The organism is Psychrobacter sp. VH5, assembly GCF_050572635.1.
GTDB classification, from domain to species: domain Bacteria; phylum Pseudomonadota; class Gammaproteobacteria; order Pseudomonadales; family Moraxellaceae; genus Psychrobacter; species Psychrobacter celer.
Map to the genome: position 1 here is coordinate 1 of NZ_CP192145.1, position 115343 is coordinate 115343.

A 115343-nucleotide genomic window follows, 5' to 3' on the forward strand; every position below is an offset into this window, starting at 1 on the left:
GTGGCAAAACGTTTGCGTCAGCGCGATGCCCTGCTCTGCAATAAGGTATCATACCTGATGAAAACCAACCTATTTGCTGTGCCGCGCCCTGCTTTGCTCAATCAGTATCAGCTGCATACAAAAAACATCGAGGTGGCAAAAGGCATGCTGCTACCCATGTCAGTTATCGGCCACGGCAAGCCGGTGCTACTGCTACATGCATACGGGATGGATGCACGTGAGTTTTTGCCATTCATCCTGCCTTTGCTCGGTCACTATACGTTTTATCTGCCGCATTTACGCGGGTTTGGAGCCGCAAAGGATATCGAGCTGAGTGAGTTTGATTTTTTGCGGCAATACGCCGATGACCTCCATGTTGTCATTGAGCAAATTTGTTTGGCACGCAACATAGACGCATTGCCCATCGCCGCCATCTCGATGGGTGCACAAGTGATGTGGGCGTATTTTTCGCGTTATGGCAGCGCAAGAGTCAGTCGTTATTTAAACATCGACCAAAGCCCTGCGATTCATAACCAGCCTGACTGGCAAGGCGGTTTGTTTGGTACGCGGCAGCGCGAGGTGTTTGCAGTCTTTCATGAGGTGGTGAATATGACGCTGCCGTATATTCAGCTCGAGAGTTTTACCCACCTGCCCTTTGCGCTCAAGCGCCGCGTCACTGATGTCGAGCGACAGTTTTCCTTACTATCCGTCAACCGCAGACGCTCAAAAGCGTTTATACAAGCGATGACTTATAAGAACGATCCTAAGCTTGCGCTCTATGATCACCGCATTTGGCAGCATAAGATGCGCTGTTTGCAAACATACTTAAATCTGGAGTACGATTTTCGGGCGGTGATAGAAAAAGTCACCATTCCAGTCGTGAACTTAATCGGAGGTCGCTCACAGCTCTATGACGCTAAGTGGCAGCAGCAGGTGACGCAGATGCTACCCAACGCCACAGAAATCGTATTGCCCCACTCTGGTCATGCGGTACCGATGGATGAGCCCGTTAGGTTTTATCAGGTATTAAGAAAGTTTTTCGGGAATGAGCTATAAGTAGAAATGGAAAAGCGACTTAGTAAAGTCGCTTTTTTAGGAGATGCTGCCAAGTTCAAGAGTTAATCCACTAGGGGTTTTATCAGCTCAAATCTAGGCACTTCTGTGCCATCACGCATTACAGTTTCAGTAAACATCGTTAAAGGTCGTACCCATACGCCGTACTCACCGTATAGACAACGATAAACGACTAAGGCTTCTTCGGTTTCGGAATGATGCGCGGTATGCAATACTTGGTAAAGATTGCCTTTATAGTGGCGGTAAATGCCTTGGGCTACCGAATTTTGATTTTTTTGAGACATAAACCACTCATTTATATTGATAATTAAAAGATGCTTTGTACTTTTGCTGCAAGCTTGGGTTTTATACCCGCCCATTCAGAATAGACCATACTATACATCACGGTATCTGAAATAACGCCGTCACGGCGTACTCGATTGCCACGAATCACACCATCCTTTTTGGCACCTAAGCGCTCGATGGCTTGTTGTGAGCGATGATTATCGACATCTGTACGCCAGCCTACGGTTTGATATTGTAGCGTTTCAAATATATAAGTGAGCAGTATGAGCTTGCAGGTGGTGTTGACATGCGTGCGCCAGTAAGATTTGGCATACCAAGTATAGCCAATCTCTAATCTTTTGGTAGTCGGCAAAATGTCATGGAAGCTGGTTGAGCCAATCGCTTTACCAGTACGCTCATCAATGACGGCAAAAGCTTGCCTATCCGTCATTGAATCTGCAACATTAATATAGTCAATGACTTTGTCTGGCTCAGGTACAGACGTCTCGTTTATCTGCCACAGCGCACCATCTTGGCAAGCCTCAATTAAGTCAGTGGCATGAGCGAGCGTTAATGGCTCAAGGATAATGCCATTACCCGATAAGGTAACCTGTTCTATCATTTATCTCTCCTCAAGCCATTATTGATGTGAGCAAGCGCTTAAGCAACCGTCACTTTTGCATAGGCTTTTTTGCCCGCTTGGATGACGACGGTCTGACCTGAGGTTAAGCTAAAGCTGCCATCAACCACTTCGCCATCTACTTTGACCGCGCCACGTTTGACCATGTCTTTGGCTGCTGAGTTGTTTTTGGCAAGGGCTGCTTGGTTCAATATTTGCGTGATAAATAACGCGTCTGCGCCTTCTAGCTCCAACGTCACCTCTGGCAGGTCAACTGGCAGCTCGCCATCAGCAAGTACGTTGCCCGCTGACTTATGCGCATTAGCAGCAGCGTCGGCATCATGGAAGCGCTCGATCAGCTCTTCAGCAAGGATACGTTTGATTTCTTGTGGATTGCGACCATTTTCCATCTCAGCCATTAACGCTTCGACTTCTTCCATCGGCTTAAAGCTTAAAAATTCAAAGTAGCGACGGATTAAAGTATCTGGCATCGACAGCAGTTTTTGGTACATGGTGCCTGGGGCATCATAGATACCGACGTAGTTACCAAGAGATTTTGACATTTTATTGACGCCGTCTAGTCCTTCTAAAATCGGCACCGTGATACACACTTGCGGCTCTTGACCATAGCGACCTTGCAGGGTGCGTCCCATTAGGATGTTAAAGGTTTGGTCGGTACCGCCAAGCTCGACGTCGGCTTCAAGGGCGATAGAGTCGTAGCCTTGCACTAACGGATAGAGAAACTCATGAATCGCAATCGGCGTTTGCGCCGCATAGCGTTTGGAGAAGTCATCACGCTCTAGCATACGCGAGACCGTCAACTGGCTTGATAGCTGAATCATGTCCCCTGCCGACATGTCGTTGAACCACTCAGAGTTAAAGACAATCTTGGTTTTTTCTTTATCCAAAATCTTAAACACTTGCTCAGCATAGGTCTGCGCGTTGACTTTGATTTGCTCATCACTGAGCGGCGGACGCGTGGTGTTTTTACCAGAGGGGTCACCAATCTTGGCGGTATAGTCCCCGATGAGAAAATAAATCTCATGACCCAAGTCTTGGAAGTGCTTGAGTTTATTAATCAATACCGTATGCCCCAAATGCAGGTCAGGCGCGGTAGGATCAAAACCCGCTTTGATACGCAGCGGACGACCCAGTTTTAGCTTGGCAACCAAATCCTCTTCTGAAAGGATTTCTTGCGTACCGCGCTGAATCAGGGCCAGTTGTTCTTCTAGAGTGTGGGTTTGAGTGGTCATGATGCTCTCTTTATTGTCTTTATTAAAAGGGTAACGCGTTTGGGCGAATGCTCCCGAGTGCCAAAGTGCGATTAGCAGCGTCAAATTCGTTTAGTCTACTAGATATAGCATCTGCTCTATATTAGTACCTGCACTTGTTTTTATTGCTACTGTTTTTCTTGCTACTCTATTTTTGCAAACGGGATTGACGTTTCGTAGCCAGTAAAAGATGTTAGAATTTGAGGGATATACTAGCGTTTTTTAAGGTAAATTGCCATGGCCAACCCTGTCCAGACCACGAATGATCCAGAAAGTAATCAGATTTTAGCGGCTGACCTTTTAGCAGCTGACGAAAGTGCCCATTATGCATCGCTCACTGATGCGTTAGAGCAAACGGTGTTTGAAAGCTTTGATGACGGTCTATATATCGGCATGATGTCTGGCACCAGCTTGGATGGGATGGACGCGGTGCTTTGTCAGTTTGCCGCCGACATGAGTCATAAAGAGCAGACCCAGCAGCCGATGCAGCTTTTAGCCACTTATAGCCAAGACTTCCCGCCGCGCCTGCGCGAGGTGCTGCTTGCTCTGTGTCAGCCTAATGGTATTCAAGCGTTGACGCCGAGTGCTGATGAGCCAAACAACCAGCCAAATAGCGAGCTGGACTGGTTTGGCTGGGCAAGCAAAGCCTATGGCGAGTTTGCCAGCGAGGTGGTCAATAATTTATTGCAGCAGTCAAATACCGATAGCGAGTCGGTGCTGGCGATTGGCTGTCATGGGCAGACGGTACGCCATCGTCCACAAATGGGTTTTAGCCTGCAATTGGTCGATGCCAATGTCATCGCAGAGCGTACAGGTATCAGTGTGATCAGCGACTTTCGTCGCCGTGATATGGCAGTTGGCGGGCAAGGCGCGCCCTTGGTGCCAGCTTTTCACAAGGCTTTATTTTCTGACTCCGCTAGCACTCGTATCTTACTGAATTTGGGCGGTATTGCGAATATTACCGTCTTGCCCGCCAGTAATCATACTGACAACGATCATGTGGGCAATGATTATACTGACAATGATACGCCTGATACTCATAGCCATGTCGTTGGCTATGACACTGGCCCTGCCAACTTATTACTTGATGCGTGGACCGCGCTGCATACCGACAATGACTATGACGCAGGCGGTGCTTGGGCTCAGTCTGGCCAAGTAATAGAGCCACTCCTAAATCAGCTGCTAGAGCATCCGTTTTTTGCCAGATCTTATCCTAAGAGCACAGGGCGTGAGGAGTTCAACCTAGAGTGGCTACAAGAGGAGCTACAAAGGTTTGATCACGCATCGGCGCATATTCGTTACTCGTCCGCTGATGTACAAGCGACCTTAACCGAGCTGACCGCCATTAGTGCAAGCGCGCAGATCAATAAGTTTATAACTACTGATAAAAATAGCTCGGTGTATGTCTGCGGCGGCGGCGCGCTAAATGATTACCTGATGACGCGGCTACAAGCACACCTGCCCCATTGTCATGTCACCACGACCGCAAGCTTAGGTCTGGATCCAGCTTGGGTCGAAGCCGTTGCCTTTGCTTGGCTGGCGCGGCAAACCTTGATGGGCGAAACCGGCAATCTACCTGCGGTAACAGGCGCCAAAAAGGGCGTGGTATTGGGTCAGGTATGTTTTGCCTAGTCGGTCAAATTTTAGTTTACATACGTACACTTATGTGTTTTATAATGACGGTTAAAATACCTTCTTTTTAGGATCGCACGTACAGGATATATCGCATGAGCCAACATAGCAGTTCACCGAACGCGCAAGCCGCCTCTTCTAATGCTGGCACTACCCAGCAAACGCCGCGCCAAAAGCCGCCACATTACCAGCGCCCAGATGAGATGCGTGTCGTGGTCACGGGTATGGGCGCTATCACGCCACTTGGCCTCGATGTCGATAGCTCATGGACCAAGCTCATCAATGGCGAGAGTGGTATTACCCCTATCAGCCATTTTGATGCCACTGATTACCGTGCACAAATCGCTGGGGTGATTAAAGACTTCGATGCCAAACAATACATGAACGCCAAAGACGCGCGCCGCTATGATGAGTTTATGCATTATGGTGTGGCGGCCTCAGCCATGGCATTAAAAGATGCGGGGTTCATCGATGAGGTGAGCGCGGCCGATGCGCCGGTACAAGGCGTCGACGCTGAGCGATTTGGTATCATCTTAGGCTCAGGCATCGGCGGTATTCAGACCATCGAAAACAGCCGCGATACCCTACGCGAAAAAGGCGCTGGGAGAGTATCGCCTTTTATTATCCCAGGCTCGATCGTCAATATGGCCGCAGGATTGGTTGCGATCAAACATAACCTAAAAGGCCCAAACCTCGCCACTTCGACTGCGTGTACCACTGCCACACATGCGATGGGACTCGCGGCACGCTTGATCGCTTATGGCGATGCAGATGTGATGCTCGCTGGAGGTAGCGAAAAAGGCTCAAGTCCACTTGGCATGGCAGGGTTTGGGGCGATGCATGCGCTCTCTACACGCAATGATGAACCAACCAAAGCCTCACGGCCATTTGATAAAGACCGTGATGGTTTTGTGCTCGGCGATGGCGCAGGGGTGGTGGTACTCGAAAGCCTCGCCCACGCCAAAGCGCGCGGCGCTACGATATTGGCCGAGCTGGTCGGTTTTGGCATGAGCGACGATGCCAGCCATATCACCGCGCCCCCAGAAGACGGTAGCGGTGCCGCTCGAGCAATGAAAAACGCACTCGATGACGCGGGCATCGAGCCTGACGCAGTGGGCTATGTCAATGCTCATGGCACCAGCACCCCCGCCGGCGATGTCGCTGAGTCCATCGCTATCGAAACCGTCTTTGCGCCTGTCAAAGACAGCATTTTGGTCAGCTCAACCAAATCAATGACAGGGCACCTACTGGGCGCAGCTGGGGGTATTGAGGCCATCTTTACCGTTTGCGCGCTGCAGCAACAGCATGTACCGCCAACCATCAACCTAGACAATGTCGAGGACAACTGTAACCTCGATTATGTCGCGCACCAATCCCGAAAAGTGGACAATTTACAATATGCCGTGTCCAACAGCTTTGGCTTTGGCGGTACCAATGGCTCTTTGATATTTGCCCGTTGGCCTGTCACCGCCTAAATACGACCGTCTGATACGGCGCGTTGTAACTTTGGTGTCAGATTTGCTACGTTTGTGCACTTGCAGCCCCTTATCGTACTTGCGTATGATAAGGAGTAATTTTTGTACATTTATGGAAGATACCATGTCAAGCTACTCATTTTCTCATCAGTTTTATCAGCGCTGGACGTGTGCTCCTGAGCCTGTACGCGCCGCCATTACCCAAGAGCTAAAAGACATCATCACCTTGCTACAAACCCAGACGCCGTTTGAAAGCTTTGTATTTAGCACGCCTGATCTAGACACTCATGTCGATGAGCTCTACGACAACCACAATGCCGAGCAGGCCATTGCAAAAGCCATCGCCGATAAGCAAGCGCAAGCGGATGCCAAAGCAAAACAAGAAAAAATAAAAGCAGCAGAGGACGCAAAGCGACAAGAAGAGATAGCCTCAAAAGCACAAGCCGCACAAAAACAACCGCCACATAAGCCAACAGCAACTGATGATCTAGAAAATAATACCCATCCAGCCGCCCGTCAAGAGCCCCACCAAAGCACCAAATCCGACGCGCCTGACACCGATAGTAAAACTGACACAGCGCAAGCTGGCATAGCAAAAACACAAAGTAATAAAGACGCTGCCACCAGCACCCAGCCGCAGACCGTCCGTGCCCCTGAGCGCAGCGATGAGGAAGCGCAAACGACTGATCAGCAAACCACTCATGATACAAACCATGATGCCAATGTCAAAGCGGTCAAAGCCATCAAAGATAAGGCCAGTACAGCCATCAAGCTGACACTAAAAGAGGAGCCATCTAACGCCGCGCATCAAGCGCTCATCCATGAGCTCGAGATGCAGATCGATGACTATCTCAGTGAACAGATGATGCTGATGTCAGAAAACCTCAAGTCATGGCTCCATGCTGAGGTGGCACAGCAATTGGGTGAGACAGAGGCTTTAGATCAGCCTGTCGTTAATTCCAAATAAAAAGAGTAAAGCTATCTACTGGGTTGGTTTTAGAGTGGCTTGAAGATTGGGGATTGGCTATATGCCCAATAAAGACAGCTAAAAACTATAGATATCGTCTGATAATTTTAAAAAATAAGCCCCGTAAACACTTACGGGGCTTATTTATTGGACGTCTACTGGGGTGTGTCTTCATTTCAGAAATAAATACACGCCCTAAGGCTTTCGATTAAATCGCTTGGGTGCGCTCTGTTAGCCAATCAAGCGCTGCACCAGCAACGCGATCTTTTAGCTCAGCATAAACTTGACGATGGTAGTCATTTAGCCACTCAACCTCTACTTGGTCGAGCAATGATTTATCAAGCAAACGGGTATCAATTGGGCAATAAGTGACGGTCTCGAAGTGTAAAAATTCACCAAACTCACTCTCGGTAGGGTTCGCAACTGGGGTGTTGACCACCAAGTTTTCGATACGAATACCCCATTTACCTTCGCGGTATAGACCTGGCTCATTACTGGAGATCATACCTGCTTTCATGGCGCGCTCTTTTGGCGTACTGGCACTATAAGCAATGACTTGCGGGCCTTCATGGACGTTTAGGAAGTAGCCAACGCCATGCCCTGTACCATGACCGTAATCCATTTGTGCTTGCCACAATGGCGCACGGCAGATCGCATCGATTAGTGGCGAAGCGATACCATCAGGGAAAGAGGCGCGCGCAAGTGCGATATGCGCTTTTAGTACTGTCGTAAAGTCGCGCTTGTGCTCATCGCTGACTTGCCCGATACCGACGACGCGAGTGATATCGGTGGTGCCGTTTTGGTACTGTGCCCCTGAGTCGATCAGCAACAATCCACCCTCACCCTCAGCGACATCAAGGTAGCTGAACTTTTCTGGCGTAGCCCGATAATGCGGCAGTGCACCGTTTTCATTAAACCCTGCAATCGTCGGAAAGCTCGGCGAAACATAATGCGGCTGCTGACTACGCACCTCAATCAGCATACTATCGACATCCAGCTCACTCAGACGCTCGCCGTTTGCTAAACGCTGCTCAAATGTGGCAAAAAACTCACACAAGGCCGCACCATCTTGGCGCATGGCTTCACGGACATGCTCGATATCGGTATCGGACTTGACAGATTTGAGTAACGTGCTGGGGGCGATTTGCTCAATAAAGCCCACATCATCGGCCATCTTTGATAGCGTACCCACCGCCACTTTATTTGGGTCTAGCAGCAGCAAATCCTCTGGAGTCAATGCGCTCAAAGCGTCTTGTACTGCGTCATAATCAGCAAGCGTGATACCACTGTCTTCTAGGGCTTTTGCGATATCGCTGCTGACTTTGCTGTTATCGACAAACAATGTCGCACTGTCGGCACTGATTAGCATATGCGCCAAAAACACGGGGTTATAATCGACATCGCTGCCGCGCAGATTGGTCAGCCAAGCGATGTCATCTAAGCTTGAGAGCAGATGGTGAGTCGCGCCAGCCTCCTGCATCCCTGAGCGTACCGCAGCAAGCTTATCGGTCGCAGACTGTGCGACAAACTGCGCATCATGCTGGTATAGCTTCGCTGATGGCAATGCTGGACGATCTGTCCAAATCTCTGTCAGTACGTCACGCTCGGTGATGAGGGTGATGTCATTGGCATCAAACGCATCTAACAGCTTGTCTTGCTCCGCGATAGACAACACATTACCATCGACCGCCACACTATCGCCTTCTGCCAAATGCGTCGCCAACCAATCGATATGGTTTGGCTGACTTGGTGCCAGTTTTTCTAAGCTGATACCTGTACCCTCCAGCTGGGCGGCGGCATGTACCCAATAGCGGCTGTCCGTCCACAGACCCGCAAAATCGGCGGTTACCACTAGAGTACCGACCGAGCCTGTAAACCCTGACAACCACAAACGCCCCTGCCAATACTCTGGTAGATACTCTGATAAATGCGGATCCGCTGACGGTACGATGATGGCCGTTAGGTCTTGGGCGGCCATGCGCTCCCGTAAACTTGCGATACGATCATGAATGTGTTGTTTATTCATTAAAGTTTTCCTTATTGGTTTTGAAGACAGTGGGCAAGCGAGGTTGTATTAAAAAAATACGACGACGCGGCGACTATGGATAGTCGTCTTATTGGCGCGGGTAAATGAGTAAGCGCGCATTGAATCGTGTTGAATGATCAATAGCCATTGATGCAAATACTGACCATGCAGAAGTGATAAATAGCCAGATACTATTAAGATGTTTGGGCAGATAACAAGCTTTCAATACTGGAATAAAAAAAGGCTTGAACAAAAATATGTCATGGCTTGAGCAAGACCTGTCACGGATAAAAACGATAAGACGTGCTACCAACCATGGTAACACGTCTAATCATCAGCCTACTTATTGATGCACAGACTTAGTGCTTGGCTATCCTGACCATTTGCTCAAACGCATCCGCTAACTTTTTTGGTGTCGTTTAGCTGACATGATCGGACTGTTCGCTATTTTTGAGCATGGTACTGATGGGCTTGGCCAATAGCAACAAGATAACCGCCGTCACTACCAAAAAGACGGTCATGGTCGTAAATAGCGTTGGCAAGCCTTCAATCTTGTCCGCTGAGACATGACCACCGAAAAATGCAGCAACCAAGTTACCCATGGCGACAGAAGCAAAAAACAGCCCCATCATCTGACCTTGCATACCTTTTGGCGCAAGTTTGGTCATCGATGACAATCCTACTGGACTCAGCGCCAGTTCGCCAAGCGTCAACAGCAACAAGCTACCGACCAGCCATAAAGGGGATGCTAGGCCAGTCTCATTGGTCAAAATATTTTTTGAGGCGATAATCATCAAGCCAAAACCTGCCGCAGTAATCAACATACCCAGCGCAAACTTGACCATACTGTTTGGCTCGATACCTCTATTACCCAGCTTGACCCAAAGAATACTGACAATAGGAGCGAGCAACAAAATAAACAGCGGGTTTAGCGACTGAAACCAAATGCTTGGTATCTCAAATCCTAAGACATTAAGGTCGGTATAGCGATCAGCAAATAAGTTAAATGAGGTCGGCTGCTGCTCAAAGCTTGACCAAAACAGCGTCGAGCCAATAACCAAAATAAAGCAAATCAATAAACGCAGCTTATCGGTTTTATCAAGGCGCGGTGAGACAAACATCACGGCAAAATAGCCAATCACCACAGCCGCGATGATATAGGTCATATACTCTGCGACCATGCTTGCCTCAAACGGCATGATACCGGTGGCGACCAGCACAATCACAGCCACCAGTAATGCCAAAAATCCTGCGACCCAGCGTCCGACATTATGATAGCGGTCGTTAGAGCGCTCCCACTCAGCACTGATGCCTTTGGCTTTGGCATAATGGGTCAATGTTTTTTGGGCAGAAAAACGATAGATAAGTAGCGAGATGAGCATCCCCAAACCACCGACCCCAAAGCCGGCATGCCACATGCCCTTTTCTTTAAAGATTCCAACGATCAGCGCGGCCAATAACGCGCCGATATTGATACCCATATAAAACAAGGTAAAACCACTATCACGGCGCACATCACCTTTGGTATACAGCGCTCCGACCATCACCGAAATACAGGTCTTAAATAACCCTGAGCCCAAAACAATACAGATCAGACCGACAAAAAACAGCGTCATACCAAACATCGCCGAAAGCGCGATACATAAGTGACCAAGGGCAATAATGATACTGCCCCACCACAGCGCGCGCTCTTGTCCGAGCCAGTTGTCTGCCAGCCAGCCGCCAGGGACGGCCGCCAAATACAATGAGCCAGCAAAGATACCATAGATAGCAGAAGCGGTGACGTCATCAAACCCAAAACCACCACTGCCTACCGTCGCCACCATAAACAATACCAATAGCGGGCGAATACTATAATAAGAAAACCGCTCCCACATCTCCGTAAAAAATAGCGGACGCAGCGGCTTTGGATGCCCCATAAAACCGTTTTCTAGCGATTCTAATTCAGCGGCATTCACCCTTGAATTTGCTTCTTTGCTCATAAGATTATTCCTTTAAAGACCACTTTAATAATGACCAAACCCCTATTTATTCAGATAAGCGGTCATATAGGAGCAATATTGTTTCACCTGTCTATTGGCAAGTAAAGAATTAATTGGTCAATAATTACACAATGGCTCACAAAAAAAATCGCCCTCAGTAGCTGAGAGCGAGTATTTGTGGCATTGCCAAAAGACAAATATCAGTCACTATGACAAGATAACTATCTTGTCATAATGAAAAAAGACAGCCCGTATCAAGGGCGTGTCCTCAATTCAATCGATAGCCATCTAATTGGGCTAAAAACGAGGACACGCCCTAGGCAAAAACAGCTTATTGTGCGACAGTTTCACCCGCTTCCACGTCACCATCCGCTTGCTCTGCGGTTAAATCAGCATCGGCAACCGCCGCTTGGCTTACTGTACCAGAAGCGGTCGCTGTACCTGCTTCTGCTGCTACCACGGCACTATCTGCATCCGCTGGCGTCACAGTCGCATCTGCCGCTGACGTAGGTGCGGCCGCTTCTGCTGTTTCTGCTGGGGCTGCATCGTCCTGAGCCTCTGCACTGGCCGCCGCTACTGGCGCTGCTTCATCAGCGGTGACTGTAGCTTCGGTCGTTTCAGCAGTGATATGCTCGCCTGCTGGACGCAAAAATGCAGAAACACCAATAAGTAAGACAATACCTAAGAATAAGGCAATGCCACCTAGAGTGTATAACAGCTCTTTTTTTGGGTTGTTATTGACGATACCTTCTGACATATCTTATCCACCTTGCACAAAATATTTGAAATATTGACCCATTATATCGCAATTTATAGCGATTTGTTAAAACCCTTAAGTATTTAAAGGATTTATTATGGGCAGTTTTTCTCCATGACCTGAGCGCCTTAGCGTTATCATTTGCTTTAAATGGCGCACCACGACGGATCAACATCAAAACTATTTACCCAAGCGCGCTCTTGTCGTTGCCCGCTTGCCCAGATAACTCAATAACAGCAGCAGCGCCACCACAAACAAGACAGGATAATGACCGACACGCATAAACGGTGTACTGCCTGTCCGCGCTTGTACATCACTGCGCAATACGGTGCGCTCAAACTGCGGGGCACGCTCAACGATACGGCCTTTGTGGTCGATGATGGCGGTGACACCGGTGTTGGTCGCACGCATAAACCAGCGGCCATTTTCGAGCGCGCGCATTTGTACCATTTGTAGGTGCTGTAGCGGGCCTGCCGAGGTGCCAAACCATGCATCATTTGAGATGGTCAATAAAAAGTCTGTACCGATGGCGTTTTTGCGCGTGGTATCAGGATAGGCCACTTCATAGCAGATGGCAGCGCCCAAATTGTGCCCACGCACCTGTAGCGGCGACTGCGCCTCACTGCCGCGACTATAGCTCATAACCTCTTGACTACCTGCAAGGTTTGGCAAAATATCGAGCAGCCCTTCAAATGGAATATACTCACCAAATGGCACTAAGCGCTGTTTTTTGTACAGTCCTTCTGCCTCTGCACCCAGCGCAATCACGCTGTTATAAAATGGCGGATACTTATCTTGAGCTTCATCAAATGCCGCTTCATCCTTATAAGGAATACCGGTCACCCACGTGGTATTGGTGGCTTTGGCCATTTTGACCATCTCATTGATAAAGCCGATCGCATCGGTCTGAAACATCGGAATCGACGACTCAGGCCACAAGATAATATCACGCCCCCACTCACTGCGAGTCAACGTGGCATAAATCTTGAGCGTCTCTATTTGATACTCAGTTAGCCATTTTAAATCTTGCGGAATATTACCCTGAATCAATGACACCGACACATCAGGCGTGCCTTTTGGTTTGGTCCATTGCGGGTTTAGTAGCCACAATAGTGTACTGAGCGCTAGCAGGGCAATCGAAGCCACCATATAGCCTGCGCGGCGACGCAGTAGCTCGACTAAGCTGCCTGCCAATAATACCGCCACAAAAGACACTGCAAACACACCCGCCACTGGCGCAAGTGACGATAGCCAATACTGCTCTGTAAAGGCGTAACCGACAAACAACCACGGAAAACCAGTAAATAACCATGTCTTCATCCACTCTTGCAGCACCCAAAGCGCGGCAAAAGACAGCGGCTGCTTGCCGACCATCTTATTAAACACCAGCCCCAAAAAGCCATGAAACAAGCCCATGCCCAGACCCATCAGCGCAATCATAATCAAAGCAAGCCACGCTGGCGTATCGCCGTACACATGAATAGATGTGTAGAGCCAAAACGCCCCCACGCACCACAAGCCTGTACCGTAAGCTTGACCGATCAAAAACGCCCGTTTGCCGCTCATCTTTGGCATCAATAAGGCGTACAATATCGCAGGCGATAGCAGTGCTAGCGGCCAGATGTCATAAGGCGCAAGTGCAAAGATAAACACGGCCCCTGCCAACCACGCAATCAATACTGTCAGTACCATGGGTAAGCCCCTTTGCTTATCGGCATTGAGACGTTTTTGTAAATCATGAGTAGACAGGCGCATAGCAGTTATCCAGAACCATATTTTTAAAATAGTAAGCATTCACTTAGCGACGCTTAAATAAAAAGATAAAAAACTAAGCTTAGACAAAGATCAAGCTCGATAAGCGTTCAGTAAAGACTCAGTAAATAAACCCGCCCATGATACCAGCCTACAGCAATTAATGGGTAAAATTGCGTCGCAAAAGCCCACGGCAAGACACAAAAAAAACACGACCGCAATCGTGTTTTTTTATCTATAGACTGGTATGAGGCGGCGCAACGGTGCTGTCAAAAGCCTCCTAATAGCATGCCTAACTTTATAGCCGTTTTATTATAAACTAACCCTATACCGATGAAGCGGCTCATCATCGATCAATGACTGCCAATCAATACCTGCTGATCGGCGTTCATATTGGTCAGCTCTAAACTATGAATAAAACGCCCTTCGACATCGGTAATGGTGATTTTCCAGTCATCTATTATTACGCTCTCGCCTTCTAAGTCGCCCACATAGCCGAGCGCCTGCATGACAAGGCCGCCCATAGTATCGACATCGGTATCATCAAAATGGGTGCCAAGCTCATCATTACAGTCTTCGATGACCGTCGAGGCCTGTACACGCCAAGTATGTGGCTTATCAGGATCAGCGATAATATTATTGATATCACTGTCTTCATCAAAGTCATCATGCTCATCGACGATATCGCCGACGATCTCCTCGAGTAAATCCTCCATGGTGACCACCCCTGCAAAGTTGCCAAACTCATCGACGACGATTGCCATGTGCACTTGGGTGCGCTGCAGTGAGCGCAGCAACGTGTCTGAGCGCGACGTTTCGCTGATATATAGCGGTTGCCGCACCAGATCTCTGAGACGTTTGCTGTCGATTTTGTCTTCTTGGTCGCGCACCATGTGCACTAAGATAGGAATCAAATCTTTGGCAAGCAAGATGCCGATGACCGCATCATCATCTTGGCTATCAAATACTGGGTAACGCGAGTGGGTGGTGTCGAGGATGATATCCATCACCTCAGCCAGACTTGCGCTTTCGTGCAGGCCGATCACTTGCGGGCGCGGCGTCATAATCTCGCGGACTTGAGTGGCAGGCAGATCGAGCACGCCTTCTAACATATCGACAGTATCAGGCTCTAAAAACTGACGAGAGTCCTGTACCAAACGAATCAATTCATCACGGGTTTCGGGGGCGGTCGATAGCCAGCGTTTTAAGCCGCGCATCGACCAACTACTCGGGCTGGGAGTGTCGTCAGACATGATGATATGGTTTAACCTCTTTAGTTAATAACAATGAGAACAGCAAAAAACTTAGATGGGGATAGAAATAACAAATAAAACAGCCGTTTTATGATTAGGCCATCACAACCACGGCCAAATAATACCTATAAATAGACCAGCCTAAATTAGCTTCACTTTATCGCATGGCTCACCGACATTCAACGATAAATTCACGCAAATTGTATTGTCAGTGTGTTATAAACTTTGCTATGGTCAAAGCCTTTATTTATCAATAATAAACGCCATGTCCTTACGCTCGTTTTTTTCTCGTTTACGCCGACTATGTCCAACTAGCCTGCCGCGCTCTCATGGTACAAGCGGTCACGGCCAAACAATGACGGACGCCACAAACCCTAAAAAAAAGACATGGCGCTACTATCTTGTCCAGTTGTTTATCATCACCGCGCTGTTATTATCGGCGCTGTGGTTGCTATTAGCGATTTGGTATCAGTTTGGCGTGCGCTCGCTCGTCACTTGGCTTGCGGCCATCGTCATCGTTTGTCTGCTGGCAGCTTTGCTACGTAGCCGTTACCAGCATTCATCCCAGCACCATGCCATCACAAAAAAACCGGCCAGCACTTGGCTTATGGGTATGTACGCTGCGACTTGGTGCCTCGGGGTTGGCTGGTTTTTTTCTATCGAAGCCAAGCAGCAGCGAGACTGGATGGCAGAGGTCAGCCAGCAAGTCTCCTATGAGCGCGACGCGAGCAACCCTAATATAATCACCCTCAAAAATGTACGCAATTTTGACTGGCATACCGATACAGACGCCACCGAGCGCTGGGACACCCGTACCATTGATATGTCCAAATTCTCGGGCGTCGATGTCACCAACTCATACTGGATGGGGCCACTGATTGCTCATACCTTGGTCAGCTTTCGCTTTGAGGATGACAGACCGCTTGCCTTCTCATTTGAGATTCGTAAAGAAGCAGGTGAGTCTTTTTCGGCGCTGGCTGGTTTTTTTCGGCGTTATGAGCTTAGCCTGATTGCTAGCGAGGAGCGTGATATTATCTATACGCGCAGCAATGCGCGCGGCGAGCAGGTGTATCTGTTTCCTATTAGCAATTTGCAACAGCATGAAGTGAGGTCGCTATTTGAATCTTATCTAACGGCGGCTGATGATTTGAACGCTAAACCTGCTTGGTACAATACATTAATCAGCAACTGTACCAATATTATTTTTTATATGGCGCGTATCGTCAGTGGCGAACGTTTGCCATGGGATTATCGGATTTGGGTCTCTGGGTGGCTGCCAAACTATCTATACGATGTCGGTATGCTCGACGCCAAGCCCAACAGCGGCGCGCAGAATTGGTCGATGGATACTTGGTACGAGCGCACTCATATCAATCCAAAAGTGCGTGGTTTTGATAATTTAGCAGGCAGCAGCGTAGTCAATAGCCGCGAGTTCTCCAAGCAGATTCGTCAGGACATTCCTATCCCGCCATTGGCTGACTCAAAAGCGGCAGCTGAAGCCAAAGCACAATTTGCGGCGCATGCCGCCGCGCCATAAACTCACTACTCGCCATAAACTAACGATAAGAGTCTAAATGGATACCGCTAGGGCTGTACCCATGTCACCACCCGCTCCTCCATCTCTTCATCTGTCATACCAACCTCAGAGACACAGCGCCCTGCCACCCCGACATTGGCTGCGCGCATCTGCTGCTCGGTGCGCGCCGCATCACCAGTCAATAACAAATGCCAACTTGGGAGCTTCTGCCCTTTATACAAGCGTTTATAGGCGCAGTGTGATGGTAGCCACATCATGTTGGGCAGGTTTTCCATCGTGAGCTGAATACAGTCAGGCACATACTCTTGACGCGTGGCATAGTGCTGACAATGACCCGTCGCACAGTCCATCAGCTGACAGGTCACATCGGTATACTCAACCAACGCTTCGGCGTCATCATCATCGATATATTTGATCAGGCAGCAGCTACCGCAGCCATCACACAAAGCCTCCCACTCATGATGCGTCAGCTCTGATAAGGCAAATCGCGACCAAAACTGCGGCCGCAAGGTGGCCGCCAGCTCACCATCGCTATCGGCAAACAAGCTTGCATTGGCGGGCACAACAGGCTTTGGCACTGGTTGCGGCGTCGGTGACTGTTCAGCAGCTGGTGATTGTTGGCTGTCGATAAGTTGGTTGAGCAAATTGAGTGTCATAAAGGTGCAGTAGCATTTTGATAAAGAGCGTTACAGTATTATAGCTGTTTTTGCGAAGCATGGGCGTTAAGGTACTAAAAGTAAGAAAAACGATTTACTATAAATAAAATTCATAACATAAAAAGGGACAGCACTATGTCAATTAAGACGTTTGAACTTATCAGCACCACCAAAAACGGCGTCGAGCTCATCAGCTATGTGGCGCTACCAGAAGACGCATCGGAAGAAAACCCAGCGGCTGGCATCTTGGTCGCACCAGAATGGTGGGGCGTGGTCGATCACCCAAAATCTGTGGTCGAGCGTCTGGCAAAAGCAGGCTATGCAGCGGTGGCAATGGACGTCTACGGTGAAGGCAAATTGACCAGTGATGCGGCAATGGCAAACATGTGGATGGAGCAAGTACTCGCAGACCAAGACATGCTGATGGATCGCTGTCGCCTTATCCTCAATGATTTTAGCGATCAGTTGGCTGTTGATGGTAGCAACTTAGGCGCGATTGGCTACTGTTTCGGTGGTAAAGTCGTGCTTGATATGGCGCGCGATGGTATGCCACTAAAAGCTGTCGCAACATTCCACGGCAACCCATCAGCAAAACAGCCTGCGGACAAAAACTTTACCGCCAAAGTCTTGGTCGCGCATGGCCGTGATGATTCTATGGTATCGATGGAGGCGATAGAAGGTCTAAAATCTGAGCTGGATGCGGCCGATGTCGACTACACTATCGATGTGTATGACAATGCCAAGCACGGCTTTACCAACCCCCATGCCGATGAGCGCGCAGCCAAAAACGACGTCGATCTCGGCTACAACGAAGCTGCCGCCAAGCAAAGCTGGGATAATATGCTTGAGTTTATGAAAAGTAACTTAGCATAGACGCTATCATGAAAAGGCCACTATCATAGGGCTTTTATAAAACCTATATAAACCGAAAAAAGAGTTGCTGATTTATAAGCGGCTCTTTTTTTAGTTAAGCAGCTTTAGGTACATGATGCTTCTTGTACTCGGACGCAAATCGCGTCATTATCACCTTATCATCAAGCAAATTGGGTGACGAGGATGCTATATCTGTTAATGAATCCGCTGGGCTGGCTGGCTTTTACCATTTTATTCATCATCGCTTCGGTGCTATATATTAGTATCCATAGCCAAATCCAGCAGTTGCGCCGTGAGATGGCAGCGCTACAAGCTGAGCTCAAGCAATATAAAGACAGTATAGACGCTGCATCCAACGCGCACTCTGAGCCATCCTCTCAAGATACAGCGCATCAGCAGATAACGTCACAACCACCCATGCTTTCTGAGCGGCCAGAGTTGCCAGAGTCAGCAAACCGGCCTTTATCCGAACTACCTACACCCCCTTTACCTGCAGCTTCATCACTATCGACAGAAAATCGACAAGCCACTGCAACCATAGAGCCTGATGAGCGCTCCTTACCTATCGTCACCTCACTGATTTATTCTATCAAAAGCTGGTTTTTTGGCGGTAACTTGGTCGTGCGTGTCGGGGTAATCGTCTTGCTCATCGGTGTGGTGCTTTTGCTGCGCTTACTGAGCGATTATATCGAGATTCCGATTACCATAAAGCTTATTGGTATTGGCCTGATGGGATTGGGACTGGCGGCGTTGGGGATGCAGTTGGCAAAAAACCGCTTTGCTTATGGCATCACTTTACAGGGCACGGGCTTAGCGACGGCTTATTTGACCGTCTTTTTTGCTTATAGCGTCTATCAGGTGCTCGCAAGCGTGCCAAGCTTTATTGGACTTGGCCTTTTATCAGCTGTCACCATCGGTCTCGCTGTGCGTCAAAACGCCTTACCGCTGGCTTTATTGGCCTTGTCTGGTGGGTTTTTTGCGCCTGTATTGACCGGTGAAGACACCGGCAGTCTGGTCGCCTTATTTAGCTATTATCTGCTGTTAAACGTCACCGTTGCTGTCATTGCTCACTACCGTACTTGGAAAATGCTCAATCTGCTCGGCGTGTTGGTCACCTTTGGACTGGCCTACTATTGGGGCGCGACGAACAATCTAAGCGCTACCATTGAGGCGCAGCGCTGGACATTGGTATTGCTGGTGACGCTGCATGTATTGCTATATTTGTTTGTCGTCATCCGCTACGCCCAGCAGATCATCGCTTATAACACATTAAATGAAACAGATATCGCCCAGATGACTGTAGATAGTATTTACGGTACAAACCCCAGCACAGATGCCAGTACGAACAACCATACAAAGAACAGCGCAAACAACACCTATGTCTTCCCTATTGATACGGGTTTATTGTTTTCCGTACCGATATTGGCCTTTGGTTTATTTGCGGCGTTGTTAGACGCTATTCCTCATGCGCTGACCCTCACCAGTGCTGTTTTAGCAGTGATTTATTTGGGCATTGGCTGGATATTTGTACAGCGCAGTCAACGATATGCCTTAATCACTGAAGGCATGCTGGCGTTAGGATTTGGATTTTTGGCATTAGTCATTCCGCTGGCTCTCGATGCTGAGTGGATTGCCTTTGGCTGGTCGGTTCAAGGGCTGGCGTTGGTATGGTTTGGTCGGCGCTCGCTACGCGCATGGTCGGTGCTATTTGGGCTAGTGTTACAGCTGCTGAGTATCGCGATGCTGATGATAACTGTGGTCTTTACAATCAAAGATTATCCAACACTGGCCTTGACGATTTCAGCGCTCAGCTACCTCGCCGCCATGTTTGTCTTACGCGCCAGCAACGCCCCTATGGGTGACAAAAACAGCCAGCGTCACGCCGATCAGACGCTGGTGAAATACGCTAACACATTGGGCATCGGTGAACTCGCGACCAAGCAGTGGCTGGCTTCAATCAATAGCCAAAGTATGGCGTTTAACCTGATGTGGCGCAGTCCGAGGTTGAGCCGTTTTTTGACGTTCACCGCCGTGGTCTGGCTGCTGTATGTATTGGTCATCGATCTTGATCAGTGGCTTGCCAACTGGCACATCGCAACGACAGCGCTGCTAGGATTGGCCGCGTTAACCAGCCTTGTCCTTTATTATGCCGTCAATCAATATCATTCTTGGTTGGAGATTCGGCAGTTTTGTCATGGTTTACTGCTGTTATTGTATGCCACGCTACTGTTTCAATTACCGCAAAGATATACATTTGATTATCAATGGTCGACCTTTCATTGGTCGATATTTATTACTTTGCTGATAGGCGGGTTGGTCATTGGGCAGTTATGGCTAAAGATATGGCATAAAGCAGCTGAGTTAACACGTTTTGATAGCGCAAGCTGGTTTGGAGCGGGCATTATTGTTTTAGCAGAAGCCATGCATTATGGCTTACCTGACTCAAAAGGTGTCATGACTGTTTTAGTGCCAGTTGCCTTTATGTTGGCTGGGTTATGGTGGGCACAGCGTCATGCTATGGGTAAATATCATGATGAGCAGTCAAACACGCACTCAAAAGCAGCAACCTCAGCCTTTCCGCTCGCTTGGTTTGATTGGCCTCAAGCACTGTTAGACAGCGCCAAAATCTTTGTACCTATCACCTTAGGCTGGGCGCTGTTTACCAATTTTACTTATGATGGGGTGATTTGGGCCTTGCCTTATTTTCCGCTATTTAATTTATACGATCTGACTTTATGGCTGGTGGTGTTTTATGCCTTGGGCGTTTATTTACGCCGTCAGCCACATGGTAGCGGTTCGAGAAATCTATTAAAAGCCATTCCTAAAAACGATATGCTACTTATTGTCTTAGCGCTGATTGGCCTTTGGATAGGTTCGAGTATGTTGGTCAGGACGCTGCATGCCTTTATCGGCACGCCTTTATGGACTGGCAGTGTATATGGAGTTACTGGCGGCGCGTGGAATAGCGAGCAAGTACAGACGGGGCTAACCATTTTGTGGACGCTCATTGCCTTGGTCGCGACCATCAGCGCTAGCCGCTATGGACAGCGCACGCTATGGTTTATGGGCATTGGACTACTGGGCGCGGTGGTGCTAAAACTGGTCTTGGTTGACTTGTCACAGACCGAGGCGATTTGGCGGGTGATTTCGTTCCTTGGTGCAGGCAGCTTGATCTTGGTCATTGGCTATTTAGCGCCGCTACCACCAGCGCGCAAGGACTTAGTAGACTAGGACGTACTCTCAACCCAATCGATGAGCCTATAGATGAGCCAAACATAAAGACACGCCCAAATCCGCATGACAGCCTGCCTGAAGCCTGACATAAAATTGTAACGTGGCAACAAGGCGACTGGATAACATTGGGTGCTGACGCTGGTTGTGTAGTAAACTGAACATCATAAAAAAGTAGACACTGATGGTCTTACTTTTAGCATTTTTTATAAAAGGTTATGAAAGCAGATGGATAAAAGAGCGAATATTCAGTGGTTCCCTGGGCACATGAACAAAGCCCGTAACGAAATCAAAGAAATCATGCCGCAGATGGACGTGGTCATCGAGGTGATTGACGCCCGTATTCCTTATAGTAGCGAAAACCCTATGGTCGCAGCACTACGCGGCGAAAAACCCGTCATCAAAATATTAAACAAAGCCGATCTCGCCGACCCTGATCTGACCCAAGCATGGATGGTGCACCTTGAGCAGCAAGCGGGCGTCAAAGCCATCGCGTGTGACAATAACAAAGCCGATGACGTCAAGCGCATCATCGCTCTATGCAAAAAAATGGTGCCCAATAAAGTTGGCACCGGTCGCCAGATCAAAGCCATGATCATGGGCATTCCAAACGTTGGTAAATCGACTTTGATCAATACCCTAGCAGGGCGTGCAGTAGCAAAAACTGGCGACGAGCCTGCGGTGACCAAGTCGCAGCAGCTGATCAAACTCGATGATGACATCATGCTCTATGACACCCCTGGTATGCTCTGGCCAAAGGTCGAAAACGAAAACTCTGGCTATCGACTCGCAGCGACCGGTGGCATTCGCGATACCGCGTTTGACTTCGCCGATGTCGCCAGCTATACCGCTGAGTATTTGCTGAGCGCTTATCCTGAGCTGCTAAAAACTCGCTATAAAATTGACGAGTTGCCCAAGACCGATTGGGAGTTTTTTGAAATGGCAGGGCGTAACCGAGGATTTATCAAAAAAGGCGGAGTCGTTGATACCTACCGCATGTCTGAGATTTTGATCAATGAGCTGCGTAGTGGCAAACTTGGACGTATTACCCTTGAAACTCCAGCGATGATCGAAGCGGAAGAAATTATCGTCGCCGAACAACGTCTGGCGGCAGAAGAAAAAAAGAAAGCCCGCGAAGAAGAAAAGCGCTTGCGCCGATTAAAAACGCGGAAGAATCGGAAGTAGGCTATATTTAATTATCAGTGACAAAATTGATAGCACTAAAGAGTTTTACTTGTGAGTCTTCAAATTTTTATAAAAAATAAGGATGTATAGAATGTTAAAAAAATTAATGCCACTACTTGGTCTGCTTATGATTAGCAGCTTTTCTTATGCAAATACAAATCTTCCATTTACGGGAGAACGTATTTTTAATTTTGAAGGCGGCAATGATACCAATGGATTGATTAAAATACAGAAGGATGGTGCTACTGATATCGCAATGTTTGGTAAGCGTTTTAGCTATACCGTTTATAGAGGTATGTATAGTGACTCAATGGCTTCAGATGAAGATGAAACCTATTTTAAAGTCATTGGAGATTCTATAATTAAGTTAGATAAAAATGGCAATATTGCTTATGGATGTGAAGCTACTCCAGACTATGATCTTGATGTTAATCTGTACGAAAGACCATGTATCTCAAAACTTTATAAAGATTAATCGCTATGGAATACTTACATTTTTAAAATTTTATTTTAATAAAGACGACTATGATTCCATCCGCTAAGACCATTCAAATCTATTTACCCAAAGGTAATCCTCGCGGACTACGTTTGGCTGAGATGACCACGCGTACGGTACGTTTGATTGAGATTCCGCGTATCCATATTGATGATTTTTTTGCGATGCCTGATGCCAATCAAGTAGGCTTATACTTTTTAATAGGTGAGACAGAAAGTACCGATAAGCCGCTACTATATATCGGCCAGACTGGCGACCTAAGAAGACGGTTAAATCAACATGACGACAAAGACTTTTGGACGCGTGCCTTTGTTATGCTTTCAACGAATAACTCAATGACGCAAACGCACGCGCTATATATGGAACATAAAGCTATAGCGACCGCCACTCAAGTTGGGCGCTACGAGATTAAAAACGGTAATACTGGCAATAAGCCGCACACGCCTGATCCTTTAAAAGCGGATTGTGAAGAGCTGTTTTATACCCTTGATGTTTTATTATCGACTTTAGGGCAACCCGTTTTTGAGTCTTTAAATATTAAAGAAAATAACAACATTAAGAATCAGTCTTCGGGTAACGTTGCTGTTCCTTCAATCAGTACTGCTGATGTCTTGCCTATCGCTGATTCACAGCCAACACTGTTTTACTATAAGGCGAAAGATGGTGATGCCAAAGGTTATTATGACGATGACGGCTTTGTCATATTGGCAGGATCGTTAATACGGCAAGCACAAGCTATCTCAGCTCCACCATTCGTTACTAAAATAAAAGAGAATTTATTGAGTAGCGGCAAGTTAATGCCGATAAACAATAAAAGTTATCAGCTAACTGAGAACCAACTATTTAAGACACCTAGCGGAGCTAGCTCATTAGTCTCAGGACGCTCGACAAATGGCTGGATTGAATGGAAAAACGAAGCGGGTAAAACTTTAGACAGCGTTTACCGTTAGTCAAATACCTTTATATCGTGCCTAGTGAACCTCATATACGAATAGATAAATTACCTTTAATATCAGCAAACTCTTCATTGTCGGTGTGCGAGGTGCACCCTACCTGCCAAGACTAGTTTACGACCTACAAGGAACACTTTTGCCTACTCATTTTTCTCAGTCAAGCTCATCATTAAACACCTTCGCCCCGCGCCTACTCGATTGGTTTGCCGAAAACGGTCGCCATGACCTGCCTTGGCAACAGCACCAGACTGACACCCCCAATCCTTATGTCGTTTGGCTATCCGAAGTCATGCTCCAGCAGACACAAGTCACCACCGTGTTGCCCTACTTTGCGCGTTTTATGGAATCGTTTCCGAGCGTGCAGGATTTGGCCGCCGCAGAATGGGACTTGGTCGCCGAGCATTGGGCCGGGCTTGGCTACTATGCACGCGCGCGTAATTTGCATAAAGGCGCAAAGCAACTGGCCGAGATAATTGACGAGACCGGTGATTTTCCGCAGACGCTAGCGGGCTGGGAAGCTATCTCTGGCGTTGGGCCGTCGACCGCTGGGGCGATTATGGCGATGGGCTTGCACAAGTATGGCGTCATCTGTGATGGCAATGTCAAACGCGTCCTTACCCGCTGGGCAGCCATTGACGGCGATATCACTAAATCTGCTACGACCAAAGAGTTATGGGCATTAGCGGAGCGTTTAACACCGACAGAGAACTCAGGACTATTTGCGCAGGCGATGATGGACATGGGCGCAACGCTATGCACGCGTAGCAAGCCTGCCTGCTTATTGTGTCCACTACAAGAGGACTGTCTTGCCCATGCACAGGGGCGCGAAACCGACTATCCAGTCAAGGCAAAAAAACAGCCCAAGCCCAGTAAGTTTAGCAACGCGCTTATCATCAAAGATACGGACGGCAAAATACTATGGCTACAGCGCCCTGACAATGGTATTTGGGGCGGACTATGGAGCTTGCCTTTACAGTTTGTAGAAAAGGTTGATGGTAAAGCGAACACTAAGGCTACTGTTAAAAAGACGCTAGCTAGCGATGATAAGCCATCAAACACAGCAAATGACGTACGCAGTCATGAAAAAGTCTATGAGACAGAATTTACCACCGCTGAGCAGATTATTCATGAGTGGTTAGATAAGCATAATGTGATAGCCGCACCCATTAATCAAACCTTGCTTGATGATGCGCCTATCAAGCACTCATTGACCCACTTTCATTGGTATTTGACGCCGCAATCCGTCACTTTAGACAATAAGCAAATAACCGCATTGAGCACAGCCTTGCAAGCAGCAGAGATTAATCTTCATTGGTTGACCGCAGACGATGCGCGGGCAACACTTGGATTACCGCGGGCGATGGTGAAGATTTTAGAGCGGTACGTACGTATAGTCGAACCACTATAAATAAACACAGTGCTACTGGGATGAATTTTGCGCATTGTTTGGGACAATTTTAGCGATCAGTAGTGCCTATTTGTGAATGTTCAACACGCCCTAACCATACAACCAAATAACTTGCATAAAAAAAGCGACTCACCATAAATAGTGAGTCGCTTTTTGCCTTGAGAAAAGACTGAAAAATTAGGGCAGAGCTTAAGACAAAGCCTAAGACTTAGGCACCCGCAGACGCATCAAGCCTTCTTGTTGCACCGTTGCGACGAGCTTACCATCTTGCCAAAACTGCCCATGATTTAAGCCTTTGGCATTGGACGTGGTATCGCTCCACATGTCATAGAGCAGCCAATCATTCAAATCAAATTCACGGTGGAAGTGCATCGAGTGATCGATACTGGCCGCTTGTAGACCACTGGTCATAAAGCTGACACCATGCGACATCAGTCCCGTGCCCACTAAATAAAAGTCCGACGAAAAGGCTAATAATGCCTGCTGAATCGCCACCGGCTGATTGCCCAGCTCGCGAATACGCAGCCAGTTGGCTTGTTTTGGCTTCATCGGCTCAGGATGGATAGGATCACGCGGTTTGACAGGCTTAATCTCGACATGACGACGACGCATAAAACGTGCTTTGAGCGCATCTGGCACTTTGCCGACGTACTCTTCTTTTAAATCTTGCTCGGCAAGCAGGTCGTCTGGTGGCGGATAGACGGGCATATCTTCTTGATACTCAAGCCCCTCCTCCATCGGCGAAAACGAGGCAATCATCGAAAAAATCACTTGCTCAATAGGCGCTTTACCGCGTACTTCTTTGTACTGAATCGCGGTCACTTCTCGCGCAGAGAGGCTACGCCCATCGCGTAGACGGCGTACTCGATAAACCACTGGCTGGTTGATATCTCCGCCACGCAAAAAATAGCCGTGCAGTGAATGGCAGGGTTTGTCTTTATCCAGCGTATGGGCAGCTGCCATGATTGCTTGCGCCAAGACTTGCCCACCAAAGATACGACTGCCCACATAGTCATGGCTTTTCCCCTCAAAGACATCAGGGCTCACTTCAATAAGCGATACGGTAGCAAGCAGCTCATCAATCAGTTGCGAATAATCAGACATGACGATAGGTTTCCTTATTTTTATCAAAAACGCGGCGCGGCTGCACCAACCCACCTAATGATAGCCAGATGATATAACGGCAAACCTGCTGCGTTTGAATGTAAAATAATATGAAATCACTTGCTAAAAATACACAAGAGAGATGTTAGAACAAAATTTTAGCGTAAAAATATAGCGATAGCAGCGCTATACACGTATTTATTATCCACTGAAAGGCTAAACATATTACCCAATATCCCACGCTTTGACCAGTTATGAGTCGCTTACCCGCTGATCGCTTACGCACGCGCTTGGCTATCACAAGGTTTGAGGCAGAGGTATCTATCGCAGCATCAGTGCATCAGCCTAATAAAAAACGAGATGATCGGCGCATCTCGTTTTCATTGCTACACTTCGTTTATGGCTTGACCGCTACCAGTACGCGGATAGAGTCTGGCACCAGCGATAGGTTGCCTAATGCCTGCTCGCCTTGTGCTTTTAGCTGCTCTAAGCGCTCTACTTCTTCTGGACGTACATTGGGGTTGATGGTTTGTAGATGTTTTAGGCGCTTGATTTCACGCGACCACTGCTGATTGAAACGGGCGCTTGCTTGCTCACCGATTTCTGCCAGCTGCTGGCGGGCGATCTCTTCGGCGTCGTAGTAACGCTGCTCGATCACATCACCGCGTACTTTGATGACTTGGCGGGCGCGGTTTTTGTCCAGTCGCTCGATGTGCGGCATGATCATCTCGCTACTGATGCGCGCTGACAGATCATTGCCTTGCTCACTGATAAACACCCGAATGTTTTGCGTGGTGATAGTCGCAGGCAGATTGAGCACTCTTGGCGCGATGGCCTCGACACGGAAGTTTACCTCGAGCAGCACCATGCCTTGTGGCACGACCGCGCTTTTTAGCATCGCCACCGTGGTATTACCAAAGGTGCTGGTGCTGGCCAACTCGTAAATCGCGCGCATCAGCGGATGCTCATGGGTAATAAAGTCGATATCTTCACGCAGCAATGCCTGCCCGCGATCAAAGGTCAAGGTCATCCCATCTTCATCGCCCAGTGGCAGGCCATCGATGTACTCACTGATCTCAGTACTATCGATAGGAGCGATGACCCACGAGCCATCGCGCTGGATGCTATGATCGATATTGGCAGAGGCAAAAAAGCGCTCCATAAAGTGTGGCAGCAGATTGTTCTGATCAAAGTCAATCATGGCATCTTTGATACGCCCAGCGACACGTGGACGGCACGAATTGTACTCCAGCAGACGGTCACGGCCAGCTTGTAGCTGCGCTTCTAGCCCTAGGCGGGTTTTTTTCGCTTCGGTGATGATATCTTGTAGCATGGCACGGTTGTCGGGCGTATCAGCACTCTCTAGCACAGGCTTTAGCGTTTGGATGTATTGCTCTTGCACACTTTGGGCAGTCGGTGATATCTGACTAAACATATTGAGCGCTTTGTCATACCAATGATATAAACGCTCCTGCGCGGTGCCCTGCACATAAGGTACGTGAAGCATGATCTGCTGCGTCTGACCGATACGGTCTAGGCGGCCTATGCGCTGCTCTAGCGTGTCTGGATTGGCAGGTAAGTCCCACAGTATCAGCTGGCTTGCAAACTGGAAGTTACGGCCTTCTGAACCAATCTCTGAGCAAAGCAATATCTGCGCGCCCTCGGAATCCGCAAAAAACGCCGCCGCTTGGTCACGCTCAAGCAGTGTCATCTGCTCGGTAAAGATAGCAGTCTTAATACCTGCATGCAGACGCAGTACCGCCTCAAGACTCTCAACCGTCGCCCCACTACGAGCGATCAATAGCACTTTTTGATGCTTTAGCTCACCGCGCAAGATATCAATCAACCAAGACACACGTGGGTCATCTTCTAGCCAGCCACCATCGGGCTGGTTTTCTTCGCCCCACAGCTGCTCACGCAGTTTGCCCGTGGTTTGGTAGCTATCAACCCATGCGTCAGGCAGGGGCAGTGGATATGGCTGATGGCTTCGTCCATAAAACCCTTTGACACTCTCACGAGTATTGCGAAATAAGATACGGCCGGTACCATGACGGTCCAGTAGCTCGTTAAGGGCATAAGTACGCAAGCGCTCATCGTCATTGATTGCGCCCAGCTCATCCATACTAATATCTAATAAATGGCTCAAAGCTGCGATTTGCCCATCACTCAGCGGCTTGTCTTCTATCAACACGCCAGCGACGGCAGCGGTTTCAGCAAAGGCTTCTTGCCCATCAATAAACTCATCCAAATCATCAAAGCGATCAGGATCTAGCAGGCGCAAACGCGCAAAATGGCTTTGCGCGCCGAGCTGCTCAGGCGTTGCGGTCAGTAGCATCACCCCAGGCGTCTCTTCAGCAAAGTCAGCAATCAAATCGTATTTGTCATTGCCGCCCTGCTCTTCATCCCAGTGCAAATGGTGCGCTTCGTCGACGACCAATAGATCAAAGCCCGCTTCCATCGCCTGATCGTACAAATCAGGATGGTCAAGCAACAAATCCATGCCCGCGATGATACACTGCTCGGTGGCAAAGACGTTTTGTTCAGGATCATGCTCTTTGATCGCGGCAGTACGTACCAAGTCAAACAACGCAAAATTTAGGTTAAAGCGGCGACGCAGCTCGATCATCCATTGGTATTGCAGACTGTCTGGTACCAAGATAAGTACGCGCTCAGCCTTTCCTGTGATTAGCTGCTGATGAATGATTAAGCCCGCTTCGATGGTTTTACCCAGTCCCACTTCATCGGCCAAAAGCACACGCGGCGCGATACGCTTGCCGACCTCGTGAGCGATATACAGCTGATGCTCGATAATATCGACACGCGCGCCCATTAGGCCTTTGAGCGGATGACCTGCCAGCGCCGACTGCATGCGCAAGATGTCTTGGCGCAGCTCGTACCAGTCGCCACGCTCGATGCGACCAGCGAGCAGACGCTCAAGCGGCTTGGCAAGCGTGATATTGGCCGCGAGTCGGGTTTCCATGATACCGCGCTCATGCTCATCGACGCTGTACTTGAGCACACCCATCACCTCGTCTACCGCATTGACCGTATAGCCGTTGCCATCTTGGTCATAAATGCTATCGCCCGCCTTAAATACCACGCGCGACAGTGGCGCTGAGTTTTTGGCATAAACACGCGTCTCCTCGCTTTGCGGAAACAAGATGTGCACACAGCGATCATCCACATCGATGACCACACCCAAGCCAAGCTCAGACTCTGTATCAGATAAATAGCGTTGGCCAACGGCGAATTCAGTACTGTGCAGTGAAGCGATAGAGGTAGTCATAAGGCGATGTCTTTTTTGTACTCAGGTAATAAGAAATAAAATAGATAGCAATGGCCGCTAATGGTGGCTGTGCATAGGGTAACACCCATTTAGTCGACAGCTAAGGTAGACCATTATATAACGTTAGCGGCTAGATGAGTGCGTTTAGTTGACTTTTCAAGTAGACAATTGTGACAGCGCTTGGGTTTCTCAGGTTTTTATGGTTTGGTTTTTGACTCAACCCACCGACGTGCTACATTAAGCCTCACCCCCATAAAGCCTTAAAACCATAGAAAAAATCAATACAACAATCAATTCATCAGGGAGTCACTATGCGAGCGGTTTTTTTAGACAAGGGTACTTTTTCGGACGGTATCGATTTGCCAGCCCCAGCTGGGATTACAGATTACATGACTTATCATGACACGCCAAAGGACAACCACGTCATCCTCGAGCGCTGCCGTGACGCCGATATCATCATTACCAACAAAGTCCAAATAGACGCTGAGGTGATCGGTCAACTGCCCAACCTCAAGCTGATTCAGCTGACTGCCACAGGGATGAACAACGTCGATCAAGACGCTTGTGACAGACATCATGTCACCCTTTATAACGTCGCAGGTTACGCGGTCAAAAGCGTGCCTGAGCATACCTTTATGCTGATGCTCAATGCCATGCGCGCAGGCATTCATTATCATCAAAAAGTCGCCGATGGTACATGGCGCGACAATGGCAATTTTTGCTTGCTCGACATACCGCTGATCGACTTAGAAGACAAGACGCTCGGCATCATCGGCGTCGGTACCATCGGCAAGCGCGTCACCGAGATTGCACGCGCCTTTGGCATGACGGTGTTATGGGCGGAGCATCAAGGGCGTGCACCTCGCAGTGCAGACTATACCGCCTTTGATGACGTACTGGCGCAGTCAGATGTATTGAGCTTACATTGCCCACTGACCGAACAGACCCAGCATCTTATCAATAAAGACACATTGGCAAAAATGAGCAAACAACCGCTCATCGTCAATGTCGCTCGTGGCGGCATCGTCGATAGTCAAGCATTGGCAACTGCCATCCATAACGAGCAAATCATCGGCTACGCCAGCGACGTGTTTGAGCAAGAGCCGATCACGGCAGATGATCCGCTACTCAGCCTCAGCGAGCATCCACGGGTGATATTTAGCCCGCACAATGCTTGGGGCAGCAAAAGCGCGCAACAGACCTTATGGCAGATATTAAGCAAACAAGTTGCTGACTTTATCGATAATCAGCATCAATAGCGACTATCGATCAATTAAAACCTAACGACTGAACCGCAACCAGTCGTCTTTTATTTTGCGGTATTTGAGCATCACACGGTCGCTAAGATAGTTGTTGGTCACGTACCACGGGTAGCGATCGCCTTGCTTAGGCAGTCTGTCTTGGGCACGTCTGACATATCCAGACGATAGCGAGCCCATCACCGTATCTGCTTGGGCGTAGGCGGTAGCATTCGCCGCCTGTGCCTTTGGCAGCGCGACTTGGTAGCGGTTTTTGTGCATATAACTCAACAGCCGCACCACATATTGACAAGCCAGATCAATCTTTAGCGTCCATGAGGCATTGGTATAGCCAAATAAGGCCGCCATGTTAGGCACGCCTTCGATCATGACTGCCTTATACGTCATGCGCGTGCCGATATCAATGGCCTGCCCGTCGATATATACCGCTGCTCCGCCTAGCATTTGCAGCTTCAATCCGGTTGCTGTGACGATGATATTAGCCTCAAGATGTACGCCTGATTGCAGCATAATACCGGTTTCGGTGAAGTGGTCGATCTGATCGGTGACCACTGCTGCACGCTCACCGTGCAAAGACTTAAATAAGTCACTGTCTGGCACAGCGCATACGCGTTGATCCCACGGATTGTAGTCGGGCATAAAGTGTTCGACATCAACGCCGCTACCTTTTAACTCTTTTGTCACGCCGCCTTTTAGCACAGCTTTCATCAGCTTGGGCGCGTGAGTGGCTAATTTATACAGCCCCTGCTGCCGCAGCACGTTGCGCGCTCGCAGTACCGTATAGGCCTGCTCTTTTGATAAAGGTGAAAACTTGCCTGAGAGCCAGTCGATAGAATGATCATCGCCCGGTACGCTTGCCACATAAGTGGGTGTCCGCTGTAGCATCGTGACATGACGCGCACACTGCTCGCTGCTTTCATCTACCAGTGCCGGCAATAGCGTCATTGCAGTGGCACCGCTGCCAATAATGACCACTTTTTTGTCGTTATAATCTAAATCATCCCAATGCTGCGGATGGACAATACGACCGCGGAAATCTTCTTCTCCCGCAAAATGAGGTCGATAGCCTTGCTCATAGTCGTAGTAGCCCGTAGCACCGACGATAAACTTTGCCGTCTTAACGAACACTTCTCCGCTGGCATGGTTTTTTATGGTTGCTGTCCATAACTGATCAATGCTTGACCATGATATTTGCTGAACTTCATGCTCATAGCGAATATGCTCAGTAATACCAAACTCGCACGCCGTATCAGCGATATAACGCTTGATATCGCCACCTGCTGCCAGCATTCTATAATCTAGCCACGGTCTAAAGTTATAGCCAAAGGTTAAGGCATCAGAGTCCGAGCGGATACCAGGATAGGTAAATAAATCCCACGTGCCGCCCAAATCAGCACGTTTTTCTAATATGGCAAAGCGCTGCGAGCTTCTTTCGTTGTTAACTGATCTGTTCTGCCTTTGTTTTTTTACGCCTTTATGACCAAATAGATTTTTATGCTCTAGTTGCTGTAAGCGGCAGGCCATACCGATACCCGCAATGCCCGCACCAATAATCAGCACTTCATAATCAGCAGGCTTATCCCTTTGCGACTGTCTACGTGCGAGGCGACTTTTGATCGCCTGTTTGGTAGTAGCGATATCAAGCATATTCTCATCCTTGTGTTTGTATGATCAGCGATAGCCTTAGTGCTTCTATTAATCGCGCGCTTCGACTTCATATTCAGGCAGCTAATGCATCAAAATGGGCACGGACTCTCCCAATCCATCCACGCACCCAGTGTCGGGTGCTTTAGGCGTAGCTGCTGTGCGTGCAAGTTTAGCCGCGGGGCTATCGTCAGTGCCGCGCCTTCAGCATAAATCGGATCACCAATCATCACATGACCGGCATGCACCATATGCACACGTAACTGGTGACTACGGCCCGTGACAGGCTTTAGTAGCACGCGCGTGACGGTCTGATCATTGCATATTTCGTGAGCCAAGACCTCATATAAAGTCAGTGCCTGTTTGGGCCAATCGTGATCGACGATATGGCGCGGTTTGGTCGTGGGCTCATAACGTACCGGCACCGATATCTTACCGGTCGCCCCAATACTTTCCCATTGGCCAAAGACGCGCGCTTGGTAGCTTTTTTGTGGCAACCGCTCAATAAACTGCTTACTAATATGGCTTTGGGCAGCGGCATTTTTGGCAAAAATCAGTAGCCCTGAGGTGTCCATATCCAAGCGGTGAATGAGTTTGACGGCTGGATTGACGCGCTCAAGCCGCGCAAGCAAGCTGACCTTAAGGGTTTTGCCATCGACGCTGAGGAGGCCCGCTGGCTTATCCACCACCCAAATATCGTCATCTTCATAGACCGTAATGTCTTGGGCAAATGTTTTAAAAAACGCCAACGAATACGCGCACTCTTGTCGGTTTAAGGCGTTGACTTCTTCTTCAGTAAAAGGCATAAAAATCGGTTACTTATATAAATGAGAGTAAAGATGACATGATAGAGGCAATGACATAGAAAAAAAACCAAAAAGTGACAAGTGACAGCGCACTCACTGGCTGTAGGGTTGTGTTTCGATTTATTGTATCAATCGTAATTGTTAAACAATTTAACCAGCCTGCATCTGTCAAGTAAGAGCAAACATGTTAATATGATGGCACATTTTCACCATTTCGAAACGACTCTTTAGCCGCTTATCATTACTTTATACCGCTGGTCTTTAGCTACACAAAGCCGCGATAAATTGATGAACGACGATAAAGACAATAAAACAAGAGAGATAACTATGTCAGACCTAATCGTAAATACCACCGATGCAAACTTTGACCAAGACGTGCTGCAATCAGACCTGCCTGTATTGGTAGATTTTTGGGCGGCGTGGTGTGGCCCTTGTAAAGCCATCGCGCCTATTTTAGAAGATCTAGCCAGCGAATACCAAGGCAAAGTAAAAATCGTCAAAGTCGACGTCGACAACAACCCACAAGCCGCCAGCCGCTTTGGTATCCGTAACATCCCAACGCTATTTGTCTTTAAAGACGGCGAAAAAGTTGACTCAGTCATGGGCCTACAGCCAAAAGCAGAGCTAGCCAAAGTACTTGACAAGCATCTATAAGCGCTGCTATCAGTGTCGATACGCTCGTGTCAGTCTATCTGCTGCGAGTGTCTACACGTCATAATAGATACCAATCAGTAAAAAACCATTGTCCTGCTAAGATAATGGTTTTTTGCTCGTTTTTTATGCAAAAAAACCAATAATACGACTTTTTTGGCAAAATTTATTGACAATGCCATTGTGAAGACCGTATAGTCTGCTGACAAGAGAAAACGAACCGTTTTCCTAAGTGTCTTGTCGCTATTCTCCTCGTGTTTATCAACAAAAACACAATCGTCATTATAAACACCATTACTGAACGAAATGACTAAACACAATTACTGATACTGAGTTTTTGACGCAGACTCTTATGTAGCCTTCTGTATCCTTATTTCTTATTACCTTGCACTCTATTCTTGCAACTTGTACATAAGTCAACACGCAATACCCAAACTACATAACTCTGGCTCTGTGCTCGCGCCCTCTATCGCCATACTATCGTTGTTTTAATCAATGTCGTGACTTATGCTGCTAATGGCATCTCTCATCTGATCAATTGCTAATGACCTACCTATGAATCTAACTGAACTAAAGAAAAAATCAATCTCTGAGCTATTGGCCATCGCCAAAGACATGGGTCTTGATAATATGGCGCGTAGCCGTAAACAAGACATTATCTTTGCTATCTTAAAGACTCACGCTCGTAACGGCGAAGCCATCTATGGTGACGGCGTGCTCGAGGTCTTACCCGATGGCTTTGGCTTTTTGCGCTCATCAGAGGGCTCTTACTTGGCAGGTCCTGACGACATTTATGTCAGCCCCAGCCAAATCCGCCGCTTTAGCCTAAAGACAGGCGACAGTATCGCTGGGACGATTCGACCACCAAAGGATTCTGAGCGTTATTTTGCGCTACTAAAGGTCGGCGAGATTAACTTTGATACCCCCGATCGCTCACGTCACAAGCTGATTTTTGAGAACCTCACGCCATTATTCCCCACCGAGCAGTTAAAGCTAGAATTAGGTAACGGTACGACCGAGGATTTGACAGGCCGTATCATCGACCTGATTGCCCCGATTGGTAAAGGCCAGCGCTCTATCATCGTCGCGCCGCCAAAAGCCGGTAAAACCATGCTTTTGCAATCGATTGCCCAGTCTATCACCCGCAACAACCCCGAATGCTATCTGATCGTCTTGCTCATTGATGAGCGTCCAGAAGAAGTGACCGAGATGGAACGCACGGTACGCGGTGAAGTCGTTGCCTCAACCTTTGATGAGCCGCCGCAGCGCCACGTGCAAGTCGCCGAAATGGTCATCGAAAAAGCCAAGCGCTTGGTCGAGCATAAGCAAGACGTGGTCATCTTACTTGACTCCATCACTCGCCTCTCTCGTGCGTATAACACCGTCATTCCATCATCTGGTAAAGTGTTGACCGGTGGTCTAGACGCCAATGCCCTTGAGCGTCCTAAGCGCTTTTTTGGCGCAGCGCGTAACGTCGAAGAAGGCGGCAGCTTGACCATCATCGCCAGTGCTTTGATTGACACCGGTAGCAAAATGGACAGCGTCATCTTTGAAGAATTTAAAGGTACCGGTAACCAAGAAATTACCCTTGAGCGTGACTTAGCCGAAAAACGCGTTTTCCCAGCGATTAATATCAAAAAGTCTGGCACTCGCCGCGAAGAGCGCCTGCTTGATGAAGACAAACTACGCAAAGTCTGGATCTTGCGCAAATTGCTACAGCCAATGGATGGTGTCCAAGCCACTGAGTTCTTGCTTGAGCGCCTAAAAGAAGCCAAAACCAATGATGAGTTTTTTGAACAAATGAAGCGTAAATCACAAAACTAATGTGCGATGATAAGCTTTACTCATATCAATAGCACTATGTCATTTTTGATATGGATCGACTATAGATATTAAAGACAAATACCAAAAACCGCCTTAGGGCGGTTTTTGTGTGTTGGGTCGTGGCAATATGGCCAGACGACAAGCTATAGTAAGTGCTAAATAAAAAAATTACAGTCTCTATAGCGGATTGCCTATATCACACGAAGCAAATATAAGACCCTATTTCTTTACAAATAGATAGCGCTAGCAGTGACAAAAACAGTTAGCGTATTATCAATACAAATACAATGACACTAAGCAAAATCCCTACCAAGGATACAGTGGGGAAACATCTTTTACAGCTTGCTTGCAAAGCTTAGCGCTTTTACTACGCCTAGAGACGAATTGATGAGTTAATATAAGTGTTAGCATAGATATACTCTGTTATCAGGTGCGATAGCAGTACACGTATTGAAATATTGAAAACCCTTAATATAATCCTATGTCTTGCGATAGCAATACAGATTATTCTAAGACAATTGCTGGATTCGCTTGATATGGTTTATCTATATCAAACACATAGCACTAAAAATCTCGTATTCTTTTTTTGACCCAACTTGATAATTTGACAGGTGATATTATGAAATTTGCTAAAACTATCGCAATGACTGCCATTACTAGCTCTGCTTTAATCATGGGAGGCTGTGCGACCAATGGCTACAACTCTGGCTTGAGCAATACCGCTAAAGGTGCAGCAGCAGGCGCAGCAGCGGGCGCTTTGATCAGAAGTGGCGGCGACAGTAAAGATATCGCTCGCGGGGCATTGGGCGGTGCTGCTGTTGGTGGCGCTGGCGCTTACATCCTAGACCAAACCAGATAATTTGGTTTATAACGGATAGACAGCACTTCAAGCAGTTTGGTTAGACAAGTCTTTTTAAAGACATACCTTCTAAGTATTTTAAGCTTAGATAAGTAAATATGCTTTGAGCTTAAAAGACACTGATGTGAACTTTCTCATAAGCTGTCTAAATAGTATGTAAAGATAAACAAAGGGTCTGCAATCATTGCAGGCCCTTTGCGATTAGCAGGCGTGTATTTTTATTTTAAACTTAAACAACGGTCAAATCAGAATACATCAAATATGTGGCTAAAAAATCGCTCAATTAAGTATAGTCAACTGAAAATAAAATGACGATACCGTTAAGTGCGCGACTCGGATGCTGTCTTTAAGTTTAGGTTGCATCACTACTGGCAGCGTAGACGAGCCAGCACGCAAGGAAGACTTATACCAGTAACGTCATATCCTTTTTTTAAAACGCATCAACTCTAACCTATCAGCGTTATAGAGCGCCACTAAAGGTATCACATGCCTGTACATTGCCACTCTGCAGACCGCGAGTAAACCATTGCACACGTTGTTGGCTGGTACCATGCGTAAAATTATCTGGTACAACCGCGCCGCCGCTTGCACGAGCGAGACGATCATCACCGATTTGGCCTGCAGCATTGATGGCCTCATCGATATCACCTGCTTCTAAGAACTGTACGCGCTCCTGATTGCGCTGCGCCCATACCCCAGCAAAACAGTCCGCTTGTAACTCTTGCATGACCGACAGTTTATTGGCCTGTGCGCGGCTGACTTGACGACCAGCCTCATTTACCTGCTGAGTGATGCCAAGCAACGTCTGCACATGATGGCCCACCTCGTGCGCTATCACATAGGCTTGCGCAAAGTCGCCTGCCTTACCTTGGTTATCTTGATCCCCTGAGCCTTGCTGATCGCCGGTTATACCTAGGTTTTGACGCATTTCCACAAAAAACGACGTGTCCAGGTAAATGGTTTGATCCCCCGGACAATAAAATGGCCCTGTTGCAGCGCTAGCACTCCCACAAGCAGAGCTGACTTGACCGTTAAACAATATGAGCGACGGCTCTTGATACGTACTGCCTGCTTCATTAAATATCTGATGCCAAACGTCTTCTGTATCGGCCAATACGACTTTGACAAACTGCGTATCGCGGTCATCACTGGTGGCAGGCTCACTTGCCGTACTGCCGCCACCACCTGCCACCACTTGCCCTGTCTGTAATGCCGTCATGGGATTGACTCCAAAAACCAACCACAAAATACCCGCGATAATAATACCGCCGATACCACCCCCTATCATCTTACCGCCGCCGCGACTGCTGCGCACGTTTGAGCTGCCTCGCCTACCTTGCCACTTCATACCATATCTCCTTAAATATATGATTTATACCATCATACTATCGACCATTTATACAAGTATTTTTCGTTCTTTATTGTCTGACTCATTGTCGCACCTAGCTTTTACGGTATCTCCAAGCTTTTTGCTTATTATGTTTTATGACTTTTATATGCCTATCAGTAGCCTTTAGCAGATACAGTACAAAAACAACGCCGAAATTGATTACGTTATCGTAAAATTCACTGACCACAATACGCCAATTACCGAATACCAGCCATCTTCAATGAAAGCACTACACAACACCAACAGTTAAAGAATATCAAGACAGCAAATATGCTTTTATAATAAGTCGATCTTATTGATTATACGCATATTATTTGGTGTTACTCTTTAAGGGAAGATAAGAGGTTTAAAATGTAAAATTACATTTACAATTTTATTGTTACTGAATTGTACAGCCTCTTTCCATTCAGAAAGAAAACATATAGAATGCGTGAAAGCTGAGTAGTTGTAACTAAGATTAGTTGAACTCTGAAAAACATCAGATTTCGACCTTTTTTTGGCTTTTGTTACTACTACTGCTCATTTCATTTTTTCGGAGAAACTACTATGAACCTTAAATTACTTGCTCTAGCTGGTATCATGACTGCATCTATGGGCCTAACTGCCTGTGACAGCAACACTGAAAACGCTGCTGAAGATCTATCTGACGCACAAGAAGAAGTACAAGACGCTCAAGAAGAGCTAAACGAAGCTGCTGCTGACGGCGAAGCTGTACCTGCTGACGCAGAAGCTGCCGCTGCTGAAGCTGAAGCTGACATCGCTGATGCACAAGCTGCAACTGCAACTGACGAAATGGACGCTGAAGTACCTGTAGACGGTACTACTACTAGCGTTGATGTAGCTAGCGAAACTGACACTGCAGCTGTTGATGCAGCTGACGAAGTGGTTGTTGAAGAAGCTCAGTAATTTTATTGGTCATACAATAAACACTGTAGTAAAAAAGAGAGCCTATGCTCTCTTTTTTTATGCCTGCTATTGAAGCAAGATGATAGCAGGATAGCCTGCTAACTAGATGGACACTGATTGTTTGCGCTAAGCTAGTAGACAAGATATACCCAAAAAAGTCCCTATTAAACAGCGTTATCTTTGGTTCTTTTTTCTCTGAGCAGCGCCTATATGTATAGGCACAGACTAAGCATCAAACAAACGCTCATCAACCTGCTGGCGAAATTTTTGACCTGTCTTAAAGGTTACCACTCGGCGCGCAGATACGGCAACGGGCTCCCCTGTCTTTGGATTGCGACCAGGGCGGCTATTTTTGTCTTTTAGCTCAAAGTTGCCAAAGCCTGAAAGCTTGACTTCTTTGCCATCAATCAAACTCTCTGACAATTCCTCAAAAAAGCGCTCTACCAAACAGCGGCTATCTTGGCGCGTTAGGTTTAGGTGGCTCATCAAGTGCTCAATCATGTCAGATTTGGTTAAAGTGCTCACAGTACGACTCCTATGCTATGTCGTGATGTCGAATATCATGGTTTAGCGGTATGAGGGGATAGCAGTTATTATAAAGGTTTTTTGTGGTCTTTTTAATATAGACGTTATAAAATCTCTTTTATTAATAACCACTTACCATTTTTTAGACAAAAAACGTCTCGATCATAATTTTTTTGACAAATAAAGCACCACAGCCTTTTAATTAAAAAAGGCCATGATGCGTTATCAGTTTTCGGGTGTAGAGGTTAGCTGTCACGCAGCTGTACTGAATGCTGCTCAATCAAAGCTTGAACGACTGTATCAGTGGCAGTTTTTACTGCCTCGTCAGATAGGGTTTGTGACACATCTTGCCATATCAGAGCAAATGCAAGCGAGCGCTGACCTGCCGGTACTTTATCACCTTGATAGATATCAAATAACCACATATCACTCAACAAGGCTCCAGCAGCACGGCGCACCGTCGACTCTAGCGTCTGTAGGCTAATCTCGGTATCTACCAAGATGGCGATATCACGGCGCACTTGTGGAAACTTACTTGGCGTGGTGATGTCATGCTGCTCGCGGGCCAAGTTAAGCAGCGGCGCAAGCGATAACTGGGCAACCCAAGTGGCAGGCAGATCCAGCTGTTTTGCGGTGCTTGGATGCAGCTGACCCAACCAGCCGACATAGATATCATCGATATACAGCTTGGCGCTTTGACCAGGGTGCAAAAATGCTAGCTGACTGCGCTCGTAGCGTACGCGCGCACGATCGATTTGGGCTGGAAGTAGCTGCTCGATATCGTGCTTGAGATCATAAAAATCTAAAGCTCGGTTTTGATAAGCTTGCTCATCCCAAATATCGCCAACTGCGACCAGCGCTATGCTCGGCGTCTGCACCAAGTCACTGACACTCTGACCGACAAAGCTCAGACCTGTTTCAAAAAAACGTACACGCGGCTGCTGACGATTAAGGTTGTATTGCACACAAGGCAACAAGCTTGAGAGCAATGTACGGCGCATGACCGCCAGATCGCTTGAGATCGGATTGGCCAATGCCAACACTTCACCTAACGCTTCATCATCAAGTAGCGTCTCAAGTTTGGCATCACTAAAGCTAAAACTAATCGCTTCCATATAGCCATTATTGACGAGTGCCAGCTTCATCTCATGCGTCAAATCAGCCGTATCGTCATAATCCATACTGACTTGCAGATGCGGCAGGACGCTTGGAATATTGTCATAACCGTAGATACGGGCGATCTCTTCGATAAGGTCTTCTTTAATACTCATATCAAAACGATACGACGGCGGCGTACAGTTCAGACTCTCCGCTTGCTGCGCGACCTCAAAGCCCAGCTGGGTTAAGATACGCACCATGACCGCAGGCTCTATCTCGATACCGATGACCTCACGGACTTTACTGATTGGCAAGGTAATCGGCGTACGGGCTGGTAAGTGCTCGCTATTTTCTACTTTTACTATTTGCCCAGCTTGCCCGCTTGTGACACTAGTAATCAAATCAACAGCACGCGCCAAAGCAAGTGCTGGCAGAGCAAAGTCTACCCCGCGCTCAAAGCGCTGCGAGGCATCGGTATGCAAGCCAAAACGACGCGCGCGCGCCGCGATAGCCAGCGGATTAAAAAACGCACTTTCTAAAATAATATTGGTGGTGCTATCGGTGACGCTACTGCGCTTACCGCCCATGATTCCCGCTAAGGCGAGCACGCCCTCATCATCGGCAATCACCAGCTCATCACCAGTTAGAGCAATGGTTTGCTCATTCAATAGCGTCACTGTCTCTGCAGGCTGCGCCAAACGCACCACGATATCACCTTGAATGGTATCGGCATCAAACGCATGTAATGGCTGACCAAGCTCCATCAATACATAGTTGGTCACATCCACCAAAAAGTTATGCGAGCGTAGTCCTGACTGAACCAAAGCATCAGCCATCCATTTTGGCGTGTCGATACTACGATCAATATTGCTGATTGATTGTAAGAAATAGCGTGGGCAAGCCTCAATGGCACTAATGGTGACTGCAGGCGTTGCATCACTGTTCGTTACCGCTACATCAGTGGCAATCTCCGGCTGCTGCATCGGCAGATCATTAATCACTGATATCTCACGGGCAATACCGCGCACGCTAAAGCAATCGCCACGGTTTGGCGTGATAGAGATATCGAGTATTTGATTGTCTAAACCTAGATAGTCACGGATATCAGTGCCAATGGGTGCATCTGCAGGTAGCTCAAGTAGGCCATCTATGTCGTCAACCAGGTCGATCTCGGAGGCACCGCACAGCATACCGTTTGAGGCCACGCCGCGTAGTTTACTTCTTTTAATCTTAAAGCCCGATTTACCATTACTGGCATCATCACTTGGCAGTATCGCCCCAACGGTTGCCACAGGCGCTTTCATACCGACCGTCACATTCGGCGCGCCGCAGACGATTTGTAATGGCTCAGACTCACCAATATTTACCTGCGTGACGCGCAGCTTATCGGCATCAGGATGCGGCTCGACACTGATGACCTCACCGACCACCACACCGCTAAATGCACGGGCAACGGCAAAGCGATCATCAATCTCAAGCCCTGCCATGGTCAGCTGTTCGGCCAATTGCTCGCTGGTATTATTGGGGTTCACCCATTGACGTAGCCACTGTTCGCTAATTTTCATAAATATCTCGGATCAGAATTTTGTAATAAAGATGTTGGAGTAAAGCTTGGCACATACACTTGTTGTATCAACAAGGCGCGCTTTTTATATAAAAAAAGCACTCTAGCCAAATTGCTTTAAAAAGCGCACGTCATTTTGGAAAAACAAACGCAAGTCATCGATGCCATAATACAACATGGCAAAACGCTCAATACCCATACCAAAGGCGAAGCCAGTGTATTTGTCGCTATCGATACCGCAGTTGGTCAGCACCTGCGGATGCACCATGCCGCAGCCCATGACTTCTAGCCACTTGCCATTGTCATCGAGGATATCCACTTCAGCTGAAGGCTCGGTAAATGGGAAAAATGACGGACGAAAACGTACAGTCAACGCTTTGGCAAAAAACGCCTCTAAAAACTCACTGATCAAGCCCTTGAGCTCAGCAAAGGTGCTCGACTCGGTCACCATCAGCCCTTCTAGCTGGTGAAACATCGGCGAATGCGTTTGGTCTGAGTCGTTACGATAGACGCGGCCTGGGCAAATGATACGAATCGGCGGCTCGTTCTTTTCCATGGTGCGAATCTGTACCGGACTGGTGTGCGTACGCAGCAAGTAGTGCGCATCAAAATAAAACGTATCATGCATCGCGCGCGCAGGGTGATGCGATGGGATATTAAGCGCTTCAAAGTTATAGTAGTCGCTCTCAACTTCAGGACCTGTCGCGACGTTAAAACCTGCCTGCACAAAGTACTGCTGCATACGCTGGGTCACCATCGTCACTGGATGCAAATGGCCTTTTTGGCCGCCGCGCGCCGGCAGGGTGATATCGATACTCTCGCTTGCAAGCTTGGCATTCAATGCAGCGACTTCTAGATGCTGCTGCTGCTCGGTGAGCGCCTGTCCGATACGGCTACGCACACTGTGCAACCAGCCGCCGTAGGTTTTTTTGTCATCGCTACCAAGCTTACCCATCTGTTTTGACCAGCCGGTAAGCGAGCTTTTTTTGCCCGTTAGCTGTACACGCAAGTCTTGTAGGGTACGCGCGTCGTTTACTTGCAAAATTAGCGCTTCAGCAGCACTGGCAAACTCATTGAGCTGTGCTTCATTTAACTCATTAAGCTCTGAGGACAAGGTCGGTAGCGCCGACAAATCGGTGATAGCAGCAGGGGTAGTCATAAGACGCATTATTCCTGATTTAAACGGACTATTAAGTAAGTATGGTGCTTGGTAATTGTAGGGATTTGACCAAATATTGCAAACCATTTGCTCGGTTATCTCACGATGACCATGAGTGATGCTAATGGCTTGAATATGTGGACATATATATCTAGCAAAATAGATATTTAGCAAAAACGCGTGTGTTTAACCGCAATAGTGATGACGCCAAAATAATTTACTATAAAAAAAGCCACCGACCAGCGGTAGCTTTTATTAATATCGTACTATTAATCAATATTAGTCCAATCCATCTAGGTATTTGCTAAAAAAGCAAGCCACCTAACGAAAAGGGTAATATTTAGGCCAATTCCGCTTTTGCTTTTTCGACCAATGTGGTGAAAGTAGCTGCATCATGCATAGCGATGTCAGCTAAGACGCGACGATCGATTGCGATGTTAGCTTTTTTCAAGCCATTGATAAAGCGGCTATAGCTTAAGCCGTTGATGCGAGCACCAGCATTGATACGTGCGATCCAGAGACGACGGAAAGTACGTTTTTTGTTGCGACGGTCACGATAAGCATATTGACCAGCTTTGGTCACTGCCTGTACCGCTACGCGGTAAACTCGTGAACGGGCACCGTAGTAGCCTTTAGCACGCTTTAAGATTTTTTTGTGACGGCGATTTGCCTGTACACCACGTTTTACACGGGCCATAAATTACTCCAAGATTTTTTAATCATTATTAAACGAGTCACGATGTCGTTATATAAGTGAATACCAGACATCGTTATCAGATTGCAAAGTCAAATACCTTTAATACATTAAAGCTAAGTGACCATAGGCTATTAGATGTATGGGCACATACGACGAACTGCTGCTTCGTCAGACTTGTCCACCATCTTTAGACCGCGCAACTGGCGAATACGCTTAGCTGATTTCTTGGTCAAGATATGGCTTTTGAAGGCTTGCTTACGCTTAAAGCCATTCGCTGTTTTTTTGAAGCGTTTAGCGGCACCGCTTCTGGTTTTCATCTTAACTTTCATGATGAGTTGCCTCTTTGTCTTTGATAGAACCTGGTCGTCAAATCGTCAGTCATAATAAATAGTGGCTTTAAAAACAACCACTAAACTGTTATTTGCCTCGAGGTGGGAGGCGCTATTTTAGCAGATAGCGCCCTGTTTTGCCAAGTGAATTTTCGCCCAAGCGCTCAGCTGTTTATAGAGCCAGCGCTTTTAGTAAGCGCATATCACTATGGCTCCGCTACACTCCGCCAAATAGCCCACCACAAAGACGGCGATACACTTTATAAAGTCGGGGATTTTTTTGCAAATAGATTGAATGTGAGGCAAAGCTGTGCTTAAGTAGAGGTTGGGCTTGATTGCTTATCGTGCACGAATTGTATGCCAGTAACGATAGCCATTGACTCGGTATTGTGCTCATCCGTTTTATGACCATAATCCGTCCTGACGCTGTACACCTATAACATGATTGGCAACCCCCATCATTGCCTGCCATCACTCTAGGAGATAACGTGTCAAATCAAGAGTTAGACTTTGATGACAGCCTATTTGTATTTGAGACAGTGATGCGAGTGCGTCATACTGAAATCGATAGGAGTCAGCATATCTCGTTTGAAGCGTTGACCGCTCTGCTTTGTGAGGCGCGGTATCGGTTTTTGCATGCAAAAGGCATACAAGAGATCAATGCGGACCATCGAGGACTGATCATCGATGGCATACAGCTAACCACCAATAGCCGTGTACGGGCGCGCGAAGAGCTGTTGTTTGAGGTGGGGGTCGAGCCGCTGTATGATAACGGCGGCCATATGATCATCAAAATATCACGTATGCATGGTGGCGAGGTGGTGGCAAAGGCGCGGATCCATTTTATCAGCTACGATTTTCATCTCAACAAACCCGCCGCCTTGGATAAAGACACAAAAGCGGCGCTATATCCGCATTGATTTAAGCTGTGATGCCCTTGACGCTCTGAGCCCCTACCACCATTAGGCCAAAATGTCACATAGAGGGTCGAGCACAGCCCCACTAACTATCTATTTCCTATTTCTCATCACAAGACAGACATATTATGACTTTACCTGCTTGGCTTGCCGCCATAAAATTTAATGCTGATGGTTTGATTCCCGCTATTGCTCAAGATCATGAATCTGGGCGTATCCTCATGATGGCATGGATGAATAGCGAGGCCCTCCAGCTCACCGCCGAGACAAAGACAGCGGTGTATTTTTCGCGCTCACGTGGTCAGTTGTGGCACAAAGGAGAGTCGTCAGGTCACACCCAGACAGTCCATGATATCCGCTTAGACTGCGATGCAGATGTGATTGTGCTGAGCGTGACACAAGCGGGCGGCATCGCCTGTCATACGGGACGTGAGTCTTGTTTTTATCAGCGTTTAAACTTATCAGGCGCGCAGCCTCAGTGGCAAACGGTGGATAAAGTATTAAAAGATCCGGCAGAGATTTATGCGTCTACGTCGGCGGCCGAAGCCCTCTCTGACCCCCAACGTCACGATGCCAGCACTAAAGGAACTACTGAGAAAGAGACTACTCAGATCGGTACCCACTCGATTTTACAGCAATTAGATCAGGTATTAGCAGAGCGCAAACACGCAGATAGCGATAGCTCTTATGTGGCAAGCTTGTATGCAAAAGGCCTAAACAAGATATTAGAAAAAGTAGGCGAAGAGGCGACCGAGAGCATCATCGCCGCCAAGGACTTGGCTATCTGCGACATTTCTGGCGACCAAGCACACTATGATGCCGCGCGTCATGAGCTTATCTATGAAGTGGCTGACGTGTGGTTTCATACGTTGGTCGGGCTGGCATGGTTTGATATCGAGTCAGACGCCATCTTAAACGAGCTGGGGCGACGCTTTGGTCTCTCAGGTATCGATGAAAAAGCGTCGAGATAACCTATCATATAGTGAGTTCATTATAAAAACGATACAGTGGGACTGGAATAAGTTTTTCGCAGCCTCTATCTGCGTAGGCACAGCACGCAAGGAAAATTTAGACCAGTTGCACGTTGATATATAATGTATCTGTTTTATTTAGGATCGACTATATGTCGAAAACAAAAGTGCCACTACCTATTTACTCTGTGTGATTGTTGCGACTTTCACCTTTTTGTCATAACAGCAAGGTATAATAGTATTTTTACGTCAGCGTTATGTCTGTATTTTTGTCAAATAGATCAATATTCTATAAAATAACAGTAGCGCGGTGGCGGCAATACTGATGTCAACAACTAAAGAGCAGCATTCACACTCAGAAATCTCAGACATGAGGTCTCAGACATTAAGGATATCATTATGGGCAGTTTTTCTATTACGCATTGGCTCATTCTCTTGGTAGTCGTGGTCGTCGTTTTTGGCACCTCAAAGCTTAGAAATGCCGGCAAAGACTTGGGCGGTGCGGTCAAAGGCTTTAAAGACGCAGTCAAAGACGAAAATGCTGAGCATGCCAAAAAACAAGTGGTACTCGATCACGACGGCGCAGCTCATCCAGCAGAGCGCCAAGCACCTAATAAAGTCGATGAGCATAGCAGCACGCTCCCTACTGACGATAAGCATCATTGATCATAGCAAATACCATGCTAGGTATAATGCTGCTAGCATCCAGATAGTGACAATCCACCATTATGTTTGATATTGGGTTTTCTGAATTACTGCTCTTTGGCGTGATTGCTTTGATCGTCTTGGGCCCCGAAAAGCTGCCGCAAGCGGCGCGCACGGCTGGGCAGTGGTATGCCAAAATTCGCCGCACTGTCTCCACCCTACAATCGGAGATAGAGGCTGAGCTCGACTTGGCTGAGACTCGGCAACAAATGCAAAAAGAGCTGGCAAAAATCCGTCAGACAGAGGCGGCGATGAGACGTGAAATGGCAGAGATGCGCGGCAGTATGCAAGAGTTTGAGTCGTCACAGAACCGCGCCCTAACAGCCGATCCGCATGCAGAGCATCAGCCTGTGATTAACGATGACACAGCACGTCACAAGGCTGATACTGCGCGCAATACCGTAAATGAGCAGCCTGAGGTGGCAACGGCATTTGCACACGCCTATGAGCATAATCAGCCCTCTGACGGCATCGATCAGCAAACAGCGCCGCCCATCATGACCAAACCTTGGGAAAACATGTGGTTTCGCCTCGGTGATTATGATAAAGCGCGGCGCTTACCCGCTGCCCCCTATCTCCCCAATTATCAAGCAGACATCTTATTAAATAGCGCACCTGCCAATCCTATCGCCTCACAAGCGTCTGCCCAGATGCAGGAGGCCGACTGATGGATTTGTTTAAACGCAAAAAAAGCCGACAAGAAAAAATCGGCGATACAGGGCCAGAAAAAACCCGCTCAGCCGATATGGCCTATGATAACGATGATGGGGATATGTTAAGCTCGCTTGGCGATATGCCCATCACTGAGCATCTCATTGATTTACGCCGTCATCTGATCAAAATATGCGTGGCGGTGCTGGTGGTATTTTTGGCCTTGGTTGGGTTTTCACGCGAGCTTTATAACCTGTTATCGGACCCATTGGTCGCGCAGTTGCCTGCCAACTCGACAATGATTGCCACCGATATCACCTCAAACTTTATGGCGCCGATACGCTTGAGTATCTTTGTCGCCGCCTTTGTGGCCATGCCTTATATCTTGTATCAAATTTGGTCATTTGTCGCCCCAGGTCTGTACAAAAAAGAAAAAAAAGTCGCCATTCCAGTACTGATGTCTTCTATCGTATTGTTTTATGCTGGGGTGGCGTTTTCTTATTTTATTGTGCTCAAAGGGGTTCTGAAATTCTTTATTACCTTTGCACCGCAAAACGTCTTACCCATGACAGATATAGACAGTTATTTGAGCTTTGCCCTAAAGCTGTTTATGGTATTTGGCTTGACCTTTGAGATACCAGTCGTCACCTTGCTGTTGATATTGGCCGGTATCGTCTCCATTGACAGCTTAGAGGATAAACGCCGTTATATCATTGTTGGCTGCTTTGCAATCGCGGCCGTGGTGACACCGCCGGATGGTGTGTCGATGTTGATGCTGGCTTTTCCGATGTGGCTGTTGTTTGAGCTGGGCTTATTTTTAGCTAAAATCTTGCTTAAAGACAAAAAAGAAGGTCTAGTCGCTGAGCATTCAGAGCATTAACAAAGCCAAAGTGATATCCATGCTTTATGAAATGATTCGTGCGTTATAAGACAATGACTGCTGATAGCAAATGTTTGCTCATAAAGACAAAGCTAATCTGTTAAAATCAGTAGTGCTCATTTACGCATGCGCAACAAACCCTATTCCAATCAAGAAAGCGCCTGATTTGCGTTTTTTCTCTTCTAATGAGCCATTGTTTACGCAGTGGCTTTTTTTAGCCCCGTGTCTTTTATTTCATGCTTCATTTTATTCTGTTTTACATTTAGGTAGCTTTTTATGTCTGCATCTATGCCCGCTTATATGAGTGACCCTACCGAAGAGCAGCTTGCCGCGCTCAATATGGCGATGGATCATAAATCGTTTAAGGTGGTCGCTTATGCCGGCGCGGGTAAAACGACTACTCTAAAGCTGATTGGTGAGCGGCTGCGTGGTCGCGGCTTATATTTGGCTTTCAACAAAGCGATCGCCAATGATGCTCGGCAAAAATTCCCCAGTCACGTGGACTGCCGTACGTTTCACTCACTTGCTTATCGCCATGTCGCGCGTGATATCACTGCCAAATTGTCCTTACCACGGTTTTCACCCAAGCGTTTGGGCGACGATTTGGGGCTACAAGCGGTGCAAGTACGTCGGCAAATGGATGGGGTAAATAAATACATCACTTTGACCCCAGCCCGCCTTGCGCGATTTGTCAGCGATGCGGTCAGTCATTTTTGTAGTACCCATGCCAGCTACCCTGCGCCCCGGCATTTATTGTTTCCCAGCTGGCTCGATGCGGCAGATAGCGAGCAGCTGCGTGAGATGCTCTACCCTGCCGTCGAGCAGCGCTGGCTACAGTCTATCGATGCCCGCCATCCTGCTGGTATCGGTCATGATATTTATCTCAAATTATGGGCACTCTCCAAGCCCAGTATCCCAGCGGATTTTATCTTGTTTGATGAAGCGCAGGATGCCGATCCGCTGATGATGGGGATTTTGACCCAGCAGCCACGGCAAGTCATCTATGTGGGCGACGCTCATCAGCAGATTTATGAATGGCGCGGCGCGGTGAATGCGATGAAAAAGCTACCACTACCACAAACCCTATTGACACAGTCGTTTCGCTTTGGAGAGCCGATCGCTGAGGTGGCCAACACCCTACTCAAAGCATTACAAGAAGAAGTACCACTAAAGGGCAATCCTGCCAAGCAGTCCTCTACCGATAAAGGCATGGTCCATAGTAAAAAAGACGCCATACTCTGTCGCACCAATGCTGCTGCGATGGCGCAGCTATTGACGGGACTCAAGCTTGGGCACCGCGTGGCACTGCAAGCCGATACCGATCGTATGCTGAAATTCTGTCAAGCAGCTGAGAACCTAAAAAACGGCAAATCGGCTTATGGCGTACCAGAGCTGGCGTATTTTTATAATTGGGGCGATGTGCAAGAGTACTCTGAAACCAATGAAGGCAGCGATCTTAAAACATTGGTCAAGCTGGTCGATGATCACGGTACCAACGTCTTAAGCCAAGCGGTCAATAGTTTGACCAGCATCGATAACGCCGATTATGTCATCTCTACCGCGCACAAGGCCAAAGGGCTTGAATGGGGGCGCGTACAGCTCGATGACGATTTTTATTACGACGTGACCACCAATGCAGTCAAGATCAGCCCAGAGGAGCTGCGTTTGCTCTACGTTGCCTGCACACGCGCGCAGAGCAATCTCGACATTCATCATATCAAAGACTTGATCATCGGATTGCAAACGGGGAAAAAGGTCATCTTTGGCAATACCTAACACCGCTCCGCTCTATTCGATCACGTTATCGCCCTTCATATCGCCTTTCATTTAGATACTAAGCCTTAATCATGACTCAACATTCATCCCTCGAAATACGCCAGCGCACCCTGCAGCAACTATTTGCCCATCCTGTGCGCCTACTTGCTCCAATGGAAGGTTTGACCGATCCATTAATGCGGCAAATCTTAACACAGATTGCCGCAGACTTAGGCCGTCCTTATGATTGGTCGGTGAGTGAGTTTATACGGGTGACTCAAACGCTGCTACCCGCGCATGTGTTTTATAAATATGTGCCAGAGCTACATCAAGACACCAAAACGACTGCTGGCACGCCCATACATATCCAGCTGCTCGGTAGTGATGCTAGCCTAATGGCAGAAAACGCCGCGTACGCCTGTGAGCTTGGCGCGCCCGCCATCGATATCAACTTTGGCTGCCCTGCCAAGACCGTCAATAGCCACCGCGGCGGCTCGGTACTGCTCGATGAGCCAGAGGTCATGTATGACATTATCAAGGCTGTACGCCGCGCAGTGCCTGCCCATATTTCCGTCTCAGCGAAGATTCGCTTGGGCTACACAGATACCAGCCGTATGGACGATATCCGAGGTGCGATTGGGGCGAGTGGCGCAGACTGGTTGACCATTCATGCCCGCACCAAAACCCAAGGCTACAAGCCGCCCGCTTATTGGGACAAAATCCAAAATTTTAATAAGCTTGATATCCCAGTGATTGCTAATGGCGAGATTTGGAATAGTGAGCAAGCACAGCAATGCATGAGGCAGGCAGGCACGCCGCACCTGATGCTAGGACGCGGCGCTGTGACCCGTCCTGACTTGATTGCCCGTGTCGATAGTAGCCATGATGATGAGAGGGCGGCGGCCAGCGTTAGAGCAGATAGCAAGACCTTGACATGGCACGCGCTCATACCGCATCAAATTAAGTTTTTGGAAGGGGCAGCAAAAAACGATGTGGTACTGGTGGGCCGCTACAAACAGTGGCTGGGGATGCTAACCAAAGGCTATGATGAGGCGCAGCCGGTGTGGGAACGCATCAAGCGTGAAAAAAACAAAGCCGTCATCATCGATGCTCTTATCACCAGCGTCTCATCAGCGACGGCATAAACAGCAAAGACAATAACGGCTTGTCTTTTATCTTAAAACAGAAGCTCGGCGGCGGCTAATTGTTCATAAGCCCTAGCGCTAGACGCTCACACGTATTGCTAAATAAAACAGCATGAGTGGACACGCCATCGACAGCGTCCACAGTATCGAACGAAACGTCGCTAAATTGCTGATATAAGCGATGCAAAAGCCAATACGAATCAGTACGTACAACCAAGCCAACACGTTGACAATCAGCTGAGGCACAAAAAACAACATTGCCACCAGCACTGCTGCCAAAAATACCGGCAACGTCTCATAGCTGTTTTGCTGAGCGGCATTGGCGCGCGCAGCGGCGCCCGTTGTCTCTTGCAAAAAACGGCGCGGATGGGCGTTGTCAGCCAGCCGAAAGCCGCCAAGGGCTTTTGCACTCAGCGCCATCACGAGTGGCAACAAGCTTGCCACCACCATCGCCCAAATCGCGGATGCGGCAGTATCAGGAATCAACCCAAAAAATACATTCATGCGCGCCCTCGCCCCTACCCTGCAACCACTTCAAAATCATGCGTGATATTCACCCCGCCCTGTACTAGCATACGACTGGCCGAGCAGTATTTTTCTGCTGATAGGTTCACCGCTTTTTCGACCTGCTTATCCTTGATGTCTTGACCAGTCACGATGAAGTGCATATGAATGTCGGTATAGACAGCAGGGACGGTCTCAGCGCGGTTTGCAGTCAGCTCACAACGTACATCCGTGACCTCTTGACGTGATTTTTGTAAGATAGACACCACATCATAGCTGGCACAGCCGCCCAAGCCGAGTAAGATCAGCTCCATCGGGCTTGCGCCATTTTCTTTGTCGGCGTCGATTTGCACATGATGCCCTGAGGGTGAGACACCCAAAAAGGCTTTTTTCTCTTGCCACGTGACACTTGCTTTTGATTCTGACATGTTCGTTTTTCCTTATTTTGATTGGCAGATAACCTGATTATTATTTTCAATAATACACGCGATAAGGTTAGTGTAGCACAAGCCAAAACCAGATTTTATAAAGACCTGATAAAGCAGCAGCCATCTGTATTTATTTGACGGCAACGCACCATCATAACCTTACATACCTTGTTGTTAAGCAATAGTTAACAAACTCAACCTGTGTTTGCTCATATTTATCAAAATTACCTTAAAGAACTAGATTACAAAAGTCTGTTTATAAGCTATTGATTTTAATAGGTAAAACTCGTGAAACATTTTATAGCAAAATACTGTTACACATTTTGCTTATTTCTTGGTTTAATAACGGTAATGAATCTTATTTTGGCCAGATATAGGTGACAATCGACTTATAATAATTAGGATTGTCATCATGGTATCGGTTTGAAATAAGCTATTTTTAAACAAATTAAAAGGGTTAGTCATGATAGATGCAGACGGCTTTCGCGCCAATGTCGGCATCATCTTGGCAAATACACAAGGGCAAGTACTGTGGGCAAAACGTATTGGTCACAACGCTTGGCAGTTTCCTCAAGGCGGCATCGACCGCGGGGAGACGCCGATGGATGCGATGTATCGCGAGCTCTGGGAAGAGGTCGGCCTACATCCGCGTCATGTAGACTTATTGGCAGTCACTCAAGACTGGCTGCGCTATCGTCTGCCTAAGCGTTATGTACGCCATGGACAGCACCCTTTGTGTATTGGGCAAAAACAAAAATGGTTTTTGCTGCGCTTAGATGAGCCAAATACTCAACACATTCGCTTTGATGAAGGTAAACCAGAGTTTGACCACTGGCAATGGGTCAGTTATTGGTATCCTCTAGGACAAGTGATTCATTTTAAACGTGGGGTATATCGCCGCGCCTTGCAAGAGCTGGTGCGCGAGCTTCCCCTAAAACAAGAGCTGATCCTTCCGGAACAGGACAACCATTTGCTGGCATGACTTTGATAGAGTTTTGACATAGTTTTGGTGTGATTTTGACATCGCTAATTAACTACATATGCTCACTGTGATACTGTTATGGAATCACCGTGAGCATTTTTATGCGCCGGTTGCAGCCGCACTTGCCTCGCGGCTAACGAGCGTGGCGGTGGTTTTACTACTTGCCCCTTTATGCTTGTCTTGGCGCAAGGTTAAGATGCTTTGAGTACGGGTACCATAAGTAGGGAGAGGAGCCTGCCGCTGATCAAATGCCACAGGCTCGATATAGACAGAGGACAGCATCTGCTCAACCTCTTTACTCATGCCGGTATCGGGTAGCTGATCGGCGGGGGCTTGTCGGTTGTCAGATAGCACCGCATAGGCAGCGTCCTGCCAGTAAGCAGGCGAGCTGTCTTCGGCGATAAGTGGCAGCACTTCTTGACGCAGCCTACCACGCAGTTTTTCGGTTTTGAACCAACCGTCGTCTGGCTGACCGTTTGAGACCACATGCAATCCTGCATACAGTGGCGTGGGCGCATGGCCGCGATTATTGACCATCACTGCTTGCAGCGCATCGCCAATGATCAGGTTAAAACCTGCATAGTCTTGCAACTCAATTTGCCGCGCAAAGTCCATCGGGCTTCTGTCACTGGTCAAAAAATCTGTAACCAGTGCCCCACGCGAGCGCTCATCTGCCCCTGCCTGCACCCCATCACGAAAGTTTAGCACCGCCGCCCAGCGTCCATTTTGCTCATAAAGACCGTCGTGCATGACTTGGTGAATACCCAGCCAAGTACCGCCACTCTGCTGATCGCGACCTGCATAAATCGGCTTATCAGGCCACTGGTGCAGCGGCTCAGTCGGACGCTGCAAAAACTCATCTCGGTTGGATAAGAGCACCAGCGGCACCTCATCAAACAACTGCCAAGCGATGGCGACGATACACATAGTTTTCCTTTTATGGGATTGGTAGTTTATGGGACTGGTCGTCTTTTTAATAGGTAATCTTTTCAGTACAAAATAACGTCGTTTAAAATAGCCTGCATCTTTCTATTCTTATATCAATTGGTGCGGAGTTTTTTATCAGCAGGATAGCTAATCTGTGTGGTCGATCGAATCACTTTTGATTGTTTACTTGGCAAATCAAACTCCCAAGCGACCATGCCGGTATTGTCATTCCAGTCGCGTTCAGTGACGGGCGGGGTGTGTACTGTGGTTACTTTAATACTATCATCACGGCTGATAGGCTCACTGCTCAGTACCTGCAAGCGTCTGGTGCGGCTATGCTGATTGGTCAATTGATAAGCTTCGGTACTACTTAAGGTTTGCTTACGATTAAACGCGCCCTTATCGCCTTGCTTATCTTCGTCAGTTATTTGTTTGATGAGGATATTTGGATCAACGCCAAAGCCGATACCCTGCTCTTTGAGCGTTTGATACTGATAGCGCGCTTGACCAATATAGTTATCATCACGGTAGAGCTGAAGCGCTCCATCGGCCCATGCAGGTGTCAAAAATGGTGCCGATGCATACCAATAAGCCGTTTGCTCAACACTTGGCGTACTGCGGATCCAAAGCTTGCTACGCCCAGACTGCTCATCGATTATCGTACGCACGTGCCTACCGTCACTTGGCAAGCTCACACGCTGCGGCAACCGGTACTCGATGATGCCGTTTTTGTTTTGACGACTCACGCTAAAGCTCGGTAGCGGTGCCATCGTCGGTGCCGACGCCTCCCTGTCATCGCTACTTCTTTCTGAGACAACGATGGAAGAAGGCTCCATCATGGATGATGCAACCCTAGCACGTGATGCTTGCTCTTTTTCATATAAAGACAGGCGCGCCACATTTGGCAGCTGGCCTGTGGTGCGTTGATTGGGGTTGACTGAGCTGAGTACGACAGCGACGTTTTGCCAATTCTCTCCGGTCTGCTGAGCGATGATGGCTGATGCGGTGATGCTAAGCTGCTCGGTATTGGTATCCAGACGCGCCTGATAAGTCGGCTGCCAACCTGCGCCGCGCACTTGATAATGGAGCTTTACCGCGGCGTGTTTGCGGCTGGCAGTACGGACACTGACCTGTGTTACGCGATTTTGCGTCGATGTGCTACTGCCCGCCATCGTTTGATTAAGCGCGGCCTGTGCCCGCGCTTGCCGCTGCTTGATATCCCATATGCGTTTATTGATACTTGCCGCTTGTGTTTCTATATCACGGGCGTTATTGGCCACTGTGCCCTCTGTACTGATTTGACTGACCTTGGTGAGGTTTTGTAGATAAGCTTTTGCCAGATTGGCGGCTTCTAGCTCGGCATTGATTTTAGCAAGCGCGGCTTGTTGCGATTGTACGTTGGCATCGCCCTCATACTGACACTGCGCTGCTTGCTCACCGCTTAGCGTCTCGATACTGACTTCACCGAGATTGACGCCTGTGACGGTCTGCACGCTCACGCTGTCTTTGTCGATATAAGGAGACAAGCAAGAAAACACCAGCGTCTGCTCTCCATTACCCTTGACAGGTAGCGCGCGCGTGACACTGGCCAAGCCTTGATAAATGGTGACTTGCTCGATACTGCTACTTGCTGCATATGCAGGCGTCAGGGATAGTGCCAGCAGACTGGGTAGACTGAGCAAGATCAGACCTTTTTTTGCCCAACGGTACTCAGTGGCTGTTGCTACTTTTGATACATCAGCTTGCATAATCTATCCTTAAAATACGGTTTATCCATTCATACGGCTTATTAGCGCCAGCCCATATCCGCTCATGCTTCTGAAAATATTGAGGTATTTATCATTAGCAGCTTTTTTATATCTTAGCGGTTTTCTGTCTTGGTTTCTAGCGGCTGGCAGGCGCAAATCACATTTATGCAGTCTCTGTGATGCAATTGTCTAACCGTAATTTGGTATGCCTGCCAAGCTATTTTTGCTATTATGACCCCCATTCTATTATCAATAATTATGATGTCCTTATGATGATTCATCCTCAGTACGATCCCGTAGCGCTGTCCTTGGGCCCTGTAGAAGTACATTGGTATGGCTTGATGTATCTGCTGGCATTTGCCGCCGCGTTTGGTCTGGCATGGTACCGCAGTGGCCAGCGTGAGAGCTGGACCACTGACATGGTGTCAGACCTTGTTTTTTATGGCGCGCTCGGTGTCATTTTGGGTGGCCGTATCGGCTATGTGCTGTTTTATCAATTTGGTGAGCTGCTACAAAACCCCGCCTATTTATTTAAGGTGTGGGAAGGCGGTATGTCGTTCCACGGCGGCATGATTGGGGTTTTACTCGGCATGTTGTATTTTGCTCGTAAGTACAAAAAAACACCTTTTCAAGTGCTGGATTTTATCGTGCCGTGTGTACCGACGGGGTTATTGTTTGGTCGTATCGGCAACTATATCAACGGTGAGCTGTGGGGGCGCGTCTCTGATGGCGGCTATAACTGGCTGACCTACTTCCCGCAGGCCGCGGCTTTTGATATGCAGCAATTGCAAGCCAATCCTCAATTACAGGAGTTGATGATGGAGGTCAACGGCCAGTATTTACTGCCCCGCCACCCATCACAGCTCTATGAGGCCTTTGCTGAAGGTCTGCTGCTATTCTTGTTTTTGTGGTGGTACTCTGCCAAGCCGCGTCCACGTATGGCGGCATCGGCGATATTCTTATTAGGTTACGGTATCAGCCGCTTTATCATCGAGTTTTTCCGTCAGCCAGATGCCGACCAAGGCTTTATTTTACTCGGCTGGATGACCAAAGGCCAAATACTGAGCGCACCAATGATTATCATCGGCTTTGTACTGTTGGTTTATGCCTATAAACGCGGTATCTATGACTGGGGTAAGCAAGCGGCTTATTAAGCGCGCTTGCACTATAAATGTCCGAAAAACAGATTAAGACTTATTTAATGACGCGCTTTGATAGCGTAGAAGAGCAATATTATGAGCAGTTACAGTAGTAAAAACGAGCAAGCATATCTTGATTTGCTGCGCCACGTCTTATATAACGGTACTGAAAAAGGCGATCGTACGGGCACAGGTACGCTAAGCCACTTCGGCGCGCAGATGCGTTTTGACTTATCAGACGGCTTCCCGTTACTGACCACCAAAAAAGTCCACTTTAAATCCATCGTGTATGAGCTATTGTGGTTTTTGAGCGGTAGCACTCATGTCGATTATCTACAAGAAAACGGCGTGCGTATCTGGAACGAATGGGCCACAGCGGAACAGACGGCGCGCTTCAATCGTCCTGCGGGCGATTTAGGGCCAGTATACGGTCACCAATGGCGCAACTACGGCGCGACCAAAGACGAGAATGGCCACTATAACAATGACGGCGTCGATCAAATCGCCCAAGTCGTGGAGCAAATCAAGACCAATCCCAACTCCAGACGCTTGATTGTCTCTGGCTGGAACCCAGGTGAAGCCGAGCAAGTCGCCCTGCCGCCTTGTCATACGCTGTTTCAGTTTTTTGTCGCGGACAACAAACTCTCCTGCCAGCTTTACCAGCGCTCAGCGGATTTATTCCTAGGTGTGCCGTTCAATATCGCCAGCTATGCCCTACTGACCCACATGATTGCGCAGGTTTGTGGGCTGGGCGTGGGCGAGTTTATCTGGACCGGCGGCGACTGTCATATTTATCAAAACCACCGCGAGCAAGTCGAGCTGCAACTGACGCGTGAGTGTTATGCACTACCGACATTGACGCTCAACCCTGATGTCGATGATATTTTTGCGTTTCGTTTTGAGGATATTAGCGTAAACGGTTATGCATCACATCCCGTTATCAAAGCAAAAGTCGCGGTATAAAGACTGTTTTTTACTTCATATGACTGATGAAAACAATAAGGACATATTATGAGTTATGCCAATACCCAAGTCGCCCAAATCGCTGCTATCAGTAGCAATCGCTGTATCGGCAAGGACAATGAGCTGCCGTGGCATATCTCAGCAGATTTGCAGCATTTCAAACAAATGACCACCAAAGCAACAGGCGGTGCGGTTCAAGGTATCGTCATCATGGGGCGCAAGACCTTTGAGTCGATGGGTAGCAAGCCGTTGCCAAAACGTGTCAGCTTTATTATCAGCAGTCAAATGGACTACGCCGAAAAGAGCGGCCTAGTAGGCAAAGACAATGCGCATGTGGTGCATAATTTGGATGATGCTTTAACGCAAGCTGCCAGTCTCGCCCATGGTGCTCACTTAGATACGATTTGGGTCATCGGCGGCGAGCGGGTATTTCGTGATGCCTTTATGTACACCGATCGTATTGAGCTGACACACGTCGATACCGAGATTCCTGACGGCGAAGCGTTTTATCCTGAATTGCCGAGCGACTTTGCAGTCGTAGAAGCGTCTGAGTCGATGCATGATGAAAAAAGCGGATTGGATTTTAGATTTGTGACTTATAAAAGCGTGGAAACTAAAAAATGACGAAAAAACTTTTACCACTTGCACTTCTCTTCGCATTTATGACAGGCTGCCAGAGCCTGCCTCAACGAGAGCCTGTTATAGTTCCCCCTAAAGTCATGCGCTCCGTAGACTTTACTATCCCTTATCGAGTATCAAGAAGGATGAGTCAGGGAGAAAGTTTGGACCTTTTACTTAAATTATATGTTAATAAGAACGGCACAGTTGACAAGGTCAGTATTCAAAAATCGTCAGGCCATCGACATCTAGATAGAAATGCTATTATGCAAGCTCACAAAATGATATTTCATGCAGCAACTAAAGACAGTAAGTTTATAGAATCAACCGTGAGGTTACCTATTGTTTATAAAATGCATAGAGATGATATGCTTCACTGAGCTATAGTCGATTCTAAATAAAACAGATACATTCTATTTCAGCGCGGAACTGGTATAAATTTTTCTGGCATCCTCTGCCTGCAATTCATCCCAGTCCCACGGTATCGTTTTTGTACTGAACTCACGATATATCTGTTTACTCATGCAGCACTTTATAAATGGTCTTGGCCAATACTGGACCGATGCCCTGTACACCCGACAGCTCTTGCTGTGAAGCCCCTAGCAGTTGCTGCATCCCGCCAAAGTGATTGAGCAAGTCGCGGCGGCGCTTTTCTCCCAGCCCCGGTATCACCTCCAGCACCGACGACGAACGACGCTTATCGCGCTTTTTACGGTGCGCTGTGATGGCAAAACGATGCGCCTCATCGCGAATATGCATCAATAAATGCAGCGCCTTGCTGTCCATGGGCAGATCCAGCGGCTCATGATCGATAAAATGTAATACTTCTAAACCCGCCTTGCGCCCTTCTCCTTTTGCCACACTCACAAGCAGCGTGTCATTTAAAATACCCAGCTCGGTCAAGACGTCTTTGGCGATATTAAGCTGACCTTTCCCGCCATCAATCAGCAATAGATCAGGCAGTGGCTGTTTTTTATAGCGCCGCGTCAGCACTTGCTGCATCGCCGCATAATCGTCACCGCCTTGGATATCATGAATCGCATACTGACGATAATCACGGCGGCGTGAGCCTCCTTGATCGAACACCACACAGCTACCGATGGTCGCCTCGCCCATGGTGTGCGAGATATCAAAGCACTCGATACGGTCTATGGCACGATCAGTGACATCAGCCAGTACGTCCTTTAGCGCACCAAAGCGCGCATGCAGCTCTAGATAGTCGCCCAGTTTGGTTTTTAGTGCATTGTTGGTATTGAGCTTTGCCAAGTCCAGCCACTCTGAGCGGTGCTCGCGCACATTGGTTTTGATGACGACTTTGCTCTCAAAGTGGGTGGCCAATGCTTCGCTGATTGCTTGTTGGTCAGGTAGCGCATGACTAAGAATAATCTCACTTGGCAAGTCGTCGGTCACCTGAAAATAAAACGAGGTAATAAAGGCGGACAAATTATCCGCGAGCGACTCACTGCTATCGACATCAGGGAAATAGTTTTTGCCACCGAGTACGCGGCCGCCGCGCACCGTCAGCACATTGACACAAGTCATGCCTGCCTGACTGGCAATGGCAATCACATCGGCCTCACCTTGCACCGTATAGACGGCCTGCCGCGCTTGTACTTCGCGCAGCATAGAGAGCTGATCCCGATAAAAGACTGCTTTTTCAAAATCCAACGCTTCAGCAGCACTTTCCATCTTTTCAATTAGCGCACTGTGTATGTCACTTGAGTCGCCTTTGAGAAAACGAATGGTGTTATTCACATCTTCTGCATATTCTTCTGGCGACACCAAGCCCACACAAGGCGCACGGCAACGCTTGATTTGATACTCAAGACACGGACGCTTACGCTGCTTAAAAAACGTATTGGTACACTGACGCATCTGAAACATCTTTTGCATGAGCACCAAGGTTTCTTTGGCCGCATGAGCAGAAGGAAAAGGCCCAAAAAACCGACCTTTTTGGTGATTGCCTTTGCCGCGGCCATAAGCCAAACGTGGATAAGGCTTATCCGCTGAGATAAACACGTATAGATACGACTTATCATCACGCAGTAGGACGTTATAAGGCGGGCGATACTCTTTAATTAAGTTCTGCTCGAGCAACAACGCCTCGGTCTCACTACGGGTAATGATGGTCTCGATATCGTGAATCCGTGCCACCAGTGCCCGCGTCTTTGGATGGTCAATGGTCTTAGCGAAGTAGCTATTGACGCGACTTTTTAATGATTTTGCCTTGCCCACATATAAAATATCACCGTTTTTACCCAGCATTTTATAGACCCCTGGCAAGTTTGGCAGGCGCTGAATTAGATGTTTGAGGCGGGCTTTTTTATCATCGACGGGACTCGACTCTGAGACATTAACCATAAAATTTATTGCTCTTAAGACACTGATATACAGCTATTTATGGGGCGGTAGCCTACGTTTTACAAGCCATCAAACTTATCCGCTTACACACAAAAAAAACCAGCACGAAGCTGGCTTTTCTTTTTTTGTGGTAGGCAAAATTTCTAATGACGGAAGTTCGGTAATAGTGCAGGAATGCCCGGCAACATCCCAACCACCGCCATGACACCAGTCAATATCACAAAGGTAATGACAGGAATAATCCAGCGGCTCATCTTTGATAGGCTCGCACTACGCTCCTTTGAGCCAATCAAACCTAGGTTATCAAGCACCAAGGTAATCGACCAACCAAAGGCTGGGTTGACCAATGCCGAGGCAAAGACCACAATCGCAGCAGACTGCGTGGTTTTACCTTCGCGCGTCATCTCCATCCCCGCCTCAAGCAGTGGAATAAAGACCCCGACGATCAGTGCCACACACATCACCGGCTCCCAAATCGCTAAATCCATCGGATAGCCCCAGATACCAGCGATCAAACAAAACAGTCCTGTGAGTACCGCACCCGCTGGAATCGGGCGTTTGGCAATCGCAGCTGGTACGATATACGTACCCCATGATGACGCAAAGTTTGCGCCGCCAAGGATAGAGCCTGCGACCTGACGGATAGAGGCACTGGTCATCGTGTCATCGATGTCCATGAGCACTTTTTCAGTACGCTTTGGGTAGCTGATCTTTTGAAAGACCTGATGACCCAAAAAATCCGGTGACCACATAGCGACGGCCAATACCGCAAATGGCAATACCACCACAAAGCTTTCAATCGTCGGTAAGCCTAGCATCCAGCCCGTGTCCTCCCCCCACCAGTACATCGGGTTCATATTTGGCAGGCCAGGCGCTGTCTCAAAGGCAAAAGGCGCGCCCATGGCAAAGGCCACACCGCCACCTAACAAGCAGCTTAACGGTACAGCCAGCCAGCGCTTTTGAAAGTTTTCTAACACCGCGTACAGGATGATGGTCAGCAAAATCACCACAAAGGCGATATGCGCCATGCCGATACCTTCGGCCCATGCAAAAAGATTTTTGACCTGCGAGAGGGTGCCAATAAAACCCAAATAAAGCAGCAGACCGCCACACACGCCTTTACTGGTCAAGTTTGCCAGCAGACTGCCTCCTTTACTAATGGCTAGTAATAGCCCAAAAGCACCGATGAGCAAGCCAAAGGCCATCGGGTGACCACCAGCAGCAACGACGATAGGAATCAGTGGAATCAGTGGCCCGTGCGTACCAGCAAGGTTGGCCGTCGGTAGCAGAAATCCTGAGAATAAAATCACAAAGAAAGCGACAATTAACAGCTCATAGCGCACGTTTTCTAATACAAAGGCATCGCTTAGCCCAAGCGGCCCTGCAAACGTAGCGGCAATAGCGCCTACCATCACGACCTTACCGATCGTTGCGGCCATCGCAGGGATGGTATCTTCATACTCAAAACGATAATCACGAAACGGCAAGTTTACCCGCCAGCGCTTGGGCTGCATGATTTGTAGTTCATGATTTAGATAGGCATCTCGACTGTCGAAGCTTGAGCTGGGCTTGTGTAGATCAAGGTAGCTGCCTTGTGACTCGCTGTCGTAATTGGATGGATTTGATGGTGGCGGATTAGACCCTGAGGCAGGGATCTGAGTGTTACTCATCACATTTCCTTATGTCGACTGAGGCTTCGATGGACGGGCAGTGCACTGATGTGACTTGATAAAATCACAGGGCAGTACAAATTGCAGGCTATTGTATGTCACAGGACAGTGAAATGCGAGCGCGGAACCATGTAAAGATACTATGCGTCTCGGTTTGATTGATAACTTAAAGTTTTAAATTATCATTTTTGCAAACTTATCAATCATTTATCTTAGAAAAACAACCACAGATTGCTTAGCGATGACCGTGCTCAGGGCGACGTGCTGCCTCATATATTCATCATTTATCTTATTTATAATGAGGCATACTTACGCTTTAAACCTAGCGGTAAAGACGATTTTTACTTATGATAAATAGCTTTCACGCTAGATACCCTGCAACAGGTGTCAGCCATTTGACTTAATAATTAAAAATCGAAAAGAAGTAACAGGATTCCTTTATGAGCTTACTACCCACCAACCTTGAGACCTTAAAGCGTCGCGCCAAACAAAGCATCATGCCATTGTTGACACCGCATTTACTCAAACTGCGTATCAACACCTACGCGCCTTACGTCGGAGCTGGCATCAAAATCGAGCATATCAGCCTCGATCAAGGTTTATGTGTGGTCAGTATGGGCTTGAATAGCTTAAATAAAAACATCGTCGGCACCCAGTTCGGTGGCAGCCTCTACTCTATGGTTGATCCGTTTTATATGCTCATGCTGATGCATCAATTGGGCAGTCATTATGTGGTATGGGACAAAAGCTCACATATCGACTTTGTCGCGCCAGGCCATAGCAAAGTCACCGCAAGGATGAAGATACCGAGCGCTGAAATCATTACCATTCAAGAGCTGGCCAAAGATGGAGGGGCGGTATTTCGCGACTACAGTGTCGATATCGTCGATGAGCAGCAAAAAGTTGTGGCCACTGTCACCAAGACACTGTATATCCGTTTGCGTAAGCACAGCAAATCAAAGGATCAAAGCATACGCATCGACACCGCTGATAGCGCCTAATCTCATGCATCTGCGTTCATAGGCACACATGTATTTTAGCCCATACAAAAACCCCAATCCAGCTATCGCATAGATTGGGGTTTTGTCTTTTTGGTATGGCCCGCTTATTTATAAATAAACCTATGAATAAGGGCTGGTATCTATGCTTGTCCGAGCCTTTGCTGGCGGTGATAATCACAGACTAACAAAGACTCAGAGCAGCGCTTAGATACTTATGATCACGTATGTGCTCACGTAACTTGTGCTTAGATACCTGGCGCTGTTTCAACCGCATCAGGAACACCAGCGTCAGTTTTTTTCTGAGCTGTTGGACGAGCACCAAGCTTTTCGCGGATACGTGCTGATTTACCAGAGCGCTCACGTAAGTAGTATAGTTTCGCACGACGAACCGCACCACGGCGTTTCACTTCGATGCTATCGATCAGTGGTGAATGCAACTGGAATGCACGCTCAACACCGACGCCGCTTGAGATTTTACGTACGGTAAATGCTGAGTTTAAACCGCGGTTACGCTTAGCGATGACCACACCTTCAAAAGCCTGTAGACGCTCACGCTCACCTTCACGTACTTTTACTTGTACGACAATGGTATCGCCGGGTGCAAAGCTTGGGTGTTCACGCAATTGAGCGTTTTCGATGACCTGAACCAATGGATGCTTGTTGCTCATGAGAGTTATCTCCTCACATTAGATAATAGAGGCTTCACGCATATCACCTGTTTGTAATAATGAATTGCATCTTATTATAAAAAGACGCAACGTAAATGGGTTATAACCAACGGCCACAATATGATGACTCGTTTTATTATTGCTCAAAATTTTATTGTTTAACTGTTTATCAAATTCAAAAACGATAAAACGAAAGGTTAACCCTTATTTTTATCTGTTTTTGCCAGTGCCTTTAGCCACTTCGCTTGCTCTGCCGTTGGGGTAAACGCCTGCCATAAGTCTGGCCGACGCGCTTGCGTGCGACTGACTTGCTGAGCAAAACGCCACTTAGCAATATTGGCATGATGACCTGAGAGTAATACCTCAGGGACGCTCATACCTGCAAACTCATGCGGCTTGGTATAATGCGGACAATCAAGCAAACCATCGACAAAGGAGTCTTGCTCAGCGGACTGATCATCGCCCATGATATCAGGCAAACGACGTATCACACTATCCATCAATACCATAGCAGGCAGCTCACCGCCTGTCAGCACATAATCCCCCAATGACACCTCCCTATCAACATATCGTGATAGTAAGCGCTCATCAATACCCTCGTAACGACCGCACAATATAATCATGCCATCGTACTCAGCCATGCTGACTACACTACTCTCACTGAGCGTCTGTCCTTGTGGCGACATATAAATCACCGGACAGTGCTCACTATCGACACGGCAGCCGTGCTGACTCGCTCGCAAGCGTGCATCCTCTATGGCTTTTGATAATGGCTCGGCCATCATCACCATGCCAGGACCGCCACCATACGGGCGCTCATCAATACGGCGGTAGTTATCGGTGGTATAATCACGTGGATTAATGCACTCAATCGTCACGTGCTCTCCAGCGACTGCCCTTCCTGTGATACCAAAATCACGAATCGTGGCAAACATCTCAGGAAAAATACTAATGACGGCAAAATACATCTGATATCTACTTAATGGACGCAGTGATCATACTGGCGCTAACGCCAAAAAATTGTCTTACTCATACTATTACTAGTTATTAGCTACTTGATTAATAGATATTTGACTAATATCTATTTAACTAATAGTCACTTGGCCATGCCACCAGCACCGTTTTTTCAGTCATATCGACCTCAATGACAGTTTGTTTGTGCCATGGAATCAGGCGCTCTTCACCATCCAAACTGTCTGAGTTTGCTTTCACGCGCATGATGTCATGCGCGCCAGTTTCAAACATTTCGGTGATATCGCCTAAATACTCTTCTTGCTCGTTTATCACGCGCAAGTCGATCAAGTCTGACCAATAATATTCATCCTCAGCCGTTTCTGGCAAGACGTCTTGCTCGACCCAAACGGTCACACCGTTCATCGTCTCCGCAACATTGCGATCAGGTACCTGCTCAAACTGAGCGACGATTCCTGTGCCTTGTTGACGCCATGCTTTCACCGTCAAAGGCTTCATGCCAGTGGCAGTTTTCATCCACCACGGCTGCATGTCAAATATTGCCGTCCGATCCTCTGTATCACTAAATACCCACAGCCAGCCTTTAATACCATAAGGCTTTTTAAGCTGACCGATTTTCATAAGGGTATTAGCGTCTGGAGCAGATGACATAACGGCTAACCTAGTAATGACTAACAAACAGTAAGTAAAACAATCACGATTAAAGCAACAATCATTGAAAACTACGTTAAAAGCGATAAACAGTTAATGGCGCACCCTGGTCAGACCAGTTACGCTATGTGTTCTCAAGTCTATTGAGACTGCCATAGTCAAACTATAGGCACCTCAGCGACCAACAAACTTAAGCAGTGGCTTCAGTTTGAGCGGCAGACTTGCTATAAGCTTTTGCTAATGAAGCAACGCGATCTGAAGGCTGAGCACCTTTGGCGATCCACGCATTGTACGCTTCCATGTTTAGGCGTACTGCTTCTTCAGACTCTTTAGCGAGTGGGTTAAAAAAGCCGATGTTTTCAATATAGCGACCGTCACGCGCGCGGCGTTGATCAGCAACAACTACTTGATAAAATGGGCGTTTCTTGGCACCGCCCCGTGCTAAACGAATAACAACCATGTGAATTCTCTCTTTCGCAGGTATACCAAAAAGGGCATAATTATATCACAGTCTTGATTTATTGAAAACATAAACTGTGCTTATTTAATTATTTATTAACAATAGCTTAAATGGCTATCGATATAAAATCCTTCTAGGATTTGCATATTGCAATCCTCTGCTATTGCGCCGTTATTTTTGGTGGATGACATCCTTTCTAGACCAAATAACGCTATACTTTATAACGCCTCATGTAACCTACTGGATTGTTATGACTCCATCAAATTTACCAACCCGTCGCAAAGGCTGGCTTGCGCGCTCTTACTCCAACACTTGGCTGACGACTTTGATGGTCGCCTTTATCGTGCTGATCAGTGTCAGTTTATCGATTTTGTTTTTTTGGCGCAGTCTGTATTTGCCAGAGCTCAAAAATCATGCGCGTTATTTGACCAGCGAGCTAAAGCTGATGAATAGCGCCAATAAAGACTGGCAAGCGCGTCCTGAGGTACGCCAGTGGATTTATCGGCACTCACATGTGGTGGTGGTGGATAATCCAAGCGACTTTCCGGAGGTAGCTGATAAAGCCTTTGTCGGTATCTTTACCAACGTGTTGCAGCGAGAGATTGGCGCTCAATTAGGGCGACCTGTTGAGGTGTATTTTAAATTTAAGCCCACGCCGCAATTATGGGTACAAGACAGTCGTGACGACAGTTTTTGGATTCGTGAGCCTGTGGTGTATTACTCACAGTATAGCCCAAGTCTGCTAGTGTTATTTTTGATTGGTTTGCCTATCTTGTCCTTGCTCACCATTGTTTTACTAGCGCGACAATTAAACCGCCCGCTGCGCTATCTGCAGCGCGCCGCGACCAATTATATTCGTCTTGGTCACGCCACCACCCTGCCCACCCAAAAAGGCCCAACAGAGATACGTCAGGTCAATATGGCCTTTAATCGCCTATTTACCACGCTCAGCCAGGCGCAAAAAGAGCGTACCATCATGCTTGCCGGTATCTCACATGATTTGCGGACGCCGCTGACCCGAATGCGGTTGACCGCTGAGATGCTGCCGGATGATTTTTTTCGTGAAGGGCTGATTTATGATATTGAAGATATGGATGCGATTTTGGAGCAGTTTATTTCGTTTATGAAAGATGGCTCCGATGAGCCTGTGAGCCTGACCAATCTGGACACCATATTTAATGAAATCATGGTGCAATTTGCGCCAATGGAGTTTATCTATCAATCTGAGTGCCATAAAGTGGTACCCGTCAGGCCGCTTTCTATCAAACGTTTGATTATCAATCTTATAAATAATGCCAATCGCTACGGCAAACCGCCCATTTATCTATCGGCAACCGTCATACCGACCTTTGTCGAAACCGCTGTAGATGAAGAAACCGATGTGGTGACGGAAAACGTAGTAAACCAAGAAGCACAAGAACAATTGGTAATCTGTGTGCGCGATTGCGGCGATGGCGTGGCAGAAGACCAATTAGAGCGTATTATGCAACCATTTGAGCGCGGCGAGACGGCACGTACCACACAAGGCAGTGGTCTAGGCTTAGCCATCGTCAGCCGTATTGCAGGGTTACATCATGGTACGGTTGAGGCCATCAATCACCCTGATGGCGGTTTACAAGTGTGCGTACGTATCCCGCTACTCTCTAAGGTGGCTGGCGATGAAACCTTAGCCGCCGATACGCCCACTACCTCAGAGCCATCTGATGAGAAACAGGCCACAGACAAGCCGACTAACCCTTAAAATTAAGGTTAGTGGCAGACTCAAGCCGCCCCTTGATCTTCAATCTCAGTCTTTGCTGCCAATCACCGGCGGGATGTGCTTAGCACTATTGGTAAAGGCCAGCGGCTGGGTAATCTCCGCTTTGGCCGCCTCTACGGTCTGAGTGCTACTCGGCTGCTGCACAAATAAATAATACCCCAAGGTAATCGCATTTACTATCACCAAACCGCCAAATAAGTATGGCATCCTTTGCCCTCCTCTACTATTGCTCTGCTGATCACTGGCTGTCTTTGCTTATCATTAGTTTTCAATATCACGCTCACTTCTTTCTTGCGTCAACTCATCTGCCGCCAATATCTGTGTCAAGGGCTTAATCGGCCAAGTCATGACAAACCTTGCGCCGCCAAGCTCACGGCTTTCATCTACCTTCATACTGCCGTTAAACCAAAAGGCAATGCGCGAAACGATAGACAGACCAAGTCCATAGCCACCCGATGCACGGGTGCGACTGTCATCCAAGCGCGAAAATGGGATAAACACCTTTTCGCGGTCTTCTTCTGGGATACCATGACCGTCATCTTCGACACTGACAAAAGCATTGCCCTTTTTGACGCCAGCACTAATGATAATGGTGGTTTCTGCATAGCGTAGAGCGTTGCCTGCCAGGTTCTGAATCACGCGGTGCAAATAGCGACGATCGGCAATTGCGGTCACCTTTGCATTTGGTAAGTTGGTTACTATCTTGATGGGTTTACCTAGCGCGTTGGTTTCGCGCTCGACCTGCTCTAGCAGCTCTCGAAGATTGACAGGCTCTAGATCAAGCTTTGGCGAGCCTTCTTCTAGCTTGGCGTACGTCAAAATCTCGTCAATCAAACCATTTAGCGACTCAATATCTTCATCGATATAGTCACGCTGCATAAAGCGCGAGTCCTCATCATCAGTATCGGCCAGCATATCGACGGCAAACCTTATACGGGCAACAGGCGTACGCAGCTCATGCGAGACCGCGCGTGTCAGCTCACGCTGTGACTCAATCAAACGCTTGATATGTGAGGTCATGGCGTTAAATGTCGCTGCCAAACGCGCAATCTCATCTTGGCCAATGACCTGTACCTGGATATCTAGATTGCCTTTACTGACTTCGTTGACGCCTACTTGTATCAGTTGTAGCTTACGCTCAAGCGGGAAAATCAGCGCATACACACCCAAACTAATAAGGAACATACTGATCAAAATCATACTGATGATCAGATTGAGCGGAAACCAGTTAAACAAAGGAATCGGGCCGATCAAGATAGCCATGTCATTGATTTCGGAGGGCACTATCACTCTGATCGCTGAGTTGCTCTTACTACTGTTGGTATCCTGCAAAGAGATGACCACCTCATCACGGCGCAAACGCGCTATCTGATCAGAATCCAGATCGAGGGTGTTGACCGCCTGAAACGCAAGCGGAAAAGAAAACTTGTCTTCTAGCTCAGCGAGGCGTGCACGCTTATCCGATAAAGTCATCTGATAAGACAAATCATCTAACAAAAACACAGCAATAGCACGCACTTGCTGTTCGGTCACCTGTGATACCCTCGCGGTCAAGACGCTCTGGCTGTCGGGCAGACGATAATAAACATCTGCATATACCGGCTGATTGTTATAACGAACCACGGTATTGTCATTTTCAAGACGGCGTAGCTCGCTGGCGGTGAAGTCTACTTTATCAATCGGTATGACACTAAATGTCGAGCCAAACAAGCTACTGGCATCTGATAACCAATACGCTCGCTGCTGCTCATTGTCCTGATGCGCAATTCCTTCACTGACCAAATGAAACGCCCCTTTGGCCATGGTTTCTCGATAGGACTGCACCCGCTCTTTATTGATCGTGTCCATCAATAACTGCGCGAACAAGGCCACGCATAAACAAACGATAAGCAGTCCGGCATAAATCCGAACGAAAATACTGTGCTTTAAAGAAGAAACTAATGACATACGTGCCGTGACCAACTTAGTAAATAAAATCCGCTGATAGTACCCAGCATAGTGCTGCTACATTATGATGGCTTAATTAAACCACATAACGCTGTATTTAAGTTTAAAAATTAAAATTTAGCCACAAAAAAACCAGCAAAGGCGCTGGTTTTTTTGTGAGAATGCGAGACAATCTGTCTTCACTCAGATGTGAGCTGATTAGTTGCCTTCTTTAACAAACAGATAACCCTTACTACGGACGGTCTTGATACGCTTAGGGTTTTCTGGATCATCACCGATTTTTGGACGGATACGTGAGATACGCACATCAATGGAGCGGTCTTGACCATCATATTCAATACCGCGCAGGCGCTCAAAGATATCTTCACGCGATAAAATGCGACCAGCATTCGATGCAAGTAACCATAATAGGTCATATTCGGCGCTAGTAAAATCTACCAGCTCATCACTAAGCGTGACTGAACGACCACCATTATCGATGACCAACTCACCAAATTCAAGACGCTGTGGCACATCTTCTGATGGAGCGTTTTCTGAGCGGCGCAATAACGCACGAATACGAGCTAATAGTACGCGCGGCTGGGCGGGCTTGGCAACATAATCATCCGCGCCCATCTCAAGACCTAGTACTTGATCCATATCTTCAGTACGAGCGGTCAACATCAAAATTGGATTTTGATAATGCGGGCGCACTTCACGGCAGACCGTCAAACCATCACTACCTGGCAGCATGACATCGAGCACTACCATGTCAGGCTGTTCATTGACAATACGGCGAATAGCACGATTGCCATCTGTCTCGATAGCGACTTCTAAGCCGTTTTTAACCAAATAATCTTGGGTTAACATAGCCAGACGCTCATCATCTTCAACAATCAAAATTCGGGGGGTGTTGTCTTCTTCAGTCGTTGTCATTGTTATATCCTCTAATACATCTCATTTAAAAGCAGTAAAAGTAAGAGCGGTAAAATTAATAGCACCATATTGTGGCACGATTGATGTTTGTATAGCTGTTACAACTTGGTAGCACAGTATACTATTAAACGTACGGCTTCCTATACTATAGCCTATAGTTAGTAACAAAACCTATAAACTATAATGATTAAAACTTTAGTTTACGTCCAAAAATTCTACCTTTTTCATGCAAATTAACGGTATAAAGACTTTTTTAGCGCTTTAATACTGGCATAGACATTGACCCATCACTGTTTACGCATCGCTCAGCACCTATGACAATAGCAATTATGTTTTCAACGCTCACGCAGCATTTACATACTGTCGTCTCTAATATAACCAGATATGCTCATTGTCGCCAGTGTCTTTTTACCTCTATTAATAAAGTCAGCAGCAAACCGCGATATTGATTACTTTTGTCATATGATTTTAGCTGATACCGAATATATGACAGACATAAAAAAAACAGCCCATGATGGACTGTTTTTTATACTTACTAAGCATACCAAATAAGAGACGCTACTTAGTATGATAGAAAATACATTAAGCGCGGTTTTTATATTTACGAATCGTTTGTAGCTGTGCCACAGACTCTGCTAAAGAAGCCAAAGCGGCATTGGTCTGAACCGTATCAGACTGATTAACCAGCATTTGCTCCGCTTTTTTACGCGCTTCGATGATTTTACTTTCATCAAGATTGTGTGCACGCATGGCGGTATCCGCCAGTACAGTGACCATCTTTGGCTGAACTTCTAAAACGCCACCTGAAACATAAATCACTTCTTCTTCACCGTTTGGTGTTTGCACGCGCATCGCACCCGGTTTTAGCAAAGTAATAAGCGGTGTGTGACCTGGCAATACACCAATCTCGCCTTCGGTACCCGTAGCTATTAGCATGCTGATCTCGCCCGAATACAACTCTTCACGAGCACTTACGACGCGACATTGTAACGTTGCCATATTTAACTCCTTACGATCAAAACTCAATCAAAACTGCGATGCGTTATCTACTGGCAAGTAGACAGATAGTAGCCCACTTGCCTTTTAGCAATTGCTAACGCAACTTACGCTGCAGTAGATTTCATTTTTTCTGCTTTGGCCACTACTTCTTCGATGCTACCAGCCATGTAGAACGCTTGCTCTGGTAGGTCATCGTATTCACCAGCGATGATTGCTTTAAAGCTGGCAATAGTATCGCGTAGTGGTACATATTTACCAGGCGCACCAGTAAAGACTTCGGCAACGTGGAATGGCTGAGATAAGAAGCGCTGGATCTTACGAGCGCGATAAACAACCAGTTTGTCTTCTTCTGACAACTCGTCCATACCTAGGATGGCGATGATGTCTTTTAGCTCTTTATAGCGCTGCAACACTTCTTGCACACCGCGAGCGACGTTATAATGCTCTTCACCGATGACTTGTGGATCTAGCTGACGTGAGGTTGAATCTAGTGGATCAACCGCAGGATAGATACCTTGTGAGGCGATGTCACGGCTTAGTACGACTGTCGCATCCAAGTGAGCAAACGTCGTTGCTGGTGATGGATCCGTCAAGTCATCCGCTGGTACATAGACAGCTTGCACTGAGGTGATAGAGCCTGATTGCGTTGAAGTAATACGCTCTTGCAGCAGACCCATCTCTTCAGCGAGTGTTGGCTGATAACCAACCGCTGATGGCATACGGCCAAGTAGTGCTGATACTTCTGTACCGGCTAGTGTATAACGGTAGATGTTATCAACAAACAACAGTACGTCACGACCTTTACCAGTGGCAGGATCTTTGGTATCACGGAAGTACTCAGCCATGGTCAGACCCGTCAGTGCAACACGTAGACGGTTACCTGGTGGCTCATTCATCTGGCCATATACCATTGCTACTTTAGACTTACTAAAGTCTTCAGTGTTTACAACGCCAGCTTCTTGCATTTCGTGATAGAAATCATTACCTTCACGAGTACGCTCGCCAACACCTGCAAACACAGACAAACCTGAATGTTTCAGAGCGATGTTGTTGATCAGCTCCATCATGTTTACGGTTTTACCAACACCGGCACCACCGAACAGACCAACTTTACCACCTTTAGCAAACGGGCATAGCAAGTCAATAACTTTAATACCCGTCTCTAGTAGCTCAGTGCTGTTTGATTGCTCAGCATAACTTGGTGCTTCACGGTGGATAGACCATTTCTCGTCAGCAGTAACAGGACCTTCTTCATCGATAGGACGACCAAGAACATCCATGATGCGACCTAGCGTACCAGTACCAACAGGCACAGAAATCGGTGCACCGGTGTTGGTCACAGGTAAGTTACGCTTTAGGCCTTCAGTTGATCCCATCGCAATAGTACGTACGATACCATCACCTAGCTGTTGCTGCACTTCTAGGGTGGTTTCGGTACCATCTACTTGCAAGGCATCAAAAATTTGAGGAACTTCATTACGGTTGAACTCAACGTCAAGAACCGCGCCAATAATCTGTACAATACGACCGCTACTCATTGCGTTCTCCTTGAACTTCTATATATAGGTGTAGTCAATTATGAAACAGCAGCAGCACCGCCAACGATTTCCGAAATTTCTCGGGTAATCGCCGCTTGACGCAGCTTGTTATAAACCAACTGTAAATCGTTAATAAGGTCACCAGCATTATCTGTTGCCGCTTTCATCGCAACCATACGTGAAGACTGCTCGGAGGCAATGTTTTCCATTACCGCTTGATAAACAATCGACTCGATATAGCGACCAAGCAATTCATCAATCAATGTCTTGATATCAGGCTCGTAGATATAATCCCAGCTAAGTTCTGTCTGTAGACCACTGTCTTCATCATCAAATGACTGCTCTGGTAGAGGCACCAACTGATTAACCGTTGGCTTCTGAGTCATCGCATTGACGAATCGGTTGTAGACGACATAAATACGGTCAAGTTTACCGTTACTGTAGTCCTCAAGCATGGCTTGAACCGGTGCATTTAATTGCTCAAACGTCGGTTTGTCACCATAATCGGTCACAGCCGATGTAACATTACCACCAAAGTTTTTGAAGAAGCTGACACCTTTGGCACCGATGACTGCAAACTCAGCTTGTACTGACTGATCTTGATAATCTTGGATACTTTTAGTTAAAGCTTTGAATAAGTTAATATTCAAACCACCCGCTAGGCCACGGTCAGAGGTGATGACAATATAGCCAACCTTATTGACTGGACGCGATACCATATACGGATGTTTGTAATCTGATGAGGCATGCACCAAATGTGAAATAACCCGGCGCATACTATCAGCATACGGGCGACCCACTTCCATGCGCTCTTGCGCACGGCGCATCTTACTCGCTGCTACCATTTGCATGGCACGAGTGATTTTCTGGGTGCTTTTAATACTGGTGACTTTGGCACGTATCTCTTTTAAGCTTGCCATAATGATTCCAATATAAGAGGGTTAAAAAGCATTGGCGCATGCAGCATTTGATAAACAATCACCTTTAAAAAAGGCAATATTTTGTGCATAACGCGATCTAATACCGACGGTGGTTAAGACAGTGGCGCTTTTGTCTTAGCAAAAAGCGTATCAGACAACGCGCCACTTTTTAAACGATCAGTCATCACCAGATCGGCTTAACCCATTAAATTAATAACTGTGATTTTGTTTAAAAGTCTGTACTGCTGACTTTAAACGACCTGCGATATCATCGTTGTAGTTCGCAGTGTCATCAATCTCGCGCATCAATTCACTTTGCTCATCATGCATATAGCGTAAGTAGGCTTCTTCAAAATCACCAATCTTTTCAACTGGCACATCAGCTAAAAAGCCTTCGTTTGACGCATAGATAACGGCCGCTTGTTCAGAAATTGACATTGGCTGATACTGTTTTTGTTTCATCAGTTCAGTCACGCGCTCACCATGATCAAGCTGTTCACGAGTTGCGTCATCAAGATCAGAGGCAAACTGAGCAAATGCTGCTAGTTCACGATACTGAGCTAGAGCAGTACGAATACCGCCAGATAGCTTTTTGATGATCTTAGTCTGCGCAGAACCACCAACACGAGATACCGATATACCAGCGTTGACTGCTGGACGGATACCTGAGGCGAATAAGCTAGACTCTAGGAAGATCTGACCATCAGTGATCGAAATGACGTTAGTTGGTACGAATGCAGATACGTCACCTGCTTGGGTTTCGATGATAGGCAGAGCGGTCAAAGAACCGGTTTTACCTTTCACTTCACCGTTAGTGAACTTTTCTACGTAATCCGCGTTGACGCGTGATGCACGCTCAAGTAAACGTGAGTGTAAGTAGAATACATCACCTGGGTATGCTTCACGACCTGGCGGACGACGTAGCAATAGTGAAATCTGACGATACGCAACGGCTTGCTTTGATAAGTCATCAAAGACAATTAGGGCGTCTTCACCGCGATCACGGAAGTACTCACCCATCGTACAGCCTGAGTATGGTGCAAGGTACTGTAGTGCTGCTGGCTCTGATGCCGAAGCGACTACAACGGTGGTATATTCTAGCGCACCAGTTTGCTCAAGCTTACGTACGACATTGGCAATAGTAGAGCGTTTCTGACCGACTGCGACGTACACACACTTGATGCCAGAAGCTTTCTGGGCGATGATCGCATCGATGGCCATGGCGGTTTTACCCGTCTGACGGTCACCAATGATAAGCTCACGCTGGCCACGACCGATTGGGATCATGGTATCAACGGCTTTATAACCGGTCATCACTGGCTGATCGACTGATTGACGGTCGATAACGCCTGGAGCGATTTTTTCGACTTTATCTGTCAATTTGGCATCGATAGGGCCTTTGCCATCGATAGGATTACCCAAGGCATCTACAACACGGCCTAGCAGCTCAGGACCTACTGGTACTTCAAGGATACGACCAGTACAATAGGCTTTTTGACCTTCTTGCAGCTGTAGGTAATCACCAAGTACTACCGCGCCGACAGAATCACGCTCTAAGTTAAGCGCCATTCCATAGATTTCGCCTTCAAACTCAATCATTTCGCCGTACATGGCATCTTCAAGACCATGAATCTGCACGATACCGTCAGATACTTTGACAATCGTGCCTTCATTCTTTGCAGTTGCACCCGCATCAAGGTCTTGAATACGCTGCTTAATCAGGTTACTGATTTCCGCTGGATTCAATTGTTGCATTGCCTTGTTTCCTTTAATTTATGATAACCCGCCCACTGACTTAAATGCTCTTACGCTCACGCAGATTTTATTTGGCTGCGCTACTGAGTGGCATTAGGCAGTTAGCTGTGTTTTTAACTGTTGTAACTTGCCGCGCATCGAATCATCAATGATTTTGTCACCGACTTTGATCGTAGCGCCTGCCAATAGACTTGGATCGACCGACTCGTGAATCACCACACTGGCATTTAACGAGGCAGCAAGACGTTTTTGAATCGTTTCACGCTGAGCGTCGGTCAATGGATAGGCAGAGGTCACATATGCGTCAAGCTGCTTTAAGCTTATTGCCTTGTGACGGCGATAATGCTCATAAACTTCAGGAAGCAGCGCCAGACGCTCTTGTTCTGATAACTGTTTAACGAAGTTACTAAGTGCTACTGATACTTTAGGATAGCTGGTGTCAGCGCTTGGTTGAGCACCCCGGTTCTCATCTAATAGCTGCTTAAAAGCAGAGTCATTAGAACCCGCTACTTGTGTATCATAAAGATCGACCAAAGCAGCTGACTTATGCTCAGCAGAAACAGCTGGATTGTCCAGCCAAGTACTGAACGACTTGTCATTGACAACGCGGCTGGCAATAAATAAGAATTTTTCCCACTCATTTACCACACCATTTTCGTTGGCATAGTCAAACGCGGCTTTAGCGTACGGTCGTGCTAAGGTTGATAAGTCAGCCATGATATCCTCACAATTACAGCTTCGCCGCCAGTTGGTCTAACATACTGGCATGTTTTTGCTCATCGACTTTGTCTTGCAAAATCTTCTCAGCACCAAGTACAGCCAGTTCAGCAACTTGCGCACGTAATGATTCACGCGCTTGATTGATTTCTTGGTCGATAGATGCTTGTGCTTGTTGGCGAATGCGCTCACCTTCTGCTTGCGCTTGCGCTTTTGCATCTTCGACAAGCTGGTTGGCACTCTTATTGGCTTGCTCGATTAAAGCCGCGGCTTTAGTCTTCGCAAGATCAAGCTCCTGCTGGGCATCTTGCTCTGCGGTCACCAAGTCTGCTTTTGCTTTTTCTGCGGCATTCAAGCCTTCAGCGATTTTACGCTGACGCTCATTAATGGCCCCGATAAGTGGTGGCCACACGAATTTCATGCAAAAAATCACAAATATTGCAAAAGCAATGGCTTGACCGACGAGGGTAAAATTGATATTCACGTGATCACCTCTTTGTTAATGAAAAATCAGTTTCATTGATCATGTTTGGCAGTCAAATCCTGACTATATTTGATAGAAAATCCTCGAGCACCAAACATTTACAACTGAGCTTTCGGATTAACCTGCTAGAGGGTTAGCGAACAACAATAGCATAGCAATACCAACACCGATCATCGGAATAGCATCAAGAAGACCTGCTACGATGAACATACGAGTTTGCAACTGAGAGCCAAGCTCTGGCTGGCGTGCAACACCTTCTAAGAACTTGCCACCTAGAATAGCAAAACCAATACCTGTGCCAAGTGCGCCAAGACCGATAAGTAGTGCTACTGCGATAACTGTGTAACCACCTAATACTGGATCCATTGATGTATCCTCATTTACCTATTGAATGTCTAATTAATGTTCAGTTGATGATGCAAGCGACATATAAACTATCGTCAGCATCATGAATACGAACGCTTGAAGTGTAATAACTAAGATGTGGAAGATAGCCCACGGTACCGATAACGCCCATTGAATCCAAAACGGCATTAGAGCAATCAGTATGAAAATCAATTCCCCAGCATACATGTTACCGAACAGACGCAAACCAAGTGATACAGGTTTGGCTATCAGAGTAACTGCTTCTAGGATGAAGTTGATGGGGATCAAAATCACTTGTACAATTGGGTTTTTGGCACTAAATGGGTGTAGTGTTAACTCACCAATAAAGCCGCCCACGCCTTTTTCTTTGATGCTATAAAAGATAATCAGTGCAAAGACAGAGAACGACATGCCAAGCGTGATATTAGGATCAGTTGTTGGAACAATCTTAAAGAAAACATGATGGGGATCATGACCCATAGCAGCGCCAACTTGGCCAGCTAGACCTGGAATGAAATCAACAGGGATCAAATCCATCAAGTTCATCAAGAAGATCCAAACAAAAATAGTCAACGCCAATGGCGCGATCAATTTTGAGGTACCACTGTATGAATCACGAACGTTGTTATCAACAAACTCAACGATCATCTCAACCGCAGCTTGCGTCTTGCTTGGCACGCCTGAAGTGACTTTTTTGGCAACCATCCAAAAGATGGCACAAAATAAAATACCCAGACCAATTGACCATAGCATAGAATCAAGATGGATAGCGTTAAAGCCCATTTGCGCTGCTTCTTCAGCAGTATGAGCGACTTTCCAGCCCTCGCCCGGCAAATAACCGTACGTCCAATTCGTTAAGTGGTGAGAGATATATTCTGATGATGTTTGCTCGGATGCCATAATGTAAGCTTCTTATTAATCAACGATTTAATCAACTACCAAAAATATGGTTGTCATCTGATGAGGTGTGGTCTTTCTATGTATGTTGCGACTAAGCAAATATATAGAAAAAACCAAAGCACTCATGTAACCAATAACATCCAACCCATAGTTCTATTACGATGCGATGTTTGATGGCGTAAGTTAAATTTTAGCTATCAAAAAAGGGCTTATGATAATTCAGTAATAGCCCTTGCATGTATACGCAAAATTATTATATATGTGCTTGCTTACTGCCACATTTTTGTAGCTATCGCTCAATTCGGCGCTTATAAGCAAAATATTTCGCTGCCTATATTAATGCAGCGTTGTATTCGTGTAAAGTCAATTATGACTTTTTTATCCACTGTATGAATAAGTTAGCGGCCACTGACCTTTAGTCGTATAGGTTTGCTTCATTTGCTGGGTAGAAATATTTAATACTAAACCCAAAGCTTATTAAGACGTTGTGTTGTTTTCATCGTCATTTTGCGCTTATCAATGAATCTTCGTCGCCTATATCGCTATCTTTATATTCCTATCGATAAAAATCATATCAATAGAAATAAAGCACATGTCATTTTTTGACTTTATAGAATCAGTCATAGAGAAATTGGACGGCAGGGTGACTTGCCTAGTACTATTTAATCAGTAACCATCACAGATAGATCATCATCGATACCATCATGAGCTACCAGCACTAGCGTATGTGCCACAACATCCAACTGTGACTAATTTGCATTACCATAAAACCGATAAACAGCGCTGGCGCAGATAGGGGTTGTACGGTAATAAAAATTAGTGCAAAACCAAACACAGTCAATAGCCATTTGGCCATCTGACCTCGATATAGCTGGCTGACAATGTGTCTGCGCGCGCGATATCCGGTGTACCAAAAAACAAAAAAAGCAAATATAACCTGTGTGATAAAGCTCAGTAGTGCACCGATTGCGGTGCTTTTTGCGATGATGAGCTGACTATGTAGCCAGCTTATATCTATCATCCAAGCAGCAATGATCAAGATAAATAACAGCCAGGCTTGGCGTTTGATATAAATACCAATCTTGTCTTTTTGGGTGCGTTTGGTAGGTTTGGTCATGGTACGCCTATAGCCTTATAGCATTGGGATAAGACAGCAGAAATACTCGCAGCCCTTTTATCCGTGAATGACTCACTCTACAGGTGTTACCTTTTAACCAAAATAAAACGCCACTTATTATAAGGAGGCTGCAGCCGTTAAGCAAGCAAAATCTACCTTTTATCTCTCCCCTACCCCAATCACTGCTCATGGCTGCCATCAAGAGCGGCAAGCCTGCGCCCGTTATCATTCATTCTAAATAAAGGGAGTAGCGCTATGCCAGCATTTTCCTGTGTTTATCTTATAGTCGATACACTCTAAAAATGTCATAGCGCTGCTGGGATGCTATTTTTAAACGTAGGTTGCGCAGCCTCTGGGAACGCAGCACGCAAGCAAAATTTATACCAGTAGCGCGTTTAAATCCATAACAGTTTTACATTCAGCTAACTATATCGTCGATCAACTATTTTTCAGATAGCTTAAAATCAGATGCCTTAAAACATACTGTGGCATTTGTATAATAGCCGTCAGTCATGCACGTCAGTCAGATACTTGAGCGTTATTGCGCTTAATTGCGCTTAATTGCGCTTATTTATCGATACACTGATGGATTTGCTGCGCCATCGTTTGCCAGCCACTGATAAAGTCGGTGCTGTTACTCATGTCTTCTGCTTGTACTGTGGTACTGACGGGCTGTAGTTTGGCCAGCAAGCCTTTGGCAGGTGCATTTGAACTGACCAAGCACATTCGCTTGGTTGGGCGCTGCTCATTTAACCGGCGTAATTGACTGGCTTTTGGTGCTAAGTGGTGATCGACACTCAAGCTACCAATAAGCTGTAAATTGATGCTGTCTTCGATATATTGATACGCATCATGATAAGCCCAGTAGGGTGAGGGGTTTTTTGTGCTATCTAAGCTGGCGGCGGCCACCGCATTGTCTAAACGTTGGGCGAATTTTTGTGCATTGGCATGATAAAGGCTTTTATATTGCGGATTGGCATGGCTATGGATAACAGCCAAGGCACGAGTGATGGCTTTGGCATTATCAGGATCGAGCCAGATATGAGGGTCGAGCGTGCCGGCGATGGGTTTGCCTTGGACATCACGTAGCGGATGACGATTAAAGGCATCAAACTCAAATAAGGCAATGGCATTAGGCGCTGTCTTTAAGCTTGAGGCCAAGTTATTTTCTAGCGGCTCACCAAACCAAACCACAAACTTACTGTCGCGTATTGCCTTGATATCACCAGGGCTGATACTGCCGTGATGCCCGACTTCGCCAGCTTGTAGTAGCCGCTTAGCAGACGGCGCACCTTCGGTCACCGCCTCACTTAATAAAAACAGCGGATAGTTGCTGACGCTGACGGTGGCTGCATGCGCACTCACACAGACCAGTCCCAACCATAGCAGTAGCGGTGCTAGCAGACGCTGCAAAATCGGATAGGCACGCAAATAATCATAAAACATTGGATTCATAGTCAGCTCTTTGGTATATAGTTGGCAAAAAGTTAAGCAAATATAGATGCTGGGCATCGGACATATCGTTTGACGATTGCTATCACCCCAGCTCGATCGCCCTCATCAGCTCACCCTTTGACAGTGGCCGGTCAATTTACTTGGTTATTCAATATTTAGGTTGCTCGGTAATTTTATTTTATTATGTTATACTATAACAATAGAAAACGCCATTGCTAAAATGCTACGTAATTTTTAGGAGTTTGCCTCATGTCTACGAGTTTGTCAGTCTGCGATCACTTGCATGATGTGCAAGACTTTACACCGCATGATGTGACTGAGCGCCTGCGCGCAGCAAAGGAGCAATGCCGACTCAGTGGTGCGCGTTTTACGCCGTTACGGCAGCAGATATACCAGCTGGTACTCGAAGCCAACCAACCCGTCGGCGCGTATGATTTGATCACCCAGTTGCAGCAAATGCGACTAGTCGCACCTGATGATGCGTCGGCGCAAAAAACGACAAAAAACGTGGCACCACCCACGGTATATCGCAGCTTGGAGTTTTTACTCGGTGAGGGCTTGATCCATCAGCTTACCTCTATCAACGCCTACGTGCCCTGCTGTCATCCTCGCGCTCAGCATACGGCGGCGTTTTTGATCTGTGCGCAGTGTCAGCGGGTACAAGAATGCAGTAGCGTACCGGTACAAGAGATGATGAGCTTTGCTGAAAAAGATGTGGGGTTTGTGGTGGAGCGTAGTGTCATTGAGCTGAGTGGTCTTTGCCAAGCTTGTCAGTAATAACGACGGTTTACTATTTGCTCGTTAATTTATCATCCATCGTTTATCTTACCTTGAGTCCTTGCCCTATGAGCGCGCTTATGTCACCGTCTATATCTACCACTACGACTGATACAACACTTGATCGTAAAAAGCTACTGAGCTTGAGTGACATCAGTTTTCATATTGGTCAGCAGCGTCTACTGTCGCATATCGATATCGATATTGCTGTCGATGAAACACTTAGCCTCATTGGGCCCAATGGCGCGGGCAAGTCGACGTTGGTCAAGCTTATTTTAGGCTTGCTTGAGCCGACTAAAGGGCAAATTACCGCTCATCAGCCTCTACAGCTGGGCTATGTCCCGCAGCGCTTTGCCGTGCCGCCGATACTGCCATTACGCGTCTGTGATTTATTGGCACAAGCGGACAAAAAACGCCTAACGGCCGAGCAGCGACAATTTATTTTTGACAACTTGTCTTTGACGCATCTGCTGTCACGGCAGATGCTGCATTTGTCAGGTGGTGAAACGCAGCGCGTGTTGTTGGCGCGGGCACTGCTGGACAAACCCAACTTGTTAATTTTAGATGAGCCGATGCAAGGGCTTGATCCTGATACTGAGGTTTGGCTGTATCAGTTTATTGATGAGCTACCATCGTTTTTGCGCTGCGCCATGCTCGTGGTGTCTCATGATTTACATTGGGTGATGAAAGGCAGCCGGCGGGTGATTTGCCTCAACAAGCATATCTGCTGTGAAGGTCAGCCAAGCGAGCTTGCGATTAGTAGTGAGTTTCAAAAGCTGTTTGGTCACCACTATGAGCAACCGTATGTGCATCAGCCGCATGCTTGCGAGCATCATGCTCCCAGCGAATTATAATACATGCACTCAAACACGTTGATGACTGCCTTAAAAACACAGCGTTAATGCAAACTAAAAACTGTTACGGATATCTTTTATGAACGCTTGGTTAGCCATCATTGCCCCGGCTTGGATTGCAGGTAGTATTTTAGCATTGCTCTCAGCGCCTCTGGGGTGTCTGGTATTGTGGCGGCGCATGGCTTTTTTTGCCGATGCACTGGCGCATGGTACGCTGCTTGGCGTTGCTTTGGCAGTGTGGTGGCAATTACCGATGGGCGTTGGGATTGCCATCATTAGTATCGCGGTGGTACTAGGGCTGGTCCTTATCGATGATGAGCGCTTGCCTGTCGATGCGGTACTGGCCGTTGTCGCGGTGTCGCTGCTGTGCTTGGGACTACTGGCATTGACTCAGCTGACCGACCAGCAAGCCAATGTATTGGGGTTTTTGTTCGGTAACTTACTTGAGCTGGATTGGGCTGATCTGCCGCTGCTTGCTACCAGTGTACTGGTGGGTTTAGGACTGCTTATCTATATATGGCCTGCGCAAATCAAGCTGGCCACTCATGAGGCTTTGGCACGGATTCAAGGTATCAATCCTGCGCGCCAGCGGCTATTTTTTATGGGGGTATTGGCAGGGTTTTGTGCCATTGCCTTGCAGGCGGTGGGTAGCCTACTGATCAGTGGCCTTTTGGTACTGCCAGCCTTGAGTGCACGCTTATGGGCATCTTCGCCCAAACAAATGGTTCTCTTGTCTTTACTGATCGCTCAGGTTGGCGTCACGCTGGGCGTGTGGGGCAGTATTTGGCTGGACATTCAGACCGGTCTTTCTATTGTTTTGATATTAGCGATTTTGTTTTTTATTGCGTTGTTTTTTAGCAAATTAAAAACGCTTAGGTTTTGGCCAGCAGAGCGCCGGCGCTAGGTAAACACTGGTGTCATAAACAAGTTTTACCTTGATGTTGTCCAACTTTATTTCATTAATATCGCTAGAGCTTTCATTCACTTTATGTTATAAACTTGCTTTAATAGGGCTGGCATCAGCCATGCCAAATCACCATTGTTTATCCATAGTCGTTCTGGCAACTTTGATTGTTTTGAGTCGATAAGGGAGCGCCACAATGCTAAGCTATCCTGTCAACACGCTTTGCCCACCTGATGAACAGCTCAATATTTTACAAATCACGGATTTGCACCTATCAACGCCTGTCAACAAGGGCACTGACGATGGTAGCGTTGACGCTGTTTTGTGTCAGCACAGCTTTGAGACGGTACTGGCGCAAGCATTAAACGATGATATTCGCTGCGATTTGATAGTGGTGACGGGCGATTTGGTCAACCGAGTAAAACCTGATATTTACGATCATATTTTTGCCGTCCTACAAGCGACTGGCATTCCTTTTGCTTGTATCGCCGGCAACCATGATGTGACCGATGAGCTGGGCTATGATTTGCCGTTTTTTCAGCGTGAGCTGGTGGCCAGACCAGCTGACCCGCGTTTGCTCAGTCGGCATGTGATTGAGTCTGCTCATTGGCAGTTGTTGTTTTTGGACTCATCCATCGCAGGCAAGGTCTCAGGTGAGATCGCGCCAAGCGATATCGATTGGCTATGTCAGCAGCTCAGCCACTGTAGCAAGCCTGCGCTCATTGCCGTCCATCACCATCTGATTCCTGTCGATTCTGACTGGATCGATACCCATATGGCAAAAAACAGCGAGGATTTTTGGCGACAGATGAGTGCGTTTACGCACTTAAAAGTAATCATCAGCGGTCATACTCATCAGGAGCAAGTACGCAATTATCAAGGGGTCACGGTATATAGCACCCCTTCTACCTGCTATCAGTTCAAACCTTTTGCAGATGACTTTGCCTATGATAAACGTGCCCAGCCGGGTTACCGTTGGTTGCAATTAGCCAACAATGGAGAGGTTGCAAGCTGGGTAGAAAGACTGGATACTTGACGCCCAGATTTATCGCGGCGAGCGTGATGTAGCCCTAATGTATCGGACTTCTTGCCGGTATTGCTGGCTCAGATAGGTGGTGTCTGACTGCATTAAAACACCAACAATGATAAAAACTGCTTCATTATTATGAAAAACAGTGATACAACTTATAAAACCAGATGATGATTAAAATATAAAGATAACCTATAGCCGAGATTAGACAAAATTATAATAGCTAGGATGGCTAACCTGACCACACGCTAAGTATTCATAGTCCGTGTTTTGTTATTTTTGTTATATTGTTTAGCGACCCGTAGGCCAATTACCCTATTTGCACTGAGGTATTTGCATCAAGGTATTTAAATAAAAATATACATAACCATATACTGGGGTACTGATATGTCGCTGTCGTCATATCGAGACAACTTTATTATTAGATCAGCTGTGTTACTTGTGTTACCAAGTGGTAAAACGTTTTATAAAGGGACAACTTATAGCGTTTATAAATTGATAACGTCTTGTCTTTTGATGCGTCGTTTTATTGAATTAATTTGAAAAAGTAGGATACCCATATGAGCACCCTGACCACGAATCCGAGTGAAGTGAAGTTTACTCCTTATGTGCCAGCCGAAGGTGAAGAGTATATGTCTGATGCGCAATTGGCGCACTTTAAGGCGATTTTATTGGACTGGAAAAACCAATTGATTGGTGAGGCAGACCGTACCAAGACTTATATTCAAGATGAGTCAAGCGCCATGCCAGACATCAATGATCGCGCCACTCAAGAAGAAGAATTTGCTTTGGCGCTGCGTACGCGTGACCGTGAGCGTAAGCTCATTCGCAAAATCGACAAATCCATAGCAGAAATCGAAAATGAAGACTATGGCTTTTGTGAAACCTGCGGCGTAGAGATTGGCTTGCGTCGTCTCGAAGCGCGTCCAACCGCGACCCAGTGCATCGACTGTAAGACTCTCTCAGAAATCAAAGAGCGCCAAAACCAAGGTGCGTAGGCGCATAGGCATATAAATCCGAGAGATAACAAATCAATAGCGTTATCTCAGCACAAGCGACCATCATGTGGTCGCTTGTTGCGTTTTATAAACATCTTTTGGCCAGCAGATACAGTATCCTAGATGACCTAGTTCGCGATAACGGCGTCCCTTAACCCGTCATCGTTTATTTCAACTATCCTATAAACGCCTATGCCCACGACCTCCATACCCACGCCGCCTATCGGCCGCTTTGCCCCTTCCCCAACCGGCGAGCTACATCTTGGTTCACTGACCACCGCCCTTGCCAGCTACTGCCATATAAAATCACTTGGCGGTAAGTGGTTATTGCGTATCGAAGACACAGATACAGAGCGCTGCGATCGGCAGTTTACCGAGCAGATCTTGATCGACCTAGAAGTGCTGGGGTTACACTGGGATGGTGATGTGGTGTATCAATCTGAGCGCATCGATATCTATAATGAGTATCTGGCCTCGACCCTGCGGCCGCTGACCTATGGCTGTCAGTGCTCACGTAAAGACCTAGAGCAATATTGGGCGCAGCAAGAGCAAATCCCTGCCCATACAGATACTGCGACACAGCTGACTGTGCTGCCAAACAGAAAACGCTATCCGCGGCGCTGTGTCACCAAAGCACTAGATAGGCTACAGCACAAGCTACGCATACAGCTGCCCGATTATCTCATTGGGTTTCATGATGATATTCAGGGACAACAGTGGGGCAATCCGCAGCAGACCTTGGGCGATATGGTGGTGCGTCGACAAGACGGCATGATCAATTATATTTTGGCCGCCAGTCTCGATGATGGCTTGCAAGGGGTTACACACATCATGCGCGGCTTGGATATTCTGCCCATGACCACCGCCCAAATCAGCATCATGCAAGCAGCGCGCCTGCCCGCGATTGACCGCTGGTATCATCTGCCGCTGATCTGCAGCCCAAACGGGCAAAAGCTGTCTAAACAAAACCTAGCGCAGCCAATAGACACTCGCGACCCAAGTCAGCTAATCGCGACCGCATTACAGCTTTTGCAGCAGCCAAGTGTCGAGATAGACACACCTGCGCGGATGCTCAAACAGGCGACTGCACAGTGGGACAACGCGCCGCTACACGGCCAGCAGCAGTTAAGTTTGGTAAATAATAGACCAACAGCAAAAAGCGCCACTCATAATAGCGACGCTTGTTAATCATCTTGCAAAGACACTAAAGCCCTAGGAATATAGTAATGGTGTTTGGTTTAGGGCTTAATAGTAACGGCACTGACTTTTTTCAATCTCAGGGCTTTCTTTATAGATTTTTAGCAGCAGCGCTACCATCACAAGGCTGATCAGCATAGATGAACCACCATAACTAAAAAATGGCATGGTCAAGCCTTTGGTCGGAATCGCTCCCATATTCATCGCCGCATTGATGATGGTTTGCGCAATAAACACCACACCGATACCAAAGGCGGTATAGCTCATGCGCATCTGCCGACGTTTTAGCGCGTTGTAACTGATGCGCATCGCACTACCGATGATCAGCGCCTCAAGCACCAAGACCATCGTCACCGCAACAAAACCCAACTCCTCACCTGTGATGGCCAATAAAAAATCGGTATGCGCTTCAGGCAAATGCGAGAGTTTTTGTACACTTTCACCATAGCCCACGCCAGTAAACTGCCCACGACCAAAGGCAATCAAACTGCGCGCTAGCTGATAGTCGGTATCTTGCACATCATCGAACGGATCCATAAACGACATCACGCGCACCAAGCGATACTGCGCCGTTGTCACCATCAACACAGCCCCACCGATGGCAGCGGCAGTCAGTGCGACAAAGTGCTTGTAAGGCGCACCTGCTATATAAAAAATCGCAAAAATCGTGCCTAAAATAACAACAAACGAGCCAAAGTCTGGCTGCGAGAGTAGGAGCATGGTAATCAGAACCACCACCAACATAATGCGCAAAAAGCCATCTAAACCATTGCGCACTTCAAACGAGCGGCGTACCACAAAGTCAGAGACAAAGACAATCATTACAAGCTTTGCCAGCTCGGCCACCTGAAAGTTAAAGACCCCCAAATTTAACCAGCGTTTTGAGCCGTTAATCGGAGTACTAAACAAGGTAGCAACGAGCAGCAAGCCAGTAACCCCCAGCAATATGAACTGGGTCTCTGTCTTATAAAGTCGCCGCAAAGACACCCCATAATAAGGGATGGCGGCGATGATAAGTCCAATGGTCATGTAAAGCAGCTGGTTTTTAAAAAAGTACAGCTCGCTCATACCACGGCTCAGGGCGAACGGGATAGAAGCAGAGGCGACCATCAACAAGCTGAGCACCAGCATACAGCCAACGCTCGCTATCAAAACAGCACGCGCTGACGGCATCGATAAAACACCATCAGCGCCAGTGGCTGTCTTTGGTTGGGACGAAGAACGAAAAAGAGAAGAGAGCGCCATAATTTTATATACACTAACGAACGAAAAACACGGCGTCTATACAACGCCACCGTTTAAAAAAACACATACCAACAAACAAACCTGAAGCTAAGACAAACAACGACTGATCATCATCGGCCATCGGCGCGATTAACCATTACTCAAGCAATGACACAGTCATCTCTTCGCTTGATTAGTAGGCTGGTTATAAAAGACAGTAGCAGCAATCTATAAGCAAAACAATCATTTATCAAAAACACCTGTGCGCCTTGCCCATCCACCAGCTGCCGGCATAGAATGCCAGATAGCCACTCATACCACTAAGGGGTCGCTGTCTCTGCCGACTCGCTTGCTAACTGATGGACCAATCGACCAAAATGCTCACCGCGCGCGGCATAGCCACTGTATTGATCAAAGCTGGCACACGCAGGCGACAACAGCACAGCCTGTACTTGCGAAAGACTGCTTGAGGTCACTTGCAAGATGGTGGCAAAGGCGTTTTCTAGCGTTTGGCACTGATGTAGCGTTACGTCATGACTGATCTTAGCCGCGCGCAAATGCTGCTCTATCAGCGGTGCATCTTCGCCAATAAACAAAACTTGGCTGACGTACTGATTGATAAAAGGCGTCAGCTCACCAAACGCCTGCCCCTTGCCCTGCCCACCTAATACCAGCAGCAGCTTGCCATCTTTTGGCGCATAGACAGCGCCAAGCCCTTCGATGGCTGCTATGGTCGAGCCGATATTGGTGCCTTTTGAATCATTAAAATAATCGATACCAGCCACGCTTGCCACGTATTCACAGCGATGCTCAAGACCTGTGAACTGTTGCAAAGTCGCCAGCATACTCGCCAGCGGCAACCCCGCCAGCTCGCCTAATGCCAGCGCCGCTTGCGCGTTGAGCAAATTATGCCGACCTTTAATCAACAGTTTGTCTGCCGACAGTAGTTTTTGTGTACCACGCGCCAAATAAATCTGCCCATCGGAATCAACAATCAGTCCATATTGGTCTTTGTCAGGCGCATGAATGCCTGTACTGATTCTGGGTAAGTTATCAGCCACCAGTGGTCGCGTCAACGCATCTTCGCGGTTGATGACCACTGACTTAGCGCCTTGAAAAATACGATGTTTGGCTTGATGGTAGCCGAGCATATCGCCATGACGATCGAGATGATCAGGCGACATATTGAGCACAGTTGCCACTTGCGCACCCAGATTGCTGACCGTCTCTAACTGAAAGCTCGACAATTCAAGTACAGCCAGCTCCATCTCGCTATTTTCTAGTAGCGTCAGCGCCGGTACGCCGATATTGCCACCGACACCGACATTGACGCCCGCATCTGCCGCCATCTGACCAACCAAAGTGGTTACCGTGCTTTTGGCATTAGAGCCAGTAATTGCGACGATAGGGACACGGCAAGCGTCACAAAACAATTGAATGTCGCTGACCACTGGGATATGGGCTTGACGCGCCGCCGCCACCGCAGGCGTGCTAAGGGCGATGCCTGGGCTGATAATGATACGCGCCGCCTGCTGCAATAGCTCGGCGTCAATCGCACCAAACTGACGGGTCGTCACGGCCTCTGGCAGCTTCACTGCCAACGCTGGCGCCGCTTGCGCATCGGTGACAGCGACCTGATAGCCTTGCTTGACCAAATAATGCGCCACCGACAGCCCCGACTGCCCCAAACCGACCACGACTTGTAACCCACTGCCTTTATGAATTAAGGCTTCTGTTGTAGTACTGGTGGTCATATCTATTCCTTCTATTAAAATTAAACAAGCAAACGACGGGTAATATGGCTAAGATACAGGATAAGACGAATAAAAGAGGCTCTATATAGTGGCTGAAGCGGCTGGCATGGCATTAGCAATGCTGCTGTATCAAGCGTTAAGCGCTACCGTCAAGATAATAATCATGATAACGGTATCGTTCAGATTTCGGTACTGATTTTTTATGACTTTATGCTATTATGCGCCTGTTTTTATATTCAGGGTCTAATGCTATAATAGCCGCCCTGATCTGTCAGCATAGGGTTTTTGCTAAGTCTTACTCTAAGTCTTGAGCTTGGCATTTTAGTGTAGCATGTTGTTAGCGTTTGCCTGCTATTTACCCCTCAGTCATTTTTGATTTGCGGCGGCTTAGGCTACCTTGCTATCAAAATCAAACTACTGTGCTTGTTGGCAGCGTTTTATCACCTTCTATTGCAGCATCTCATTGCTGACTCTATACGTTATTGTAGGTGCTATTTTATATACACTACTTTAAGTACCCATTTTACATACTATTTTTTAGGCAATCTGATAGGATTTATCATCATAGTTATTATTGGTGAGTGTATTTGTGATACCCATCAATAAATCCATCGATGTGTTGATGATTGACCTCTGATAATTCAATACCACAACATGACAAGGCGCATGTTGTGGTAAAAAAAAGATGAACCGCTATTTTATAGCGACGCGATCATTTTATGGATGATTACTTTTTTTGCCTCTAACCCTATGCAGTTTACTTATGACATCTTTTATTGATAACTTACGTGACGAGTGGTTTTCCAATGTTCGTGGTGATGTGTTATCAGGTCTGGTCGTTGCCCTCGCCTTAATCCCTGAAGCCATTGCCTTTTCTATCATCGCTGGGGTCGATCCAAAGGTCGGCTTGTATGCCTCGTTTTGTATCGCGGTGGTGATCAGTTTTGTCGGTGGTCGTCCAGGTATGATTTCGGCGGCGACAGGCGCGATGGCACTGGTGATGGTCGACTTGGTCGCTGAGCATGGCTTACAGTATCTACTGGCTGCGACTTTACTGTGCGGCGGCATTCAGATTGTGATGGGTATTTTAAAGCTGGGTAATTTGATGCGCTTTGTCTCGCGCTCGGTGGTGATTGGCTTTGTCAACGCCTTGGCGATACTCATCTTTGCCGCCCAGCTCCCTGAGCTAAACCCAATGACTGAGCGCGTCGGGATGACGGTCTACCTCATGACCGCAGCGGGCCTTGCGATTATTTACTTATTTCCGCTGATTCCAAAAATCGGACGGGTGATCCCATCGCCGCTTATCTGTATCGTGGGTCTGACAGCGGTGGCGATGTATATGAACCTTGATATTCGTAACGTCGGCAGCATGGGTGATCTGCCAGATTCGCTGCCGATGTTTTTGTTGCCAGATATCCCTCTAAACCTCAATACTTTACTGATCATCGCGCCTTACTCTATCGCGCTTGCCATCGTAGGTTTGCTAGAGTCTATGATGACGGCGACCATCGTGGATGAGTTGACAGATACGCCAAGTGATAAAAACAAAGAATGCCGTGGTCAAGGGATGGCCAACGTGGTGTCAGGGTTTTTTGGCGGTATGGCCGGCTGTGCGATGATTGGTCAGTCGATGATCAACGTCAAATCTGGCGGTCGGACGCGCTTGTCGACCTTGATTGCCGGTGTGGTGCTGCTCATCTTAGTGGTATTTTTGAGCGACTGGGTCAGTCAAATCCCGATGGCCGCACTGGTGGCGGTGATGATTATGGTATCGATTGGCACCTTTAATTGGCAGTCTATTCGTGAGTTTAAAACGCATCCGATGTCATTTAATATCGTCATGCTAGCCACGGTCGTGACCACAGTATTTACGCACAATCTGGCGTACGGTGTCGGCGTCGGTGTCCTGCTCTCTGCCTTGGCCTTCGCCAATAAGATTGGTCAATTCTTAACCATCTTTAGTGAGTACGATGAGCGTAGCAACACGCGTTATTACTATGTGCAAGGGCAGGTGTTTTTTGCCTCGACCACGCAGTTTTTGCACAGCTTTGATACCAAAGAAGCCGTAGATAGTATCGAGATTGACGTCAGCCAAGCGCACTTTTGGGACGTCAGCGCCGTGGACACTTTGGACAAGCTGGTCATGCGCTTGCAACGAGAAGGCATTGATGTCAAAGTGGTGGGACTCAATAATGCAAGCCGAACCCTGATTGACCGTTTTTCTATCCACGATCGCCGAGACATTGGCTTGCTGGATTAATGCATTACTAGTAGATAATTGAATATATAGTTTAATAAACAGCTGCGTTGGTTGAGAGAGTTGAGCATCAGTCACATTGCCAGCTTTTCGCCAAGCAGCTGTCTTTTTATTGTCGGAATGATGTGGTGGTCTTATGAGTAATTTAAAACCAGATAGTGTGATTGCCTGCTTGGACTGTCCTGATCACGTGCAAGCCGTGTTGAAAGCCAGTATGTGGGCAGCGACTCGCCTACAGGCGCCTATCGGCCTCTTGCACTCGGTGCCAAGCTTGCAACAAAAAGCCGCGGTAAACTACTCTGGCTGCCTAAGTATCGACGACGAAAATACCTTGCTTGAGCAATTTACCAATAAAGAACACCTGAGCAACTGTGAATTAAAAGCCCAAGGCAAGCTGCTGTTGCATCAAGCCACAACCTACTGCGAGCACCAGCGACAAAAACTCAAAACCTATACGTTGCATCGGCACGAAAACCTCAGTGAAAGTATCGATTATGTCGATGACAAAGCGCAATTGATTGTCATCGGTCATCATGTCACTTGCAAATCGACTTTGAGCCAACTCATCAGAGTCAGTCTTTGCCCCATTTTGGTTACTCATGCACCATTTTCGCCCCCTACGACGGCGCTATTTGCCTTCGACAACAGTCCCACTTGTCATAAAATGCTCAATTGGCTCTGTAAAACGCCACTTATTCGCGCCCTAACCGTCCACATCGTGATGGTGGGCAAAAAAAACTCTGAAAACTGCGATGCGCTGCGCGAAGCTTACGCGCGCCTCAAGCAAGCGGGCATCAAGTCGAAAAAGGCGTTACTCGATTGCCGCGACGTGACAGCAGCCCTCAATTATTATCAAACCGAAAACGATATTGGCCTATTGATGTCAGGGGCGTTTGGGCAGTCGCGGTTACGTGAGCTATTGCAAGGCAGCGATACGGAAAAATTACTGGTCAGCACCCAAACCCCTTATCTGCTTTTTCCTAAAGCATAAGAGCTATCCCAAAGGCTATACGCCACACCGTCTGCCGCCTGATTATTTTTCTTACCGGCGCTGAGTAATGTGTTTATGCTCGGCGCGTTTTTTGACCTCATCCCTTATATAGTGATGATAGGTATCCCTTTTCGTTTTTATTATTTATAAAAACCGCTTAGCAAATCGTCACATGAAATAAATCGATAGCTTCCCCAAGCGCCTAGAAAGTTGGTTATAATAAAGTTTTCATAGGCTTAACGCCAAAGGTTGATTGATGCGGTATGACGCATGACGATAAGTATAATCGCGGCGTTATAGAGCGTGATGTGTGTCATGATACTGGTGATTTTTGTACCAATAAGTCCACTCCTACCTACCCCCTTGAGTAGGTTTGGCACATTGGCACAGTTCTTGAATGACCTATATCAACCATCACCACGATGAGACGCACCACAACTTCTCTCAACCTGCGGCATCACACAAATAAGGAATTTTTTATGAAGCTAATCACTGCGATCTTAAAACCGTTTAAGCTCGATGATGTGCGTGAAGCGCTTTCTGACATCGGTGTCAAAGGCGTTACTGTCACTGAAGTTAAAGGGTTCGGTCGCCAAAAAGGCCACACAGAGCTCTATCGCGGCGCAGAATACGTGGTGGACTTTTTACCTAAAGTAAAAGTCGAAGTGGCTGTTATTGACGAAATGGTCGAGCCTGCTATCGAAGCCATCACCCGCATCGCGAGCACAGGTAAGATCGGTGACGGCAAAATCTTTGTCACAGCACTCGAGCAAGTCATTCGTATTCGTACGGGCGAGACGGGTCCTGACGCTATCTAAAGCGCACGACCTACTTACAAACGCTGATTTGTAAGTCCTATACCTAACGCTCTATATTGCATCAATTCAAGGGGGAATTAACATGCAAAACCAAATCTTTGAGCTTCAGTACGCACTTGATACGTTCTATTTTTTAATGTGTGGCGCGCTCGTCATGTGGATGGCAGCGGGTTTTACCATGCTAGAAGCAGGGCTGGTCCGCTCCAAAAACACTGTTGAAATTTTAACCAAAAACGTCGCTCTATTCGCTACCGCCTGTACCATGTATATGATTTGCGGTTATGCCATTATGTATGGTGGCGATCTGTTCTTGAGCGGAATTGCAGGCGGCGATACCTTAGTAGAAGACGCACTAGCAGCCTCTAGCGAAAACGGCTTTGGCGGTGACTCTGTCTACTCTGCAGCCTCTGACTTTTTCTTTCAAGTGGTGTTTGTGGCGACCTGTATGTCTATCGTCTCAGGCGCGGTGGCTGAGCGTATGAAGCTATGGTCGTTTTTGTTGTTTGCAGTGGTCATGACAGGGCTGATTTATCCATTAGAAGGCAGCTGGACATGGGGCGGCAACGATGTGTTTGGTTTATATAACCTTGGCGACTTGGGGTTCTCTGATTTTGCTGGCTCAGGTATTGTGCATATGGCAGGAGCGGCGGCGGCATTGGCAGGCGTACTACTACTAGGTGCGCGCAAAGGCAAGTACGGACCAAAAGGTGAAATACGGGCGATACCGGGGGCCAACCTGCCACTGGCCGCCCTTGGGACTTTGATACTGTGGATGGGCTGGTTTGGGTTTAATGGCGGCTCCGTCCTCAAGCTGGGCGACATCGCCAGTGCCAACTCTGTGGCCATGGTGTTTTTGAACACCAACGCCGCAGCCGCAGGCGGCGCTATCGGAGCATTGCTGCTGGCACGTTTGATCTTTGGTAAAGCGGATCTGACCATGCTCTTAAACGGTGCACTCGCGGGGCTGGTCGCCATCACTGCTGAGCCATCGACCCCTTCTGCCTTACAAGCCACGCTCTTTGGGCTGATCGCTGGGGTTATCGTGGTCTTGTCTATCTTGGCACTCGATAAACTAAAAATAGATGACCCAGTGGGCGCAATCTCAGTACACGGTGTCGTGGGTCTGTTTGGCTTACTCATTGTGCCAATTACGAACCCAGCATCTACCTTTATCGGTCAGATTGCAGGCGCTGCGACCATCTTTGCTTGGGTATTTGTTGCAAGCTTAATCGTTTGGGTCATCATCAAAGCTGTCATCGGTATCCGTATCTCTGAAGAGGATGAATATGAAGGGGCAGATATTGCAGAATGTGGTATGGAAGCGTACCCAGAATTTGTCAGATAAGGCACAACCTAGCGCTTCTTAATTAAAGGCTTCTCAATCCAGTGCCTCTTCATCTAATGTACTTTCACTTACTGTATTAAAGAGATGCCCCATCAAAAATCCCGCCAGACCTCTCGGTTTGGCGGGATTTTTATGTTCTAACGCTTAATATAACGCGTATGGTTTATTTCTTTTTCCATACTTGGCTACGTGAGAATGGACCGATATAGCCTTTTAGCTTTAGAGTGTTACCATTTAAACTGGCTGTCATACGATAGTCTTTACCTTTTTCTGGGTCAGTAATCGTACCACCGCTATATTTACCACCGCCATCAGCTTTTAGGCCTTTGATGACAGTCATGCCGACGTGTTTTTTGCCTTTGGCGGAGTTCGTTGCAATGAGCTTACCTGTCAACACCCCGTTAGACTCGGTGATTTTTACCGTGCCTTTTGGCTTACCGTCGTCATACGTCTGCCATGTTGTATTGTGTAATGGATCAGCGGCAAACGCCATGGTCGCCATACTGATACCGGCAGCTGCTAAAGCGGTTTTTGTAAATAGTTTCATAGAGTGACTCCCTTCATACAATGATTAATCAAACAATGATTGCTCGAAACGTGATGTTTCTGCTGTTCTATGCTCATCCTTTGCTAGAATCTTTTATACAAGCGCTGCGATTTTACTCATCAACACCGCACATCGTAAGTTAGCATGTGCCATTTGATAGTCGTTATCGCGATTACTCACAAGCTTTTGTTCAAAGATTTGAGCGACATAAGTGATGTCTTGACCCATTATAAGCAATTTTATCTGTTTGCCTAGTAATTTTTTTGTACTTTATTATTTCTGTAAAACCAAAACCATATCAAAGAGTTACAGGAAAGGGTTGTCGATATCTTTGTCCGATTGGTCATCATTTTCTTTTGACTTTGCCTCGTTATTACTATAAGGAAAACCATCATCAAAAGCTTGCATAATTTTGGTTGTCAGCTCGTGTAGCTGCTGAGCCTGATGATGTCCTGCTGCATCGAATGTCACATCGATATCGCCATAAATCGTGATTTTGTCCTGCTGGTTTTCGATGACCAGCTCTCCAATTTGCATGCTTTGGTGGTTATTGGCAAAGGGTTCAATCATTTTGTCATCCTTTTTATAGTAATTCAGTCATGCATATCAGCACATTCAGATGTCGCTAAAAGCACGTTAAGCCTGTAATTGAGTCAGTAGCCACTCAATAATCGCCCAAACAAACAGCAGCCATGTCGGCTCCTCTACTGGCTGATCAGGCAAGTCGGCGCTCTCACCTGCCTTTAGTGGCAGCGCAAACGCTTGCGCTTTGGTCTGGCGATCGAGTACCGGCAAGACATCAATGCCGACTTTAGCCGTTAGCTCATCTAGACTAATGACCTCTATGCGCTCTGACTCATCATTGGGCGCGTAATACACCCCTGCTTGATTGGTCGCTGGAATATAGACGGCCTTGAAAAAATGACTGGGTACCAATACGCGCTCGGCAAGCTGTTTGGTCTTTTTGCCCGTAAAAGCCACGCCCGTGATGGTATAGACTTCGCCATACTGCTGGGTTAAGTAGCGGGTAGCAGACTCGATATTACGCCAAATGTAACGATTATTGCGCGGCGATTGCGGCGCGATATTAGCCAGACTAAAACTGTCGTATTGCTGGCTGCGATTGGCCATATTGGCATTGGGCGCTAGATGCCCACGATCATAGCCTGAGCCTGAATAATCAGACAACGAGGCGCGCATAGACTTAGGTAGACGGCTCTCCTCATGAAAGCTGTCTTCGCGGTCGATGGTTTTTGCTTGCTGCAAGCGGCGGCGGTCTAGATGCTCAGCTGACCACAATGGTGTCCGTGACACGCCCGAGTAAATAACGGCAAACCCGTCCATACACAGCGCTTGAGTCTTCTTATTAAGCTTGGTATTGGTAAACTCTGGATAAACCCCGCCATAAAAAGATTGACTACACTGAGTAAGATCATCTGCCTGCGCTGATGATAGCCCTACGACGATAGCAAATACCACCATTATACTGTTGTTCAAAACACCTTGATACCCACCAACTCTTATCATGCAACTCTCAATCGTCTATACTTGTTATTTCGTATGCGTATCCTAGCAGGCGTCCATCAATAAAGAAAGATAAGGCGTAAGTCGTGACTTTTTAAATGGTATCCGCTATACTTAGCCAGTCAAAAATCAGTATCGTGCAAATGCGGTCTGTCTAAACGGTGAAGTGGGTGAGTGGCTGAAACCGCACGCCTGGAAAGTGTGTATACGTTCATAGCGTATCGAGGGTTCGAATCCCTCCTTCACCGCCAATCTTATTAAGCTTCAGTTTTCCTATCTTGCCCTACTCTGTCCCAAACACTGCTTAAACCCTTTATAAATAACGCGTCTAGCGTTTTTTTTTATGCCTGCTGGTTTCCTAATCTATCCGAACATAACCCACCTATCCCATAGCTTGTGTTGGTCTATAACTTCATTCGTCTGCAAATTAAAAATACACTTACCGCAATACGCAATATATGCTCTAGATACTACCTTCTTATTTTCACCACTACGTAATACCCTTTCATGACTTTGCTAAAGCTCACTTTTTAAAAAAAATTCTGAACATACATAATCTAACCTGCTATATCTAACATTAAGTCAAATTAAAACATAGTCGAATAGCAGGTTTATATTCCGATATTAATGGCGCTAATTCCTTTGTTCGACCGCAATTTGTCTCATTTTTATCACCGTTTTTGACATGCAGACACGTCCTAATGACTTTACCAATCAATACGGTCAAAGTTTTACAGTACGTTATAATTAGTCAATACTGTGCGATACATCAATAAAAACAATAACACTGGATTGCCTTATGCTGTTAGACATCCTGCTCACCATCCACTTTCTCTGACTGGTTCTCATCTCTTTACGAGTATTGTCGCGCCATGTTTCCACCGCCAATAAAGGCGATTTTACTTTCTTGAATAGACACTTTTGACTCCTAAAACTCGGTAACAATGGTGACGCCTGTCGCGCTGGCAGTATCCATCGTGGTAAGTGCTTCAATGGATTGTTCTAGGCTGATCGTGCGACCTAAAAGCTTCTGTGGTGTTAGCTTTCCTGACAGCATCATGCTTAACATGGCGTCGTAACGATAGGCTTGCATGCCATGGCTACCGATGATTTCAAGTTCGTCAGCAATGACCTTCGCCATGGGCATCGACGGTGCCGCATGGTCTGCGAGCAGTAGGCCGACTTGAATGTGTTTGCCCAACTTACGCAAGCTTTTGACAGAGTTAAAAGCGGTAATGGAATGGCCTAATGCGTCTAATGAAACGTGAGCACCGCCTTTAGTGATTTCGACCACTGCTTCTGCGACATCGGCTACTTGATTTGCGTGTATGGTGGCTACTGCGCCTAATGACTTCGCTAATTCCAGCTTGCCTTGGTCAATATCAATCGCGATGACGTTAGCGCCCAGTGATTGCGCAATCATGACAGCCGATAAGCCGACACCACCACAACCGTGGACCGCTACCCATTGACCAGCAGAGACTTTACCTTGATCGACCACAGCACGGAATGAGGTAGCGAAACGACAGCCTAGGCTCGCTGCTGTGGTGAACTCTAGGTCTTCAGGCATAGCAACAAGGTTCACATCTGCCTGATCCACCGTGGTGTATTCAGCAAAGGAACCCCAATGGGTGAAGCCTGGTTGTGTTTGGTTGCCACAAACTTGATGATTGCCAGAGTGACATTCTGGGCAGCCGCCACAAGCGTTGATAAAGGGAACGGTGACACGATCACCGACTTTAAAGCGCGTCACGTCTTTACCGACTTCTGCGATGACGCCAGCGAATTCATGGCCTGGTACGTGAGGCAATACCACGTCTGTATCGTGCCCCTGCCAACAATGCCAATCGCTTCGGCAGACACCAGTTGCTACCACTTTAATCACAACACCATGGGATTTGGGCGTCGGATCTGCAACGTTCTGAATGGTTGGTAAAGACGAAAATTGCTCAATTACAACGGCTTTCATGGCGCCCCTCTTAATCTGTTGGCGTGGTATCAATCACAGCTTCCAGTTTACGAAAATGATGAGGAATTACCTTGCTATTTAAATCATACATGCCATGATGATTAGAGGATTCTTTCGAATTTAACGTTATTTTTGTAAGGTTGTTGCTTTTTATGACGATAGATAAAACCGATATTCAACTTTTGGCTCTGTTACAAAAAAATGGCCGTATCTCTAATGTAAAGTTGGCCGAAGCATTGTCTTTAAGTGAAACGCCTTGTTGGCGACGCTTAAAAAAACTCGAAGAAGAGAAGGTAATCAGCAGTTATCAGGCGAATATTGATCGTCGTAAGGTCGGGTTTGGGGTCATGGCATTTGTCCAAATCTCTTGCACCAGCCATGATGAAGAAAGTACTTTATTGTTTGAGCGCATCATTGAAGAGTCGGAAAACGTGCAAGCTTGTCACAACACGACAGGAGAGGCGGATTTTATGTTGCAGGTAGTTGCAAGAGATCTAGACGACTACAGTGCTTTTGTCGAAAATACCTTGCGCAAATTGCCTGGTATATCTGCTATTCGCTCAAATATTTCTTTAAGAGAAGTGAAGTCTTCCACACGATTGCCTTTGGCGTAGTCAGGCCTATTTGATGCATCGCATTGCTGATAAGAACTTGAGTAAAACTAAGGTCGGGCTGCCATCCATAGTGCCGTACCATTCGATACTCAAAAGATTGCTAACATGATTAAAAACCCTCTTATCAGCCAGTTGTAAAGCGTAATGAAATACGTGGCGCGAAATAAATATTGCCAATATAAGAGGTCGCATTGTTTAAATCGTGGACAGCCATGACCATCCTGCCTCTAATATTGAGTTGAGGACACACCCTCATACCGACTCTGTTAATAAGGATGCAGGCAAGCTCATTTCATCTACAGATTGCACTATGTACCCGCATGCTTTTGCAAAACATACACCACAAACTTGGCCTCTGTATTAAATGGCGCATGCTCACTAAGTTCCAGTAACGTTTGGCGTTTTTCTGCGCGAGCGCGATAAGCATACGGGGTCATGGTCATCAAATCTGCCAAATCATTTGCCGCTAATGACAGCTCGGTACTGACGTGATGCGTCGCAAGCAGGGTAAAGTGCGGGGCTAATTCGTGCAAAAACTTATCAGAATCATGCTCGCGCACACTATCAAACAACGCCTCACGCATCGATGCAAGATGCTGACTATCGGGTTTGGCAATGATGAGATAGCCCGTGTCACACAATACTTTGGCAAAGGCCTCAGGCAAGATAGGACTAAAAATGCTACTGATACCCGTCACACTACGGGCGCGTAGCGGCAGATGGGCGGCGCTGGTCACTAGTGGATATACCGCCGTCTGAGTCGCGCCCTCTTTGGGCTGCTGATACCACAGCTGCCCTGCCGCTTTGCTTGCTTTGGCGAGAGTAGAGACGGCAGGCTTGCTGATGTCAGCCGCTAGCAGCGATGCTATACCGTCTATCTGCGCCATTGTTTGGGTATAATAGCCCTCACCGCAACCGACATCTAGCCAATTTGCGGCAGTATCACTCTGCCCGAGTAGCGGTCTCATTTGCTGCTCAAGCAAAGCCTGTAATGGCTGATAATGTCCTGCGGCCAAAAACCGCTGCCGCGCTTCGATAGAGGCTTGACTGTCTCCTGGCATTTTGGATTTTTTTTGTTGTACTGGTAACAAATTGACATAACCTTGACGCGCCACATCGAAAGGGTGCTTGGTCTGCTTTGGATGCAAGCTGCCATCACAGCGCCACGTATCGGCTGCTGGCTGCATGGGTGACTGGCAAAGGGGACAAATAAATAACGACACAGGTTTCTCAAAATCAGTCAAATATGGCCGTCATTTTAGCAAAGTTTGCTTCAGCTGCGGCATAAAACCCTCACTTAACAATAAGAGACAGAACCAAAAAAGCCACCTCAAACACGATGAGATGGCTTTTGCAGAGCGCTGAACCAAAAGACTCAGTTTGCTAAAACACCAGCTTGTTAAAAAATAGTTAGCGCAGTTTTAGCGTCATTAGCCCTAAGATGACAAGGATAATGGCAATAATCCAAAAGCGTGCCACCACTTGTGTTTCTTTCCAGCCAATCTCTTCAAAATGATGATGCAGTGGCGCCATACGAAAGACGCGTTTTTTGCGCAATTTATAAGAGCCAACTTGCAGCATTACTGATAGCGCTTCAGCGACAAACAAGCCACCCATAATGGCAAAGGCAATCTCTTGACGAGTCATGACCGCGATGGTACCGAGCATCGCGCCCAGTGCCAATGCTCCGACATCACCCATAAATACTTGGGCTGGATGGGCGTTAAACCACAAAAAGCCCAAGCCTGCCCCAATCATCGAACCACAGACAATGATGACCTCAGAGTTATAAGCGATATAAGGCACATGCAAGTAGTCAGCAAAACGCACATCACCTGAGACATAAGCCATCGCGCCCAAACCTGCAGCCACCAGCACCACCGGCAAGATGGCCAAACCATCCAAACCATCGGTTAAATTGACGGCATTAGAAGCGCCATTAATCACAAAATAGGTAAAGATAATAAACCCAATACCAAAAGGTAGCGCGGAGAAAGGAATGATCCAGTTTTTAAAGATGGGCAGTAGTAAATCCTGCATCTCGCGGGTGGTGGCGATATCTGGCTGCAGCGTGGCGATATAGTACAGCGACACCCCAACAAATAACGCGCCCATTGACAGCCAAAAGTACTTTTTGCGAGCGATTAGGCCTTTGGGGTCTTTATACTTAATCTTTAGCCAGTCATCAGCCCAGCCAACCGCGCCAAACACCACCATCACGACCAGCAAGATCCACACATAAGGGTTGTCTAAGCGCGCCCATAGCAAAGTCGACACCCCGATAGCACTGAGTATCAAGACGCCGCCCATGGTCGGTGTGCCCGTCTTGGCCAAATGCGACTGCGGTCCATCATTACGGACGGCCTGCCCATATTTGAGCGCACGCAAGTGGCGAATGACGCGGCCACCAAACATCATGCTAAAGACTAAAGCGGTAATGACCGCCAATAACGCGCGTAGCGTCAACGAAGAAACCGCAGAAAACGGTGTATAATACTGGCCAAGCCAGCCAAACAACCAAACTAACACCGCCTACTCCTCGACTAGCGCATTGATAAGGGTTTCCATTTGCATAGCACGTGAGCCTTTGAACAGCACGGTACAAGGCTTAGCCTGCTGCGCTTGCAAATACGGCTGTAAATATGCCAATAGGCTGTCTTTATCCGCAAACGCATGCGCACTGATATCAGAGATTTCTTGCGCACCTGCTACGGTATACGGCGCATACTCACCGACGCACAGCAACACGTTAATACCAGTGGTGGCAATGGTACGACCCAAGCTTTGATGCTCGCTCACTGCCGCGTCACCCAGCTCAGCGATATCGCCTAACACCATCACTTGTGTGCCTGTTTGCGCCGCCAGCACCTTAGCCGCTGCACGCACGGAATGCGGATTGGCATTATATGTATCATCGATCAGGCGATGCATCCCCAGTATCTGGCTATTGAGACGACCTTTGGCGGGACGGGCGTTTTCTAAACCAATCACGATATCACTGACATCGATGTTTAGCGCATACGCACAAGCGGCCGCCGCCAAGGCGTTATTGACATTATGCTCGCCCGCCAATGGTAGGTTGATGTCATGGACTTGATTGCCAATGTGCAGCTTGAACTCACTACGCTCAGGCTCGACATCCAAGTGACTGGCACTGACATCGGTATTGCCAAAACCAATCACATGCGAGGTATGTTTTTCGGCGATACGGCGCAGTTGATTGGTAAAGTCGTCTTTGTCAGGGACAATAGCAAACTGAGTATCGGTTAATGTATGGTAAATCTCCGACTTGGTTTGACAGATGCCTTCACGGCTACCAAACTCACCCAAATGCGCGGTACCAATATTGAGGATACAAGCCACATCTGGTTGGACAATTTCTGTCGTGTAAGCAATCTCGCCGATATGGTTGGCGCCCAGCTCTAAGATGGCATAGCGATGATGATCGGACAACTCGAGCAACATCATCGGTACGCCCAAATCGTTGTTTAGGTTGCCACGGGTGATCAGGGTCGGTGCTAGACGACCAAAGATACTACCAAGCATCTCTTTGCAGGTGGTTTTACCGCTTGAGCCGGTGATAGCAATCACAGTCAAATCTTGATGCTGCTGGCGACGATAAGCGGCCAGCCGCCCCAAAGCCAGACGCGTATCACTCACGACTAACTGCGGGATGCTCGTCGAGATGGGACGTGAGACGATAGCGGCGACAGCACCTTGGGCAGCGGCTTGATTGATATAGTCATGACCATCAAAATTGGCACCGCTTAGCGCCAAAAAGATATCGCCGCTCTTTATCGTGCGGGTATCGGTGGCGATACGGTTGCTGGTGACCGCGTTGTTGGCAAGCTCAGTTTGTCCTGCATTGTTCTGTTCTGCATTGCTTTGTCCTGCTGCTAGCTGCCAATGCCCATTCAGCGAGGCTGTCGCAGCGAGCAGATTATCTACCTGCCAGACATAGAGACCTTGCGACTGAATAGTATTGTCGTTGTCGGCTGTCATAGTGATTACCTTGTATGATGACTACTTAATTTTTATAAATACTGTTTGTTACGCTTAACATGATTTTATGAGCGCGCTTAAATAATGACGCAAACCTCAACTATCATGACCCTGCAGACCTATCGCCTATCTGCGCCCAGCCTTTTGTAAGGCTTGTTGCAAGACCACACTGTCATCAAAATCATAACGGACATGATTGATCTCTTGATAGGTCTCATGACCTTTGCCAGCGATGACGACGATATCATTGGGCGCTGCTTGCATGACAGCATACTCAATCGCCGCTTGCCGTGCAGGCTCGATATGGGTGCGCTGATACTGCGCGGTGCTCATGCCTGCTTGCATATCTTGCAAGATGGCCTCTGGGTCTTCGGTACGCGGATTATCTGCGGTCAATATAACCCTGTCCGCGCCCGCCAGTCCTGCCTGCGCCATCAGCGGACGCTTGCCCGCGTCACGGTCTCCGCCGCAGCCAAACACCGCCCACAGCTGTCCCTCACAGTGGGTGCGCAAACTGGCCAGCACCTGACTGAGTGCATCAGGGGTATGCGCATAATCAACAATAAAGCAGCCATCACGCGATGCGACGCGCTGCATACGTCCTACCGCGCCTTGTAACTGCGGGACGATCTTGGCGATACGCTCAAGACTTATGCCCAATGCAGCAGCAGCGGCAATGGCAGCCAGCAAATTGGCGACATTAAAACGCCCGAGCAAAGGACTAACGATATTTATGCAACGGCCCTCTTTATGGCCAGTGTCTGTATCACCAGTGCCTTTATCAGCGGTATCTCCACCGGCGATGTCTGTCTGCAGTGTAATTTTCACCCCTTCTAAGCTTGGGGTAATATCGGTGGCAACAAAAGTCGCAGGCTTTGAAGCATCTAGACTATACGTCCATACCGTCAAACCACTGGCATGCGCCATATCTAGCATGACCTGCGCGTACTCATCATCGATATTAATGATGGCGTGCGTCAAGGAAGGAAAATGCGTTTTGTCAAAGAGCCTAGCTTTTGCCGCGGCATACGCTGCCATATCGGCATGATAATCTAAATGATCTCGGCTTAAGTTGGTATAAATCGCAACAGATATCGGTACGCCTTGTAGACGCTGCTGATCAAGGCCGTGCGAGCTGGCTTCTAACGCCAATATTTCTGCCTTCTCAAGCGCCATTTGATACACAAACTGCTGCACCGCAAGGGCGTCGCCCGTTGTATGGCTAGCCTGCACCAAGGCACCCAGTCGACCGTTACCCGCGGTCCCCATCACAGCGCTACTCATGCCAGTCAGCTGCGTCAACTGCGCCACCAGCTGGCTGATGGTGGTTTTGCCATTGGTGCCTGTCACTGCCACCACCGTGGGTAACCGACTAGGCTGCTGGTACTGCAAACGCGCCTGAATGAGACTGCCCAAAAAATCACGAATATGCGGCACGTATATCAAAGGACAAGACAATACATCCGCTGGCGACTGTCCATCATCAAACAAATCGCTTGGGTCAATCTCCGAGAGAATAAAAGCCGCCTGTGACGCAGCTTGTAGCAGATAGTCGCGGCTTTTTTGACAGTGGCCTGTCTGGCTTTTTAGGAGGACAAACACATCGTGTGCCGCAACGTGGCGGCTATCTAACCGAAACTGTGCAAATGGTATATGCGCGACCGAGATGCCCTCACTGATATTATCCGCAGCAGCGAGCAGCGCGGTGAGCGATGACTGTAGCAAAGAATGCTGACGGTCGCCGCTCTCTAAAAGCTGCTGCAAGGTAACCAAGGTAACCGAGTGGGTACTGGGCGATGAGGTAAGCGTGGTCATGGGCAAATCCTAAACGGTAAACACAAATCAGCGGCTGGCGCTGGATACTGACCGACATCTGTCGTCGTGTTTGTGTTGCAAGATACTTATGGCTCTTCGGTTTTTAGCGGTTTATCTAAAGGCACATTATACAAACGCAGCGCCTCTTTCATGACATTATGAAAGACAGGAGCGACAGTCAGACCCGCATAAATCTGTGCGCGCGGGTCTTCGATGAGCATCACGCCCACCAGCCTTGGGTTTGATGCTGGTGCCATACCCGCAAAGACGTTGCGATACTGGTCAGTATAGTAGCCACCTTTGGGGTTGATACGGCGCGACGTTCCTGTTTTACCCGCCACACGGTAGCCATCAATGGCCGCGCCTTTCGCGGTACCACCCGGCTCGGTGACGCTCTCCATCATCTGCACGATAGACATCGCCTGCTCGTGCGCCATAATGCGTTTGCTTGGCTGCGGTTTGTCGTCTTTGATCAATGTCAGCGGATGCATGACACCGCCTGCGCCCAGCGCCGAATAGGCCTGTGCGACCTGCGCAAGTGTCACCTGCAGACCATAACCATAACTGACGGTGGCGCGGCGCGAGGTTTCTTTTTCTTTTGGCGTGACCACCAGACCACTACCCTCACCCGGGAACTGTAATGGGGTTTTTTCACCAAAGCCAAACTGCTTTTGCATATTGGTAATGGCATCAGGCGGCAGGGATAATGCAATCTTGGTCGAAGCAACGTTACTCGATTTTTGTAGTAGCGTGCCCATGTTGATCATGCCGAGATTACGGTGATCGCGAATGGTATAACCACGGACACGGATGGAGCCTGGATTGGTATCAATCAATGACGTCGCGGTATATTTACCCGAGTCTAACGCCGCAGCCACAGTAAATGGCTTCATCACTGAGCCTGGCTCAAAGACATCTAACAGCGCACGGTTTCGCTGGTTTTCACCGGTCATCTCATTGAGGTTATTGGAATTAAATGACGGCCAGGTCGAGAGGGCGAGCACCTCGCCTGTCTGTACATCGACGACCATACCTGTCGACCAGCGCGCCCGCTGTAGGCGTCCTGCTTTTTCTAACTCTTTATAAAGCAGATATTGCAGGCGCGAGTCAATCGTCAGCGCCAAATCTTTGCCCGGTATCTCAGGCTCGACTTGCTTGATTTCTTTTAGGCTGTTTTGTTTGGCATCTTTTAGCACCAGTACCTTGCCATCTTTGCCCGCCAGCTCCTTTTCGTACTGACGTTCGATACCCGCACGCCCTTCATAGCCGCCCTCAGGGTCATTGGCGTTTTGTCCCATAAAGCCGAGCAATTGCGAGTTGGGCTGAGGCTGCGGGTAATAACGCTGAAAGAAGTTTTTTTCATATACCCCAGGGAAGTCTAAAGAGCTGACACTTTGGGCAATCTCTGGCGTGACTTTATTAAGAAGCGGTAGGTAGTGCGAGCCTGCGCCTGATGGCAGCGCTGCTTTTACTGCTTCCTCGTCCGTGACATCGATGCTGTCATCGATCGCGGTGACTCGTCTTAGCTCACTGACTGAGATATTGGCGGCAGCGGCCAAGGTCGTCAAGTCCATAGCATCCAAGCGTTTTTGCATACGCGCTCGTAGCTGCGGACTGTCAGGATTGGTCAAAATGATGCGTTTGAGCTCATAGTATTCACGCGCATAGTCATGCGGACTAAAGGACACTGTCGCCAGCGGCGCACTCACTGCCAGTGGCAGTTTGTTGCGATCGGTAATCATACCGCGATAAGATTTTTGTGTACGTACGCTGGTGATCAGCTCATTGCCCTTGTCTTGATAAAACTGGGCATTGGCGACTTGAATGTAGTAAGCACGGCCTATCAGCGCGACTAATATGGCAAGCGCCAACCCCCAAACCGTCCAAAATCGCGCTTTGTCTTGCTCAAAACCGCCCCGTGAGGACGCCCCTGATGCTTTATTTAAAAATGCGGTTTTACGGTTTTTGACACTGGTATAAGCGCCTTGATTGTCATTCTTTTTTAGTCGCCCAAACAGCTTGGCCTTACGGCTATCTGCCGCACTACTATCAGTTTTTTTATTATCAGTTTTTTTATTTTTTTGTCCTGATTTGGCCGCACTGACACGGCGCAGCGGCTTGGTGACTTTGCCGCTGGTGGGTTTTTTGCTGTTGTTTTCTGCTGTTGACTTACCGGTCTTGGCTTTGGATTTTTTTTCACTCATCGCCCAGCCTCCGCCGCATTGGTATTAATTGATGTAGCTCTAGGCGGCGCAGCGGGCGACAAATCGGTACTGGCAACCTCTTGCTTGACATCACTATCATTGGCGGTGATATCTGACTCGCTAGAGGCGGCTGGCGCCAGTGCCGTAGGAGCGCCTGGCTGAATAATCAGCTTGTCTTTGAGGGTTGGAGAATACATGCCAAGCTCGGCCACAGCGCGGCTGGCAATTTGCGGCGTGGCACTAAAGGTTTGCTGCTCGATAAGCAACCGCTGATGCTCTACTTGTAGCTTGCGCTGTTGTTTTTTCATGTCTTGCAAGGTCTTATAGTCCTGATGGTATTGCTGGACGCCTTCAGCGGTCTTGATACCGCTCCAGATGATTGCCGCCGCCAGCAATAATAAAATCGCCACATAAATGCTGACCACATTAAACCGGCGCACAAACAGCTCGCCGATATCGACATTAGGAGGGGTGCCGGCGCGGCGAGTAGGTTTGTCAGATATTGCCATGACGCTCTCAAAAAGTGGACTTCAAATATAAAATCGGCGACGGTTTTAAATGGTTTTCATGCGCAAATGTCTTTACCAGATACTCAGGCCGCATCGGTGACATAAAACCAAATATCACTGTTGTGCGCGCTACAAACAAAAAACCAACTGCTGAGCCTAGCAGGTAATATTTACAGCTTTTTAACACTAGCGTAGCCATTCACACATTTTTATCTTATTTAGACAAACAATAGCAAAGCGATATGACTACTCTTAAACCGCTTCACTGACAATGCGGTTAATCTTGGCTTGCCGCCTGTTGGTACTCAACATCGCTGCGCGTGGCCAGTCGTAACCATGCACTGCGCGCGCGCGGGTTGCCGCTGACCTCGCTCTTGCTAGGCCCCACCCGTTTTGGCTTACCAAAATAGCGCGGACGTTTGGGCGGCATCGGCAGATTGTCATCCTCTGGATATTGCCCTTTGCTATGGCGCTGCAAAAACTGCTTGATTCGGCGGTCCTCTAAAGAGTGAAAACTAATCACTGCCAGCTGACCACCTGCTTTTAAAATCGGAATACTTTGCGCCAAAAAGTCATCGACATCGCCCAGCTCGTTATTGATAAAAATACGCATGGCCTGAAAGCTTTGGGTCGCTGGATGCTTGCCGCGCTGCCAGTTGGGGTGCGCCGTTTTGATCACTTCTGCCAGCTCAAGCGTGGACTCATAGCTGTCCATCTGCTTGATGGCGCGTGCGATACGGCGACTGTGGCGCTCTTCGCCGAACTCGTAAAGCACATTGGCCAAGGTTTCGTCATCGACCTGCTCGAGCCATTCGGCCACCGACTGGCCACGACTGGTATCCATACGCATATCGACCGCGCCATCACGCATAAAACTAAAACCGCGGCTACCATCATCAATCTGCGGCGATGAAATGCCCAAATCTGCCATCAAGCCATCCACCTGATCGATGCCCAGCGCCGCTAGGCTGTCCGTTAAGGTCGCAAAACTATCATGCACCACTTTGACACGGCTGTCACTAGCTGCCAGCTCTTGCGCCACAGCAATTGCTGTCGGGTCTTTATCAAACACCACCAGCGTCGCGTCGTCGCTCAGATGACTCAATAATAGACGGCTATGACCGCCACGGCCAAAGGTAGCATCGACGTAGATGCCGCTCATTTGCAAGCTGGGTTGTGGGGCGTCATCTGTGCATTTGGGAAGAGATTTGACGCCCAGTACCGCCGCCACCGTTTCTTGCAATAGCACGGCATCATGGACAAAGCGCTGCTCGCTGGACGCCGCGCACGCAGACACTCCCTCACGGATGGGCTGCACGGTATCAGAAGTTACAGCAGATAAATCAGCCGCCGACTTGGCAGGGTCAGTGGCCAAAGAAGGGCTTTGTTTGCAAGTGGACGTACTGTTTTGCTTATTATTTGGCTTATCATTCAATGTGGACACAAACGACTCAGTAGATAACGGCCATATCGGCCGGTAATAGTAAAAAATCAGATGAAAATAAACAAGTTATGTCTTGCTTGACCTTATTATCGCAAGGATACACGGTGAGTCAAGCACTAGACAGGCTTTTCATTAAAAATATCGTAGCTGTCTGTTATACTAGCGCTATATTTTACGCTATTTTTTGCTATTGACGGCCACTCTTTCATTGCTATTTTAGTCATATTTTTTCTTCAGCTATTTTGTGGCTATTGTTGCTACTTATCGCCCACGACATTTTGAGATTTTTATTATGCAAACATCGACCCACGCTCCCTCCGACACGAGCAACGCCCGTCCTATTCGCACGCGTATTGCACCCTCGCCGACTGGTTTTCCGCATGTCGGTACCGCTTATATTGCGCTTTTTAATTTGGCTTTTGCCAAAGCCCACGGCGGCGAGTTTATTTTGCGTATTGAGGACACCGATCAAACGCGTTCAACGGCTCAATCTGAGCAGATGATTTTGGACGCGCTACGCTGGGTCGGACTTGACTGGAGCGAGGGGCCAAACGTTGGTGGCCCGCACGCGCCTTATCGTCAGAGCGAGCGTAGCGATATTTATAAAAAACACGCCGAGCAGCTGATAGCAAGCGACCATGCGTTTCGCTGTTTTTGTACTACAGAAGAGCTAGACGCCATGCGCGCTGAGCAAATGGCCAATGGCGAAACCCCGCGCTATGACGGCCGCTGTGCCCACCTACCTCCAGAAAAAACTGCGCAATTGGTAAGCGAGGGCACCCCGCATGTGATTCGTATGCGTGTGCCCACCGACGGCGTTTGCCAAGTACACGATATGCTGCGCGGCACCGTCGAGATTCCTTGGGCGCAAGTCGATATGCAGGTGCTGCTAAAAACTGACGGCATGCCAACTTACCATCTTGCCAACGTTGTCGATGACCACTTGATGGAGATCACTCACGTCATGCGCGGCGAAGAGTGGCTAAACTCTGCCCCCAAGCATCAACTGCTTTATGACTATTTTGGTTGGGAGATGCCAACACTCTGCCACATGCCGCTACTGCGTAACCCTGACAAGTCAAAGCTGTCGAAGCGTAAAAACCCAACCTCAATCACATACTACCGTGATGCCGGCGTACTGCCTGAGGCGCTGCTCAACTATCTAGGCCGTATGGGCTACTCAATGCCTGACGATACCGAAAAATTCACCTTGGATGAAATGATTGCCAGCTTTGATATCCAGCGCGTGTCTCTTGGTGGACCTATCTTCGATACCGAAAAACTCAATTGGCTAAACAGCGAATGGCTACGTGCCCTTACGCCTGAAGAGCTAAAAAACAAAATCCTCGATTGGGCCAGTGACAGCGATAAACTCACCGCGATCGCCGCTGCGATTCAACCACGCATCGAGCTGTTGTCTGACGCGGTCAACTGGGGCGGATTTTATTTCCAAAACCTGCCAGACATCACCGCTGAGAGCTTCACTCATAAATCGCTTGAGCCTGAGCAAATCATCGAGCTGCTACAACTGGCGCTTTGGCAGCTTGAGACCCTGCCGACGTGGTCGGAGGAAAACATCTATGCCACGCTAAAAGGCCTTGCCGCTCACCTCGATATTAAGATGCGCGATTTTATGGCGCCGTTCTTTATCGCGATTGCTGGTAGCACCTCATCGACGCCCGTTATGAACTCGATGGCGATTATCGGTGCAGATATGACCTTGACGCGCTTGCGCCATGCGGTTGATGTCCTAGGCGGCCTTGGTAAAAAGAAACTGAAAAAACTTGAGAAAAAAGCGGCGGATCTGCCTAATTTTTTGGCTGATGCATAGTTTGGCAGCAGGATATCCTTGTACTTGCCAATGACTTGTACTTGCCAATAAAGAGTAGAATGGATAAATAATAAAAAAGAGTCAGCTCGATACTGGCTCTTTTTTATGTAACCCCCATACTCAAACGTCCACAATTAGCCATTTAAATACTTTTAATGACTTTTTTTGCATTATTTTGCATTTTTTTAAAAATAGCGGTTGACAAGACTGCTGGTCTTACCTAAAATACGCACACTCTTAGCGAGGGGCTATAGCTCAGTTGGTAGAGCACTTGCATGGCATGCAAGGGGTCAACGGTTCGACTCCGTTTAGCTCCACCATACTATTTATCGCTCAACGGATAAATATTGCTTTGAGAACAATGTCAGCACCTAGGCAAGGCTTATTGATAAATAAGCGCTCTGATATTGTGAAGTACCGTTATAACCATAGGTTATGACACTCTATGCGTCCCCATCGTCTAGAGGCCTAGGACACCGCCCTTTCACGGCGGTAACGGGGGTTCGAATCCCCCTGGGGACGCCACTATTCGGCGTCACTTATTAGCACTTTTGCTTAGCATCAGGTTAGACTAGTAAGCGAACACTAAAAAATCCCAGTCATCATCCGGTGACTGGGATTTTTTTCGTTTGTCGTTTATAAAAACCATCGATATGAGCTGCTCATGACGACCGATACCAGGTAAACTACGAAATAAACGATGAATAAAACACTCCCCTATTATTGCTAACACAAGGAAGTATGAGCCATGTTCGGTATCGAAAACTATCTGGGCTTTGTCTTGGCGGCGATTTTGCTAAACCTCACTCCAGGCACCGATACGATGTATATCATTACCCGCAGCGTCTCACATGGCAGCGCAGCAGGGTTTTATTCTGTCCTCGGTATCATCTCAGGCATCTTGGTACACACGGTACTCGCCGCATTGGGTCTATCGATCATTTTGATCAACTCGCCTCTAGCCTTTACGATTGTAAAATATATCGGTGCCAGCTACTTGTGCTATCTGGGTATAAAAATGCTGATGAGCAAGCAGCCTTCTTTACTGGCAAATCATTTACCAAAAATCAGCCTATCGGCACCTGCCAACTCTATCGCGCACTGGCAAATATACAAACAGGGCGTATTAACCAATGTCTTTAACCCAAAAGTCGCGCTATTCTTCCTAGCTTTTTTCCCGCAGTTTATCGATCCTAGCTATACTCATAGCGCCTTGTCATTTCTGATCTTAGGATTGAGTTTTGCGCTGACGGGCTTTGTATGGTGTTCGTGCCTTGCTTTATTGGCCTCAAAATTTAGTGCCAACTTGAGAAAAAACCCAGCTATCGAAGTTCTTTTAAATAAAATAAGCGGCGTGGTGTTTATTGGTTTGGGGGTTAAGTTGCTTACTGAGAAGGGTTAAAAAAGCTGCTATAAATGCCCAAATAAGCTACTTTTTATAAAATCTAACTACCCATAAAAAAGCCCAATCCCCTACATTAAGGGAACTGGGCTTTTTCGTTGTAAGTCTAACGAACCACTAAGCAGCGCTTTTACTCTCCGCCGCTAGCTGGCGCAGTACATAGTGCAGTACACCGCCATGACGCACATATTCGCGCTCTTTCGGCGTCTGTAGACCGACGTTGACCTCAAAGTTCTCAGTTGAACCATCTGCACGAGTGGCAGTGACTTGAGCGGTTTTGCTCTCGCCATTGTTCAGGCCAGTGATGCTCAGCACTTCAGAGCCATCGAGTTTGTAGGTTTGAGCGTCTTCGCCATCTTTGAAAGTCAATGGCAGCACGCCCATACCGACGAGGTTTGAGCGGTGAATACGCTCAAACGAGGTGGTCAGTACCGCTTTGACACCAAGCAAAATCGTACCCTTCGCTGCCCAGTCACGGCTAGAGCCTGAGCCATACTCCGCCCCACCGAGGACGACGAGTGGACGCTTATCTTCTTTATACTTCATCGCTGCATCATAGATGGCCATTTCTTCACCATCTTGTAGCGTCGACTTGTCATCTTTGAAGTAGTAAGTATAACCGCCTTCTTTGCCGCCCATCATTTGGTTTTTGATACGGATATTGGCAAAGGTACCACGGGTCATGACTGCATCATTACCACGGCGTGAGCCATAACTGTTGAAGTCCGCTTCCATGACGCCGCGCTCTTGCAGGTACTTACCTGCTGGCGAGTTTGGATCAATATTTCCCGCAGGCGAGATATGGTCGGTGGTGATTGAGTCACCAAATAGACCTAAGATACGCGCGTCTTCGATATCAGGGATACCCTCTGGCTCCATGGTCATACCATCAAAGAACGGTGGGTTTTTGATGTACGTTGAGCCTTCATCCCATGGATATAGCTGACTATCGGCTGAGCTAATCGCGTTCCATTCTTTACTACCATCGAACACTTCACCATAGTTTTTACGGAACATATCAGCATCGATATTATTGGCAATTAGCTCGTTGATTTCATCTGACGTTGGCCAAATGTCTTTTAGATAGACATCATTGCCGTCTTGGTCTTGACCGAGTGGGTGGGTAGTTAAGTCAATATCGACTGTACCTGCCAGCGCGTAAGCAACCACAAGCGGTGGTGATGCGAGGTAGCTGGCCTTGACGTGTGAGTGAATACGACCTTCAAAGTTACGGTTACCAGAGAGCACCGCTGAGGCGACTAAATCGTTCTCTTCGATGCCTTTTTCGATCACATCAGGAAGCGGACCTGAATTACCGATACACGTGGTACAACCGTAACCGACCAAATAAAAACCTGTTTTTTCGAGCTCATCCATCAGCTTGGTTTTTTCTAGGTAATCAGTTACGACTTTTGAGCCAGGTGCCAATGAGGTCTTAACCCAAGGCTTGGCTTTGAGGCCTTTGGCAGCGGCCTTTTTGGCGACTAATCCAGCACCAATCATAACGGCTGGGTTCGAGGTGTTGGTACAAGAGGTAATAGCGGCAATCACGACGGAACCATCGCGCAGTTTATGCTCTTTGTCATCAATACTAACGCTTGAGAACACGTTATTGGCTGGCTGGTAGCCTTTGCTATCGTCAGTTTCGGTGTCAACGTCGATGTTGGGTTCAGCTGCCAAGTGTTCCGCTTGCTCTTGCTCGCCGCCTTCTTGGTCAAAGCGTACTTTGCCTTCGACTTCTGACTTGCGATCTTTGGTCATTTTTTCTAGCGTTTCGCCAAACTTCTCATGCATATCAGACAGGTTGATACGCTGCTGTGGCAAGTTCGGCCCTGCTAATGCTGGTTGTAC

Annotated in this window: 99 protein-coding genes and 3 tRNA genes (1 of these 102 running past the window's edge); 46 read left to right on the forward strand and 56 right to left on the reverse strand. The window is 47.6% G+C overall.

What is annotated here, in order from left to right; genetic code table 11:
• The first annotated feature begins 57 nt into the window (after positions 1-57).
• The gene (locus ACNFVB_RS00005) at positions 58-1035 is read left to right on the forward strand and encodes an alpha/beta fold hydrolase (RefSeq protein ID WP_430737665.1); all 978 of its coding nucleotides are present in this window, start codon (positions 58-60) and stop codon (positions 1033-1035) included.
• Positions 1036-1097: 62 nt separating this feature from the next.
• On the opposite strand, the gene ACNFVB_RS00010 is transcribed toward ACNFVB_RS00005, so the two are convergent.
• Genes ACNFVB_RS00010 through tyrS form a run of 3 tightly spaced genes read right to left on the reverse strand, consistent with a single transcriptional unit; the run spans position 1098 to position 3189 of the window.
• On the reverse strand, positions 1098-1337 hold the full coding sequence (locus tag ACNFVB_RS00010; RefSeq protein WP_430737666.1) for a DUF1653 domain-containing protein: 240 nt from the start codon (positions 1335-1337) through the stop codon (positions 1098-1100).
• Between the two features lie 23 nt (positions 1338-1360).
• Complete coding sequence (locus ACNFVB_RS00015; RefSeq protein ID WP_430737667.1) at positions 1361-1939, reverse strand: GNAT family N-acetyltransferase; 579 nt, start codon at positions 1937-1939, stop codon at positions 1361-1363.
• A 38-nt stretch (positions 1940-1977) separates the two neighbouring features.
• On the reverse strand, positions 1978-3189 hold the full coding sequence (gene tyrS / locus ACNFVB_RS00020) for a tyrosine--tRNA ligase (protein WP_430737668.1): 1212 nt from the start codon (positions 3187-3189) through the stop codon (positions 1978-1980).
• A gap of 255 nt (positions 3190-3444) precedes the next feature.
• On the opposite strand from tyrS, the gene ACNFVB_RS00025 reads away from it, so the two are divergent.
• From ACNFVB_RS00025 to ACNFVB_RS00035, 3 genes are all read left to right on the forward strand, one after another.
• On the forward strand, positions 3445-4839 hold the full coding sequence (locus tag ACNFVB_RS00025) for an anhydro-N-acetylmuramic acid kinase (protein ID WP_430737669.1): 1395 nt from the start codon (positions 3445-3447) through the stop codon (positions 4837-4839).
• 203 nt (positions 4840-5042) lie between these two features.
• On the forward strand, positions 5043-6314 hold the full coding sequence (fabF, locus tag ACNFVB_RS00030; RefSeq protein WP_430738534.1) for a beta-ketoacyl-ACP synthase II: 1272 nt from the start codon (positions 5043-5045) through the stop codon (positions 6312-6314).
• A 124-nt stretch (positions 6315-6438) separates the two neighbouring features.
• Positions 6439-7281: a hypothetical protein gene (locus ACNFVB_RS00035; protein WP_430737670.1), complete on the forward strand. Its 843-nt coding sequence runs from the start codon at positions 6439-6441 to the stop codon at positions 7279-7281.
• A 208-nt stretch (positions 7282-7489) separates the two neighbouring features.
• On the opposite strand, the gene ACNFVB_RS00040 is transcribed toward ACNFVB_RS00035, so the two are convergent.
• From ACNFVB_RS00040 to ACNFVB_RS00060, 5 genes are all read right to left on the reverse strand, one after another.
• Positions 7490-9307 carry an aminopeptidase P family protein gene (locus tag ACNFVB_RS00040; protein ID WP_430737671.1) on the reverse strand — a complete coding sequence of 606 codons (1818 nt, stop codon included), beginning with the start codon at positions 9305-9307 and terminating at the stop codon, positions 7490-7492.
• A 419-nt stretch (positions 9308-9726) separates the two neighbouring features.
• The gene (locus tag ACNFVB_RS00045; protein WP_430737672.1) at positions 9727-11289 is read right to left on the reverse strand and encodes a peptide MFS transporter; all 1563 of its coding nucleotides are present in this window, start codon (positions 11287-11289) and stop codon (positions 9727-9729) included.
• A gap of 331 nt (positions 11290-11620) precedes the next feature.
• Positions 11621-12046 (reverse strand): hypothetical protein, encoded by a 426-nt coding sequence (locus ACNFVB_RS00050; protein ID WP_430737673.1) that lies wholly within the window; start codon positions 12044-12046, stop codon positions 11621-11623.
• 180 nt (positions 12047-12226) lie between these two features.
• The gene (lnt, locus tag ACNFVB_RS00055) at positions 12227-13801 is read right to left on the reverse strand and encodes an apolipoprotein N-acyltransferase (RefSeq protein ID WP_430737674.1); all 1575 of its coding nucleotides are present in this window, start codon (positions 13799-13801) and stop codon (positions 12227-12229) included.
• 350 nt (positions 13802-14151) lie between these two features.
• Complete coding sequence (locus ACNFVB_RS00060) at positions 14152-15051, reverse strand: HlyC/CorC family transporter (protein WP_430737675.1); 900 nt, start codon at positions 15049-15051, stop codon at positions 14152-14154.
• Between the two features lie 355 nt (positions 15052-15406).
• Here ACNFVB_RS00060 and ACNFVB_RS00065 point away from each other — a divergent pair, with 355 nt between their 5' ends.
• Entirely contained in the window at positions 15407-16588 is a 1182-nt protein-coding gene (locus tag ACNFVB_RS00065) for a DUF4105 domain-containing protein (protein WP_430737676.1), read from the forward strand.
• Between the two features lie 47 nt (positions 16589-16635).
• On the opposite strand, the gene ACNFVB_RS00070 is transcribed toward ACNFVB_RS00065, so the two are convergent.
• Entirely contained in the window at positions 16636-17109 is a 474-nt protein-coding gene (locus ACNFVB_RS00070; RefSeq protein WP_430738535.1) for a YcgN family cysteine cluster protein, read from the reverse strand.
• Positions 17110-17379: 270 nt separating this feature from the next.
• On the opposite strand from ACNFVB_RS00070, the gene ACNFVB_RS00075 reads away from it, so the two are divergent.
• The 6 genes from ACNFVB_RS00075 to mutY all read left to right on the forward strand — a co-directional run bounded on the left by ACNFVB_RS00075 (position 17380) and on the right by mutY (position 25390).
• Positions 17380-18117 carry a dienelactone hydrolase family protein gene (locus ACNFVB_RS00075; RefSeq protein WP_105244263.1) on the forward strand — a complete coding sequence of 246 codons (738 nt, stop codon included), beginning with the start codon at positions 17380-17382 and terminating at the stop codon, positions 18115-18117.
• A 183-nt stretch (positions 18118-18300) separates the two neighbouring features.
• Positions 18301-21348, forward strand: coding sequence for a DUF2339 domain-containing protein (locus tag ACNFVB_RS00080; RefSeq protein ID WP_430737677.1), 3048 nt, complete (start codon positions 18301-18303; stop codon positions 21346-21348).
• A 228-nt stretch (positions 21349-21576) separates the two neighbouring features.
• A complete protein-coding gene (ylqF, locus tag ACNFVB_RS00085; protein WP_430737678.1) occupies positions 21577-22533 on the forward strand; it encodes a ribosome biogenesis GTPase YlqF in 957 nt (318 codons plus the stop codon).
• A 91-nt stretch (positions 22534-22624) separates the two neighbouring features.
• Positions 22625-23008, forward strand: coding sequence for a hypothetical protein (locus ACNFVB_RS00090; protein ID WP_430737679.1), 384 nt, complete (start codon positions 22625-22627; stop codon positions 23006-23008).
• A 50-nt stretch (positions 23009-23058) separates the two neighbouring features.
• Complete coding sequence (locus ACNFVB_RS00095) at positions 23059-23979, forward strand: GIY-YIG nuclease family protein (protein WP_430737680.1); 921 nt, start codon at positions 23059-23061, stop codon at positions 23977-23979.
• Positions 23980-24118: 139 nt separating this feature from the next.
• Positions 24119-25390: an A/G-specific adenine glycosylase gene (mutY, locus tag ACNFVB_RS00100; protein ID WP_430737681.1), complete on the forward strand. Its 1272-nt coding sequence runs from the start codon at positions 24119-24121 to the stop codon at positions 25388-25390.
• 201 nt (positions 25391-25591) lie between these two features.
• On the opposite strand, the gene ACNFVB_RS00105 is transcribed toward mutY, so the two are convergent.
• Complete coding sequence (locus ACNFVB_RS00105) at positions 25592-26494, reverse strand: acyl-CoA thioesterase (protein WP_430737682.1); 903 nt, start codon at positions 26492-26494, stop codon at positions 25592-25594.
• Between the two features lie 397 nt (positions 26495-26891).
• A complete protein-coding gene (rapA, locus tag ACNFVB_RS00110) occupies positions 26892-29780 on the reverse strand; it encodes an RNA polymerase-associated protein RapA (protein ID WP_430737683.1) in 2889 nt (962 codons plus the stop codon).
• A 311-nt stretch (positions 29781-30091) separates the two neighbouring features.
• On the opposite strand from rapA, the gene ACNFVB_RS00115 reads away from it, so the two are divergent.
• Complete coding sequence (locus ACNFVB_RS00115) at positions 30092-31039, forward strand: D-2-hydroxyacid dehydrogenase (protein WP_430737684.1); 948 nt, start codon at positions 30092-30094, stop codon at positions 31037-31039.
• 21 nt (positions 31040-31060) lie between these two features.
• Here ACNFVB_RS00115 and ACNFVB_RS00120 read toward each other — a convergent pair whose 3' ends face one another.
• Positions 31061-32686 carry a flavin-containing monooxygenase gene (locus tag ACNFVB_RS00120; RefSeq protein WP_430737685.1) on the reverse strand — a complete coding sequence of 542 codons (1626 nt, stop codon included), beginning with the start codon at positions 32684-32686 and terminating at the stop codon, positions 31061-31063.
• 89 nt (positions 32687-32775) lie between these two features.
• Positions 32776-33489, reverse strand: a complete 714-nt coding sequence (locus ACNFVB_RS00125; RefSeq protein WP_430737686.1) for an RluA family pseudouridine synthase — start codon at positions 33487-33489, stop codon at positions 32776-32778.
• A 288-nt stretch (positions 33490-33777) separates the two neighbouring features.
• Between ACNFVB_RS00125 and trxA the strand changes: the two genes are divergently transcribed.
• The 3 genes from trxA (at position 33778) to ACNFVB_RS00140 (ending at position 36823) form a co-directional block, all read left to right on the forward strand.
• Positions 33778-34143 carry a thioredoxin gene (gene trxA, locus ACNFVB_RS00130; RefSeq protein WP_158676692.1) on the forward strand — a complete coding sequence of 122 codons (366 nt, stop codon included), beginning with the start codon at positions 33778-33780 and terminating at the stop codon, positions 34141-34143.
• Between the two features lie 552 nt (positions 34144-34695).
• The gene (gene rho / locus ACNFVB_RS00135; RefSeq protein ID WP_198336720.1) at positions 34696-35964 is read left to right on the forward strand and encodes a transcription termination factor Rho; all 1269 of its coding nucleotides are present in this window, start codon (positions 34696-34698) and stop codon (positions 35962-35964) included.
• Between the two features lie 619 nt (positions 35965-36583).
• Positions 36584-36823, forward strand: a complete 240-nt coding sequence (locus tag ACNFVB_RS00140) for a hypothetical protein (protein ID WP_075101944.1) — start codon at positions 36584-36586, stop codon at positions 36821-36823.
• A 460-nt stretch (positions 36824-37283) separates the two neighbouring features.
• Here the strand turns inward: ACNFVB_RS00140 and ypfJ are convergent, their stop codons facing one another.
• Positions 37284-38171 carry a KPN_02809 family neutral zinc metallopeptidase gene (ypfJ, locus tag ACNFVB_RS00145; protein ID WP_430737687.1) on the reverse strand — a complete coding sequence of 296 codons (888 nt, stop codon included), beginning with the start codon at positions 38169-38171 and terminating at the stop codon, positions 37284-37286.
• A gap of 588 nt (positions 38172-38759) precedes the next feature.
• Here ypfJ and ACNFVB_RS00150 point away from each other — a divergent pair.
• Positions 38760-39119, forward strand: coding sequence for a hypothetical protein (locus ACNFVB_RS00150; RefSeq protein WP_075101942.1), 360 nt, complete (start codon positions 38760-38762; stop codon positions 39117-39119).
• A gap of 225 nt (positions 39120-39344) precedes the next feature.
• On the opposite strand, the gene ACNFVB_RS00155 is transcribed toward ACNFVB_RS00150, so the two are convergent.
• From ACNFVB_RS00155 to rpmI, 5 genes are all read right to left on the reverse strand, one after another.
• Entirely contained in the window at positions 39345-39644 is a 300-nt protein-coding gene (locus tag ACNFVB_RS00155) for an integration host factor subunit alpha (RefSeq protein WP_075101941.1), read from the reverse strand.
• Between the two features lie 245 nt (positions 39645-39889).
• Complete coding sequence (gene pheT, locus ACNFVB_RS00160) at positions 39890-42307, reverse strand: phenylalanine--tRNA ligase subunit beta (RefSeq protein WP_430737688.1); 2418 nt, start codon at positions 42305-42307, stop codon at positions 39890-39892.
• A gap of 102 nt (positions 42308-42409) precedes the next feature.
• Entirely contained in the window at positions 42410-43465 is a 1056-nt protein-coding gene (gene pheS, locus ACNFVB_RS00165) for a phenylalanine--tRNA ligase subunit alpha (protein ID WP_430737689.1), read from the reverse strand.
• 340 nt (positions 43466-43805) lie between these two features.
• Positions 43806-44162 carry a 50S ribosomal protein L20 gene (rplT, locus tag ACNFVB_RS00170; RefSeq protein ID WP_430737690.1) on the reverse strand — a complete coding sequence of 119 codons (357 nt, stop codon included), beginning with the start codon at positions 44160-44162 and terminating at the stop codon, positions 43806-43808.
• A 131-nt stretch (positions 44163-44293) separates the two neighbouring features.
• Positions 44294-44491 carry a 50S ribosomal protein L35 gene (rpmI, locus tag ACNFVB_RS00175; protein WP_011281253.1) on the reverse strand — a complete coding sequence of 66 codons (198 nt, stop codon included), beginning with the start codon at positions 44489-44491 and terminating at the stop codon, positions 44294-44296.
• Between the two features lie 488 nt (positions 44492-44979).
• On the opposite strand from rpmI, the gene ACNFVB_RS00180 reads away from it, so the two are divergent.
• The 7 genes from ACNFVB_RS00180 to ACNFVB_RS00210 all read left to right on the forward strand — a co-directional run bounded on the left by ACNFVB_RS00180 (position 44980) and on the right by ACNFVB_RS00210 (position 51515).
• Entirely contained in the window at positions 44980-45411 is a 432-nt protein-coding gene (locus ACNFVB_RS00180; RefSeq protein WP_430737691.1) for an acyl-CoA thioesterase, read from the forward strand.
• Between the two features lie 125 nt (positions 45412-45536).
• Positions 45537-46379: a bifunctional phosphoribosyl-AMP cyclohydrolase/phosphoribosyl-ATP diphosphatase HisIE gene (hisIE, locus tag ACNFVB_RS00185; RefSeq protein WP_430737692.1), complete on the forward strand. Its 843-nt coding sequence runs from the start codon at positions 45537-45539 to the stop codon at positions 46377-46379.
• 399 nt (positions 46380-46778) lie between these two features.
• Entirely contained in the window at positions 46779-47045 is a 267-nt protein-coding gene (gene tatA / locus ACNFVB_RS00190; RefSeq protein ID WP_075101935.1) for a Sec-independent protein translocase subunit TatA, read from the forward strand.
• 62 nt (positions 47046-47107) lie between these two features.
• Entirely contained in the window at positions 47108-47752 is a 645-nt protein-coding gene (gene tatB / locus ACNFVB_RS00195; protein ID WP_288997341.1) for a Sec-independent protein translocase protein TatB, read from the forward strand.
• On the forward strand, positions 47752-48615 hold the full coding sequence (gene tatC / locus ACNFVB_RS00200; protein WP_288997340.1) for a twin-arginine translocase subunit TatC: 864 nt from the start codon (positions 47752-47754) through the stop codon (positions 48613-48615). Before tatB ends, tatC begins: the two co-directional genes overlap by 1 nt.
• A 276-nt stretch (positions 48616-48891) precedes the next feature.
• Positions 48892-50391 (forward strand): UvrD-helicase domain-containing protein, encoded by a 1500-nt coding sequence (locus ACNFVB_RS00205; RefSeq protein WP_288997338.1) that lies wholly within the window; start codon positions 48892-48894, stop codon positions 50389-50391.
• Between the two features lie 71 nt (positions 50392-50462).
• Positions 50463-51515 carry a tRNA dihydrouridine synthase gene (locus ACNFVB_RS00210; RefSeq protein ID WP_430737693.1) on the forward strand — a complete coding sequence of 351 codons (1053 nt, stop codon included), beginning with the start codon at positions 50463-50465 and terminating at the stop codon, positions 51513-51515.
• A 78-nt stretch (positions 51516-51593) separates the two neighbouring features.
• On the opposite strand, the gene ACNFVB_RS00215 is transcribed toward ACNFVB_RS00210, so the two are convergent.
• Both ACNFVB_RS00215 and ACNFVB_RS00220 read right to left on the reverse strand, forming a co-directional pair.
• A complete protein-coding gene (locus tag ACNFVB_RS00215) occupies positions 51594-52019 on the reverse strand; it encodes an MAPEG family protein (protein ID WP_075101930.1) in 426 nt (141 codons plus the stop codon).
• 14 nt (positions 52020-52033) lie between these two features.
• Positions 52034-52447: an OsmC family protein gene (locus tag ACNFVB_RS00220; protein WP_430737694.1), complete on the reverse strand. Its 414-nt coding sequence runs from the start codon at positions 52445-52447 to the stop codon at positions 52034-52036.
• A gap of 463 nt (positions 52448-52910) precedes the next feature.
• On the opposite strand from ACNFVB_RS00220, the gene ACNFVB_RS00225 reads away from it, so the two are divergent.
• A complete protein-coding gene (locus ACNFVB_RS00225) occupies positions 52911-53429 on the forward strand; it encodes an RNA pyrophosphohydrolase (RefSeq protein WP_075101928.1) in 519 nt (172 codons plus the stop codon).
• Positions 53430-53528: 99 nt separating this feature from the next.
• Here the strand turns inward: ACNFVB_RS00225 and ACNFVB_RS00230 are convergent, their stop codons facing one another.
• Positions 53529-54356 carry an NRDE family protein gene (locus ACNFVB_RS00230; RefSeq protein ID WP_430737695.1) on the reverse strand — a complete coding sequence of 276 codons (828 nt, stop codon included), beginning with the start codon at positions 54354-54356 and terminating at the stop codon, positions 53529-53531.
• A gap of 113 nt (positions 54357-54469) precedes the next feature.
• A complete protein-coding gene (locus ACNFVB_RS00235) occupies positions 54470-56104 on the reverse strand; it encodes a DUF4139 domain-containing protein (RefSeq protein WP_430737696.1) in 1635 nt (544 codons plus the stop codon).
• Between the two features lie 269 nt (positions 56105-56373).
• On the opposite strand from ACNFVB_RS00235, the gene lgt reads away from it, so the two are divergent.
• From lgt to ACNFVB_RS00255, 4 genes are all read left to right on the forward strand, one after another.
• Positions 56374-57258 carry a prolipoprotein diacylglyceryl transferase gene (gene lgt, locus ACNFVB_RS00240; RefSeq protein WP_430737697.1) on the forward strand — a complete coding sequence of 295 codons (885 nt, stop codon included), beginning with the start codon at positions 56374-56376 and terminating at the stop codon, positions 57256-57258.
• Between the two features lie 81 nt (positions 57259-57339).
• Entirely contained in the window at positions 57340-58206 is an 867-nt protein-coding gene (locus tag ACNFVB_RS00245) for a thymidylate synthase (protein WP_430737698.1), read from the forward strand.
• A gap of 48 nt (positions 58207-58254) precedes the next feature.
• On the forward strand, positions 58255-58830 hold the full coding sequence (locus ACNFVB_RS00250; RefSeq protein WP_430737699.1) for a dihydrofolate reductase: 576 nt from the start codon (positions 58255-58257) through the stop codon (positions 58828-58830).
• Positions 58831-58970: 140 nt separating this feature from the next.
• Positions 58971-59204, forward strand: a complete 234-nt coding sequence (locus tag ACNFVB_RS00255; RefSeq protein WP_430738536.1) for a TonB family protein — start codon at positions 58971-58973, stop codon at positions 59202-59204.
• Positions 59205-59340: 136 nt separating this feature from the next.
• On the opposite strand, the gene uvrC is transcribed toward ACNFVB_RS00255, so the two are convergent.
• Together uvrC and ACNFVB_RS00265 are read right to left on the reverse strand one after the other, a co-directional pair.
• Entirely contained in the window at positions 59341-61185 is a 1845-nt protein-coding gene (uvrC, locus tag ACNFVB_RS00260; protein ID WP_198336739.1) for an excinuclease ABC subunit UvrC, read from the reverse strand.
• A 143-nt stretch (positions 61186-61328) separates the two neighbouring features.
• The gene (locus tag ACNFVB_RS00265) at positions 61329-62855 is read right to left on the reverse strand and encodes a DUF3360 family protein (RefSeq protein WP_430737700.1); all 1527 of its coding nucleotides are present in this window, start codon (positions 62853-62855) and stop codon (positions 61329-61331) included.
• 440 nt (positions 62856-63295) lie between these two features.
• Here ACNFVB_RS00265 and ACNFVB_RS00270 point away from each other — a divergent pair, with 440 nt between their 5' ends.
• Entirely contained in the window at positions 63296-63856 is a 561-nt protein-coding gene (locus tag ACNFVB_RS00270; protein WP_105244304.1) for a DUF4442 domain-containing protein, read from the forward strand.
• Positions 63857-64101: 245 nt separating this feature from the next.
• On the opposite strand, the gene rplS is transcribed toward ACNFVB_RS00270, so the two are convergent.
• The 4 genes from rplS to rpsP all read right to left on the reverse strand — a co-directional run bounded on the left by rplS (position 64102) and on the right by rpsP (position 66607).
• On the reverse strand, positions 64102-64524 hold the full coding sequence (rplS, locus tag ACNFVB_RS00275; RefSeq protein WP_105244305.1) for a 50S ribosomal protein L19: 423 nt from the start codon (positions 64522-64524) through the stop codon (positions 64102-64104).
• 197 nt (positions 64525-64721) lie between these two features.
• Positions 64722-65492 (reverse strand): tRNA (guanosine(37)-N1)-methyltransferase TrmD, encoded by a 771-nt coding sequence (gene trmD / locus ACNFVB_RS00280; RefSeq protein WP_289000325.1) that lies wholly within the window; start codon positions 65490-65492, stop codon positions 64722-64724.
• Between the two features lie 121 nt (positions 65493-65613).
• Positions 65614-66147 (reverse strand): ribosome maturation factor RimM, encoded by a 534-nt coding sequence (rimM, locus tag ACNFVB_RS00285; protein WP_430737701.1) that lies wholly within the window; start codon positions 66145-66147, stop codon positions 65614-65616.
• 190 nt (positions 66148-66337) lie between these two features.
• The gene (gene rpsP / locus ACNFVB_RS00290) at positions 66338-66607 is read right to left on the reverse strand and encodes a 30S ribosomal protein S16 (RefSeq protein WP_075101887.1); all 270 of its coding nucleotides are present in this window, start codon (positions 66605-66607) and stop codon (positions 66338-66340) included.
• A gap of 250 nt (positions 66608-66857) precedes the next feature.
• On the opposite strand from rpsP, the gene ACNFVB_RS00295 reads away from it, so the two are divergent.
• Positions 66858-68348: an ATP-binding protein gene (locus tag ACNFVB_RS00295; protein WP_430737702.1), complete on the forward strand. Its 1491-nt coding sequence runs from the start codon at positions 66858-66860 to the stop codon at positions 68346-68348.
• A gap of 45 nt (positions 68349-68393) precedes the next feature.
• On the opposite strand, the gene ACNFVB_RS00300 is transcribed toward ACNFVB_RS00295, so the two are convergent.
• The 13 genes from ACNFVB_RS00300 to ACNFVB_RS00360 form a co-directional block, all read right to left on the reverse strand.
• Complete coding sequence (locus tag ACNFVB_RS00300) at positions 68394-68573, reverse strand: hypothetical protein (RefSeq protein WP_198336745.1); 180 nt, start codon at positions 68571-68573, stop codon at positions 68394-68396.
• Between the two features lie 54 nt (positions 68574-68627).
• Positions 68628-70313 carry an ATP-binding protein gene (locus ACNFVB_RS00305; RefSeq protein WP_430737703.1) on the reverse strand — a complete coding sequence of 562 codons (1686 nt, stop codon included), beginning with the start codon at positions 70311-70313 and terminating at the stop codon, positions 68628-68630.
• A 198-nt stretch (positions 70314-70511) separates the two neighbouring features.
• A complete protein-coding gene (locus ACNFVB_RS00310) occupies positions 70512-71228 on the reverse strand; it encodes a response regulator (protein WP_071002805.1) in 717 nt (238 codons plus the stop codon).
• 582 nt (positions 71229-71810) lie between these two features.
• A complete protein-coding gene (locus ACNFVB_RS00315) occupies positions 71811-72227 on the reverse strand; it encodes a F0F1 ATP synthase subunit epsilon (protein ID WP_075101883.1) in 417 nt (138 codons plus the stop codon).
• Between the two features lie 104 nt (positions 72228-72331).
• Entirely contained in the window at positions 72332-73765 is a 1434-nt protein-coding gene (gene atpD, locus ACNFVB_RS00320) for a F0F1 ATP synthase subunit beta (RefSeq protein ID WP_105244311.1), read from the reverse strand.
• Between the two features lie 38 nt (positions 73766-73803).
• A complete protein-coding gene (gene atpG / locus ACNFVB_RS00325) occupies positions 73804-74685 on the reverse strand; it encodes a F0F1 ATP synthase subunit gamma (protein WP_071002802.1) in 882 nt (293 codons plus the stop codon).
• A gap of 210 nt (positions 74686-74895) precedes the next feature.
• Positions 74896-76440: a F0F1 ATP synthase subunit alpha gene (gene atpA / locus ACNFVB_RS00330; protein WP_105244313.1), complete on the reverse strand. Its 1545-nt coding sequence runs from the start codon at positions 76438-76440 to the stop codon at positions 74896-74898.
• A gap of 93 nt (positions 76441-76533) precedes the next feature.
• Positions 76534-77157 (reverse strand): F0F1 ATP synthase subunit delta, encoded by a 624-nt coding sequence (locus tag ACNFVB_RS00335; RefSeq protein ID WP_430737704.1) that lies wholly within the window; start codon positions 77155-77157, stop codon positions 76534-76536.
• Positions 77158-77170: 13 nt separating this feature from the next.
• On the reverse strand, positions 77171-77641 hold the full coding sequence (locus tag ACNFVB_RS00340; protein WP_201585908.1) for a F0F1 ATP synthase subunit B: 471 nt from the start codon (positions 77639-77641) through the stop codon (positions 77171-77173).
• A gap of 117 nt (positions 77642-77758) precedes the next feature.
• Entirely contained in the window at positions 77759-78007 is a 249-nt protein-coding gene (gene atpE, locus ACNFVB_RS00345; RefSeq protein WP_010197960.1) for a F0F1 ATP synthase subunit C, read from the reverse strand.
• A 33-nt stretch (positions 78008-78040) separates the two neighbouring features.
• On the reverse strand, positions 78041-78907 hold the full coding sequence (gene atpB / locus ACNFVB_RS00350; RefSeq protein ID WP_192993458.1) for a F0F1 ATP synthase subunit A: 867 nt from the start codon (positions 78905-78907) through the stop codon (positions 78041-78043).
• 718 nt (positions 78908-79625) lie between these two features.
• Positions 79626-80024, reverse strand: a complete 399-nt coding sequence (locus tag ACNFVB_RS00355) for an ATP synthase subunit I (protein ID WP_430737705.1) — start codon at positions 80022-80024, stop codon at positions 79626-79628.
• 567 nt (positions 80025-80591) lie between these two features.
• Positions 80592-81479 carry a metal ABC transporter solute-binding protein, Zn/Mn family gene (locus tag ACNFVB_RS00360; RefSeq protein ID WP_430737706.1) on the reverse strand — a complete coding sequence of 296 codons (888 nt, stop codon included), beginning with the start codon at positions 81477-81479 and terminating at the stop codon, positions 80592-80594.
• A 249-nt stretch (positions 81480-81728) separates the two neighbouring features.
• Between ACNFVB_RS00360 and ACNFVB_RS00365 the strand changes: the two genes are divergently transcribed.
• The 6 genes from ACNFVB_RS00365 (at position 81729) to gluQRS (ending at position 87230) form a co-directional block, all read left to right on the forward strand.
• On the forward strand, positions 81729-82256 hold the full coding sequence (locus ACNFVB_RS00365) for a Fur family transcriptional regulator (protein ID WP_430737707.1): 528 nt from the start codon (positions 81729-81731) through the stop codon (positions 82254-82256).
• An 80-nt stretch (positions 82257-82336) separates the two neighbouring features.
• Complete coding sequence (locus ACNFVB_RS00370; RefSeq protein ID WP_430737708.1) at positions 82337-83110, forward strand: metal ABC transporter ATP-binding protein; 774 nt, start codon at positions 82337-82339, stop codon at positions 83108-83110.
• A gap of 79 nt (positions 83111-83189) precedes the next feature.
• Positions 83190-84014, forward strand: coding sequence for a metal ABC transporter permease (locus tag ACNFVB_RS00375; protein WP_430737709.1), 825 nt, complete (start codon positions 83190-83192; stop codon positions 84012-84014).
• A 196-nt stretch (positions 84015-84210) separates the two neighbouring features.
• Positions 84211-85050: a metallophosphoesterase gene (locus ACNFVB_RS00380; RefSeq protein WP_430737710.1), complete on the forward strand. Its 840-nt coding sequence runs from the start codon at positions 84211-84213 to the stop codon at positions 85048-85050.
• Positions 85051-85604: 554 nt separating this feature from the next.
• The gene (dksA, locus tag ACNFVB_RS00385; protein WP_288997295.1) at positions 85605-86042 is read left to right on the forward strand and encodes an RNA polymerase-binding protein DksA; all 438 of its coding nucleotides are present in this window, start codon (positions 85605-85607) and stop codon (positions 86040-86042) included.
• Positions 86043-86234: 192 nt separating this feature from the next.
• Positions 86235-87230, forward strand: a complete 996-nt coding sequence (gene gluQRS, locus ACNFVB_RS00390) for a tRNA glutamyl-Q(34) synthetase GluQRS (protein WP_430737711.1) — start codon at positions 86235-86237, stop codon at positions 87228-87230.
• A 57-nt stretch (positions 87231-87287) separates the two neighbouring features.
• Here the strand turns inward: gluQRS and ACNFVB_RS00395 are convergent, their stop codons facing one another.
• Entirely contained in the window at positions 87288-88484 is a 1197-nt protein-coding gene (locus tag ACNFVB_RS00395; RefSeq protein WP_430737712.1) for an FtsW/RodA/SpoVE family cell cycle protein, read from the reverse strand.
• A gap of 299 nt (positions 88485-88783) precedes the next feature.
• Entirely contained in the window at positions 88784-90217 is a 1434-nt protein-coding gene (gene murD / locus ACNFVB_RS00400) for a UDP-N-acetylmuramoyl-L-alanine--D-glutamate ligase (protein WP_430737713.1), read from the reverse strand.
• Between the two features lie 763 nt (positions 90218-90980).
• Here murD and ACNFVB_RS00405 point away from each other — a divergent pair.
• The 4 genes from ACNFVB_RS00405 to ACNFVB_RS00420 all read left to right on the forward strand — a co-directional run bounded on the left by ACNFVB_RS00405 (position 90981) and on the right by ACNFVB_RS00420 (position 95631).
• On the forward strand, positions 90981-92480 hold the full coding sequence (locus ACNFVB_RS00405) for a SulP family inorganic anion transporter (RefSeq protein WP_334222176.1): 1500 nt from the start codon (positions 90981-90983) through the stop codon (positions 92478-92480).
• A gap of 133 nt (positions 92481-92613) precedes the next feature.
• Positions 92614-93468 (forward strand): universal stress protein, encoded by an 855-nt coding sequence (locus ACNFVB_RS00410; protein ID WP_430737714.1) that lies wholly within the window; start codon positions 92614-92616, stop codon positions 93466-93468.
• 479 nt (positions 93469-93947) lie between these two features.
• A complete protein-coding gene (locus tag ACNFVB_RS00415) occupies positions 93948-94286 on the forward strand; it encodes a P-II family nitrogen regulator (protein WP_010197981.1) in 339 nt (112 codons plus the stop codon).
• Positions 94287-94368: 82 nt separating this feature from the next.
• Complete coding sequence (locus ACNFVB_RS00420; protein WP_430737715.1) at positions 94369-95631, forward strand: ammonium transporter; 1263 nt, start codon at positions 94369-94371, stop codon at positions 95629-95631.
• 163 nt (positions 95632-95794) lie between these two features.
• Here ACNFVB_RS00420 and ACNFVB_RS00425 read toward each other — a convergent pair whose 3' ends face one another.
• The 3 genes from ACNFVB_RS00425 to ACNFVB_RS00435 all read right to left on the reverse strand — a co-directional run bounded on the left by ACNFVB_RS00425 (position 95795) and on the right by ACNFVB_RS00435 (position 97675).
• Entirely contained in the window at positions 95795-96178 is a 384-nt protein-coding gene (locus ACNFVB_RS00425) for a DUF2147 domain-containing protein (protein ID WP_289056706.1), read from the reverse strand.
• A gap of 306 nt (positions 96179-96484) precedes the next feature.
• Positions 96485-96748, reverse strand: coding sequence for a hypothetical protein (locus ACNFVB_RS00430; protein WP_274632279.1), 264 nt, complete (start codon positions 96746-96748; stop codon positions 96485-96487).
• A gap of 66 nt (positions 96749-96814) precedes the next feature.
• Complete coding sequence (locus ACNFVB_RS00435; RefSeq protein WP_430737716.1) at positions 96815-97675, reverse strand: DNA/RNA non-specific endonuclease; 861 nt, start codon at positions 97673-97675, stop codon at positions 96815-96817.
• 187 nt (positions 97676-97862) lie between these two features.
• Here ACNFVB_RS00435 and ACNFVB_RS00440 point away from each other — a divergent pair.
• Positions 97863-97953: transfer RNA gene (locus tag ACNFVB_RS00440), tRNA-Ser, on the forward strand.
• 677 nt (positions 97954-98630) lie between these two features.
• On the opposite strand, the gene ACNFVB_RS00445 is transcribed toward ACNFVB_RS00440, so the two are convergent.
• A complete protein-coding gene (locus ACNFVB_RS00445; RefSeq protein ID WP_430737717.1) occupies positions 98631-99671 on the reverse strand; it encodes a zinc-dependent alcohol dehydrogenase family protein in 1041 nt (346 codons plus the stop codon).
• Positions 99672-99823: 152 nt separating this feature from the next.
• Between ACNFVB_RS00445 and ACNFVB_RS00450 the strand changes: the two genes are divergently transcribed.
• Entirely contained in the window at positions 99824-100285 is a 462-nt protein-coding gene (locus tag ACNFVB_RS00450; protein WP_430737718.1) for an Lrp/AsnC family transcriptional regulator, read from the forward strand.
• 308 nt (positions 100286-100593) lie between these two features.
• Here the strand turns inward: ACNFVB_RS00450 and ACNFVB_RS00455 are convergent, their stop codons facing one another.
• From ACNFVB_RS00455 to rsmH, 7 genes are all read right to left on the reverse strand, one after another.
• Entirely contained in the window at positions 100594-101472 is an 879-nt protein-coding gene (locus tag ACNFVB_RS00455; protein ID WP_430737719.1) for a putative RNA methyltransferase, read from the reverse strand.
• 223 nt (positions 101473-101695) lie between these two features.
• The gene (mraY, locus tag ACNFVB_RS00460) at positions 101696-102814 is read right to left on the reverse strand and encodes a phospho-N-acetylmuramoyl-pentapeptide-transferase (RefSeq protein WP_430737720.1); all 1119 of its coding nucleotides are present in this window, start codon (positions 102812-102814) and stop codon (positions 101696-101698) included.
• A gap of 3 nt (positions 102815-102817) precedes the next feature.
• Positions 102818-104287: a UDP-N-acetylmuramoyl-tripeptide--D-alanyl-D-alanine ligase gene (locus ACNFVB_RS00465; protein ID WP_430737721.1), complete on the reverse strand. Its 1470-nt coding sequence runs from the start codon at positions 104285-104287 to the stop codon at positions 102818-102820.
• A 126-nt stretch (positions 104288-104413) separates the two neighbouring features.
• The gene (locus tag ACNFVB_RS00470) at positions 104414-106102 is read right to left on the reverse strand and encodes a UDP-N-acetylmuramoyl-L-alanyl-D-glutamate--2,6-diaminopimelate ligase (RefSeq protein WP_430737722.1); all 1689 of its coding nucleotides are present in this window, start codon (positions 106100-106102) and stop codon (positions 104414-104416) included.
• An 86-nt stretch (positions 106103-106188) separates the two neighbouring features.
• The gene (locus ACNFVB_RS00475) at positions 106189-108306 is read right to left on the reverse strand and encodes a peptidoglycan D,D-transpeptidase FtsI family protein (protein ID WP_430737723.1); all 2118 of its coding nucleotides are present in this window, start codon (positions 108304-108306) and stop codon (positions 106189-106191) included.
• Positions 108303-108815: a cell division protein FtsL gene (ftsL, locus tag ACNFVB_RS00480; RefSeq protein ID WP_430737724.1), complete on the reverse strand. Its 513-nt coding sequence runs from the start codon at positions 108813-108815 to the stop codon at positions 108303-108305. Before ftsL ends, ACNFVB_RS00475 begins: the two co-directional genes overlap by 4 nt.
• A gap of 277 nt (positions 108816-109092) precedes the next feature.
• Complete coding sequence (gene rsmH / locus ACNFVB_RS00485) at positions 109093-110124, reverse strand: 16S rRNA (cytosine(1402)-N(4))-methyltransferase RsmH (RefSeq protein ID WP_430738537.1); 1032 nt, start codon at positions 110122-110124, stop codon at positions 109093-109095.
• Between the two features lie 427 nt (positions 110125-110551).
• Here rsmH and gltX point away from each other — a divergent pair, with 427 nt between their 5' ends.
• From gltX to ACNFVB_RS00505, 4 genes are all read left to right on the forward strand, one after another.
• The gene (gene gltX / locus ACNFVB_RS00490; RefSeq protein WP_430737725.1) at positions 110552-112090 is read left to right on the forward strand and encodes a glutamate--tRNA ligase; all 1539 of its coding nucleotides are present in this window, start codon (positions 110552-110554) and stop codon (positions 112088-112090) included.
• Between the two features lie 244 nt (positions 112091-112334).
• Positions 112335-112410: transfer RNA gene (locus tag ACNFVB_RS00495), tRNA-Ala, on the forward strand.
• Positions 112411-112539: 129 nt separating this feature from the next.
• Positions 112540-112615 (forward strand) — tRNA-Glu (locus ACNFVB_RS00500).
• 223 nt (positions 112616-112838) lie between these two features.
• On the forward strand, positions 112839-113492 hold the full coding sequence (locus ACNFVB_RS00505; protein WP_430737726.1) for a LysE family translocator: 654 nt from the start codon (positions 112839-112841) through the stop codon (positions 113490-113492).
• Between the two features lie 117 nt (positions 113493-113609).
• On the opposite strand, the gene acnA is transcribed toward ACNFVB_RS00505, so the two are convergent.
• On the reverse strand, positions 113610-115343 hold the 3' portion of the coding sequence (gene acnA / locus ACNFVB_RS00510; protein ID WP_430737727.1) for an aconitate hydratase AcnA. Its footprint extends 1107 nt past the window's final position; only the last 1734 of its 2841 coding nucleotides appear in the window; its start codon lies beyond the right edge, outside the window; it ends in the stop codon at positions 113610-113612.

Coding starts and splice junctions, on each gene's coding strand:
- ACNFVB_RS00025 (WP_430737669.1), top strand. CDS start 3,445: ATGGCCAACCCTGTCCAGACCACGAATGATCCAGAAAGTAATCAGATT.
- ACNFVB_RS00425 (WP_289056706.1), bottom strand. CDS start 96,178: ATGAAACTATTTACAAAAACCGCTTTAGCAGCTGCCGGTATCAGTATG.
- ACNFVB_RS00010 (WP_430737666.1), bottom strand. CDS start 1,337: ATGTCTCAAAAAAATCAAAATTCGGTAGCCCAAGGCATTTACCGCCAC.
- ACNFVB_RS00140 (WP_075101944.1), top strand. CDS start 36,584: ATGAAATTTGCTAAAACTATCGCAATGACTGCCATTACTAGCTCTGCT.
- gluQRS (WP_430737711.1), top strand. CDS start 86,235: ATGCCCACGACCTCCATACCCACGCCGCCTATCGGCCGCTTTGCCCCT.
- ACNFVB_RS00310 (WP_071002805.1), bottom strand. CDS start 71,228: ATGACAACGACTGAAGAAGACAACACCCCCCGAATTTTGATTGTTGAA.
- gltX (WP_430737725.1), top strand. CDS start 110,552: ATGCAAACATCGACCCACGCTCCCTCCGACACGAGCAACGCCCGTCCT.
- ACNFVB_RS00410 (WP_430737714.1), top strand. CDS start 92,614: ATGAGTAATTTAAAACCAGATAGTGTGATTGCCTGCTTGGACTGTCCT.
- tyrS (WP_430737668.1), bottom strand. CDS start 3,189: ATGACCACTCAAACCCACACTCTAGAAGAACAACTGGCCCTGATTCAG.
- ACNFVB_RS00265 (WP_430737700.1), bottom strand. CDS start 62,855: ATGAGTAACACTCAGATCCCTGCCTCAGGGTCTAATCCGCCACCATCA.
- ACNFVB_RS00060 (WP_430737675.1), bottom strand. CDS start 15,051: ATGTCTGACGACACTCCCAGCCCGAGTAGTTGGTCGATGCGCGGCTTA.
- ACNFVB_RS00295 (WP_430737702.1), top strand. CDS start 66,858: ATGACTCCATCAAATTTACCAACCCGTCGCAAAGGCTGGCTTGCGCGC.
- dksA (WP_288997295.1), top strand. CDS start 85,605: ATGAGCACCCTGACCACGAATCCGAGTGAAGTGAAGTTTACTCCTTAT.
- ACNFVB_RS00250 (WP_430737699.1), top strand. CDS start 58,255: ATGAGTTATGCCAATACCCAAGTCGCCCAAATCGCTGCTATCAGTAGC.
- rapA (WP_430737683.1), bottom strand. CDS start 29,780: ATGACTACCTCTATCGCTTCACTGCACAGTACTGAATTCGCCGTTGGC.
- ACNFVB_RS00465 (WP_430737721.1), bottom strand. CDS start 104,287: ATGACAGCCGACAACGACAATACTATTCAGTCGCAAGGTCTCTATGTC.
- ACNFVB_RS00245 (WP_430737698.1), top strand. CDS start 57,340: ATGAGCAGTTACAGTAGTAAAAACGAGCAAGCATATCTTGATTTGCTG.
- ACNFVB_RS00455 (WP_430737719.1), bottom strand. CDS start 101,472: ATGCAGCCAGCAGCCGATACGTGGCGCTGTGATGGCAGCTTGCATCCA.
- ACNFVB_RS00370 (WP_430737708.1), top strand. CDS start 82,337: ATGTCACCGTCTATATCTACCACTACGACTGATACAACACTTGATCGT.
- trmD (WP_289000325.1), bottom strand. CDS start 65,492: ATGTATTTTGCCGTCATTAGTATTTTTCCTGAGATGTTTGCCACGATT.
- ACNFVB_RS00040 (WP_430737671.1), bottom strand. CDS start 9,307: ATGAATAAACAACACATTCATGATCGTATCGCAAGTTTACGGGAGCGC.
- tatC (WP_288997340.1), top strand. CDS start 47,752: ATGGATTTGTTTAAACGCAAAAAAAGCCGACAAGAAAAAATCGGCGAT.
- atpD (WP_105244311.1), bottom strand. CDS start 73,765: ATGAGTAGCGGTCGTATTGTACAGATTATTGGCGCGGTTCTTGACGTT.
- ACNFVB_RS00220 (WP_430737694.1), bottom strand. CDS start 52,447: ATGTCAGAATCAAAAGCAAGTGTCACGTGGCAAGAGAAAAAAGCCTTT.
- hisIE (WP_430737692.1), top strand. CDS start 45,537: ATGACTTTACCTGCTTGGCTTGCCGCCATAAAATTTAATGCTGATGGT.
- ACNFVB_RS00125 (WP_430737686.1), bottom strand. CDS start 33,489: ATGCCTTTTACTGAAGAAGAAGTCAACGCCTTAAACCGACAAGAGTGC.
- lnt (WP_430737674.1), bottom strand. CDS start 13,801: ATGCGCCTGTCTACTCATGATTTACAAAAACGTCTCAATGCCGATAAG.
- ACNFVB_RS00015 (WP_430737667.1), bottom strand. CDS start 1,939: ATGATAGAACAGGTTACCTTATCGGGTAATGGCATTATCCTTGAGCCA.
- ACNFVB_RS00355 (WP_430737705.1), bottom strand. CDS start 80,024: ATGACCAAACCTACCAAACGCACCCAAAAAGACAAGATTGGTATTTAT.
- fabF (WP_430738534.1), top strand. CDS start 5,043: ATGCGTGTCGTGGTCACGGGTATGGGCGCTATCACGCCACTTGGCCTC.
- ACNFVB_RS00225 (WP_075101928.1), top strand. CDS start 52,911: ATGATAGATGCAGACGGCTTTCGCGCCAATGTCGGCATCATCTTGGCA.
- ftsL (WP_430737724.1), bottom strand. CDS start 108,815: ATGGCAATATCTGACAAACCTACTCGCCGCGCCGGCACCCCTCCTAAT.
- ACNFVB_RS00445 (WP_430737717.1), bottom strand. CDS start 99,671: ATGAAAGCCGTTGTAATTGAGCAATTTTCGTCTTTACCAACCATTCAG.
- pheT (WP_430737688.1), bottom strand. CDS start 42,307: ATGAAAATTAGCGAACAGTGGCTACGTCAATGGGTGAACCCCAATAAT.
- ACNFVB_RS00215 (WP_075101930.1), bottom strand. CDS start 52,019: ATGAATGTATTTTTTGGGTTGATTCCTGATACTGCCGCATCCGCGATT.
- ACNFVB_RS00380 (WP_430737710.1), top strand. CDS start 84,211: ATGCTAAGCTATCCTGTCAACACGCTTTGCCCACCTGATGAACAGCTC.
- ACNFVB_RS00470 (WP_430737722.1), bottom strand. CDS start 106,102: ATGACCACGCTTACCTCATCGCCCAGTACCCACTCGGTTACCTTGGTT.
- tatA (WP_075101935.1), top strand. CDS start 46,779: ATGGGCAGTTTTTCTATTACGCATTGGCTCATTCTCTTGGTAGTCGTG.
- tatB (WP_288997341.1), top strand. CDS start 47,108: ATGTTTGATATTGGGTTTTCTGAATTACTGCTCTTTGGCGTGATTGCT.
- ACNFVB_RS00235 (WP_430737696.1), bottom strand. CDS start 56,104: ATGCAAGCTGATGTATCAAAAGTAGCAACAGCCACTGAGTACCGTTGG.
- ACNFVB_RS00365 (WP_430737707.1), top strand. CDS start 81,729: ATGTCTACGAGTTTGTCAGTCTGCGATCACTTGCATGATGTGCAAGAC.
- ACNFVB_RS00120 (WP_430737685.1), bottom strand. CDS start 32,686: ATGCTTGATATCGCTACTACCAAACAGGCGATCAAAAGTCGCCTCGCA.
- murD (WP_430737713.1), bottom strand. CDS start 90,217: ATGACCACCAGTACTACAACAGAAGCCTTAATTCATAAAGGCAGTGGG.
- ACNFVB_RS00405 (WP_334222176.1), top strand. CDS start 90,981: ATGACATCTTTTATTGATAACTTACGTGACGAGTGGTTTTCCAATGTT.
- ypfJ (WP_430737687.1), bottom strand. CDS start 38,171: ATGAAGTGGCAAGGTAGGCGAGGCAGCTCAAACGTGCGCAGCAGTCGC.
- ACNFVB_RS00115 (WP_430737684.1), top strand. CDS start 30,092: ATGCGAGCGGTTTTTTTAGACAAGGGTACTTTTTCGGACGGTATCGAT.
- ACNFVB_RS00035 (WP_430737670.1), top strand. CDS start 6,439: ATGTCAAGCTACTCATTTTCTCATCAGTTTTATCAGCGCTGGACGTGT.
- rpmI (WP_011281253.1), bottom strand. CDS start 44,491: ATGAAAGTTAAGATGAAAACCAGAAGCGGTGCCGCTAAACGCTTCAAA.
- ACNFVB_RS00315 (WP_075101883.1), bottom strand. CDS start 72,227: ATGGCAACGTTACAATGTCGCGTCGTAAGTGCTCGTGAAGAGTTGTAT.
- ACNFVB_RS00105 (WP_430737682.1), bottom strand. CDS start 26,494: ATGTCTGATTATTCGCAACTGATTGATGAGCTGCTTGCTACCGTATCG.
- ACNFVB_RS00475 (WP_430737723.1), bottom strand. CDS start 108,306: ATGAGTGAAAAAAAATCCAAAGCCAAGACCGGTAAGTCAACAGCAGAA.
- ACNFVB_RS00050 (WP_430737673.1), bottom strand. CDS start 12,046: ATGTCAGAAGGTATCGTCAATAACAACCCAAAAAAAGAGCTGTTATAC.
- ACNFVB_RS00375 (WP_430737709.1), top strand. CDS start 83,190: ATGAACGCTTGGTTAGCCATCATTGCCCCGGCTTGGATTGCAGGTAGT.
- ACNFVB_RS00300 (WP_198336745.1), bottom strand. CDS start 68,573: ATGCCATACTTATTTGGCGGTTTGGTGATAGTAAATGCGATTACCTTG.
- rplT (WP_430737690.1), bottom strand. CDS start 44,162: ATGGCCCGTGTAAAACGTGGTGTACAGGCAAATCGCCGTCACAAAAAA.
- ACNFVB_RS00420 (WP_430737715.1), top strand. CDS start 94,369: ATGCAAAACCAAATCTTTGAGCTTCAGTACGCACTTGATACGTTCTAT.
- ACNFVB_RS00305 (WP_430737703.1), bottom strand. CDS start 70,313: ATGTCATTAGTTTCTTCTTTAAAGCACAGTATTTTCGTTCGGATTTAT.
- ACNFVB_RS00150 (WP_075101942.1), top strand. CDS start 38,760: ATGAACCTTAAATTACTTGCTCTAGCTGGTATCATGACTGCATCTATG.
- rplS (WP_105244305.1), bottom strand. CDS start 64,524: ATGAGCAACAAGCATCCATTGGTTCAGGTCATCGAAAACGCTCAATTG.
- ACNFVB_RS00005 (WP_430737665.1), top strand. CDS start 58: ATGAAAACCAACCTATTTGCTGTGCCGCGCCCTGCTTTGCTCAATCAG.
- rimM (WP_430737701.1), bottom strand. CDS start 66,147: ATGTCATCTGCTCCAGACGCTAATACCCTTATGAAAATCGGTCAGCTT.
- ACNFVB_RS00415 (WP_010197981.1), top strand. CDS start 93,948: ATGAAGCTAATCACTGCGATCTTAAAACCGTTTAAGCTCGATGATGTG.
- ACNFVB_RS00505 (WP_430737726.1), top strand. CDS start 112,839: ATGTTCGGTATCGAAAACTATCTGGGCTTTGTCTTGGCGGCGATTTTG.
- ACNFVB_RS00255 (WP_430738536.1), top strand. CDS start 58,971: ATGAGTCAGGGAGAAAGTTTGGACCTTTTACTTAAATTATATGTTAAT.
- ACNFVB_RS00230 (WP_430737695.1), bottom strand. CDS start 54,356: ATGTGTATCGTCGCCATCGCTTGGCAGTTGTTTGATGAGGTGCCGCTG.
- ACNFVB_RS00395 (WP_430737712.1), bottom strand. CDS start 88,484: ATGGCGCTCTCTTCTCTTTTTCGTTCTTCGTCCCAACCAAAGACAGCC.
- ACNFVB_RS00360 (WP_430737706.1), bottom strand. CDS start 81,479: ATGAATCCAATGTTTTATGATTATTTGCGTGCCTATCCGATTTTGCAG.
- uvrC (WP_198336739.1), bottom strand. CDS start 61,185: ATGGTTAATGTCTCAGAGTCGAGTCCCGTCGATGATAAAAAAGCCCGC.
- ACNFVB_RS00205 (WP_288997338.1), top strand. CDS start 48,892: ATGTCTGCATCTATGCCCGCTTATATGAGTGACCCTACCGAAGAGCAG.
- ACNFVB_RS00075 (WP_105244263.1), top strand. CDS start 17,380: ATGTCAATTAAGACGTTTGAACTTATCAGCACCACCAAAAACGGCGTC.
- ACNFVB_RS00430 (WP_274632279.1), bottom strand. CDS start 96,748: ATGATTGAACCCTTTGCCAATAACCACCAAAGCATGCAAATTGGAGAG.
- atpA (WP_105244313.1), bottom strand. CDS start 76,440: ATGCAACAATTGAATCCAGCGGAAATCAGTAACCTGATTAAGCAGCGT.
- ACNFVB_RS00080 (WP_430737677.1), top strand. CDS start 18,301: ATGCTATATCTGTTAATGAATCCGCTGGGCTGGCTGGCTTTTACCATT.
- ACNFVB_RS00210 (WP_430737693.1), top strand. CDS start 50,463: ATGACTCAACATTCATCCCTCGAAATACGCCAGCGCACCCTGCAGCAA.
- ylqF (WP_430737678.1), top strand. CDS start 21,577: ATGGATAAAAGAGCGAATATTCAGTGGTTCCCTGGGCACATGAACAAA.
- ACNFVB_RS00065 (WP_430737676.1), top strand. CDS start 15,407: ATGACGGACGCCACAAACCCTAAAAAAAAGACATGGCGCTACTATCTT.
- ACNFVB_RS00450 (WP_430737718.1), top strand. CDS start 99,824: ATGACGATAGATAAAACCGATATTCAACTTTTGGCTCTGTTACAAAAA.
- trxA (WP_158676692.1), top strand. CDS start 33,778: ATGAACGACGATAAAGACAATAAAACAAGAGAGATAACTATGTCAGAC.
- pheS (WP_430737689.1), bottom strand. CDS start 43,465: ATGACTACCCCTGCTGCTATCACCGATTTGTCGGCGCTACCGACCTTG.
- ACNFVB_RS00335 (WP_430737704.1), bottom strand. CDS start 77,157: ATGGCTGACTTATCAACCTTAGCACGACCGTACGCTAAAGCCGCGTTT.
- atpE (WP_010197960.1), bottom strand. CDS start 78,007: ATGGATCCAGTATTAGGTGGTTACACAGTTATCGCAGTAGCACTACTT.
- ACNFVB_RS00095 (WP_430737680.1), top strand. CDS start 23,059: ATGATTCCATCCGCTAAGACCATTCAAATCTATTTACCCAAAGGTAAT.
- ACNFVB_RS00090 (WP_430737679.1), top strand. CDS start 22,625: ATGTTAAAAAAATTAATGCCACTACTTGGTCTGCTTATGATTAGCAGC.
- ACNFVB_RS00045 (WP_430737672.1), bottom strand. CDS start 11,289: ATGAGCAAAGAAGCAAATTCAAGGGTGAATGCCGCTGAATTAGAATCG.
- lgt (WP_430737697.1), top strand. CDS start 56,374: ATGATGATTCATCCTCAGTACGATCCCGTAGCGCTGTCCTTGGGCCCT.
- rho (WP_198336720.1), top strand. CDS start 34,696: ATGAATCTAACTGAACTAAAGAAAAAATCAATCTCTGAGCTATTGGCC.
- atpB (WP_192993458.1), bottom strand. CDS start 78,907: ATGGCATCCGAGCAAACATCATCAGAATATATCTCTCACCACTTAACG.
- rpsP (WP_075101887.1), bottom strand. CDS start 66,607: ATGGTTGTTATTCGTTTAGCACGGGGCGGTGCCAAGAAACGCCCATTT.
- ACNFVB_RS00270 (WP_105244304.1), top strand. CDS start 63,296: ATGAGCTTACTACCCACCAACCTTGAGACCTTAAAGCGTCGCGCCAAA.
- atpG (WP_071002802.1), bottom strand. CDS start 74,685: ATGGCAAGCTTAAAAGAGATACGTGCCAAAGTCACCAGTATTAAAAGC.